This window comes from Microcoleus sp. FACHB-SPT15 (genome assembly GCF_014849525.1).
In the GTDB taxonomy this organism is placed as follows: Bacteria; Cyanobacteriota; Cyanobacteriia; order Cyanobacteriales; family Coleofasciculaceae; genus Symplocastrum; species Symplocastrum torsivum.
The window spans coordinates 1-115,343 of record NZ_JACJNU010000016.1 but is presented as its reverse complement, the minus strand read 5'-3'; the positions used below and the strand labels follow the sequence as shown (position 1 = coordinate 115,343).

The window sequence follows — 115,343 nt, the reverse complement described above, 5'->3', positions numbered from 1 at the left end:
ATCAAGATTTACAGTTAATGACAGCTATAATTGTTGCTCAAATCAATATATTAAGTTTAACTTGTCAATTTATTTATATTCTGAGAGTTTAAATGTATTTTGCAGACTACCTAGTCTTAATGAAAACTAAATAAATATTTCTGAATTGTATTTTTTTTGAATATAATTTTTGATTAATAGTGGAAATTATCAATAACTTTAACTAGATTTTTTAGTTAAAGCTTCAAACACTTAGGTCTATTAATGGAACGTAAAAACTCAATTTCTACTGCTTTTTCCTGTTAGGAAAGGAGAAGAATTAAGGATGAGAGCAAAAGCTCAGTACGCTAATGTTGGCATGATGTTCGCAGCAGAAAAAGAACAGAGAGGCTTTTGATGTTCAGCCTAGCCTGCCTAAGTCTAAAAGTATAGGGAGTGGTTCACACATTCCACCCCCTAAAGCCTCCTCGTTACATGATTAGATCAAGAGGATTACGAGAAAGATGAGCTAACTACAAAGTCGTTGGCTGTAACCATAAGATTAGGTGCTAGCGTAGCAAACTGACCTCCCTCACCAAAGCCACTTCCATCTCCATTTTGGTTGTAGAACAAGCTACCGCTAGTCGAGTTGTAGATAATTCTTGCACTATTGCTAGCTGCGTCATCATTGCTAGTGGCGATTGCAAACGAAAAATTGGCAGCTATAAGTCCAGAGAAATTGTTGGTGTATAGAACCATTTTGTCTTGACCACTGGTAAAGTCAGTGATCACATCGACACCTATCATTGCGAAAGAACTAGAGAAGAACTCAAAGCGATCACTACCAGCCCCGCCGATTAGAGTATCGTTGCCCCAAAAGCCGACGAGTCGGTCATTGCCTGCTCCCCCAGTAAGGCTGTCGTTCCCGTCACCTCCGTTGAGAGTATCATTACCTGTGCCCCCCAACAGAATGTCATTCCCTCCTAAACCATTAAGAGTGCTACCTAATGCAGCATTAGCTACAAGGTAGTTGTTACTACTATTGCCCCTAGCAGCAGTAGCGCTGCTTGAGAGAATCAAATTCTCTACATTGTCACCCAGGGTATAGTTAATGCTGGCACGAACAGTATCTACGCCTGCGCCTGCTGCTTCCACCACGAGGTCATCAAAACTGTCAACTGTGTAAGTATCATCACCTGCACCCCCAAAAAGAAAGTCAGCATCTGCCCCCCCATTGAGGATGTCGTTCCCGTCGCCCCCGTTGAGAGTATCACTACCTGCGCCCCCCAACAGAGTGTCATTCCCTCCTAAACCATTAAGAGTGCTACCTAATGCAGCATTAGCGACAAGGTAGTTGTTAATACTATTACCCGTACCAAGAGTAGCGTTGCCCGTGAGATACAAATTCTCGACATCATTGCTCAGGGTATAGTTAACGCTGGCACGAACAGTATCTACGCCTGCGCCTGGTGCTTCCACCACTCGGTCACCAAGGCTGTCAACTGTGTAAGTATCATCACCTGTCCCTCCGTTGAGAGTGTCATTACCTGCTCCCCCATTGAGGCTGTCGTTCCCGTCGCCCCCGTTGAGAGTATCATTACCTGCTCCCCCCAACAGAGTGTCATTCCCTCCTAAACCATCGAGAGTACTACCTAATGCAGCATTAGCGACAAGGATATTGTTAATACTATTACCCGTACCAAGGATAGCGTTGCCCGTGAGATACAAATTCTCGACATCGTTGCTCAGGGTATAGTTAACGCTGGCACGAACAGTATCTACGCCTGCGCCTGGTGCTTCGACCACTTGGTCACCAAGGCTGTCAACTATGTAAGTATCATCACCTGCGCCCCCGTTGAGAGTGTCATTGCCTGCACCCCCATTGAGGCTGTCGTTCCCGTCGCCCCCGTTGAGAGTATCATTGCCTGCTCCCCCCAACAAAGTGTCATTCCCTCCTAAACCATCAAGAGTGCTATCTAACGCACTGTTGGCAACGAGAAAGTCATTATTCTCAGTTCCAGAAATATACATAAGAGTCCAAGTGAATTTTTGGGTGATTTTTGTAGAACATCAATTTAGGGTCGTCAGTAAGGTAAAATTCTGTTTTTAGGAGTTAAAGTTTAGAGTGGTTTTACCTCTATTAAAACTAATATTTCCTTTAGATATTTACGCTAGCTCAACGCTTTTTTTCTGTTCAATTCAACTCTATCAAGTTTTGTTTATGATTCAATTTATATTCTCGAAGTTTAAACAACTTTTATAATTGATTGACTTTATTTGAATTTAGACAAAGTTCATTTTTTAGCTTAGAGAATATAATACTCTTGAAAATATTGGATAGCTTTATTTCTGTTAAATCACGTCTGCAAATGTGCGTTCCACCTTACGAAAATACCAAACACCACTAAGAAGTAGCAGCACTACTAACCCTATAGAGAGCATGAATCCTGGTAAATAAAGATTCGATTCCTCACCTAAAATTGCCCAACGGAAACCATCAATTACTCCCACCATTGGATTGAGAGAATAGATCCAACCCCACTGGGGAAACCGTTGGAAGACAATATTGCTACTAAACCCAACTGGCGAGATATACAAACCAAACTGCACAATAAACGGCACAATGTAGCGAAAATCCCGATACTTCACGTTCAGTGCTGCCAACCACAACCCCGCTCCAATTGAGGCGGCAAAAGCAATGCCGATAAACAACGGTAGCGTCACAATACGCCAACTAGGTACGAAGTTGTACCAAGCCATCAGTGCCAGCAAAATCATCCCCGAAACCAGAAAATCCACAAAGCTGACAATCACCGCGCTGGTAGGCACAATCAAGCGGGGAAAATAAACTTTAGAAATCAAATTTGCATTGCTAATCAAGCTGTTACTGCATTCAGACAGCGCATTTGCAAAAAACTGCCAAGGTAGCAATGCTGCAAAGACCAGAATAGGATAAGGCGCATCCCCAGACGGTAAGTTTGCCAGTGTGCCAAACACCACACTGAAAACAATCATTGTTAAAAAAGGTCGAATCAGTGCCCAAGCAATGCCAATCACCGTTTGCTTGTAGCGCACCAGAATATCACGCCAAGCCAGGAAGTAAAATAATTCTCGATAACGCCAAAGGTCTTTCCAATACTGGCTTTCTGTCCGACCTGCTTCAATAATCAGTTCTTTAGTGTGCATCTATATAAATTAAGTTAGAAAGCAGAGAGCTTCTGGATGTAGGATAAATAGCAAGTCTTACACTTGCTTTACAAAATGAACTAAGATTGCTGCCCAAACAGCCAATAACACTTACTTAAGTAACAAATAATACCCAAGTTTGCTCTAAGAATCCGGATAACACCACTCAGGGACATACGCCCAAAAGAATTACCACAGCTCAAATCTTTCGCCAATCACTAATCTTGGATCTATTCAAACCTTCAAAAGTTTGTCCTGATAGACGGCACAAGTCCTGTATCAGTAATTGGTAACGCTTGAGGAGAGGGGTAATCCTCGCGATCGCTTTTTCTAGCATCGAGAGAATCAACCTTACCTTCCTCGCGCAAACTTCAGTGTTTTTGAACTATGGGTCCAGATGGAGATTATCAGCCGATGCCGCCTTACGGTAGCGGTAATCAGGCACCCCACTTGTCTTCACTCTACACAACTGGGTTATCTGAAGACGAAGACAAGTTCGATCTACGCAAGATACTGGCGATCGCTCGTCGTCGGCTAATCATCATTGCCGGAGTAGCGATCGCAGTTAGCTCTGGAGTCGCCTCCAAAGTCTTGAAGCAGGTTCCCAACTATGAAGGCAAGTTCCAGCTTTTAGTGGGACCCGTGTCTGGTGAAGACCAGGTTGATAAACTCACTCAATCCCTCAGCCAAAACGCTGGTATCAAAGTCCAGGGACCCGACTACCAGACTCAAATCCAAGTCTTGTGGAGTCCCCAGGTTATCTCTCCCATCCTGAAGAACATCCAAGCTCGATATCCAGAAATTGACTACGACACCCTCAGAAGCAAGCTGGCTATCTCCCGACTAGCAGAAACCAAAATTTTAGAAGTTCGCTACCAAGACTCAGACCCCGAAAAAATTCAGTTTATCTTGAAGGAGCTTGCTGAGGGCTATGTCAAGTACTCTCAAGTTGAGCAGCGCAACAGCGTAAAACAAGGACTCGAATTTGTTAATACCCAGACAAAGGAACTCCAAGGTCGAGTCAAAAGCCTTCAGCAGAAAATCCAGGAGCTGCGCGAAAATTACCGAATTGTCGATCCAGAAACTCAGGGTACACTGTTAACCAATCGGATTAGCGAAGTTGTCCAACAACGCCAAGAAGCCCAAACTCAGCTAGATGAATCGAAACAACTCTATGTAGAGCTACAGAGTCAATTAGGTCAGTTGGGGGTAACACCCGACCAAGCGATCGCAGCAACAGCCCTGTCAGAAGGCCCCCGCTACCAAGAGTTACTCGACAAACTGACTGAACTAGACACGAAGATTGCCACTGAGTCAGCGCGATTCACAGAAGAAAACCCAATCGTTCAAAGACTGGTCGAAGAAAGAGAAAGATTACTACCTCTGATTGAGAAGGAAGCCTCAACAGTAATCGGCAATAGTACTTCCGGTGTCCCTAGCGATGCCCCATCCTTAGCATCCCCTAGTTCCATTCGCCAAGACCTAACTCAAAAGCTAGTCGAGACAACTAATCAAATCGAGCTTCTGGAAGTCCGCACTAGAGAGATTGCCGCTGCGGAAAACCTGCTAAATCAGCAAATCACAAATTTGCCAGCCATTGCCCGTCGTTACACAGATTACCAACGGGATTTAAAGGTTGCAACAGAAAGCCTAGGTCGCTTTCTCGCCGTTCGAGAGACACTACAAATAGAAGAATCCCAAAAAACCCCGCCCTGGCAGAAGCTTTCCGAGCCAAAACAACCCGAAGCGCCAATCTCACCCAACGTACCACGCGGTCTTGTCCTCAGCGCGATCGCAGGATTACTCGCAGGCGCTGGTGCTGGGTTGCTAGCCGAAAAGCTCGATAAGGTGTTTCACTCTCCCGACGAACTCAAAGACAGCACTGGCTTACCTGTATTAGGAACCATCCCCTTTACAAAAGAACTCAAGGCACGCCGCACCAAGCCTGGTGAAGCCACACCCGATCCAGTAGAATTTCACGGTCGCTCTTATGGTGGTTATAGTGCCTCTCCCTTATTAGAAGCCTTTCGCTCACTCAATACCAACCTCCAGTTTCTCAGTCCCGACCAACCAATTCGCTCGTTAGTCCTCAGTTCATCGGTTCCCGCCGATGGTAAATCCACCGTAGCCACCTACCTAGCACAAGCCGCCGCCGCAATGGGACAACGGGTATTACTCGTAGATGCCGATTTGCGCCGTCCTCAGGTTCATGTACGAACCGATTTACCAAACGTGTGGGGACTGAGTAATGTCATCTCTAGCGAAATTAATGTTGATGATGTAATTCAGCGATCGCCTTTGGAAGACAATCTCTTTGTTCTAACAGCCGGCCAAATCCCCCCTGACCCAACTCGGCTTCTATGTTCCAAAAAGATGCGAAACTTAGTTGAACGCTTCCAAGAAGCTTTCGACCTGGTAATTTTTGATACACCCCCTCTCCTGGGTCTAGCTGACGCTCGACTTCTCGCCGCTCATACCGATGGAATCGTCATGGTTGTAGGACTCGGCAGAACCGATCGCGCCGTATTGACCCAAGTTCTGTATGGGTTAAGAACCTCTCACGCCCGTGTTCTAGGCCTCGTTGCCAATGGTGTCAAAGGTTATACAACTAGCTCCCCAGACTACTATCACCATTACTATGCCCAGTCTCCTCAAGGAGAATATACTTCCGCAAGACAGTAAATTTTCAGTTTCTTCTGGGTCGCCTTTAACATGCCGAGGTCGGGACTTCTGAACTTCTGAACTTCTGAACTCCTGTATTCTTCTTGGTCAACCCAGAGGGGTTCTGCGACTCTTGCGGCTTCTATAAACCCTCAAAACCAGAACTTTAAACGTAGCCATTACCTAGAACCTCACCCACCATTAAACGCATTCCATTGGCAAAATCCCAGCCAGACTGAGGGCGCTTGCCAGCTAGCTGCACTTCCCACAACAGCAATAGCCCCTCTCCCGTTTGAATAATTGGACCAATCCCCTTGACAATTTTCATCACTTCTCCTGTACGCTCTGACTTTCCAGCAAGAGAAGACAACTCCTGCTCCAGCACTGTTAACTCCGGAGGGAGTTGGGATAGGTAAGCCGAGTCAAGGGGAGCAGTGGTAATAATTTTTAGAGCTTTGTCTCGAAATGAGGCAACGCAGTTTGGGATAAATCCCCTCACCTGATTATGTAAATCAATTGCAGGGCGTGACCAATCCAGGCAATAATCAGACTTTTGAATCAATGGCGCATAGGTAGCTTGGGATTCATCTTGTGCGATCGCTTGAATCTCCTGTTTTCCCAGTTTCAGGAGCGTTTCAACTAATAAATCAGCTCCGGAACTTGCCAGCGTCTGGGCTAACTGGTGAGCATTATCCAATAGCTGAATCGGTGTGTAAGCCTTCAGCAGCATTGCTCCGGTGTCCATCCCCGCATCCATCAGCATCGTTGTGATCCCAGTTTCTGTCTCGCCATGATACAGACCCCACTGAATCGGAGCAGCCCCCCGATACTTCGGCAGAATTGAGCCATGAACATTAATACAACCCAGCTTTGGCATATCGAGAATCTCTTGAGAGAGAATCTGTCCATAGGCAACGACAACAAAGACATCGGCTTCTGTCTGACGTAACTGGGTGAGAGTATCGGCATCCTTCTTCACCCGCTTCGGTTGCCAAACTGGTAGTTGATGCGTTAGAGCAACGGCTTTTACGGGTGAGGGAGTCAATTGGTTACCGCGCCCTCGACGCTTATCTGGTTGGGTAACGACACCCAAAACTTCAAATTCAGAATGGTTAACTAAGCGTTCTAAGCTAGGTACGGCGAATTGAGGAGTACCGAAGAAAACAACTCTCATTAGGGAATTGGAAGAGGGAGCAGGGGAGGTTGGGGAGGCAGAGGGCAGAAGCAGTAAGAAAAATTTTCATTCCTACTCCTGCGGAGAACGCTACGCGAACGTTGTGAGCTTTCGTCTTATGGTGCCTAACTTCTAATTAATCGCAATCTCAACTCGGCGGTTTCGTTGTTGATTAGGTGCAGACTCGTCGGTGACAAGGGGATAAGTTGCGCCGTAGCCGACTACTAACCATCGGTATTCACCATCTAAGGCATTGGCAAAATATTGCTCAACGGCTTTAGCGCGGCGAAATGACAATTCTCGATTGTCTTCGGCTTCCCCTTTCGAGTCAGTATGGGCACCAATGCGGATGGTACTGGAAGGATATTTTCGTAAATCCGCGACGATTTTGTCTAAAATTAGACCCGCCTCGGAACGTAAAATACTGTTGCTCTCTTCAAATAAAAGGTCGCTGGGCAATGTTACCTTCAATTTGTCAGATTGAACAATAGACACAGAGGATGCCCCAATTTGGTTAGCGCTGACGCTTCCTAACGACGTAGCATTTGTACTGTTAGCAGGTACGTCTTGGATTTGTAAAGCGATCGCTTCTAGTCGTGTGTCGAGAAATTCATTGGAGCGACGGATACCGAGTTGACTTTCCAGAGCCACAACAGCATTGCTTAATGCTCTAAACTGATTTTGTAATTGTGTCAACTCGGCTTGTGCCTGTTGTCGTTGTACAGGTGTTAACTGTAGTGACGAATTGCTGGTATTTGCAGCAATTGTTGGGCTGGTATCGGGCGCGGTTACTAGTGCCTTATTTTCAAGACGCTCTAGTAGCTTAATGAGTAGAGGTTTCTCTGGACTCGGATTAGGATAGATGTTCGCAAATGCAATGCCCGAAATTAGGGCTAACCCCCCACCAACGCCTAGGAGTAGCAGTCGGAAAATTAGGACGAGTAACCACGGTTGCCGACTGCTCGGTTTGTCAGGGGAAGTCTTAGCTGCTGAATTAGCGGATTGGGTCACCGATTTTCCTGAATTTTATTCAGACCACAGAAGAATAATAAAGAAAATGGAGAATTTGATCATGCCCTATTTAGGGTAAAAAGTCGAAGCCCATTACTAAAATAGGGGAGGATAACATCAAAATTCGTAAACACGAAGTGAAAACTTTCGTAAATGAGTGAGTTGATGGATTCTTAAGTTGTTATACATAACATAAGGAACTGCGGCAGCATTCCTTGGGCGTTGCTCCTCACACAAGACGCGCCGTTTAGCAACCTCACCCTCCATCAATGCTTAAAAGAATAGTCTGTTTAGTAGGATGGTTTCGCGAACAACCATGCCGAATGCTTTTAGCCGCTCTAGTCCTTATGGCACATAACCTACCTGCTCAGGCAGACTCTGTGAATGTGCCTATGGTCGTAGACCCATCATCACTAAATCTACCTATGGTCGTAGACCCGTCATCGGTGCCCTCTTCCCAGCCCTCAATTGAAGTACCTGTTGAAGTGCCTGAAGAAATCGCCCCCGACATGCTTGAACTTGGAGTACAGCTTGACCCTCTGGATAGTCCCCATCCCGTACCTTGGAATTGGGTACTCGCTACCCAGGCTGAAGTGGGTACTTCAGAAAATTTTGGACCACGTTACTATCGCAGCCAATCATTAATTTCTCCCGACGGTCAGTATGCTGCCTATAGTCGCATTCAGATGTACGCGCAGCCGGAACTCTACCGCAGCCGCGTGACGAGTGTGATGTTTCTGGAAAATTTAGAGACGGGAGACTTGCGAACGATCACGGCTTCTTCTCCCTTGGCTGATAATCCCTTAGTCAGTAATCAAGACGCGGATATGCCGGGGACGATCGCAATTTTAATTCCAGTCTCTTGGTCACAAGAAAGCGATCGCATCTTAGCGCGACAGTTTGAAGGCATGTTTAGTACATCGGATGCCTCTGATTACGCCGTAATTTGGGATCGACGGCAAAATCGTACCAGTACCATTGCACCGGAACGAATTCAATACTCTAACGCTGTCTTGTTGGGTTGGAGTCAAACCAATCCCGATCAAGTTCTCTTTCGTGCTGGAGAATTGGGAGATGAACACCCACCTGTATGGGCTGTTGATTTCATGGGTCAAACCGCCCTTGCTTATGAAGACGAACCGATGGTTTATGGTCAAGTCATGAACCAAGTTTGGGCGGGTCCCCAAGCACGTTGGTAATTATACTATTTCACTTTCTTGTTAGTAGTTGGAAGAAGACGGAGAAAAAGGGAGGAGGAAACCATAATATGTTTCCTCCTCCCTTTTTCCTCTGTGTGTTCTTACTCCACTTAGCCTGAACTGACGCATATAGAAGTCGCCAAGGCAATTAGGACAAAGTCAATTACTGAAACCTAGACTAGTTAATCTTTTTCCTTCTGCATAAAAGCCCTCTGCCCTCTGCCGTTTGCTATATCTACTTTTGAACCACCATCACCATCTGTCGGGCGCTCTTGCTTTGCTCCCGTCCGATATCTTGCCTCTATGCGTAAGTCCTATTAGCGATAGCCCAATAGTCTGTTAATTAATCTTTATAACCGAATAGGCATAGTCAATCGCTAACATCATAGTACACTCATGCGAGGTCTCCCCACCTGACTCTGCAAATAGGCTACTGGCGATGAAAGCCCTAGCCGGTTTAATGAGTTTAGTCGTGGGTATTGGACTGATGGCTCCCCGCTTCTCTCACTCTACGGCTAGGGTTCTCTTTAGTCATGAGGTAGTTCTTGCAAAGCTAAGAGGCTAACTGATGAATCAGATGTTAGAAGTTCAAGGCTTACCTAAGGCTCAGAACCGACAAGACGGTTATTCGAGCATTCCCAACATTCTCCAGCTCTTGAGGCTAGCTCAAGCCGACACAAACTTTGCTTCGGAATTTAGCCAAATTTTTGAAGTTTGTGAGTTTCAACTTGGCGACTCAATTTTTGACTATAGTGCATCCCTGCCGCCAGATAATTCTGTTCATGGTAAACAAGATGAACAAAATAACTGTAGCTTTTTCATAGTTGGTCAGGGACGGGTGCGCCTACTTAGCTTTGATGCGGTGCAGGGAAGAGATGTTTCGGCACTTGTGCTGGAGCCAGGTGAAATCTTTGGTGCTAACGAGTTATTGGGCAATATCTCTGAGCAAAATAGTGCAGTCGACGGAGTTAGACAAAAGGCGATCGCCTCTGGCACCCCCCAAAAGGCGATCGCAGCGAGTCCCGGTTTTGTGGCTCGGACTTCAACGCAGCAACTCAAGCCTTGGCTGGAACAACTCCCCAATCTAAAAGAATACCTGCGACAACAGGCAATCTGGCGGCAATGCCTATTATTTCTCAAAACCTCTACAGAGTTACGAGACTTGACGAGCCATCAGCTACGGCAACTGTTCCCCTACTTAATAGAAAAACGGATTGAGGTTGGCTCGTCTTTGGTTGAGTCAACTCCTTCAGAGTTTGGGCGCTTCTGGCTACGCCGTGGAGAAATTCAGAGCCGACAAGATGCTCACCATCCCCCCACAGTAGGGCAAAGCTGGGGATATCCCAATCCAACACCTTGCGATTGGATTGCCGAGACTGATTTGGTCGTCTATCAGCTTCCCACAGAACACTGGGAGGCAGCCCAAGCCATTGCCCCAATTTTAGCCGCTACTACCTCTCCAAAGTCGCCTCAACCAACTACAGCTACAGCAACTCAGAATGGTCGCGGTACACTCACAAGTCGATTGACGAATCAGACTCGGATTCAGTCTGCACCAGTTCCTCATCCGCCCAACAGGGCGAGAACTATTACTCAAGCTAAATCCGACACCTTAGAGCAGCCAACCGCTCAGAGCATCACTTTTCCTCAACCCGCGTCATCGGCTCATCGGCGTCGAGGATTTTGGCGACGCTATCCTTTCATCCAACAGCAAAGCACTTCCGATTGCAGTGCTGCTTGTCTTGCAATGATAGGACAGTACTGGGGAAAACGGTTTAGCATCAATTCCATACGCAATCTAGCTGGAATAGATCGTGCTGGGGCATCCCTCAAAAGCTTAGCTGCCGCTGCAGAACGCTTAGGATTTCATGTACAACCTGTCCGGGCAAGTTTGAATCGTTTAGTTAATCAAAATAATCCTTGGATTGCTCACTGGCAAGGCGATCATTATGTAGTTGTCTATGGAGCAAAGGGTAACCGTATCATGATGGCTGATCCCGCGATAGGAAAGCGATCGCTTTCCTTGCAGGAATTTCAGGACGGCTGGACTGGATACGCTCTGTTGCTCGATCCTACTGCTCAACTGCAAGCGGCTCAAAGCGAGAAAAACTCTCTAAACCGCTTTTGGCGTTTGCTTTTGCCTTACCGCTCCTTAATCGGGCAAATTCTCCTTGCCTCTGTGTTCATCCAGATTTTCGGGCTGATTACCCCTCTATTTACCCAAATCATTCTGGATCGGGTTGTTGTACACAAAAGCTTTGCAACCCTACATGTCTTCGCAATTGGTCTACTTTTATTCGGCGTTTGGCGCATCGGCGTAAGTACCGTTCGCCAATACCTACTAGACTATCTTGCCAATCGGTTAGACCTTACCCTGATTAGTGGCTTTATCAGCCATACCTTAACCTTACCCCTCAAGTTTTTTGAATCGCGCCATGTGGGTGACATTATTACCCGCGTGCAGGAAAACCGCAAAATCCAAGTGTTTATGACGCGCCAAGCGGTCACGGCGTGGTTAGATGCCTTAATGGCAGTGATCTATTTGGGGCTGATGGCTTATTACAATTGGCAACTCACCCTTTTGGTACTTGCCCTAATTCCCCCGATTGTCATTTTGACTGTTGTCGCAAGTCCCTTTTTAAGGGCAGTGTCACGGGAAATCTTTAACGAAGAAGCAAGGCAAAACTCGTCACTTGTCGAAATGATGACGGGTGTTGCGACCGTAAAAGCCGCCGCCGCCGAGCGAGAGTTGCGCTGGCGTTGGGAAGACAGCTTAACCAGCACCCTAAATGTACGATTTCGGGGTCAGAAACTAGCAAATGGCTTACAAGCAACAGGCGGCTTTATTAATACTCTTGGGTCAACGGCTTTGCTGTGGTACGGGGCAACGCTTGTCATTCGGGGAGAACTGAGTGTTGGACAGTTTGTGGCGTTCAATATGATGATTGGTAACATCATCAACCCTGTGCTAGCACTGGTGAATCTTTGGGATGAGTTTCAAGAAGTTATGGTTTCTGTAGAGCGGCTGAATGATGTTTTTTCCGCTCAACCTGAAGAAAGTCCTCAAAATCCTCTGCTGGTTCTGCCTCGGTTACAGGGTGAGGTGAAACTAGAAAATGTTACGTTCCGCTACGATCAAGACCAGGAGCGCAACACTCTACAGAATATTGCTTTTGAGGTTATGCCGGGGCAAACTGTTGCAATTGTCGGTCGCAGTGGTTCGGGCAAGACTACTTTAGTCAGTCTACTACAGGGCTTGTATCAACCTACGAGTGGTCGGGTATGTATTGATGGGCATGATATTCGACACGCTTCTCCCCAGTCTTTACGAAGTCAGCTAGGTGTTGTGCCGCAGGAGTGCTTCCTATTTTCGGGAACGATCTTAGAAAATATCACCCTGTACGCGAGTGACTTCACGCTGGAGCAAGTGGTTGAAGCGGCAAAGCTTGCGGAAGCTCATGCGTTTATTCAAGATATGCCGTTGGGATACCACACGAAAGTTGGGGAACGGGGCACCAATCTCTCCGGCGGACAACGGCAACGAATTGCGATCGCACGCGCTCTGTTGGGTGACCCCCGCATACTGCTTTTAGATGAAGCAACTAGTTCTCTAGATACCGATTCTGAGCGGCGATTTCAGCAGAATTTAGCTCGGATTAGCCACGCCCGTACCACCTTGATTATTGCCCACCGTCTCTCTACCGTTCGACACGCGGATTTCATCCTCGTTCTTGATCGAGGCATTCTGGTTGAGCGGGGGACTCACGATGAGCTGATAGCGCTTCAAGGTCTTTACTACCATTTAGCACAGCAGCAGCTCGACCTTTGATACTACGGGTATTAGTCAGCTACGGGATTCTAGAAAATAGGCAGGGGAAGTTAGAGAGGAAGATTTTCATCTTCTGTGGCGGATTCGCCGCCATAGTGCCTATCTGCATTAGTTTTGTAAAGAAATTTTACAAAATTCGATACTTTGCATAAAAGTGACAAATTAACCCTGACTAGTACATAGCTGATTAAAACTAGGGATTTTGCAGTTTCCTATAACGACCTAGAGCTGTAAATCGATATCGCCTTCCTCACGGCTACCACTACAAAATCCTGTCCCAGCCGAGGATTCTCAACTTTAAAAAATGTTACTTTAGATTATTGTGTTTTTAGGGATAAAGTTGCAACATAGTATAAACTTCTAAGCGGTTAATGACGCTGAGGAATTAAATTCAGTGTTGCTACTATGGAAAAACTAATCGAACCGCTCTCCGGTTCAAGGTTTTCAAAGCCACCAGCAGCTCCATCAGCTCAGTCTCGTGACATCAATGGAGAAGGTATTTTAAGGACACCCTCTCCAACTGAGTTGACCTCCATCTATGGGGGGGTTGCCAACCCGACTAGGACGGATACAGACACACCTGAAAGCGCCCAAGATGCCAGGACATCTCCTCCCTCCCAAACAATTTCTTCTACTAGTACGAACTGGTCTCCCTCCTTGCAGACAATGCTGGAGCAGCCACCTTCATCACTTCCCCGCCAACTATTGTTGGGAGGGTTAGTGTTCTGTATGGCGTTTGGAGCTTGGGCAACGTTTGGGCAGATTGACGAAGTGGGTCACGCTCAAGGGCGCTTAGTGCCCAAAGGGGAGGTTTATAAGATTCATCCGATTGACTCAGGGAAGATTGCTTCTATTCAGGTAAAAGAAGGGCAAGCAGTTAAAGCTGGGCAAACATTGATTGAACTGGATACGGAAATGGCAGAGGCGGAAGTAGAGCGTTTAGAGCAACTGCTGAGTTCCGAAAAAATCCAACTTAGCCAGATGCAGGCTCTAATTGAGAGAACAAGGGAGGAAGGGCATATTCGTGGAGAAATAGCGATCGCTGATGCTCAAGCGCAGATGGCGGCAATCGCTCAGGCAAAAGCGAAGGCTGAAGCTCAAAACATGGCGATCGCTCAGGCGAAAGCCAATACAGCGACTAACCAAAAGCTACTCACTCAACTGCATACAGATGAGATGGCTTATAAGGCTCGAATGGACAGGCTAAAGCCTCTAGTCGATGCGGGTGCGATCGCCACTGAACAGATGTTTGCCGCCGAACAATCTTTACGCGATCGCCAGCGCAGCATCACCCAAAGCCAAGGCGAACTCCAACAAGCCCTAACCGAATCAGATCGACTTCAAGCCGAACTACAGCAAGCTCAACGCGAATCAGACCGACTCCAGGCAGGACTACTCCAGAAACAAGCCGAAGGACGCAGTACTCAGCTAGAGGCACAGCAGAAGGTTCAGCAACTGGAAGTGGAAATGAATCAACTCAAAGCCAAAGTCGCTGAAACTCAGAATCTGCTGACTAGTGCGAAGGCAAAGCTAAAGCAGAGATTCCTCTATGCACCAGTTGATGGAACAATCTCATCGCTCAACATTCCCAATATTGGCGAAGTCATTCAACCCGGACAAACCCTTGCAGAAATCGCACCTCAGGATGTGCCGCTTGTTTTATCAGCTAGCTTACCGAATCAAGAAGCAGGCTTTGTTAAGACAGGAATGCCCGTGCAAGTCAAATTAGATGCTTATCCTTATCAGGACTACGGCATCGTGAGCGGTAAAGTCACATCTATCTCCCCCGATACGAAACCTGATGAGCGACTGGGTGCAGTCTATCGAGTAGAAGTGTCGCTAGCTCAAAGCTATCTCACGGCTAATCATCAAAACATAAACTTGAAGGCGGGTGAAACTGCCACCGCAGAGATTATCATCCGCCGCCGCCGCATTGCAGATCTCTTACTAGATCCCATCAGGCAACTACAAAACGGTGGCATCAACTTATAAACCCTGAGTAAGTTACAGAAGCAATACCGCATCCCATAGACGAGTTCCACTTTAGTCAAAAGAGGAAGCATCATGACTCACCCAATTCCCTCTTCTAATAGCAGCCCTGACAAAACAATTAATCATGAGCAGTTTAATGAAATTACGGAAGCCATCCTTGCAGGAAAGTATTCTTGGGCTTGTTTTTTGCTCCTACGTTGTGCTGGCTACAATCCCCTACACTACATCCCCTACCGAACCTACAACCGCTTGGTAAAAGAAAACTCTAACATCACCCTTTTAAGTAAACGTCATACCAATACGATAAGCCTTGATCATCGATGCTCCCAATCCAACTCTAATGGGGCAAGTTCACGGAAACACTTGAGCAAAATTAGTGATCTTGATTACATAGAGACGGTTAATGAGCAACACAAGCAGGTACGAGGCGGCTACTTCAACCAGTACCCAGACTATAACTAATTTAAATTGAGCAACAGTTTTAGTTTAGGTTTAGGCTAATGCTTGATTAAGGATTGTAATGAATTTTATCATTTAAATCCCTTGATTCTTTAATTAAACAATTCCAGCCTACTTTGTATGAACTACGGAGCTAGGCTGTTTTTATTGGTTTCATATTTGCTACACATTTATATACAAAAATACTGCCAAAATGGCAACATACTTCTCCTTACCTTAAATATATTGATTGTGTAGAAGAACCAAACAAAAAGATTTGGTTGTTACAAGCCAAAAATTCTGAACTATCAATCACGGAGACTCAAATGATTATTTCTGATTTAGAGCACTTGGAAGTTGTTTCTGAAGAAAAGAGTGTTGAAGGTGGGATAGCTTTTGCAGATGCCTATTCTAGTGCATACGCATCTGGAGACTACTTCGCTTCCACCTACACCAGCACTTATACTAGTGCTTATAGTGGCTACTCCTACTACTACTACGGAGATTCTGCCTCCTCCAATTCTTCCTCTAGCTCTGTTGCAGATTAGGTAGGCATTTAGCCAAAACTAGAAGTTAGATTTGCGAAATTGCTGAAGGCTAAGTTCTTTAAAAAATTAAAAGCTTTCAGCGATTTTCCTATTTCAAAGGAGGAAACATGAGTCATTTAAAAATTGTTGATCTAAGTTTTTGTGAAGGGCAAGTTCTGAGTACTAGTGAAGAGCCAGTGGTAGGCGGAATCACTGTCTACTCTCCTTCTGGAGGTGCCTATTCTACTAGTCATGACTCTAGCCAGAGTTCGGGTTATTTTGCGGACTATTTCGTTGACCCAAGCACTAATAGCATTAGTTATGTAGTGGCTTTTGGCTACTCCACTGCTGTCGGTGGTGCAGTAGCAGGTGCTGCCTCTGATGGTTTCAGCTATGCCTCATCCTATGCCTCAGCGGGTACTTATTAAAGCTTCTGAAACTTGGATTTAACTCGATAAGCTATTGATTAGAAAAGCTGCAAATGCGCTTGCTCTAATCAATAGCTTAACTTACTAGCATTTAATATTGATTTCCCTATTTCCATGGAGGGATGCATGAGCAAGATAACAATTGTTGATCTAGATTTTTGTGAGAGGGAGTTTTTTAGGAAGAGCAAAGAAAAAGGAGGAATTTCTTCGTCCTCCACTTCATCTAGCTATAGCATTAGCAATAACCTGGGTAATTATCCTAGAAGACGTTGGCGCATAAAGCACTCTCAACTTTCCGGAATCTTTGGAAGTGCAGGAGCTAGTGCGCTCGCAATAGGTGATACTACTTACGTCGAGACGTCTGTTGTGGTTCCTACTGATTGACGTTTGAAAATTAATTTTTAACTTAATAAGCTATTGATTAGAGTATTTAGGAAATAGATGGCTCTAGTTAGTAGCTTATAAAACGTTTAGAACACCTTTATATCGTAATTATTATTTGATGAAAATGAGTAATAGTTATCAGCCAGATATTGAGCCAGATGAAATTACTAGCTTTTTAAAAAAAGACTTACAGTTAAAGGCAATCTATCAAAAGATTTTATATCAAAAGGTCATCAATCAAGCGGCTCAGGAAAGAGGCTTAACGGTTACTCCAGAAGAAATTCAATCTGAGGCAAATCGTCTACGTTACGAGAAGCGTTTAGAGAAGGCGACTGATACACTAGCGTGGCTAGCTAGTGAGATGATCAGTGTTGAGGATTGGGAGGCAGGAATTTGCGATCGCATTCTTGCTAAAAAATTAGCTGAATGTTTGTTTGCTAAAGAAGTAGAAAAAGTGTTTGCTCAGAATCGTCTGGATTTTGACCAGATCTTACTTTATCAAATTGTTCTTTCCGATGGAAAGCTGGCACAAGAACTCTTCTATCAAATTGAAGACGGCGAAATCAGCTTTTATGAAGCAGCTCATCTTTATGATGTTGATGAGAGACGTAGGCAGCAATGTGGTTATGAAGGTAAGCTTTTCCGCTGGAATTTAAAACCTGAGCTAGCAGCCGTTGTATTTAATACTAAAGCCGGAGAAGTAATTAGTCCTCTAAAAACCGAGCAAGGACATCATCTTTTAATGGTTGAAGCATTCATTCCAGCTCAACTAACACCTCAAAGATATCAAGATATCCTTGATAGGATGTTTAACGAATGGCTCGTTAGTGAGCTAAACTATGTGCTTCATAGTAAAACAGCTTGAATCATTGGATTTCAGTGAAAATCTAGATGATTGAGCATAAAAGCCCTCTGCCGTCTGCCTCCTGGCTTTCTTTGTTACTTCAGTTTTATCTCACTCTAACTGCTTGCCTTTTTATACTTTTTACTCCAAAGCTAATACCTATTAAGCTAAAGAAGCTAAGTAAACCTAAAGGATTTGAAGACTCAGGCGTTTTTACACTTGAAACGCTTGCTTGGTTTCTCGTAACCGCTAGTAAAGTTAGATTTGTTGAGCTAGTGAAAAGATGCTCAAGTGACCCTTCAACTGAAGCGTTAATAACTTCCTGTGTTCCGCCAAAGGATGTTCCGCTTGAATCGAGCGTGAACGTAATATCTTGACTAGCTTGATAGTCTAGATAATCATTGTCTCCTTGAGAATCTAAAAAGCTAAAGAGGCTAAAAGACTCGTAAATTGATTGAGTAGTACTATCAATCAAAAATAAAGATAAATTGCCAATAGCACTTGCACTTTCAGACTGAAGAGCATCAATAGAAGCTTCTAAGTTGAGGGAAGCTGTAAAATCAAGAGTAAAAAATTGGTTAGCTTCTACAGAAAAATTGCCAAATGCTTGAGATATACTATCTGCAATTCCTTGGTAGATAGCTCCTTCACCAAAACTCGTACTATCTGAGTTCAAGGAAGCAGAAGTAGAGGCACCAACAATAAATTCTGCTTGCGCTTGAGCCAGTGCAGTTGTTGAGCCAATCTCTGCTGTTGCAAAAGTATTAGTATCCGTTAAAGTCGCAACATCCTGAGGAATTTGATTGATGTTATGAAGGCTCAGTTCTCCTACGGAAGAAGCTAGAGTAGCAGCAAGGCTAGGCGAAGCAACAAATATAGAACTAGTAACTAGAGGAGTAAGAAACCACTGAAAATCTTTCACAAGCTCTAGCTTCAGTCCCATATATCTACCTGCAAAGTATTAGTACTGTTTATGTCTCAGTTTTAAGAACAAGCAGTATTTGCTCTAAAAAATGGACAATAAAAATATGAGGCTCCTTTAGCAGCATTCTTTGAGGTCACCTCTTCCCAAGTTATGCTAAACCGAGACAGATAAAGCAGCTATAAAGTTATAGTAAAGACACTTTGATTTTGTATAAAGATTGTGTGAAGCCAAAACTCTGAGGGCAGAAAACTGTCAGCTATCAGCTTTTTTGTTTTCCTTGCTTCTAGGCAAGTTTCACACACCTCCCGCTGTACCTCATCCAACTGAAAATCGTTATATCCCTCTTCTGTCACTCTCCGAAAACTTTTGCCATTGCTGAAGTCTAGAACTAACCTATGGTAGGCGATCGCAGACTTTTTCCTTCATAGAAATTGATCAGAGTAGGGAAATTGCCAAAATTAGATGGGCAAACGCTGTATTCCCTAATATACCTCCTTTGTAGAAAATATTAATAATAGGAAAAACCGGAGAGTGACAGAAGAGGGATATGTAACACTTAGCTCTTTTCCCTATGTATCCCAATCATTGCCCAAGGCAAGTTGCAGAACATTCACTAGTCTAGGCAAAGACAGCACGCGGTAGTCCTGGCATCATTATCTGTTGCATCAGTGCCTGATACTCAATTTGTAGGCATAGCCCACCATTAACCCTTACAAACCAATAAGCTACAGTCAGATGAATAAAACGTATCGCACGCCCCTCCTGAGACGCAGGGTAAACCAACGTAAGACGTTTGACACTGTCAGTATTAATAGACGGTTTGACATTGTGAGGAAGGGGATCGCGTATTTTGATTGGCGCGATCCTTATCATTGGATACTCACGATGAACTGGTTCAAGTTCATTGGGTTGACTGTAATTTCCTATGTCATCACCAACACCATATTTGCGCTTTTGTACATGGCAGGAGGAGACTCTATTAAGAACGCTCGTCCGGGTTCTTTCTTGGATGCCTTTGCTTTCAGCGTTCAAACAATGGCAACTATCGGATACGGTGCAATGTATCCACAAACCGACTATGCGAATTTGCTAGTCGCGCTGGAAGCATTGGTAGGCTTGGTGGGAGTAGCAATGGGTACTGGGCTGATGTTTGCCCGCTTCTCCCGTCCTACAGCAAGAGTCCTCTTTAGCAGAGTAGGAGTCATTACTCCGTTTAACGGTACACCTACCCTGATGTTTCGTGTAGCAAACGAGCGACGTAACCAGATTCTTGAAGCCCAAATAGGAGTGAGCTTACTGCGCGATGAAATCACGGCGGAAGGGGAATACACACGTCGTTTCTATGACCTCAAACTGCTTCGTAACCAGTCACGCAGCTTTGCACTAACTTGGACAGTAATGCATCCTGTTGATGAGAGTAGTCCCCTATATGGGGAGACACCAGAGTCAATGGCTCAGGCGCAAGCGGATATTGCCGTTACGCTAACTGGTCTGGATGAAACGGTTTCACAAACTGTTCATGCTCGTCATTACTACTTAGCAGAGGAAATTCTCTGGGACAAGCGTTTCGTTGATATTATTGCCAGGAAACCGGACGGGCGGCGCATGATTGATTACACTTGCTTTCATGATGTTATGGATATTTAGAGAGTAAAGCAAGTGTCGCTGAGTGCAGGGTTGCAGAAGTTTTTACAGCCCTTAATGCCGTGGTCAAGCCCCTAACAATATATGCTGTGTGGTCAAACCTACGGCAAAATAAGAGAAAGGTCAACAGGCTTTGTGGCTATGTCTAAGCGCAAAAAGCATAATCTCCAATGGCTCAAGGAAACCCAAGGCTTAAAAGAAGACCACAACTGGAAATCAAAGCCAGGAACTCAGATTTTTGTGGCAGGGCGAGGAGCATTGCGCTTCGATGTCCCCGATGATTGGCATTTTGAACCGGATACGAAGTCGTTCCGGTTTCTAGACAAAAAGCCGCCGAACGATGATTGCCGCCTAGAAGCTTCGTTTAATTTACTACCCCCTGGCAACTGGGCAGATTTTCCGCTGGTTAGGCTATTAAAGCAGACAGTTCAAGATGATGAGCGGAATGTAGTTGAGCGAGGGAAAATTATTCAATTCAAGCGTCAAACAGCCCGCGTCGTTTGGAGCGAAATCAAATTTATTGACCCTCAGGAAAACCGCGAAGCGTATTCCCGAATCTGCATTGGGTTGGGTTCTGGAGTCCAGTGCCTGATTACTTTTGACTACTGGGTAGACGATGCACAGCGCTTGATTCCCGTATGGGACACAGTTATGGAATCGTTAGTTCTAGGGCTTTATATCCGCGATCCTCGAACAGGACTCGCCTTCCCCGACTAGACGTTGGTGGCTCTAAGGTGTCAGGGTATGATTATGAAGGTTATCACAACAGATTGTGCAATTGATTCCTTGATACCGAACCACTCAGGAAGCAAATTACGAAACCCTATTGCCCGGTTAGACCTCACGCCCAATATTCGGGTTGACTCATCTCACTGACGATCGCAAACAAGTTTGCAAAATCAATTCGGGTCAACAGCATCCAGAAACGAACCTGGGCACGGCTGCGCTGAACACCTGTTGAACTAGCCATACGCCAGAGCGCGATCGCCAACGGCAACCAGGGATAGGTAAGGCGAACGGTGCGCCAGTAGAGCCTGCATGACATCATGATTGTTTCTTTTATCGAGTACTCGGTTCCCGGTTAGACAAAATCTCGCAGCAACACTAGCTCAAAGAGATTTTGTCCAGCGCAAGTTCGAGTTGTGCAAAGGGTTGCACATTCAGTTGTGTCTGCCACACCGCAATGGGTTTTTCCCAAGCTTCTTCCCATTTCTGAGCAATTAACGGTTTGGCAGTTTGTCCCATTTGCCATCCGTATGCGATCGCATTTACAAGTGGAGATAGCACCTCAGGTTGCAACAGCGTGGTGGCAATCAGAGCATTGGCGATGAGCATACTGGCAAGCGGTAGCTGAAACTGAGCTAGGTAGAAGGCTTGCAAACCAATTTCGCCAATTTCACTAGTATCAAATCCGGTAATAATGTGCCAAATATCGTGGGTCTGTAACCAACGATTTTCAACATAGCTGGTATCCGAGTCAATTTTGATTTCAGCCGCTAACGGCTGAAAACCTGCTTGTTTAATGCTGCTGGCATAGGCATAACCCAACGAGTCCTTGGGATACTGCAACAAAGCTTCCAGATCGTGGGAGGGAGCCACATAGCGTTCTTCAATAATTTCAGCCACTTCTGGCGCTGCCTTCATTGCTTCAACGGCAAGTTGGAAGGCATGGCTATCAACCAGCGTCGTACTCAACTCTAGAACTGGAGCCAGATTTCCGCTGTCGTCGAACAGCAGCGTCAAGAATGCTTTTGTTCCTCTTAATGTCCGAAAGAAGTCTTTGACGCTCGTCAATATCTGTCCGTTAGAGTGCGCTTGCACACCCGGATTTTGTTTGGCTGGTTGAAAAACTTGGGAATTCAGAGACTGCATAGGAGTACCTCCGACAAGTAGAATTGAAGTGATATATGAACATTGTTCATGTCTTTAATAATACGAACAACGTTCATATTTTGTCAAAGATGATTTCTGTAAATGACGGCTGACCCTCAACAACCCTCAACCATGCGACGGCAACCAAAGCAGGCACGCAGCCAGGAGCGGGTGCATCACATCCTTGATGTTGCCGAGCAACTATTCATTGAACTGGGCTACAACCAGACCACGACACGGGCGATCGCGTCTCGTGCGGAAGTTCCCGTTGGGTCGCTCTACCAGTTCTTTCCGGACAAAGAAGCGATCGTCAAAGCTTTGGCGAATCGGTACTTTGAGCAGGAGTATCACCTGTTTATGGAACTTGACGCTGAACTGGCAGAGGCTCCAATTGTGGTCTATGTCGATCGCATGATTGATGCATTTGACCAGTTTGCAACCAACCATCCCGGCTATCGTGCTGTACTAGAACAATTAATTGATCTGATGACAGCAGCCGATATCAGTACCCTAGATGAGTACGACCAAAAGATTCTTATAGAACTCGCCCGTTTTCTGGAACAGCGAAACCCATCTTTAGATAAAGCAAAATGTGAATTAATTGCCACAACCGTTGTGAAAGCTGCCAATGAGTTGCTATGGCTCTCTCTGACCCGCGATCAAATCTTCCGGGAACAACTTGTAGCAGAAACGAAAACATTGATTGCAGCGTACCTGCAAACCTACCAGATATAAAAGTTGATTTTTTGGAAAAGCTAGAGAATACAGGTGCTGCGATCGCCGTTTGAACACTGGCAAAGCCACCGAAATAGCGAGGGGCTACGGGTTCAATCGTAGCGAAGCGGAGATAACCCGTAGGGGGATAGCGGAAAATACGAGGGCTAAATGCCTGAAGTATTTTCAATCCCTGTCCCACTAAGTGGCATAATTTTAGTCATGAAGCAAGTCCTAACGATAGTCGTAAAGCTCCAACCTACGCCTGAACAAGTTGCCAAAATTGAGGCGACCCTTCAGGCGTTTGCGGATGCTTGCAACTACGTCAACGAACACACAGCTCCAAAACTAACAAACAAAATCGCTATTCAATCCCTGACCTACCAAACCATCAAGAACGAGTTTAACCTCGTTGCAAATATGGCAGTCAGGGCTTGTGCGCGAGTAGCAGCCAACCGTAAGGTAGCTTCACAGAGGGGCAAGCCTGTCAAAAGCTTTGCTCCAAGCAGTATGGATTGTGACAAGGACTTGTTTCGGTTTAGAGAACAAGATTGGACAGTAAGCCTTGCGACCATTCATGGTAGAGAGCGAATTGAGTTGAAAGCTGGGAACTACCAGAGAGGAAAGCTCAAAGGAACTAACCCAACTTCGGCTCAGTTATGCAAACACCGAGATGGTCAGTACTACCTGCACATCCAAGTAAAGGATGACGCCCCTGACCCAAAAGATGCCAGTAAAGTACTGGGCATCGACCTAGGACGCCGCGACATTGCGGTTACATCCGAAGGCGAGAAGTGGGACGGAACAGGCATTCAGCAAGTTCGAGATAAGTTTTCCAGAGTTAGAGCGTCTCTTCAGAAAAAAGCTCCGAAAGGCACGAGGACGACTCGGCGTAGATGTCGAGAAGTTTTGAGACGGCTGTCGGGGCGGGAGAGACGTTATCAACAATGGCTCAATCACAACATCTCCAAATCAGTAGTCAGACGAGCAGTGAGTTTAAGTGCCTCAATTGCTATAGAAGACCTGAGTGGGATTAGGGAAAGAACCAACGAGCAGCCTAGAAATAAGACTGAGCGCAGACGTTCCAATAGTTGGGCGTTCTATCAGTTGCGAACGTTCATCGAGTACAAAGCTCTGGCGAAAAGCGTTCGGGTTATCCCTATTTCCCCTGCATACACATCGCAAATGTGTCACAACTGCCTACACATTCACCCAGTAAAGGGAAAGTCTTACCGCAGCGGCAAGACTTTCAGGTGTGGGCATTGTAAATGGCATGGGGATGCCGACTTTAATGGAGCCAATAATATTGCACTTGTGGGGCTGTTTATAAACCAGCCTGGAGGCACGGGGTTATCGTGCAAGTTAAACCGAACTATTGAGTATGTTCAGCTTAACTTATTCGATAACTTCAGGGCTACTGAAAACCCAGACCTCAGCTCTTAGCAGCTCTGGGTTGTTTATATACTTTGATTCAGCAACACCCTAATTACGATGCCAACGGGTGACACCACCTGACTGATCAATTAGGGTGATACCTTTGCGGGAGAGTTCATTGCGAATGCGATCGCCTTCCGCAAAATCCCTCCGACTCCGCGCCTCTGTACGCTGCTGAATCATCCCTTCAATCTCCGCATCACTCAAACCATCAGTCGGTTCCTCACTTACCTCTGGTTGTGCCTCCAAACCCAACACATTTGCCAGCGTTACTAGCGTGTGCCATTGCTTTTCTAACTCTGAGGGCGGTGTTTGCGTCTTCCCCTCATGCACAAGGATATTCCCCTCGCGTTGCAAATCCTTTGCGAGTTCAAACAACACAGGTAAACCCCCCGCGAAGTTGAAGTCATCATTCACCGCTTCATTAAATCGTTCGATTTGGGGATTGCGAATGGGGGATTGGGGATTGCGAATGGGAGCAGATGGTTGCCAACCCAGCTTTTCGCCCCACTCATGACCAAAGAGCAACCCTTCTTTCAGGGTGTTCCAACCATTGGTTGCAGATGCGATCGCTTCATCAGTAAAATCAATTGGCTTGCGGTAGTGAGCCATCAGTACAAACAGCCGCACCGCCATTGGGTCAACTGGACGGTCAAGTAGTTCACGGATAGTGATAAAGTTGCCCAGAGACTTGGACATCTTCTCTCCTTCCACCTTCACCATGCCATTGTGTAGCCAGTAGCGAGAGAGAGGCTTACCTGTGACAGCTTCCGATTGGGCAATTTCATTCTCGTGGTGAGGAAACTTCAAGTCATCCCCACCCGTATGAATATCAATCGTCTCACCCAAACAATCACGTACCATCGCAGAGCATTCAATATGCCAACCCGGACGACCTGCACCCCAGCGTGATTCCCAGGAAGGTTCCCCAGGTTTTGCCGCCTTCCATAGGGCAAAATCAAACGGGTCTTTCTTCTTGGATGCTTCTGGGTCTTCTACATCCACCCGTCCACTTGCCCCTGCTTGTAAATCGTCCAACTTGCGTCCCGAAAGCTTGCCATACTCTGGAAACTGGCGCACGGCATAGTAGACATCACCCGATGCTGGGTAGGCAAAGCCTTTTTGTTCCAACTCGTAAATTAGCTTTTGTATGCCGTTAATCGTATGCGTCGCACGGGGATAGGCATCTGCTTCTTTGACATTTAGCCGCGCCATGTCCTCAAAATAGGCTTTGATGAAGCGTTCCGAGACATCCTCCATTGAGGTTCCCTCTTTTACAGCGCGCTTGAGAATCTTGTCGTCAATATCGGTGAAGTTCTGTACATAGTGAACCTCTAGCCCGACAAATTGCAGATATCGACGGACTGTATCCCAAACAATGCAAGTTCTGGCATGACCCAAGTGGCAATAGTCATACACCGTAATGCCGCAGCAATACATCCGTACTTTCCCAGCTTCCAACGGCTCAAAGGGTTCTTTGCGGCGGGTCAGTGTATCAAAAAGCGTTAAGGTCATAACACAGTAGGGATTGAAATCACTAAGGAACAGATACGCAATAATGGGGAAGGCAAGGATGTCAAGTAAACATCCGTCATGCCTGTGTGAATAGCACAATAAAGCTATCCTTTTATATTCTGACTTTTCAAGGCAGTTACGCTATGAAATCAGCAGCTCCTTCCGAACAATCTCAGTCAATAGACGCTCCGAAACAAGGCTTACCCGTCACCATCATCACAGGTTTTCTCGGTAGCGGCAAAACCACTCTCCTCAACCATATTTTGACGAATCAGCAGGGACTCAAGACGGCTGTGCTGGTGAATGAGTTTGGTGAAATCGGCATCGACAATGAGCTGATTGTAACCACTGGCGAGGACATGGTGGAACTGAACAATGGTTGTGTCTGCTGCACGATTAACAACGATTTGGTTGAGGCAGTATACAAAGTCCTGGAACGCGAAGACAAGGTAGATTATCTAGTGGTGGAAACCACAGGTCTTGCTGACCCCCTGCCAGTTGCGCTCACGTTTTTGGGGACAGAACTGCGAGATATGACTCGCCTAGATTCTATCGTTACAGTGGTAGACTGCGAAAACTTCAGTCTGGATCTATTTAACAGTGAGGCAGCTTATAGCCAAATTGCCTACGGCGATATCATCCTCCTTAATAAGGTAGACCTAGTAGACGAAGGCGATGTAGATGCCTTGGAAATTAGAATTCGTGATATCAAAGCGGGTGCAAGAGTTCTCAGAACGACAAAATCCCAGGTGCCATTGCCGTTGATTCTCAGTGTTGGTCTGTTTGAGACGGACAAATATTTTGAGGAGGCGTCGGAACACAAGCATGAGCATCATGACCATGAACACGTCCATGATGAGCATTGCAACCATGACCATGATCATGACCATCACCACCATGACCACGACCACGAGCATCATCATCACTCCCACCACTTAGAAAATGATGGTTTTACGTCGCTTTCCTTCGAGAGTGATAAGCCATTTGCAATCAGGCAGTTTCAGTATTTCCTCGACAATCAGCTTCCGGAAAATGTCTTTCGGGCAAAGGGAATTCTCTGGTTTAATGAGAGTCCAAACCGTCACGTCTTCCACTTGAGTGGTAAGCGTTTCACGATTGAGGATGATGAGTGGAAAGGTGAGCCTAAAACGCAGTTGGTGCTAATTGGTCAGAATTTAGATCACGACACGTTGCGATCGCAAATAGAAAGCTGCATCTGTCTTCCTACCCCCAAGCGCGGCAAAGGATTTGGAAAATAGCGTTTAAGGATTGAAGCAAAGATTCCCAACTTCTTAGAGGATACTGCTGGCAAATAGGGGGTAATACCCCCTGTTCAACTAAACTAATTGTAAAGAGCAAACTTTTAGCACAAGCTTTAGTAATGTGCAGAGTATTGTGACCCGCACTTGTGTTAGACTGTTCCACCACTACTTGCTTGAGGCATCGCTTCAATAAGTGCCCGAAGCACCTTATTTACTGACTCCGGTGTTGAGAAAACCTGGGCAACATCCTCTTAACGCCTTCCGGGAATTGCTCAAACAGCGCCACATCCCTCTGTATGTCTACGATGTTGAAGACTTCGAGCTAGATCTAAACAATCTGCGGGAATTGGGTCGGTTGTGATAGTCATTAGCGATACTTCCGTCTTCACGACTGCAACAGATTGTTAGACCGCTCCGGGTTCATCAGTCTCAAAAGGATTCAGCAACTCAAGTTGGGCAATCCAACGGAAATCATCTGTGTTTCTTGTTATCAAGGTTAGTCCATGCACTAACGCAGTTCCAGCAATAATGGTATCTCCTAAAGTCATTCGTCTCTGTTGCCGCAGGATTACAGCTTGGTCTAACACATCTTGGGATATGGGTAAAACCTGAGCAACTTGGAAAAACTCCTCGAAATACTGGCGCTGTTGTTCGGTAAGCAGATGATAACCTAACACTTCAAGATAACTGAGTGCCGATACAGCAGGTGCATTCTCAGCAATTAACTCTCTCAGTTGAGCATGTTCGGGTTGAGCAGAGTAGATGATGATGTTGCTGTCAAGAAGCACGTTTTATCGTCCTGGAAGTGAACGCTCCTGACGGTTTTCTCGCTGCCACACAACTGGATCGACATCGGTTAGTGCTTGACAAGCGCTAAGTTTTTCTAATATCTCAGCCATTTTACGTCCGCGTGACTTTGCCTCTAAGTCGGGTTCGTTCTCAAGAAGTGTAACGTGGACTTGGATAAGTCGATTCCCAGATTCAGGTATCTCATCGATCCACTCTAGACGGCTTCCCTTCAACCAAGCCCTGAATGTCTTTAGCATTGTTAGCTCAAAATTGTTTTTTTGACTAACTTCAAATTTACCTCACGATAGCTTGAGAGCTAGATTACAAAGACCAACTTAAAGATGTTGGGTTTCCAACGCCCGATCCACCGACGGTGATGTGTGAGCGCACTAAGCGCAAAAACAATAAGTCTTGTAGGGGCGTTACTACGGAATACTAATAACGTCTCGATCTAAGTCAATAATTTGATATGGTCTATGTGCAGCGGGATTATTATGGCACTATTTTTACAATTCAATACCTTTAATGCGATTGTAGTTATTAATCCATGAAACAATGTCGTTGTAGATTTTGCCTTCTAGGTGCCAGCAGTGACGTTGAATTAGCGATCTCGCGTCTGCCGTAAAATCGGTGGTAGTGACAAGAAGAGCTTTTGTCGCCGGATCGTCAGCCTTCACACCCAATAGTTCACGAATAGTCGAGACAGCTACGGGATTTCCTGGCTCTGGACGCTTGCATTCGATTAAATACCGCAGATTGATCGAATCAACATTTTTGACTGCAATTATGTCCTTACCGCCATCGCGTGTCCGTCCAGTTAGCTCAACATCATACCCAAAACCGTGAAACAATTCAGCGATCAATTCTTCAAAACGACGTCTCTCGATCGTTTGCAGAATCTTGGGATGACTTGCAATCTCACGCATTAATTGTTCGGAAACAAAATTAGTAACCGTGATGATTGTGTTTGATTCATCGTTGTCGAAGTCCGCATAAGTGGTAGTTGGAACGAACCCAACATCAAAAGAGTAGTAGGGTTGCAAGTACCAATTATCAGGAACACCCATAATAATCTCGGGCTGAGACTGATCCCACGGTCCGTCGTATTTGACGAATGTGACACCACCGCCAGAGAGATCAATGCCCCAGTTATACGAACCAGACTCCCACATCACGCGCCATTGCCGCCCGTAACCCAGATCATCAGACTGTTTCGGAGAGAGAAGCGCGCACTCTACATTCGGGTCCATGCCCCAGGATTTTGCTTTATGGCAAATGTAAGCAAAGAGCTTGTCCTTCGCGGCAAGCAGATCATACTTGGATAAGTCAAGCTCCGGCACGTATGACATTGTAGGTAGCCTAATTTACTCAAACCCCGAACCCAGAAATTTGCGGCATAACTATATATTCAACCGCACTTCTAAAGATATTGATTTCGAGTATAAACAAATTACAATCACAGATGGCAAAGGTTAACAAGACCGCGTGACAATGCTGCCAAGTTCAACTCTTGATCTGCAAAAGCTACAACTTGAGAAAAAAAAGCTTTACACGATTTAGGTTTAACTGAAAGATACAGAGCAGGAACACCAGTCAAGTAAAATTTTCTTTACACCCAGCATCTGCTCACCCCCTTCACCCCATGCTCTGCGACTACCTGGTACAAATCCTGACGGCTCGTGTCTACGATGTCGCCCAAGAAACCCCCCTCGAATACGCCCCAAACCTATCCGCACGACTCAATAACAAACTCCTACTCAAACGGGAGGATATGCAGTCTGTCTTTTCCTTCAAGCTGCGGGGTGCTTACAACAAGATGGCGCAACTGCCGCCGGATATGCTCGCACAGGGCGTGATTGCTGCATCTGCCGGAAACCATGCCCAAGGAGTCGCCCTTGCTGCCCGTCAGCTAGGAACGCAAGCGATTATCGTCATGCCAGTTACTACACCCCAGGTAAAGATAGATGCCGTTAAAGCCCGTGGGGGAGAGGTGGTGTTGCATGGGGATACCTACGACGATGCCTATGCCTATGCCCGTCAACTGGAGGCAGAAAAAGGCTTAACCTTTATTCACCCCTTTGACGATCCCCATGTGATTGCCGGACAGGGAACGATTGGGATGGAAATTTTGCGGCAATATCAGCAACCCATCCATGCCATTTTTGTGGCAATTGGCGGTGGTGGATTAATCTCTGGGATTGGGGCGTATGTGAAACGGTTGCGTCCGGAAATCAAGATTATTGGCGTTGAACCCGTCGATGCCGATGCCATGTCTCAATCGCTGAAAGCAGGGAAACGGGTGCGATTGCCGAATGTGGGTTTATTTGCCGATGGGGTTGCAGTGCGGGAAGTGGGGGAAGAAACCTTCCGTCTGTGTCAGGAATATGTCGATGAAATCATTCTGGTTGATACGGATGATACCTGTGCCGCGATAAAAGACGTATTCGAGGATACGCGATCGATTCTAGAACCCGCCGGAGCACTTGCGATCGCAGCCGCCAAAGCCTACGCAGAACGGGAACAAATCCAAGATCAAACCTTAATCGCCGTTGCCTGCGGTGCTAACATGAACTTCGATCGCCTCCGCTTTGTCGCAGAACGAGCAGAGTTAGGCGAACGCCGCGAAGCCATTTTTGCCGTCACGATTCCCGAAGAACCAGGCAGTCTCCGCAAGTTTTGTGACTGTATGGGCAAACGCAACCTTACCGAGTTTAACTACCGCATTGCCGACGAAAAAGAAGCCCATATTTTTGTCGGAGTGCAAATTGAAAACCGTGCTGACGCCGCAAAGATGGCTGAATCTTTTGAAGCCTGTGGGTTCAAAACAATTGACTTAACTGATGATGAACTGACGAAGTTGCATTTGCGGCACATGGTTGGAGGACGTTCTCCCCTGGCACACAATGAATTGCTCTACCGTTTTGAGTTTCCCGAACGTCCCGGCGCATTGATGAAGTTCGTCGGTTCCATGAGTCCTAACTGGAATATCAGCTTGTTTCACTACCGCAATAATGGGGCAGACTACGGGCGAATTGTTGTCGGGATGCAAGTACCGCCTCACGAAATGGTAGAGTGGCAAGCCTTTCTCGATACGCTTGGCTATCGCTATTGGGACGAAAACCAGAATCCAGCCTACAAACTGTTTTTGGGATAAGGCGATTTCATCACAGGTGGATCTAATTTTTTAGAATAAAGCAAAGATCGCCAGGTTTTAACCTTTTTATGCAAACGCCACAAACCGGACAGACACCTGGAGCCTTAACGCCAAATCTTTATGAGACTGACTTCTATGCCTGGATACAGGAACAAGCAAAACTCCTCAGACATCAGCAATGGAGCAAACTTGATCTACCTAATTTAATTGAGGAGATTGAGTCGCTGGGAAAACAACAACGTGCAGAATTGAGAAATCGCTTAAAGGTTTTAATTGGACATCTTTTAAAATGGGAATATCAACCAGAACGACGAAGCCGTAGCTGGTTGATGACGATTCGCGTTCAGCGTCGCGATACTCAAGAATTGCTGGAAGAAAATCCTAGCCTTAAGCCCTATCTTGAGGAAGCATTGCAAAAGATATATGAGAGTGGTAGAGATTTGGCTGTAGGAGAAACAAACCTGCCGCTAAAAAGCTTCCCGGAGAATTGCTCGTATACTTTGACAGAAATATTTAGGGATGGCTTTTATCCAGGTGAACCTGCGACAGATAATGTGATGGAATAATGGCGAACTTCCGTCCCGTTATGCGGATGGGCATCTATTCCTCTGTAGTAGTGATTCAGAGAGTCACTTTCATCTATTCTCTACCTCTTCCCTGCAACTCGTGCTGGTTTTAAGATACTACACCATAGAATCATGTAGCGGTTGCCGGTGAATAGTAAGATGGGACGAGGATTAAATGTTTAAACTCTCTAAAGTTATGTACTGCCTTAGGAGGATGTTTGACAATCATCTCTGTTCATATTGATGACTAGCGACACTCGCCTTCTGCCTTCATTAAGCCTTTAAAAACTTTTGGTAATATGGGCAGAAGTTAGTCAGCATGAATTGTACTAAGCTGTCTTAACTCAAACAACAAATGTGCTACCTGAGGTAACAGTAGAGGAACTATGGAAACCAACTTGCAACAATCTGAATATACCGATAGTGCTTCCCAAGAGGCTACAACCACAGAAGCTCAACCCTATAAAGAAGCCCAAGAGCTTAAAGTAGACGTAAGTGTTGACCAGCCTGGGGCACTAACAATAAACACTCCTCCCGCTCCATCAACAGATCAGGTTTGGCAGGAATGGGTACAACCTGTTACTGATTTTTTATCAAAACTACCTGATTATGTTGGTGGATTCTTTTCCAGTTACCAGCAACCCCTGATTACCCTGGCGCTACTATTCTCAGGAGTCATCACGGTTAAAGTCACACTCGCGGTACTGGATGCCATTAATGACATTCCACTCTTATCACCGATGTTTGAGATTGTAGGCATTGGCTACACAGCCTGGTTTGTCTACCGCTACCTCCTCAAAGTTGAAACACGCAAAGAGCTATCATCACAGTTTCAATCTCTCAAAGGAGAAGTAATCGGCTCGGACTCTAAGAGCTAATACTCTTAAAACCCTGAGCGATTTCTCAACGAAGCAAGTGCTTGCTTCAAATGTCTTCATTTATCACTTAATAGGGCGGACTGATACAATCACCACGCAGTCCGCTGCTACCTATTGATGCTTTCAAGGAAAAAAAGTTAATCACATAATCAAATACAGCCGCTAGGTAGATGCAGAACTTATCGGCTTTTTTTGAGAATTAGTCATTACGGTGACTAGAGAGTTAGCCCCTTTTGGGGCTTTTTTCTAAGTCAAAGGAACACTGAAATACCATATATTGAATTCGTAAGATAAAGCGATTGGCAGAAGGAAAAAGGTGAAAGATATGCGGGGAATAGCCTTTTTCCTTTCCGTAAAACCCACTAATTAAATAGGCATTAGTGTATCAAGTTACAGGTGAGAGTTGTCGTTGACTCGCTTCTGGCGCGAGCTTAGCAGCAAAATGCTTTTCAATGAGCGTGGAAACTTCTTTTGGAGCAACTCCGGTGTAACGGGATTTGTCGGGCATGAAGACTACACAAGGGCCTTTCTTACACTCTTTCATGCAGCCAGTACCTTTAATGGCAACTTGATCTTCTAAACCGCGATCGCGTATAGATTCACTTACCGCCTGACAAACTTCCCCAGCGCCTCGCTTACGGCAAGAAGACTTTTGGCAAACCATTACACAGGCTTTTGTTTTAGGTGCAGCGACGGGGGGTTGGAAAACTTTCTCTGGCTTGGTAGGAGCGGTTGTTTTTACCTGATAAGCTTTCAGCTTCAGTTCATCAGTTTTGTACTTGCGCTTCTGTTCTCCAGAAATCTCCACCCAATCTCCTGGTTGGAGAACGTCACCTAGGGAACTACGCAGTTCTTTGGAGAGCTTGATATAGCACTCGCCCTCTGCTGTCGCTACACGCAGACGTTTTGGCTTTTCTTCAAGATTGCCAACAAAACCGACGAACCGACCCTCAATTTTAAAGCTTGAGACTCCTACTTCTTTGTTTAAGTTACCCACGCTTACCTCCTAAACCTTTCTCTAAAAATAACCCTAAATGATAATCTCTGTCATCTATTAACTTAATATTACTTTAGAAAACTAGTATCTCTAGTCCGGATTGAGCGATAAACTCCTGACTGGTTAACCCTTTGAGAAGAAGGGCAAGACTCTTCAGGTATCGTTCTCCCCTCTTACCTTCACAGCTTATTGAGAGAAACTATAAGCTAGCTAAACGTTAAAACATACCTTGCAAATAAAAAGTGAAATTGTTCAAGCTAGCAAAAAGCGATCGCCTAATCACTGCGCTGTAAGCAACGGGTTTATTCACGACGGTTTAGATACAACAAAGCGAACCTAATTCCGATCAGAAGGAAAAGGCGATTCAGGTCATCCGCAAACCCTTTGGTATCAACCCCATCATTCCCATAATTCGCACTGACCTTTTTTTTGTATGCTATTGGACGAAGAGGCTGACGAGAGATGAACTATCCTACTAACGCCAGGTGATTAGGGGCAGATATCTAAAACCCTTGGCTACTTAGCTAAAGGTCTTGGAAAACTCGACCCTACTACTTGTAGGACTTTAACTCTGGAAGTCTCAACTTAAAAAACATTTGGTTAGATGAGGAGTTGACAGTATGAACAAGATAAGAACCTGGGGTAAGTCTCCCACTATATTGGCTGTGACATTAAGCCTGATCGGGGGAATCAGTGCGCCTGTTATCGCTGTTCCTAGCAACTTAGCCGCCAATAGTGTTCAAGAAACAGAAGCACCCTCCTTGCAGGTACAGGGTGATGTTCAGCTTGCACAGAACCTTATAGGACAATGCCGTGCGGCTAACCGAACGATAGATATCTTTTCACAAGCTTCAGTTGCGCCTGGAAGTGAAGCGCTTGCAACTCTACAAACAAACGCTCGCGTTACCCTTGCCGATAACGGTAATGCTGGTTGGATAGGAGTCAGTTCTCCCACAAATGGATATGTAATCGCCAGATACCTGAAAGCTTGCTCTGGGAATCCTCCCGTTGGGTCAAACACTTGCCGTAGAGCCGATGTCGCGCTGTCTATTCGTCCCAACCCTAACACGACTCAAGGAAGTCCAATTGGCAGCGTAGCGGCTGGGGGAGTCGTCAAGCTTACGAATCCTGAACAGTCACAAGCAGACAGCACAGGACGTACCTGGGTCAGAATCGTCACGCCCCTAAGTGGTTGGGTTTCCAGTGGGTTCCCTGAAGGAAATCTTGGACCCAGATTTTCTTGCTCTTAGTGCAATAGCACTTTCTAGTGCCTGTCAACCTTTCTCTTAGGGACTTCCAAATAAAAAAATATCCAGGTACTTTTTGTGGGGTGGGCCAGCCGGACAGCCCGCCCGGATTAAAATGGCAAGCGAGACTCCTGACCCACAAGACAAGATTGGATAATTTATTTCTTGAAAATCCCTTGTGCTAACTTTTTTTTGTATGCTGTGGGACTATGAGGCTTGGTAGAGATTAAATATCCAAGTATCAAGTGTTCATTAAAGAGCCTTGGCTACTTGGCTAGAGGTCTTGCACAACCTGACCCTACTGCTTGTAAGCCTTTTAATCTAGAAGTCTCTACTCAATATGTTTTGGTTAGATGAGGAGTGAACAACATGAAAAAGCTGAGCCACTCGGCTAAGTCTTCTGCTTTATTGGCTTTGGTATTCAGCGTTGTGGGGGGCTTGAATGCACCCATCATCGCTATTCCTACTACCCTAGCGACTAATAGTATTCAAGAATCAGAATCACCGTCGTTGCAGCCAGAGGGCAACGTTCAACTTGCACAAGGGCTTGTGGGACAATGCCGCGCTGTTAATACGTCAACTTTTATCCGGAGTCAGCCTTCAATCGGCAGCCAAGCCGTTAGAGCGCTAGCGCCCAATGAACAGGTTACGCTTGCTGACAATGGCAACAGTCAAGGATGGATAGCCGTCAGCGCTCCGGCAGTAGGATTTGTACAGACATCAGTCCTCAAAGCCTGCACTGGAACGCAACCGTCACCGCAACCGTCACCGCAACCAACACCGCAACCAACACCACCACCAACAACGTCAAGCACCTGCCACGTAACTAGGACAGCTTTGAGCGTCCGTCAAAGTCCAAGCCTGTCCTCTTCTTCAAACCCTAGTGGCGGTGTCGCTTCTGGAGCAACAATTAAGCTTGCAAATCCTATACAAACGCAAACAAATAGTGCAGAGGGAAATCGCGTCTGGGTGAGGATTGTATCGCCTAGAACCGGGTGGGTTTCTACTGGATTTGGTGCCTCTCCTACTGGAAATGTTGGGCCGGGATTTCCTTGTCGCTAGTGTCTCAGACTTTCTTCTCACTCGCTGATGCTTTTTAGTTGAGGCTGAACAAGAAAGTAGAGAAGGCAGGGGGAGTAAGATTTCATGCGTCCCTCTCCCTGTGGGAGAGGGATTTAGGGTGAGGGGTTCCCATCGGTGACATGCTCCCAGTCGATTCTTTGGTAGTGAGTGGGCACCCTCACGGGTGCCCTAGAGCGTTGCGTGTTTATGAGGTTAATTCTGCGATCGCACTTTCAACGGCTTGAGTGGCTTGATCGACTTCCTGGGCCGAGACAATCAGCGGTGGTACAAAGCGAAGCACTTTTGGGCCTGCGGGTACCAACAGCAACCCTTTTGCCATGACAGCTTTAACGATATCTGCTGAAGTTAGCTCAATGTCGCTTTTTAGTTCCATCCCATTGATTAGACCCCAACCCCGGACTTCAGAAATGATTTGCGGGTACTTCGATGCGATCGCACTTAAGCTTGCCCGTAACTGTTCACCACGTTCCTGCACGTTTTGCAGAATGTTCTCTCGTTCCAGTGTCTCACCAACAGTAAGCGCCGCCGCACAAGCAAATGGATTTCCGCCGAAGGTGCTGGCATGGTCACCTGCCTGGAAAACATCACAGAACTTCTTACACATCATCGCGCCAATCGGAATGCCACCAGCAAGTCCCTTAGCACTGGTAAAGATATCCGGCTCGATCCCCAGATTTTCATAACCCCAGTACTTGCCAGTGCGACCCATCCCAACCTGCACTTCATCTAAAATCAGCAGGATATTATTGTCATCACAGATTTTCCGCAGCTGCTGGAAGTACTCTAACTCGCCGGGCCGAACGCCACCTTCTCCCTGCAATGCTTCCAACATAATTGCTGCTACTCGTTGGTTGCCCTCGTCGAGGTCAGCGATCGCATTTTCCACTGCCCGAAGGTCGTTGTAGGGGACGTAGTGGAACCCAGGCATCAAGGGGTTAAAGTCCTTCTGATACTTCGGCTGTCCTGTTGCTGTAATCGTTGCTAGTGTCCGTCCGTGGAAACTAGCTTTAGCCGTCACTATCACTGGATAGTCAATTTCTAATACCTTGTGAGCATACTTCCGGGCAAGCTTTATTGCCCCTTCGTTTGCCTCTGCCCCAGAGTTGCAGAAAAATACTCGCTCGGCACAAGAATGGTCAATAATCCACTTAGCTAATTTTCCTTGCTCTGGGATGTAGTAGAGATTAGAGACATGATGCAGTTTTTTGATTTGCTGCGTCACTGTTTCGACCAAAGCAGGGTGGGCGTGCCCTAAAGTACAAGTGGCAATACCTGCCACAAAGTCGAGATATTCACGTCCCTCGGTATCCCAGACACGGCAGCCTTCTCCCCGTTCTAAGGCGATCGGAAAGCGCCCGTAGGTCGTCATCACACTAGTGTCAAAGTCTGCGAAATCATAGGGAGCAGACGCACCTGATGTTGACTCGGCTGGGATGGAGGGATCTTGAACGAGAGTTTCTAGACTCACTAACTTAATCCTTAATTGCAGTATTGGACGATGAATTTTTTGAGAACGGATTCGATGAGTTTGGCTCAAGCTTCGCTCTACTTAACAGCAGAGCCGATAATGCAATGCTTGTCTGTCTGTCCTATTACTTAACATTCATTAACAGCCTGAGTCATATGTCTTTTATCTTATCTAGGGAAAAGGCAGCCCTAGACCTCTTTGCGAAATTGTTTTTCCAGCAAATCTTGACAATACGAAGCTCTAGTCTCAAAAAAGCGTTAAAGATGTCTACAGTCCTTCTCACTTGAGTCGTTACCGCTACAGGCTGAAATCACAAGTATTTGATCATTGTGTATGCTTGAAACTTCTCAGGAGCTACCACGATACCTAGTGAGAACAAGCGGTGCTGTCAACACTTGAGCAGAAATATCGACGCTTGCGAAAAGAGCTAATTGCTGGAGCGATCGCGCTTTTTGTGGTTGCTCTGATTGGTACCTTGTGGTACAGGTTGGTTGAGGGATGGTCATGGTCAGACGCGGCATATATGACGGTGATTACGCTTGCAACCGTTGGCTATGGAGAAACGAACCCTCTAGGCGATCGCGGACGCATTTTTACAATCTCCCTGATTTTGATGGGTGTTGTCAGCATCGGCTATATCGTCAATCGGTTTACAGAAGCGGTAATTCAGGGCTACTTTCAAGAAGGAATACGACTGAGGCAACGCAAACGCTTGGTAGACACTTTAACGGAACACTACATTCTTTGCGGCTTTGGGCGTACAGGGCGGCAGATTGCCCTGGAATTTAAAGCTGAAGGGATCTTGTTTATAGCGATCGACTCCGAAGTCGATCAAATTGAGGAAGCTCTGCAAATGGGGTATATGGCAGTACAAGGGGATGCCACTTTGGATGACACCCTTCTGAAAGTCGGAATTGAGCGAGCGATTTGTCTCGTCGCCGCACTCCCCTCGGATGCCGAAAATCTCTACACCGTGCTTTCAGCGAAAACTCTCAATCCCAAAATCCGGGCAATTGCCCGTGCCAGTACCGAAGAAGCCGTAAAAAAGCTGCAACGGGCAGGCGCTGATGCCGTTGTCTCACCCTATATCACTGGTGGTAGGCGCATGGCAGCAGCAGCGCTTAGACCCCAAGTGATGGATTTTGTGGATGGGATTCTCACAGGAACTGATCGAGCGTTTTATTTAGAAGAAGTTCTCATCGAACCCCAAGCTTGCCCGATAGTGGGACAAACCCTAAGAGAGGCAAAATTGCGATCGCAAACTGGGGCACTGGTACTCGCGATTCGTCGTGCTGAGGGTACCCTCATTGCAGGACCAACAGGTGACACCCCACTTCTGCCAGGAGATTTACTAATCTGCATGGGTACAGCAGAGCAGATACGCGAACTAAACCGCATCCTTAGCCCCCTTTACTCCAAGCGTCCCCGTACTCCTAAAGGGATTATTTAGCTCGTGTTGAACAATGAATAAATATAGCAGTTAGCCCTCAGCTATCAGCCATCAGCTTCTTATTTTCCTAACTAGGAGCGCCGGGTTCATGGTTCATAGGGAACTTTTCACTTTCTTCACAATATCTAGATTTTTACCCATAGATTATAAATTTTTTGTAAAGAATTTATTTATTTGACTCCCTATCAAAATAAAACTACTACAAATAATTCAAACTTATTACTCGAAGCTTATTTCCTCACAAGAGATGTTGAGGAGATTCGCACTCGTGAAAATTTGTTGAAGACCTAGTATTAACGGTTAGCCGACTCTGGAAATATGGAAAGTCTCAAAGGTTTGTGGATACTTGTTGTTGAAAACAACCGAGCTTGTGCGGAGTTATTCAAATGTATATTTGAAGATGTCGGAGCTAGGGTAATAACAGCCGCTTCGGCTGGAGAAGCACTAGCCATACAAGACCGTTATAAGCCCAATGTGCTGGTGAGCAATCTTAAGCTACCTGACCTAGATGGCTACGAGCTTGTCAAGCGGGTGCGGGCGTATGAGGCACAACGAGGTCGCCATTTAGTTGCCGTAGCAGTAACTCATTCTAAGAGGGGACTGAAGCTGGCTCGGATACTAGGTGCTGGCTTCCAGCTACACATCTCCAAGCCGATTAATCCCGATGAGTTAATAGCTGAGGTAGCAAGTCGGGTAGAACTTAAAGAAGCTCGTTAGCTCATTAGAACTTGGTAAGAATGTGATACTTTTTGCCCACTAATCACCGACTCAATACAGCTTTTACTAAACGGAAGGGAAGAGAACTAGAGAGCGCCCTTAACATCAGATTTACCTTGATCGGTTAAACAAGAATAGTAGCTTAGTGACTTTTTAAAGCAGTCACTTTCTTGAGTCTATTACAAATCAGCTTTCAGCTCTTTCCAGCAATGCTGCAACCCAACTTTTCTTAGTACAGGCTTTATTACCTTTGGCGGTGCCGAGGTTAGTAATGTACTGGGGTAAACGGCTGTACCCCAACTGGGATGTTTCAGAACACGGCAGCGATTGCGAATTACTGGTAAGCCTAAGAGTGCTTTGACAGCCGCTGTGTCATCATGGCGGATTTCTCCTGGGGGTGAGAGTAAGGGATAGCCAGTCCGAGGATCGATCAAATTACTCAAAAAGCCGCGATCGCGCAAATTGAATACCACATCAAAACCGAAGCGCATAAACTGTTCTCGCAACCGCTCTTTCTCTTGCTCCACTTGAGGAGTCGTTGTCAGCAGTTCATATCGAGCTTGCTGCAAAACAATCACTACCCACAATACTGGTAAATTCCAACCCGGTAAGACACGCTCTAAGTTTTCAGTGATAAAGAGACTGGGACGATGAGTAGAGATTTCAACTGCCTGCCCTGTGTCTGTAACTAGATGAAGGGGGTTGCAGTAAGCGGTGGGTAATTGCAAGGTTTGAGGTTGCGAAGGCTGAATAGTAAACATTATCAAAGGTGAGTATAGGAGAGCTAAAAGCGATCGCTAATCCTCAATTGATTTTAGGGGAAGGGGTAAAGGTGAAATGCTTCTTATCCTTCCCCTTTACCTTTTCCCAATAAATTCATGTTGCCAATCAAGCTTGCAATAGCTTCCTAGGTAGAGCGATCGCAACCAAAGAAAGCCATTTGCCTATGAACCTGTTTAACCTATAACCCTCGCCATTGTCTATACTCTCCACCACCTTGCCCTAAAGCTTAGACCGAAACGGCTGGAGTTCTAGACCCTGATTCTACTGTCAGCCCTCCTAATTTTGTAGTGGCTCAGCCAAGATAATAGAGGTGAAACTGTAGGTTTTGGAATATATTCAAAAGGCTCATACTCCTCGCTAACATCACGCAAGTAAATAATTACCTTCAATATTCGGCGATCTTCCAAATCTTGATGCCAAAATTCTGTCGTTACAAAACTTTTATTTGCAAAGTCTCGCCGTAAATGTATTCCCTGAAAAGCAAAAGGCAGACCCATGTAATTTTCGACAATGAAAATTGTGTAAAGCGATCGCCTAAAGACGGCGGAGTTTGTAGCGCCATACAACATTATTTCTTTCAAACTAAAGGTATCTGAAATGTAGCTAAAAAAACATACTTAGCTTGAAAATTAGTAAAGAAATCGCCACTCTAGCAATGAAGTTAAAGTCTTGGCAGATGCTCTTGGTAAATATAAACAAGACTGGTATACAGCATTGCAAGATTTGAATCATCCTTTAGATAGAGCAAAACCAGAAGATGAGCAGATAACTTACTCAAGATACTCTATTACACCCAAAGCTCAGCTCATTGAGAGTTTTTTCCTGGCGTACCTGACATAAGTCAGCCTTTGTGACTTAACAGTATAAAAATCTAACGTAGAACTCCCCCGTCGCCTTTCTTGATACGTCTACTGTTAGTTTTTGTCCACTTAATCTATGGCAACACAATGATCTATGAAGTTGTCCAAAAAGCTCTCTCGAATGGTTACTTGACGGTTGAAGAGGAAGAGAAATTGCGGCAGCTTCTTCAAGCTAAGTACGGCATTGATGACTTAAACGCTTTTTTTAACTTGCAGCAAGCCGTCATAGAAGGTCGTGTTAAGCAACAGTCCCGTGAGTTAAGAATGGCGAAGCTTTAAGGGTTGAGGAGTAACCTCTTCCTAAGTTTCTTCCCGACCCTAAACTACACTCTTCTTGAAATTCATGATTCTCCTAAATTTACGCACTTTCCTAAACCACGTCTTAAACCGGAATGAACGTAAAGACAGCAGCAACAATGCTCCTCCACTCTCTGAGCAAAGTCGTTTGCTCCATAGACTTAACTGCATTCACCTTGATGACGAAGAGGCGAAGTGCCTACAAGCTTACTTGACAACAATCCTGGAGTACCGCCATCAGGACAAAACGGCTAACGCTGCTACTGGTAGCTCAAATTGCATCGTGCTTGAGATGGCAGAAGAAGAATTCCAGAGGTTTGCTAGCTACGTCGGAGGAAATGGTGTCCGTCTATTTCGTGCTTTAGTTCAGAGTAACAAGAACCATACTTCAGCACGGAAACTAGCGGTTGTCGGTGAGAATGGTTTGCGTCTGTTCTATGTGCAATTCCAGGATCGCAGTAGTTCCTTAGGTAGTGCTTCTCCGTTGAACTCACTACATTTCGACAAGGAGTGTTTTGACATGTAGTCTATGAGTATAGGTAGTTACACTGGGTTGTTACGAATACGTCTATCTCAAGACAGATAAAAACTATTCCTTTCGACGTAATGCTAGGGAACAGCAGATAGGGAATACCTAGAGCTTCAGAGGAGTAATTGATTGGTGTGTGACTCCCCGCTACTGAGTATTGGTATGGTGTTATGCTCTTATTGAGATTAAGACAAGATACCTTACCCTTGCTCATTAGCGGGGTATTTCTTACAAAACGTTAGGATAATTCTTACCTAATCTTTATTACATGCAGTTGCAATATCTGAAGACCACTAGCGTCAAGAAGGCAAAAGCAACACCTACATAGAACACACTACTAATCCCACCAATACCAAAAGCAATTCCCATAATTAGCGGTCCTAAAGTTTGCCCTAATCCAAAAAACGTCCCATTAATTGACATTACCGTGGCTAGGTACTCTCTCGGTGCTAGCTCAGCTAATAGGGTTTGAATGCTGGGCATCCCAATGCCAAGACCGACACCAAAAAGTGTGGTGGGAATTAGTAGTAGCCAGAGAGATTGCAAAAAAGGAACAATCAGTAAAGCTAGAGCATAGAACACGAAAGATGCTCGAATTAATGTTCCCTCAGAGAAACGCCTTGCAAGCCTACCTAATTGAGAAGATGTAAAGGCGATCGCAACTGAAACACTAGAAAGAATTAGTCCAATTGTTAAAGCCGATGCCTTGAACGAATCGTCAATTAAAGTTGGCAAATAAGTAACGTAGGCACCATAAAGGAGAATAAAATTAGCAGCACTGCCAATAAAAAGCCCAACAATTTGACGATTTTTCAAGATATTCAAGGCATTTCTCAAATATTCCCGTAAGTTTCGTTCGCCTTGTGGTTCCGGGCTTTTCAGGATAAACAACACCAGCAGTCCAATCGGAATAGCAACTAGTGGTAGAAAAAATGGATAATTCCAACCCAATGTTGCTAGCGCACCTCCAATGGTTGGATAAATAGCCGTGCCAATACTACTAACACTAGCGTTGTAACCCATTGCTGTTGTGCGTTTTTCTCCGGCATACAAATCACCAATTAAAGTAACGCTCAAAGACAGCAAAGGAGCAGCACCAATGCCTTGGAGAAAACGCAACAACAGCAGCACAGCAAAGTTAGGTGCAACTGCACAAGCGGCTCCAGCAATGCCGAATAAAAAGAGTGCAGGAACGAGAATTTTCTTCCTACCCGAACGGTCAGCAAGCACTCCAATAACTGGCCCTAAAACCATGGTTGGAAAGGTAAAAGCTGTAACTAACCAACCGACATTTTGAGGGGCAACCTCTAAGGCTTCAGCAAGCTTGGGAAAAGCCGGAGTTACACTAGCAACTCCCAAAACAGCAATGAGAGATACAGCACAAATAATCTGAAAGTATTTATCTAGATAAAGTTTGTGGAGTTTTTGGGGTTGACTACCAACTCCTACTGGCGGCATTAAATTGCTCCCTTTACTTCATGAGTGTAGCAATGCCAAAATCACATTCTTGCGCCACCGTTAGCGACAATATGATGAGCGTTCGCTCGTCCAATACCCCGTGATGCTCCTATGATAATTGCAACTTTTCCTGTGAGAGATGGCATAAGTTTCCTACCTTGAGTCAGAGAGTAGCAGCCACAACAATCGGTGTTGTTTCGTCTTGTACGAATGCTCTAAACGATGCCGTCATTAGCCTTTATGAGGCGGCAAGCCAGGATTAGCAAGGAAATATTACCAACTGGAAGCCAATCTACATAATCGCTCGTGAGGAGGGTCTAATTCATGGTTGTGTCTAGACTCTACCAAACCCAACCAAAAATTGCTTCTGGATACGAAACCACTCACTTGATTAAGTCTGATGCGTCTCGTAGGGTTGCCCCTGTATAACCCGTAGTTAGCCATAAAATCGCTCTTGCGCCATCTCGTAGCGATTTTTCAATGGGTTCAGGTTCACGTTCTGAGGGAATCGCCACCGGTTTGAGTACAATTCCTCGACTACCGAAGACAATTTCACCAATAACGCGAGCACGGAGCATGTGGTCGTCAGATGTAATTAAATAGACGCTATCAATCCCCTCGGCTTGCAATGTATCAACTAATTCGGTGAAGTTAGTTACCGTATCTACAGCCTGATAGTCTAGGTGGACGCGATGTTTATCAATTCCTGCCTTGGCAAATACTCGCTTGGCATATCCTTCCGGGCTACCAGAAGATACCCAGATGGGTAAGTTCGGGTGCGTCCGGGCAAATTTAGCGGCATACAACTCACGCTCCTCTGCTCCTCCTAAGACGAAGATTGCATCGGGTCTGACAAAATAGCTTTCAATTTGCTTGTAACCACACATGAGCGACATCGCTACTACAGGCAGCAGCCAGGGCAGTAATCTAACTTTAGAGCGTGGATTTTTAGCAAACACGTATCGCCGCTGACGGCAAGAAATCCTCAAGAGCATGAATCAACAGATAAGTCAAGGTTGGAGTGATGCCATTTCTATACTTATAAGCTAGACATGAGCTTTGCTTCATCTATCCGTTTCTCTATCTTGCCAGCGATGTTTAGCAGCAAAAAAGAGAAATGGATTGAGTAAGGACGCTATTGCTAGCTCTGAAAAAGCGATCGCATTTACTAGATAGAGTGAAGATACCAGTCTAAGGGTACTGCCAGTTGCCACCAAATGAATGCAGGAGATGTCAAATTTCTGTACTCAACACTTTCCTCCTTAACCCTCTGGCAGTCCGTACAAATTTGTAGAAACTTGAAACTCACTCTTCGGGGCTTGATAAAAAGCCTTGAAGAGTGAGTTATTCAGGATAATCCTGATTAAATTAGTGAAAGAACGGGACTGGCCGGATTTGAACCGGCGACCTAGCGCTTCAGATTTGTGTGAGTTTCCCCACTCTCTGGACTATACCTTCACCATAGACTTGTCGCCTTTAGGTGGTGGCCGTCTAGTCTCTCAACCTTCCTGATTCAGACGTTTACGATCAAGCGATCGCATTCTGATTCCGGCTTGGCTCGGTATTGCCTTTGAGTCATGGTACTCATCACTCTTTAGGTTTCACCGAATTTGACCACATTCACGCCTAGAGTTTCCTCCAAGGTGCCCAATTGTTCAGGAGGCGCTTGCTCTATCCATCTGAGCCACAGCCCCAATGCACGCAACTTATTATAGCCAACAAGATGCAATAGAGAGTGGAGATAGATAATTCCAGAACACAGGAAGAGTTTTCTCCAGCATCTCAGAATAGAAACATCCTCCTATGCTCTAAATTACTCCCCACTCTTATACAACCCAAGGGAATTTAGCACTTTCGTGCCAGGTTTCATTCCAAGGACTACCGCCTGTTTCTAGCCCACAGACATCACTATGTGCCTTCAGGATAGTTCTAGATTTGTCGCTGCGACATCGTAGTTCTAAACTCAACTGTCCTTGCATCGTGTCGCGGCAAAAGAAAATTAAGCCTTGTTCAGTTGGTGCCCTTAAAGGCATTCCGGGTTTATCTGTCGTTCCACTCAGTTCAACCTCATATTCTTGATTTTGGGCTTGCATCTGCCAACTGCCCCAAGGTTGTATCTGCCAACTGACTTGTGAGTTCCAGGGAACGAATTCATAAAATTTGCCCTGGTAATGGATACCAATTAATGCCGCTGATTCCATCCACCAGAGTACCTGCCGTCTACCACCGCCAGCCGTGAGGGCTAAATCGGGTTCCTCAGTAAAGCTGTTGCAATTGAGCCAGAACCACTTCTGAGGAAAGGCACGACCCCAGTTTTTCTCGCCATAAGCTGGGGCATTAGTGAATTCGTAGCGCTTGCCATTCCAATCAATCCAGCCTGTTGCTAAGCCGTGCGCCATCAAAATCTGCCATCCCGGTTCAAAGATTGGTAGATATGAAAGCCAACCTGCTGTTGATTGCTGGGGTGCGCCCGTATCCGCCCAACCATAGACAGGCTTGATTTCATACTGCCAACGACAGTAGGAATTGCTGGCGGGATCATGAATACATCCTTGATTTAAAGTCGTCGTTGCTTGGTAGCCTTCGAGTATGTATTGTTCAAACTTGGTTGGCTCAAGGTATTGGGGTGGAGATGTCAAGTTAGTCTTGCCCCAATGTCCCAACGCTAGGGATTTTGATGATGCCCAGAACTGGTTGACATTCGGAAAGGTACGCCAGAGGTATTCGTCATTTGGACCAAGAATTTGGGCAGCACCACCACTACAGGATTTACCACCAATAGGGTCATCAATGGAGTACATGAAGGCAAAGGTTTGACCACATTCTGGCAAGGTAACGCGGTAGTACCAACCTTCAAAGAAACGAACATCAGTGCCGTCCCAGTGATATTCGCTATGGGGCGTAGAAAGAGGATTCACGGGTATATTCAACAGGCTTGACTCTTTTTCAGTATGAGCGATAACTCTTACGAGATGTTTTTTATCAAGGGATAGAAGTAGCGATCGCATTTAACCCAAAATGATAATCATTGGGATAAAAACCGTTCAAACACTTGAGCAAAACCCGTCGCTACCTGAACAACAGGCCAACCCAGTAAACAGATTATCGCCGCCCAGCGCGTACTGATATCTAACCCTTGGCGGACTGCCACAATCACAGCTAACAGACTCCAGATGGCTAATACTCGCTGAATAGGTTGTCCTAGCATGGGAATCAACGTTAAAAAGTTCAGGACTTGAGGTGCATAGGCAAAGCCAATCGGAATCAGCAAATCTTTGTAGGTTAAAGAATGACGTTTGAGCCACTGCCCAATTTTCCAAATGCTGAGCGTCCAAAAGTAGTATCCTCCTACCACACTCAAGCCATCAATCAGCAATGCGATCGCGAGTATTGGAACAGACGCTCGATTAATCAATAAGATCAGCGCACTTCCTAGAGCATGGGATATTGCTGCTAAAATCACAATCGTTAGCGCAATCCTCTGATTTTTTGGCGTATTGGGCGTTTTTTCGTAAAAATATCCATCCAGAATGAGGGCTTTCCAGAGTGTTTTACCTAAATTTCTATTTAGCTCTGTGCCACTCACGCTCTACTCACTGATCACAATTAACTCACAACCTAGATAGAATACGACTTCATCCAGCAAACGACAACCAAACGTTCAACAATTGAATGCTTACGTTAATTAGGCAAATATTTCTCTGGCTGCGAAGCGGCAGTTTAAAACTGTTGACTTTCGGAGGAGTATTACTTCTAATCTGGGGCACCCTATCGCCTGTAGGAACATTAGTGTGGTGGCTAGAGCAAGAGGTAGAGAGTTTAGGTTTCCAGAAAAAACGTCCGAAGCCATTGCCTACAAAAAATAGCTCCAAGCCCGAAGCTAGCTCAATTAATTGTTACATCGTCTTCCTGCCTGGAGTCGGTGATTTTTCTGGAAACCAGTTAACACCTGGAGAAGAATTTTTTCTAGATCGTTTAGTTCAGCTTCACCCCAACTGTGCAGCCGTTTCGGATGTTTTTCCCTACTCAGCCGCGAACGAGAGTTTAGGGGGACGGCGGATTTTAGCTCCTCTGTGGCGTTTTGCGAATCAGGCAGAGGGGTGGCTAGAAACGGCAGATGTCTTGATTAAAATCCGCAATCTTTGGCGATTTGCAATTTCCGTGGACGAACGCTATGGTTCGATTTACAACCAGGGGATTGCTACTGCGATTATCGACCGGATGAACGCCGCGCATCCTATTCCAGTTTCTCCAGAGCAACCCTTGAAAATTATTCTGATTGGTACCAGTGGTGGCGCACAAGTTGCCCTTGGTGCTGCTCCTTATCTTGATCAGTGGTTAAATACTCAAATTATCGTAATCTCTGTCGGGGGTGTTTTTGCTGGTAGCGATGGGTTTAATGCGGCTGATCATATCTACCACCTCCATGGTCGTCGAGACTGGATTGAGGATATTGGTAAAATTGTCTTCCCCTCACGCTGGCTTTGGACTGTTGGTTCTCCAATTAATCAAGCCCGTCGCCAGGGTGATTATACAGTTGAAACTACAGGCTCACACGAGCATGACGGTGCTAGAGGCTATTTTGGTGAGAATCTGGCAGCCAAGGGTGTAACGTATGTCGAGTTGACAGTCCAAGAAGTTAACCAACTGCCAGTTTGGTCAGTCCAGAAGTGACTTTACTTCCTTCTGGCTAGAAGAATATCTAAGAGAGGGGAGTAATTCTCTCCCTTCCAGCACAGGGAAAGAGGCTGGGGAGCTAGGTCCTATGTTCCGCTTTTGTAAGTTGACCTACTTAACCTCAACACACTCATTCCCTGAAAACTCAAGCTCAACCGTCGCCTTATGGCAAAATGAGAGTCGTGATCAAAGATTATTTATCAGGTAATTGAAGTGAGTTCGACTGCCCAAACCCCTACCCGACGCCTGGTTTTTCCTTTCACTGCAATTGTGGGTCAGGAAGAAATGAAACTGGCTCTGCTCTTGAATGTGATTGACCCAAAAATTGGTGGGGTGATGATAATGGGCGATCGCGGTACAGGCAAATCTACCACCATTCGCGCCCTGGCTGACTTGTTGCCAGAAATTGATGTCGTTGCCGATGACCCCTTCAACAGTGACCCCCATGACCCTGACTGGATCGATAATGATGGGTCAGCGCAGGCGGTACGATTGACCGTCAAGAAAAAAGTCCCGATGGTTGACCTCCCCTTAGGGGCAACCGAAGACCGAGTTTGCGGCACGATTGACATTGAAAAAGCGTTATCCGAAGGCGTAAAAGCCTTTGAACCCGGACTTCTTGCCAAAGCAAATCGTGGCATCCTCTATGTAGACGAAGTTAACCTGCTCGATGACCACTTAGTCGATGTCCTCCTCGACTCCGCTGCTAGTGGTTGGAATACCGTTGAACGAGAAGGAATTTCGATTCGCCATCCCGCACGCTTTGTTCTAGTCGGTTCCGGCAACCCCGAAGAAGGGGAACTGCGACCGCAACTGCTCGATCGCTTCGGAATGCACGCAGAAATCCGCACGGTAAAAGAGCCAGCACTGCGCGTAGAAATCGTTGAGCAACGAGCCGCTTTCGACCAAAATCCTCAAGAATTCCTCGAAAACCACCAGACTGCTCAAGAAGCCATGCAAAAACAGCTAGTAATGGCGCGAGAGAAACTTCCTTCTGTCGAAATGGACTATGAGCAACGAGTGAAAATCTCTCAAGTCTGTTCAGAACTCGATGTTGATGGACTGCGAGGTGATATTGTCACCAACCGCGCCGCGAAAGCACTTGCCGCCTTTGAAGGACGCAACGAAGTCACCGTTGATGATATCCGCCGCGTCATCACCTTATGTCTGCGTCATCGCCTACGCAAAGACCCCTTAGAATCCATTGACTCAGGCTACAAGGTCGAAAAAACCTTCAGCCGCATCTTTGGCTTGGAACCCTCTTCAGAGGAGAGTACAGTAGCTGCAAGCAATGGCATCCGTTGACCTAGCTATATACAGGGATAGGAGACATGGAATTGAGGAGTAGGGAAAAACCTACTCCCTAATCCCAGTTGCCGCAGACGGTAGAATAGCAGACATACGCTTAATAACTGCCTGCAATAGGGTAGGGTTAGCTTTTTAGTTGCCTATCTCCTCATGACACCACTAATTGAATTAAAGGGAGTCTCTAAGTCGTTTGGTGGTAACGTAATTCTCGATCAGGTCGATCTAACAATTTATCAAGGTGAGGCGCTGGCGGTTATTGGTCCCTCCGGAACTGGTAAGTCAACAATTTTGCGGATTATTGCTGGTCTGCTTGTGGCTGATGCTGGTGAGATTTATGTGCAGGGACAACGGCGTATTGGTTTGATTGAGGATGCTAGAGACCCAATTGGCATCGGCATGGTATTTCAACAAGCGGCATTGTTCGACTCGCTGACGGTAGAAGAGAATGTTGGTTTCTTGCTTTACCAGCACTCAAGGCTATCCCATAAGCGGATTCGGGAACTGGTGCGTCAACGGCTGGAGATGGTAGGGTTGTCTGGCATTGGCGATCGCTATCCAGCGGAGTTGTCGGGTGGGATGCGTAAGCGTGTCAGTTTTGCTCGTGCAATTATGTCCAATCCTGACAATCCCAAAGACAACCCAGAAGTTTTACTGTACGATGAACCAACGGCTGGACTTGACCCGATCGCCTCAACCGTCATTGAGGATTTAGTTCGCCAGCTACAACAGGCAAACGGGGGTTGCGGTTCCTACGTGATGGTGACTCACCAGGATAGTACAATTCGCCGCACGGCTGACCGAGTTGTGTTTCTCTACAACGGCAAGGTACAGTGGCAAGGCAAGGTTAGCGAAATCGATACGACAGATAATCCTCTAGTTCGACAGTTCTTCAGTGCTAGTACCAGCGGGCCGATTCAGGTAATTGGATAGGATCACACTGACGGATGATCCAACAGAACAAGCAATTAACTGTCATTTGTCAATTAGTAATGCTTAGTGCCAAACGGGATAAAGATAAACCGCCAAGGGTGAATAGCTACTAGCTAAGGGAGGATATATTATGCGATCGCGAACGATTCGAGAAGGCTCCGTTGGGTTATTAATCCTTGTAGGACTGGCTGCATTTATTTGGTTAGTGCTGTGGCTACGGGGTTTTAGCCCAGGTAGCCGTACTTATAGATTCAGCGTCAGCTTCACGGATATCGCTGGTATGAAAACAGGGGCAACAGTTCGTTATCGCGGCGTTGACGTCGGAAAAATCGTTGAGATTACACCGGGTACCAATGGCGTCAATGCCGTTATTGAAATTGGCTCCGCTGACTTATTAATTCCTCGCAATGCCGTTATTGAAGCGAATCAATCCGGTTTAGTTGGCGAAACCACAATTGACATCACACCCACAAGACAGCTTCCCAAAGACGCACTATCAATCAATCCCCAGAGTTCACGCTGTAACTCTCAGCTAGTCATTTGTGACCAAGATCGGGTAAATGGTCAAATTGGAGTCAGTTTTGTTGAACTACTGCGTAGTGGTACTCGCCTTGCCCAACTCTACGGCGATCCAGCGTTCTTCAACAATGTCAATGCACTGACCAAAAATGCCTCGGTTGCTGCGATTGGAGTATCCCAGCTTACTGGTGAGTTATCCCTCTTATCTCGCTCAGTCCGTCAAGAGGTAGGAGGCTTCTCAACAGCCGCCAATTCCGTTACCGCAGCCGCTAATCAGACAGCAGTTCAAGCGGGTATAGCAGCGAATCGCATTGCCAATACTGCCGACCAATACAGCCTAACAGCGGCTCAGCTCAATCAACTTGTTGCTTCTGCTAATGATTTAGTCACGAGTAATCGGGGTAACTTAGTCGAAACCTTGGATAGTGTCAGGCAAACTAGCGAGCAACTGCGGTTGCTAGTTAGCGGCTTCTCCCCAACCATAGCGCAGCTTAACTCCACTGTTGGTCAGGTCAATTCCAGTGTTGGTCGGGCGAATGTCGGAGTATTGCTAGGGAATTTAGAAACGCTCTCTACCAATGCCGCAACCGCTTCTGCCAACTTGCGCGACATCTCCACTGCCCTAAATAGCCCAACCAATATCTTAGTGCTGCAACAAACTCTCGACTCAGCACGGGCAACATTTGAGAATGCTCAAAAAATTACCGCAGATTTGGATGAGCTAACAGGCGATCCTGAGTTTCGCAGTAATGTGAAGCGGTTAGTGGATGGACTAGGCAGCCTAGTGTCTTCAGCCCAGCAACTGGAAAATCAAGTGCAAGTTGCTCAGACGGTAGAACCAGTTAGGGCAGAAATTCTTACTGCTGTTTCTAGGGCTGCGCGTCAACCCGTTACGACTCAAGCATCCCAATCCAAGCCTCAGCAAGCCACTTCCTTGAGCCAACTACCTACACACAGGCAAACATCAAAGCTTTTACCTCCAGCACCCAAGAAGCATCCGGCAGAAACACCTACTAAATAGGTAGGCTAAACACACAAAAATACGGGAGTGAGGTAACAGGCTCTCTTGCAATCAGCAAGATTTCTCAAAACCCGTAGCTCATAAAGATTAACTCCAATCATCTTGTCCTTGAGAGTCGCCACGTCGGTAAACTTGACCCACTTCATGCAACCGACGAGTCAGCTCAAAAAGTTGTTCTTCGGTCAGTTGCCACTGTTGAAGAACTCTATCTAAGCTAAGTTGAATTTCTCTAGCACCTGGAAAGCCACAATAGCGAATCCGTAGTCGGGCAAGTTCTGCATGGTTGTAATCAGTTTGCCCTTCTCTTAAAAGACGTTCAATGACTTCCTTGTCACGCTTTTCTTGAGGATGTTGCTGGTCTTTATTTTCTGCTGCTGAAGCCATAACTACAGAATCCGGCTAAGTGATACTTAGAATCTTTAGTTCATCACTTACCTCGAAAAAAGGCAAGGGGAGTAGGAAGAGAAAGATTTTCCTCAACAGGTGGCGGTCATCCACGATGATGTCTATCTTTAAAAGCTTATTGGCTAAAGTCGGTGCATTTCCGTAAATATCTAGATGACTCTTGTAGTTAGGAAGAGATGTCTTTTATCAAACCAACTTGGTTAGCGTCTGCACACTACTAGAAATTTAGGGAAACTCAACAATGGCAATCTACTATGGAACACTCGGAAACGATTTCTGGCAGCTAAGCATTGATACCCCCTTGGCGTATGGTCGTACTGGTAACGATACGTTGTACGGCAGTGATGGCAGTGAGGATACCCTGTACGGCAACAGGGGAAATGATACCTTGTTCGGGAATGATGGCGATGATTCTCTTTTTGGAGGGTATGGCTCTGATACTTTGTACGGGGGTGCTGGTGCTGATGAGCTTTATGGCGGTGCTGGCAATGACTACCTAATTGGTTATGGTGGCGGTACCAATCCAGAGTTTGATTTTGACACTCTAGAAGGAGGTACGGGAGCAGACACGTTTGTTCTCGGTGAGGGCTTTGCTTTCTATACAAGTCCAGCGACAGATGAATTCGCTAGGATTGTAGACTTTAGTCGAGCAGAAGGCGATAAAATTCAAGTCTTTGGCAGCATTAGTGACTACTCTCTTGAGTTGGGCATTTTCGGAGAGACACAAATTAGCTACCAAGGTAATTTGATTGGTGTTGTGGAAAATGTAACTAATCTCAGCTTGCAGCTAGACTTCACCTTTACGGGCTTCAACTTTGTCTAGACCATTCGGCGCGTGTTGACTTGCAATCTACTCTAAGAGGGGGGGTTGCACTGAGTTGGGGCGTGGAATGTCTTCTGGCGTTTCTTCCGGTTCTGGGGTAGATTTTGACTGAGTGGGAAGTTGCGATCGCTTATTGTGCTTATTCTCTTTCAACCGCCCTGCCTTATGCGCCGCTTGTGTCAATAGATACTCAATCTGAGCATTCACACTCCTCAACTCATCAGCCGACCATCTCTCTAGTGTTTCATATAGCTTCGGGTCTAGACGCAGCAAGAACCGTTTCTTCTTGCTCATGTATAAAGGCTACCCGTATTCACCACAGGCTGTGTGTTCTGATCAGAGGTTAAAACCACCAGCAGGTTGTTTATCATAGCGGCTTTGCGTTCCTCATCCAAGTCAACGATTTGCTGTTCGCTTATGCGCTTGAGTGCTTCATCCACCATCCCGACTGCACCCTCCACAATCTGCCGTCGTGCATCAATGATTGCCCGCGCTTGCTGACGACGCAACATTACTTGGGCAATTTCGGGCGCATAAGCAAGGTGCGAAAGTCTCGCCTCCAACACTTCGACTCCTGCAACTTCAAGTCGCGCTTGCAATTCTTTCTGGAGAAACAGCGCTATTTCGTCGGGAATTCCTCGTAGGGAAGATATAGAAGATTCATCAGGAGCATCATAAGGATAGCGGATTGCCAAGGCTCGAATCGCTGTCTCGCTCTGGATAGCAATAAATTCTTCGTAATCATCGACATCAAATTTAGACTTGGCTGAGTCTACTACCTGCCATACCACCACAGCCGCAATCTCAATCGGACTGCCTTGAGCATCATTAACTTTTAGTAGCTTGCTATTAAAGTTGCGAACCCGCAGAGAAACCCTGCGTCTCGTGGTAAAGGGATTAGTCCACCAAAATCCCGCCTCCTTAACAGTACCGACGTAACGTCCCAAAAACACAAGCACGACTGATTCATTTGGCTCAACGGTAAAGAACCCCGACACAGACGGAATTACCACTACTAGCAGTATTGCTCCTAACCAGGCACCCAACTCGGCTGCTAATTCGTCCCCTAAGAAAAAATCTGCTACTCTGATGCCTCTTCCTAATACGGCTTCCAACCCTTGGATGGTTGACCAAGCCAACCATCCCCCAAAAACGGCTATGGCTAGTATGACGATAAGAGCGACAAAACCGTTGACTTTAGACGCGGGAATTTCTTTAATCCGTTCCATAATCTACTCCTACAAGGGCAAGTCATTTGAGCCAAAATGATATCATCATAGTATCAACTACAAGCTGACTTGGCTCTAGCCCATTCGGGTGAATTGATAAATTGATGTTGACGACTCTAGAACTACGCTGGTTTTCTCAGGGCACACTACCAACAGAGGTGGAACACTGGTTTCTTGCTGATAGTCCCGGTGAATTACTGGGTTCACCAGAAGAACGGGAAGACCTATATCTCTACACGCCAGAGTGCGACTATCTCAATATCAAACTGCGGCAGGGGCGTTTAGAAGTGAAGTGGCGGAAAGCCCAGTTAGGTAGCTTGGAATTTGGTGAGGCTTCCAGTGCTACCTGGCAAGGGAACGTTGAAAAATGGCTGAAGTGGATTTGTGACGACCCAGAGCAAGAAAGTATTATGCCAGTGGATGTCGTTGGGACAAAAGCGTGGATTGCGGTGAAGAAAACGCGATCGCAACGCCTTTATCAAGGCATCGGTTATGAACTTACTCAGCTTAGGGTGAATAACAATGACTGGTGGAGTGTTGCTTTTGAGGTTGCAGAGAAAAACGCTAACCAAATCCAGCATTTTGAGAATGTTGTCCGCTTAGTAAGCCAAACCTACCGAAGTCCCAAGCTAGTCGCTAAAAATTCTTACGCTTATCCTAAGTGGCTTGCTCTTGTGGCATAGACACTCTAGGTAAAATTTAAAATTTAATGCAATATCAAAGGGAATTGATATCAGTTGTTTTTTAGCTACTAACAACGAATAGTAATTTTGGATGTCTCCTATTGATTAACTATCTATAGAGTGAGGAAAATGTAAACAATTGATAATACGCTATGGCAAGAGCTTTTGCTTAGAACCAGGAAAGCTGGTTCATGTTCGTAAGGGCTAACAACCAACAGGCGAGAGAGTGCGATCGCTACTTTCAGTTCTTGACAAGTGACATAAGGTTGACGCCATGCTCAGGAACATCAGCAATAAGAAAGGGAAGCTACAGCATAAGCGCAAAGCTACTCCTCAAGGGTTATTCACCAAGTCAGTCGCTCAAGTTCGAGAGGAAACTGAAAGGAAACTGGGAACCTCAAACCAAGAGATTGAGGATCAGCTTTACAATCTGAAAGCTGCCAAAGAAATTGAGAACCTGATTGAGCAGGTGATAGATGGTCGGAAAAATAGCCGCCAATCAGTTCCGAACGACTTAACTCAAAGGGATATTGCAACGATCAGGTATTTAGCTGGAGTTTATGGGCTTACAGATGTTACCGAAGCTAAATTGATCGCCTTTGTCAGAGACGTGAAAGCTGTACTAATGCCCAGGCACAAACAACGATAAGAAAAACTTCTTCAGCATCAAAAACAATTCAATCCCTAGGTGAGAAACCCCCCAATCACCAATTCCCCATTCCCAAAGAAAGTTTGACAGCTTGTCTTTTGACAAACGCGATCGCATTTCCTACAATCCCTGAGGAAATTCAGAAGAAATCCCTCTTCAAGCTGTCTGCTTCAAGCATCACCTGGGATAAACCAAGCATTATGTTTCTAGACCTTCTACTCATAACGGCTCTAGGATTCCTAGGGAGTTTTGGTCACTGTGTTGGAATGTGTGGCCCCCTCACTGTCGCTTTTTCCTTATCCCAGCCGCAAGACAACCAAAAATGGTTAGCCTTTCGTTTTCACGTTTTGCTAAACCTAGGGCGAATCCTTAGCTATGCGTTAGTAGGTGCAGGAATTGGTGCGTTGGGTTCTGTGGTACTAGCTGGGGGGCAATTAGCGGGAATAGGCAGTGCCTTACGTCAGGGAATGGCAATTCTTACTGGCATCATGCTGATTTGGTTTGGCTTAGTACAGATTAAACCGGACTTCCTCCCGCGTGTCCCAATATTGCACCCACTGACCCAAAGTAACTTACATCAACGCCTCAGTACAGCGATGAGCAAGCTTTCCGCCAAACCCCACTGGTGGACACCTGCGCTTTTGGGTAGCGTTTGGGGCTTGATTCCTTGTGGTTTTCTGTATGCCGCTCAAATTAAGGCTGCGGAAACCGGAAATCTCTGGCTGGGAACGGCAACGATGCTGGCGTTTGGCTTGGGTACGATGCCAATGATGTTGGGTGTGGGGGTGTCAGCATCTAAACTCAGTGCAGATAAACGCAGTCAGTTGTTTCGCTTAGGAGGCTGGGTAACACTTAGCATCGGTATCCTAACGCTGCTGCGAACAGGTGACATGGTGGATTATACAGGTCACGCCGCCTTGATTTTGTTGATGCTGGCGCTGATTGCTCGTCCGATTAGCCGCTTCTGGGTACAACCATCACGCTATCGCCGTGCTTTGGGAGTTGGTGCCTATGTCCTAGCACTGGCTCATACAGGTCATATGCTAGACCATACATTGCAGTGGAATGTGGATGCGTTTTTCTTCATGGTGCCAATGCAGCAATGCGCGATCGCATCTGGCATATTGGCACTAGTACTCATGACACCAGCCGCGTTCACTAGTTTTGACCGCCTTCAGAAGAGTTTAGGCAAACGTTGGCGATACATTCACCTGCTATCTGTTCCCGCTTTAGTCCTTGCAGCGATTCATACGGTGCTGATTGGTTCTCACTACCTGGGTCAGTTAGAAGGTGGATGGGACAATAAAGTGATGAGTGCGATCGCATCACTTCTTGTCATTGGAGTGTTGTTAGTGCGATCGCGTTGGCTTTGGTCAATATTGTCTTTAGAAAAATTCTACGTCCCACCTAAATGCTAAGTAAGCTGCCAGTTTGACAGCAAAGAATTGGGCAAACTTCAGATGATCGCACAGGGGGGTATGAAAAAATGCAACAATTTATTACGATAAGGAGAGAGTGTTATGCAAGGTTTTTGTAACATTTACTTTAAATAGCAAAAAGGTTTTCATTCATGCCATTTACTGAAGAAGAAGGCGGGCTGATCAATAACTTCGCCCCAGAGACAAAGACTTACCATGCCGAGCCTCCAACGAAAGCCCAACAGCGAAACTACATTTTGCTGGGTATGGCAGCGCTGGTATTGATTGGCGGCTTGCTGTTCGTGGCTTACTCAGCATCTAGCGTTAGCTAAGTGAGTAGGTGCGATCGCTTAAATTTCCCAACTACGAGCAATCCTGACAAGGAAAAACTAGATTGAGCCAGAGTGTCAGTTATTGTTGAATTGTTCTAATCGCATTCAGGACACTCTGGTAGTTTGTTGTTCTACCTTGTTCTTGGAAAAGCGCAGCGGCTTGCTGCAAGTCTTTTATAGCTGGCTCAGTCTGTTCAAGATTAAAGTGGGATAAGCCTCGGTTGTAAAATGCCTCTCCAAACGTCGGTTGAATCCGAATGGCTTCTGTGTAATCTGCGATAGCGGCTTGATGCTCTTTAAGCCGATTACGAGTTAGCCCCCGATTGTAATAAGCCATGGCGTTGTCCGGGTTAATCTTCAAGGCTTGCTCATAGTCTGCGATCGCTTTTTGATGCTCTCCGAGTTCATCGTGAGCATTGCCTCGGCTAACATAAGCTGTGTCATTCTTAGGATTCATTTCAATTGCTTTGGTGCAATCTGCGATCGCTTCTCGGTAATTCTTCAAAACATACTGAGCATAACCTCGGTTACTGTAAGCTTGGTCAAAGTCAGGTTTAATCCGGATCGCAGCGCTGTAATCCGAGATTGCTTTATCATAATTGCCTAAACTGTGGTATGCATAACCGCGATTGTAGTAGGTATCAGCGTCATTAGCGTCGAGTTGTATCGCCTGTTCAAAGCTTGCGATCGCACCTCGATAATCCCCAGAATCTAATTTATCGACCCCTTGGTTATACAACTCCACAGCCCTTGCTTGGTTATTCTCAGCTTGAGCCGTCATTAGCCAAGAAGAACGTGGTGCGGTGCCTCCATCGGGGAGTTGAGCGTGGACAGGAGAGACAAGTCCAGCCAGTACCGTAGTAAACCCCACAATAGCGATCATTCGATAAGTCTGGTTCATAATTTTCCTCCAAGGCAGCGTAGAAACCGGGTAGTAGCTCAATAATTAGACCGGAAACGTGAAAGAATTATCAGTCCTTCTCTTCCTAAATTAGCGCCCTGATCGGGGGTAATGGGTAGATGATTTAGATGAAGATTTGAATCGGAAGCAAGTACTCCAAGAAGAGTTTGAGTGTTCAATCTCTTGTTTTACTCGATAAATCCTTGGTTAGGGGAGGCGTGTGAACAAGAAGAATACAGGAGTTGCAGGAGTTCAGATGAACTCCTTTCAACCGCTATGAAAAAGTAATATCCATCGGCTTCCCCTCTTTAGTAACCTAAAGATGAGACAATAAAGCCATTGGATTGAAGGAAGAGGGAGATGCTCAAAAGAATCGCTGTACTCCTAATGCTGGTAGTAAGCCTGAGTCTTTATGGCTGCAATACTGGTATCAGCGGGCTAAAAAGCTATGTAGACAGCATTGATGGCTATGAGTTTCTGTACCCCAACGGCTGGTTACCCGTAAAAGTGAGTGACGGCCCGGATGTTGTATTCCATGACATCATTGAGACTTCTGAAAATGTCAGTGTTGTAGTCGGCTCAATTCCTGAAGGTCAAACTCTAGCAGATTTAGGAACACCAGGAGAAGTTGGTTACAAATTGCAAAAAAATGCGATCGCACCACCCGATTCAGGTCGTGAAGCAGAATTAGTCAACGCCGAAGCCCGTGAGTCGGGTGACAAGACGTATTATCTTCTGGAGTACACCGTTAAACTTCCCAATCAAAGACGACACAACCTCGCCAGTGTAGCCGTCAGTCGTGGCAAACTCTACACGTTCAATGCGTCTACAACCGAACAACGCTGGGGTAAGATGCAGAAGGTGATTAATCAAGTCGTTAAATCATTTTCCGTGTATTGAAGCTCTGCACGTAGATAATAAAACCAAAATGGCATGGGTGTTCCAACCTTTGTATTAGCCTCGGCTTCACCAGCGCGTAGACGCTTGTTGCAAAATGCAGGAATTGAGCCAGTCGTTCGCCAGAGTGACTTTGATGAATCTCAAGTTCAGCTAAGTGACCCAGTACCTTTGGTTGAGACTTTAGCACTACGCAAAGCCCAAACCGTTGCAAACCAGCTTAGTGACGCTTTGGTGCTAGGCTGTGATTCAGTTTTGAGCGTAGGCGGTGAAATTCATGGGAAACCCGCTAATCCAGAAGAAGCGATCGCACGTTGGCAGCAGATGCGAGGGACTGTTGGCGTTCTCTACACAGGTCATGCTCTGATTGATCTGTCTCAGGATAAAACCTTGGTACGCTGTGGGATTACAAAAGTGTACTTTGCCAATGTCAGTGATCATGCGATCGCCGCTTACGTTGCTACCAGAGAACCCCTCAATTGTGCTGGCTGCTTCGCTCTAGAAGGTCGAGGTGGACTTTTCGTTGAAAAACTAGAAGGCTGCCATAGCAATGTCATTGGTCTTAGCCTACCGCTTTTGCGTCAGATGCTTAGTGAGCTAGGATACGATGTCACTGACTTTTGGCAATGAACTCAGTCCAGTAGTGCTTACGTTAACTTTTTGAAGGTTAAGCTGAGCTTTGGTATATTCAAGAGACTTCTGGGCTAATATTCGAGCTAACTGTACAGCTTGAGGCAAGCGTAACCTTATGGCAATCAGTGACGACTTCAAAGAGAAACTCAAGGCAGGACAAATTATTGATGCCCTCACCCTGGCATTAGGTGAAGCCGTTGAGTTAGAAATTACTACCTGGGTATCCTCAGAGACAGAGACTTCAAGCGAGACAGACCAGCCAACAGCCAATTGTCGAATGCGTACTCGTATTAATATCGTTGATGGTGACATCGAAAACGAAGTTGGCAGCCAGTTTATTGGTAATGGCCCCTACACAGAACTTCGGCAATTTCACATGGAGCAGGTTCTAGAAGGACGCAAAATTATTCAGAATAATTTAGAAAACATCCAACAACTGTTTACGGTTTTGACAAACACCATTAACAAGCTACCGTCAAACTCACGCCGTATTGAGCCAGGAAATTCTGTCCTCCCACCCTCAACACAGGACAACTTGCCGTAAAAATTGAAGTAAGTGAGATTATCATCTTTGCAGTGTCTTTGTCAGTAAACTGCCTGACTTCGGTGGAATTACTATTATGGCGTTGAGCGATGACTTCAGAGAACAACTCAAGGCAGGCAACATTACTGAGGCTCTTGCCTTAGCACTTAGTGAAGCTGTTGAGTTAAAAATTACCACTTGGGTTGCTTCAGCAGAGGATGATGAGGCAGATAAGGCAAAACCCGGTCATCGCCTACGGACTCGTATCAACCTGATTGAGGGTGATATCGAAAATGAGATTGGTGATCAGTTCCTCAATGATGGTCGATATAAAGAACTACACCAGTTTCATCTTGAGCAGGTTGCTGAAGGTAACAAGATTATTCACAACAACCTGAAGAGCCTACAAAAGCTTTTTGAGGCTTTGGTTGCCCTGCGTTACCAACAAGAAGCTCCTCCTAGCATTGAACTGGACTCACCTCCTTTTGAGAATGAGCTTTTAGCACCTTCTGATGCTGTTACTGATACGAGTGTGGTTATCGAACCTCCAGAATCAGTAGTTGAGGATTCTATGGTGATTCCTCACACGGTAACGGATGAAGAGATTATTGACACAGGTGGGGTCATCAATCCTCCAGAATCGGTTGTTGAGGATACTGTTTTTCCCAACACACCCATCGAAGAGCCTAGTGATGCAGAGTTAGACATTGCGCTGCCATTAGTAGTTGAGGATTCGGCTGTTATTACAAACACAGCAACTGAAGAGGAATCCGCTACACCACCTTTACCTGTTGAAGAACAAAGTTCCTCCTCAACAACATCAGTAGATAGCACAATTGACTCAGAGTCAGAAACAGATGAGGATAATTGGGATGACTCTGTCTTGGATTTACTAGAGTCTTTGCGTGTAGTGTCGCTATCTGATGAACACTCATCAAACGTAGAGCTGGGTGAGGACTGGGAAAGCTTTGTTGAACAAGAACTAGAGTCAGAACCTACCGCCTTAGATTCTCAAGAGAACCCGGACTGGGGAATTTTCACTTTAGAAGATTTAGAGTTACCTCCAACCTCACCAGCCGCAAATATCGAAGCCTCAGACTCAAAAACTGATGAAGATTGGGGAGACTTAGTTGAACTTGAGGCTGAACCAGTTACCTTAGAAGCCTCAGTAAGCCAGGAGGTAGAAGTTTTCAGTCTTGATGATTTTGAGTCACCTCCAACTTCCCCCGTACTAAATATTGAGGCTCCAGACGCGGAAATTGATGATGAAGACTGGGGAGACTTAGTTGAAATTGAGCCTGAACCAACTACCTCAGAAGCCTCAGCAACCCAGGCGGTAGAAGTTCTAATCTTTGATGATTTCGACTCGCCGCCAACTTCACCAACACCAAATATTGAGGCTCCAGACGAGGAAATCGATGAAGATTGGGGAGACTTAGTTGAACCTGAGTCTGAACCAACTACCTTAGAAGCACCAGCAACCCAGGCGGTAGAAGTTCTCGCATTTGATGATTTCGACTCGCCGCCAACTTTACCAACACCAAATATTGAGGCACCAGACGAAGAAATTGATGAAGATTGGGGAGACTTAGTTGAAATTGAGCCTGAACCAGCTACCTCAGAAGCTCCAGCAACCCCGGAGGTAGAAGTTGTCTCCTTTGAGGATTTTGACCCATCAACTTCACCCGTACCAAATATTGAGGCTCCAGACGCGGAAATTGATGATGAGGATTGGGGAGATTTGGATGAACCTGAGTCTGAACCAGCTACCTCAGAAGCTCCAGCAACCCCGGAGGTAGAAGTTGTCTCCTTTGAGGATTTTGACCCATCAAATTCACCAGCCACAAACATTGAAGCTCCAGACGCGGAACCAAATATTGAGGCTCCAGACGCGGAAATTGATGATGAAGATTGGGGAGACTTAGTTGAACCTGAGTCTGAACCAGCTACCTCAGAAACACCAGCAACCCAGGAGGTAGAAGTTGTCTCCTTTGAGGATTTTGACCCATCAACTTCACCCGTACCAAATATTGAGACTCCAGACGCGGAAATTGATGATGAGGATTGGGGTGACTTGATTGAACCCGAACCTACGCCAGAACCAGATCAGCCTATTCCTAGCTTGGATTCGTTAAATCTGGAAGAGGATGAGGCGTGGGATGAGTGGGTGGTAGAAGAACCAGAGTCTATACCTGATATACCCGTGGCTGATATGGAGTCATTGGATTTGGGAGAGGATGAAGATTGGGGTGATTTAGAGGAAGACACCGATCCGTTTGCTGCGCCTTCAGCGTTGGATGAGTTGCTACCGGACGTGGACATTAATGAAGACTGGGATGAGTTTTCGGCACAAGAGCTAGAACCCTATTCAGCCAATCCAGATCCAGATAGTGAGTTTGACTTGTCTCAGTCGTTAGATGATCTAACTCTTGAAGAGTCGGCTTCCTCTGCAACTGAGGACATTGATTTAAGCGAAAGCCTTGATACAGATTCCTCTACAGAACAACGTGTGTTTGAAGAGTCAGATGACTTTCTCCAGGGAATAACTGAACCGCAAGAGGATTCAGCTATCGACCCCATAGATGCGTTGTTTGAAGACGATGAGCCGAAGTCTGTAGAAAAAAGAGTGCCACCACCCCATCGCTTTCCAAACCAAAACAATTAAACACTAAGGAGCATGACAGCTTTGACCAATACCAGAAACCGCAACAGAAACGAATTGTCAGACTTATCAGCACCAAGCAGCAGACCTGTTCCTCCTAGTTTAGGTAGAACCCTGAATGAATTTTTGCAGTCTCTGGGTGAAGTTCTTGTTGACATCACGGCCTTAGAGGTCAACACGATGGTTGTGGCGCAAATTACTGGGGACAAGTTTATTGCTTGGGAAGCTTATCGGGATATTTATGCAATATCTCAGGACTATCTTGCACAACAGGAAATCCATGAGTCATTACGCGATCGCTATCTTGAGTTACGCAAAAATCTGGAACTAGAGTACACATTGCTCCTGACTAACCCAACCTCTGAATTTTATGACCCAAGCGTCCTGGATTCAGCACGAGGAAATGGTCAAATTCTTACCGACCCAACGGTAGAAATGCATGACATCCAAACACGACTGCCAGACCCTGTTCAACCCACTAGCCCTGAAGATATTCTAAAGGCGCAAAAAGTTTTGGCTGATAGTCATTTCTTACGCAGCTTGCGGAAGATTAGTGAACTAAAAGCCGCACTGGATAATCGCAACAAAGCGCTCCTGAAAAAGCAAGCTGAGCAAGAAGGCTATATCAAATCAGAAGTTCTGCAAAAGGCAGTGACAACTGATATGATTTACGCCCAAACGGTCATTCAGCTAGATGGAGATATCATCAACCGTTACTCTCAAGAAATTTTTGACCATCCTCATCGAGACACAATCTTACTAATCCACAAAGAAGGTGTCCTCGCTGGTGAAAGGCAGTGGCGCGGACTATTAGAATTTATCATCAATCTCGTGCAAGGTTCACTTCAACGAGCTTCTAGCAGAGAATTTCTTCCTTGGAATTCACAAAAACAAAAAGGGTAAGGATAGAGTTTTCCTCCCGTGCCGCATCCTCTCCGCCAAAAACACTCCCAAAAGGTTCCTAACAACAACGGTCTGAATTTAGATCCGTACATTCAAGTTGATAAAGAACAAATCACTCGTAAGCGTGTGCTGTTCCACGGCATTCACTTTCATCTAGATAAAGACATTCTCACAAGCATTCAACAAGCTCAAGAAACAGGTCGCCCCCTTGAGATTTCCCGCCAATTTCTAGCAGATTTGCGCTACTACGCCCTGATTGATGGCAAAAGCCGTTTACAGTCTGGATTGACCTTCTGTACCTACTATCTGCGAGGAGGTGTCGAGGAGGCACTGATGCGAAGTGTTATCTCAACTGATGGCGATATTATTCATCAGATTAAGAGCGACTGTCTAGAACGTCCCAAATTTTGCTATACGATTGCCTCAGCTCACTATTGGCTAATTGATCAATTACTAAGTCAATTGCGATTGAGGGTATTACTAAAGGTCAATCTGTTATCTTGGGCGCTATCTATACTGATTACTGCGGGAACGGTGATTCCTTACATACAGCAACTAATGCAGAGTAGTCCTTGGATGCTGTTGGCACCTGTAGTGATGTCTTGGTTCTTGCAAGTAGGTTTAAAGCGGCTACTGATGTTGTTATTACCAAGTGTTGGTCGCTGGGCTTTACGTCAACTCCTTGCCCGTTTGCTCTCACAATCGCTTTTAGACAAAAAGATTGCCAAGGGTATTTTGGCATGGTTAGTACCTTGAAAAAAAAGGTTGAAATTGATTCATGGCATGAATTAATTCGTGAAAACCGAACAATAAGTTGGTTCTAGATTGGGCAAAGACGGTGTAGAAGATTCATCAACTGTTCTCCATCTTCTAAATAAGTCACGTACTCGCTTTCACCCACCTTAATGTCCTTGCCTTCCATATCCTCGCCGTACCGCTCAGCCATGACGACAATCGGCGTGTTGCTGGGGAGTTCCGCGCCTTGACGGATACGCCGCCCCATGTTAACAAATTCGTCTATCGGCAGCTTGATTTGGTTGAGCAAAATCAGGTCAGGATGATCGCGTACACCACGCGCTATGGCGATCGCGTCTTCTTCCTCTAACGCCATAAGCACGCGGTAGCCCCAGTTGTAGAGGTTTTGCTTCAGGAGTGGGCGTGTGTCGTCATCCAGTTCGATCATCAGGATTGTCGGTGGCGTATCTTTTTTCTCGTTCATTTGTTCTCCATTTCCTCCTCTCCAAAAACGTGACTTGCAGACAGACTGAGGAGAAGAGGAATCATGCAGCCTGAATAGACTTAAGCAATTAGACGGACAGGCTCAGAGAAACTGCTTCATTTCTGCCGCACGACACAAAGGAAGAACCATCTGATTATCTATCTCTGTCCTTTGCTCCGAGCAAGCGATCATATTCCTCTCTAAGAACCCTGAAACACTCACACGAAGACGCTTCCAGCCCTCTCTGATCCAGGATTGTGACCTTACCTCGCTGGTACCGGATCAGACCGTTCTCCTGAAGCTTTTGGGCAGCTTGGGTGACACCAGCACGGCGTACACCCAGCATGTGGGAGATGAACTCATGCGTAAGCTTAAGCTCAACCGAGTCAGTGCGGTCTTGAGCTTCGAGCAGCCAGCGTGCTAAGCGTTGGTCTAGATTGTGGAGGCTGTTGCAGCCTGTAGTTTGCGAGATCTGGGCGATCAGGGCTTGGGTGTAGCGCAGCATCACGTCACGCAGATCCTTGTTGCGGTCAAACTCCTCCAGCAGCAGTTGTGCATCCACTTTGATTGCGCTGCCAGCCATCTGTACGATATATTCTGTCTGCGTGGTTTCCCTTCCGCCCATGAAGGCATTGACACCGAGTACCTCCCTGTTGCCGATCAGACCCGCCTCAGACGTGGAGCCATCATTCATCGTGACGGTGATCGAGAGAAGGCAACCAGTAGGGAAATAGAGAGACTCGATAGTCTCACCAGGATGGTGGAGTATCGTGCCCAGTTCCAGCGAAACTTGCTTCAGGTTGGGGGCAAGCTTCTTGTATAGCTCACGGGGTAGAAGGGTAAGTAGGCGGTTTCCAGTAGTCATGTGGAAAAGTCTTGAACTCGTAGACGAGTCATTAAATTTTTTGCGCCAACTAATTTTTGCGTAGCAAAAATTAGTTGGCGCAAACTTCATTTCTGTCACTGTGCAAAAATTTGATTGAGCCTCAATTGTATCAACGATTCCTTCCCAGACTGTTCATACGATTTAAGCCTACTCTGAACAGACAAGGCTGGTTGTGCGATCGCTAATTTCCAGAAAAGCGGGTGGCAAAGTTTTGCGATCTCGTTGGGGAAAGTGCCCTTGCCTTGAGGATTGCAGAGGCGAGGAAAGCATAGGACAAAACACCAACGACAGCTAAGAGCAAAGGACTAACATATCCCGTTGCATTCCATAAAGCATGAAGTGTTGCTGCACAGAGATAGCCGACACTCAGAATTCGCCAACGCTTACTCGGCTTGAGGATGCTCAACCCAATAAAATATCCCAAATAGCCACTGTATGCCATGTGCCCTACAACTGAGCCAAGAATCCGAGGAATCAACAACTGTAGTCCCAACAGTTGCCCCTCACCTGCTTGCAGGGTGACATTATTCATTATTTCCGGGACGTATTGCCCTAGCGTTTCCAGCAGAGTAAAGCCAACAGCCGATGCTGCCCCTAACAATATTCCATCCAAGGGTTCCCAGACACCAATCCGTTCTCGCCAAGGGGAAGAGAAAAGCATTCCCAGGAAATATGCCCCCAGCACTGGTAATGCCTTGAGCAACTCTTCCATCAACCCCGCCCCAAAAAACATCCGAACAAATAACGAGGCTGCGCTAACTACTTCCCCTTCATTTGGCAGCTTTCCAGGCAAAATATCCCGGAAAATGAGGATAAATAGCGGCAGGATTGGACCAACGAGGATGAGACTGGTACACAACGCACAAGCGATCAACACCCACAACGGTTTAGACTTGCCGCAGAGTTGGTAGACAAAGAAAAAAGCTGCTCCTGACAGATACGTTGCCAGCAGCAGATTAAAGACAGCCGATTGACCAACGGCAGCAAACATCAACACAACAAACACTACCGTGAGGATGCCTGGTATCAAGAACGCTTTCTGAGTTAAGTCACGTCCGGTTGAAGCGAGAGGAAATAGTTGGGTAAAGGTAACAGAGTCAGGTTTTTGATAACTAGCCGCACCAGCCGAGATTAGAGGTGTTTTCCCCGCTGCCGTGAGATTATAAGGGGTTGGTGGAGGTGTGAGTGGTACAGGATTGTAGTGTGGACACTCGAAGATAAATTCTGGGCCACCCTGACCTAACTCAATGCGATCGCCCGGTTGTAATTTATGACAACCTTTTAAGTACTGCCCATTAATATAGGTGCCATTCGCACTACTGAGGTCGCAAATTTCCCAATGCGCCAAGCCATTTCTCAAAGAATGGAGTGGGCGAATCACAGCATGACGCCGCGATACGATCGTGTACTGATGTGGCTCTAAGATAATTTGACAGCTAGGGTCGCGTCCAATCACCATTTCTTGCTCATCGGATAGAGCATAGGGCGGCAGGAGCAACCCTACTACATTACCAGTAGATAGCTGTCGCAGAAATCCACGATAAACCTGACCTGTCATAATTGGTTGTTGGCTATCTGTTATTTGGTTTTAGTTGTGGGTTATTTGTTAACTCTCCAACCAACAACAGTTAACTCGCCAACCAAATACAAACTACTGATTGGCTCTAGCATCACGGACTGCCGCGTAGAACATTAATCCAGTCAAAGGGATGCTAGCGGCTAGGATAATCCCAGTCGTTAGCGTCCCCAACTGCGGGTTTCCCGAAGACAGCTCAAAAATCGAACCAACGGCTGCGATCGCGGCTACACAGGAACTCATCAAAAACAGACCGCTTTTCGGAGTCATCATAGTTCCTGGTTGCCTTATTCAGTAAAGGGTTTAACAGCTTGTGCAGAGAAGCCGTGCTTTTTCAGTTCCTGTGCCAAAACTAAGCCATTTTGCACACGATCTACGAACATTACCCCATTGAGGTGATCCATCTCATGCTGAATGGCACGGGATAATAGCCCTGTTGCCTTCAGCGTTTGAGGGCGTCCATTCTCGTCTTTATATGCCACTTCAACTTCATCTGGACGGGTGACATCCAAGTAGACACCTGGAATACTCAGACAACCTTCCTGAGCATCACATAGAGCGCGACCAAAGCGCTTAATCACTGGGTTAATGAGGACTAATGGGTGTTGTTCTGGCTTGTCAGGCTCACAGTCAATCACGATGACTTGCTTATTGACACCCACCTGTGGCGCAGCAAGACCAATACCATCAGCACTATACATGGTTTGTAGCATTTCTTGTGCCAACTGGCGGATGCTTTGGTCAACCTTGGCAACGCGCTTGGCAGGCTGACGCAAAACGCGATCGCCTAGATAATGAAGCTCTAAAGGAGGGTTTTCTAATTTTTTCTTTTCGACAACAACTTGAGCAGTCATGGCTGAAGACTCGTGAATAAGCTAGGTTTTTGACAATTGAGTTCTTAATTACTACTTTAACAGTTCCATCCGTTTGAAATTCGGGGGATTCCCCACCAAAAGAGAGCGCTTGATGCGATTATGAATGAGCAATTATTGACGCGCTTCTGGGCATAGACGTAGAGGATGTTCCAATTTCTAACTAAACTCGATTATCTCTTGCGCGAGACACTCATCGGCTTGCAGCGTGGGGGTTGGATGAATTGGGCGGCAGTGAGTACCGTCACGGTTTTATTGTTTCTCTTTGGGATGAGTGTGCAAGCTTCTTGGAGGTTAGAGGGGTTGCTGAATCAGTTCGGCAGTCAGGTAGAGGTTTCTGTGTATCTCGATCCTGGAGAACGGTTAGAAAAAGTAATACCCGTAGTGCAGGAACTGCCCCAAGTGACTGAAGTCAAAATAATTTCTAAAGAACAAGCTTGGGCATCTTTAGTTCAGGAACTGGGAATATCTGATATTGCAGGTGCAACTGCACAGTTAGAAGGTAATCCACTGGTGGATGAATTGAAGGTGAAGGCAAGGAACCAAAAGGATGTCCCGACTCTTGCCCAACAACTCGCCAAGATACCAGGAATTGATGATGTTCAGTATATGGATGAGGCCCTGAAGCGAATGCAAGAACTCAATCAGGGTTTAGGTTGGGTGAGTCTAACAATTACCAGCCTTTTGAGCCTGACAGCGATTGGCGTAATTACAACAACGATACGCCTAATTGTGATGGCGCGGCGGCGCGAAATTGAGATTATGCAACTCGTTGGGGCAACCACAGCTTGGATTTATCTGCCGTTTATTTTGCAAGGCATTACCTTTGGTGTTGTTGGCGCTCTGATCGCTTGGTTTTTAATTACCAGTGTCTTGCAGTTTATTGCCAAGTTGCTTGCCACTAGCCCCGATTTCATCCAATTTCTCGCTGGAGGCGTACAACCCAACCCAATCCAACTACTCCTACTGCCATTACTGCTTCTCACTCTTGGTGGTTCAGTCGGTTTAATGGGAAGCTTGTTTGCTGTACGTCGATTTGCCTCACGGTAAGTTGCCTTTGCATCTAAAGGGAAAAGGGAAAGGGTGAAAGGTAAAAGGAATAGACCTGCTATTTTTATTTTCCTGGAGTGACAAAAGAGCGTTAGTCACTTAACTCTACGCCTCTCACCTGTATCCTTCATCGTGCAGTGTTAGGCTGTAACTTACAGATCCCTAGTCATGAAAACACTGTTTGGATCTTCCTTATATGTAGAAAAAGGCGCGCAGTGCTTAAAGCCGTATTTCGCATATAAATTGCGTGCCGGAGCAAAAAATGGCATTGAGCCAGTTTCCAGACTGATACGTTGATAACCTTGTCGCTTCGCTTCTTTCAAAATGTGCTGAAGTAGCATTGATGCAACGCCTTTCCCTCGATATGAGACACACGTTCGCATCGACTTAATTTCAGCATTGTCTGCGTCTAATTTTTTAATTGCTCCACAACCTATTAAGCAGCCCTCATCCCAAACCGTCCAAAATGTAATTTCTGGTTTTCTCAACCCTTCTAAATCCAGGGCGTGCTTACTTTCTGGAGGCGAAACAGACTTCATTTCTCTTATATGCTCCTCAAGAAATTCAGCAATCTCAGAGCCACAAAGATCATCAATCTTTATTTCCATTTATCGGTTCGCTTTTGCTATGACCACATCAAGCTCAAGGGCAAAAATCAGTGTTTGTAGAGGACTCGAAACGTATACAACTGCTCGAACTCAACCGACTAACTTTTATGTTATGGTGCAGCGCTGTGTTAGATGGCTGGCTCTACTCGTTAAAACTGATTACGATACAGCCTTACCAAAACTCCTTACCCTACACTAAACTGCCATCACTGACATTGCTACATCCAGCAAGGTATTGTGTTCGCGTAGCGTCTCAATTACCTGTTCTACTGCTGGTGTAACTCCAGTAAGCAACATCGTCTGGCTATCCTCACTCTGGGAGACGATTTCTGTTTGCACATCAGAGGCTTCCCAAGCGGTATCCGTACCTGACACTCGGACTACTGCGATCGCACGGAGTTCTGGAGATGAATAATCATAGCAGTTCACTTCCTGCACGGCTGACAAGCGTCCCAAAACCCGCAACAGCATATCCTTCTTGTACTCGGTTGCCCGAAAGCTCAGGACAATCCGACCTCCATCTGTGCCTGCTAACGTTATCCCACTCCCCAAAATTGTCTCTAGTGAGACACCCCGATTCGAGAATACTCCCGCCGCTGCTGTTAGTGCGCCTGGTTTATCTTGAGCTTTGATTACAAATACCCAGCGCTCTTCAGCCATTCTTACTCCACTCCTGAATTTTGGATTTTATGCGATCGCTTGTTTGTTTGAGCAGTAAGGCTTCATCCTCCCACAACTCGATTGGCACAACCTGAGTCCACCCCATCGGTGTGACGATAATTGGGACTCCAATAGAAGTATGGATATCGTAAAACTCGCCATCAACGCGCACCTGTCCCGACACGACAATTTCCCGTCCATCTAGGAGGCTACGCACCAAGTCCACCGTAGCGTTAGCTGTAGCAGCGAGGGTTCTTGCGCCAGACATCTGTGTGACATAAGGTTTAAGCACTACACGCAAATCGGGTGGCAAACGGTCAACATACTCAAACGCTTCACGGATCTGTTCTGAGTGGAGATAATCAAGGAGAATTTGCTTTTCCTTGCTCACTTCATCAGCAAATTGAGAAATCTGACGTTCTCTTTGCAGACGTTTGAGGGTAGCTTGCAACTCCTCCTCATCCATGCCATGAATCTGCACACTACTCCAGAGTGGCACCAAGCCTTCACCGTGTTCTCCCACAACGAACCCTTGTACCAACTGCCGTCGTACACCGATATCATTCGCAATTTCCCGCCGAAAGCGCAAGCTATCCGAGTATGCGCCAATGCCAATCACACGATGTCGTCCCAAGTAGTGACTGAAAACTTCCACGGCTAACTCTACCGGATTCGTTACAACCAAGATAATTTCATGACCATGACCATATTGCTTAATTGCCTTGGCGTAGCTATGAAATAGAGGTAAGTTGCTTTGTGCTAAGTCGTCTCGTGAACTTGCTTTACTGCTTGTCATCGTGACACCAGCACTCATCACAATCACATCACCCACAACCTCTTCTGGGTGCAAAGCGACATCCAGTTCCGGTGCAATCTCAGCGTAGGCGTCAGTTAAGTCACTACGCAGTCCATACAGAATTTGAGAACTTTTTCCTTCTGCTCTCCCAACTAACTGTAGTCGTTCAGTGGGAGAAAGCACTCGAAAGTCCAGTAACTGGGCAACGATTTCACGCCCACAGCCTCCACTAGCGCCAATGATGGAAACGTCCATTTTGCTTGGTTGCCCTCTCGTTCTTTTTTAGGATGGTGATTGAGCCAGTGCAATGAGATTTTAAGCCTGCACCGTTCTTGTAGAAGTTTGTCTTGAGCAAAAAGGTGGCAGGTTAGGTTATTGATTCAATTGCGTTGTTCAACATCTACTCCCTTCCCGCTGTAAGATTACCTATTGCAAATCCTGTCCCCTTCCCCAATCACCAGTCCCCAGTCCCCCGTCGTTATTGGTATTCTTCTGCCGGGAAGGGAGTAAGTTCACCTTCTTACTCTTCCCTGGTCGGTGATTCAGTGGCAAAGTAACTATAAACGTTGTGCCAAGGTTCTCTTCACTCTCTACAGCGATTTCTCCTCCCTGCGCGATCGCACACTCTTTGGCAATCAACAATCCCAAACCGCTTCCTGGAACTTTGCCTACATTACTACCCCGGTATAACGCCTGAAACAAAAACTTTTGGTCTTGTTGAGGAATGCCAATTCCTGAATCTTGAATGTGAAAAACTACTTGTCCTTTTTCACAAGTTATGCTTAGCCTTATCTCACTACCTTTAGGTGAATACTTAATCGCATTGAGTAGTAAATTTTTGAGAATGCGCCGTAGCAGTTTTTCATCCCAGATACCTGAGGCTTGATAGTCATTAATCAAAGTAACTTTGTGTTCTTTTCCCTCATCCTCTTGTAGCTCAGCAATCAACCTACGGCAAAATTCATTTAAATCAACTAAAGATGGATTCACACCTATTGTTCCAGCTTCTATTTTCCCCATCAAAAGGAGGTCATCCAATAGTTGATTTATCCGTCTGACGTTTACTTTTATATGCTGGAGATAAGTCTGTTTTTTCTCCTCAGTTCCTTGGCGAGTATTATTTTCGATTAAGTCAGCACAAGCGAAAATAGTATTGAGTGGGTTGCGTAGTTCATGGGTTGTGACATAAAACAATTGAGATTTAAGCTTACTAAATTCCTCGTCTTTTGCTTGTGCTTCAGTCGTTGTCACGGCTGAGTGTTTGTACTCTGTGACATCCAAGGATTCACTCAGTGACACAGCAGAAGAGGTGATGTCGCTTCTTCCCCTTGACTCAAGCGAAGACGGAACACAAACCGTTGTTGCTCCTCGGTTTTCATCCGTAAAGTCTTGCATCCGCCAGCACAAGCTTACTACTTGATTTTGCAAATCCTGTACAGGTGTAACTGTGAATGAGGCGATAAAGTCAGCTTGCTGCCTATGCTGAATGGGAACAAGCCAATTTTTGATTGACTTGCCTCTAGAAAGCTGATTTAACTGCGAGTAGAAGTTATGACGTTCTTCTGCCGCCACAAAAATAGCAAGGGGTTTGCCAGCAAGACTAACAGAAGGAACCTTGAGCAACTCAACAGCAGCTTGATTGGCTTCAAGAATTACCCCTTCTTTGGTCGTTATTAGATAGCCATCTGGAACCAGTTCAAATAGTTGTTGATAGCGCTGACGTTCAGCTTCTATTTCCCTGTTAATTTGAGCTAATTCATCATTTTGTTGCTGAAGTTCCTCAACAACAACTCGCAACTCTTCTAGAGAAGAAGTAAGTTCTTCTAAACTCTCCCAAAGTAGTTCTTGTGGCTGAGTTGGCAGGTCATCTGTTTGTCGCAATCCCTGTGGGGAGGATTTTGGCAAATTATCTGCCCGTTGCCACAGTTTTTCAAGGCGCCGCAAGGACAGAGTAATCTGTTCGTCAAAAATCTTATTGGTCATAGGTAGAACGCCTCAGATTCTTTTGAGAGTGTAGTAGATGCTGTTAGTAACTTAGAAACCTTTTTTTGAGCTTCTGCCTAAGCGTCAGCGAACTGTTGCTTGTCGGTATTGTGTTAAGTCTAAGTTGAATTAACGTTATCCTAATCTGAAAATAGCAGGTGAGGCAGGGGAGAAAACTTTTAATTGTTTAATTAATTACCTGGGTTGCCAATTGAGTCGTGCAGGGGAAGATTTCAGGAGAGTGTTGTGAGTGATGAGCAAGATTTAGCATTTGAGGCGTTACTCAACTATCTTAAGCATTCTCGCAGGTTTGATTTTACAGGTTATAAACGCCCTAGCCTGATGCGCTTGACGAAAAAGCGGATGCAGCGAGTCGGGATTGACTCCTTTAATAATTACCAAGACTATTTAGAAGCCAATAGCCTTGAAGTCAATCACCTGTTTGATGCACTGTTACTCAATGTCACGACTTTCTTTCGAGATCCATCGGCTTGGGAATGCATAGCCAAAGAGATAGTCCCACGGATTCTTGAAGCTAAGCCAAACAATGAACTAATCCGAGTCTGGAGTGCTGGCTGCGCGACTGGTGAAGAAGCCTACACGATCGCAATTATCCTTGCCGAAGCGTTAGGAGAAGAGGAATTCCGAAGACGGGTGAAAATCTACGCGACCGATTTAGATGAAGAATCGGTTGCCCATGGTCGTCTTGCTGCCTATAGTAGTCGAGAATTGCGAGATGTTCCCGACGAACTGATCAATAAGTACTTCGACCAATCGAAAACTGTTTGTACCTTCCGTAGTGACTTGCGGCGCGGTGTGATTTTTGGTCGCCACAATTTGGTTCAAGACCCTCCGATTAGTCGTTTAGATTTGCTGATCTGCCGCAATACTCTAATGTATTTGAATGCAGAAACACAGGCACAAGTCCTTGCCCGCTTCTACTTTGCCCTCAATGACACTGGTTTTCTTCTTGTAGGCAAAGCGGAGATGCTACTAACCTACACTAATCTCTTTACGCCATTTAAGCTTAAGTATCGGATTTTTGCGAAACTACCGAAGGGGAAGTTACGCGATCGCCTTTTAGTATGATTTTTTGTATCTGGTTTTCACGAACCACAGTAAACAATTAAGTCAATTTCCACATCACCCAAACCAGCAAGACCGACAACGCCAATTGTTGTCCGACTGGGCAAGTGACCTGCTTCAAAGTAAGTTGGATAAATTTCATTAACTGTCTCTATATAGCGCAAGTCAGTAATAAAAATCCGTGCCATAACTACCTGATTCAACGTAGCTCCAGCGTGTTCCAATACTAACTTCAAGTTGTCCATCACCCGCCTCACTTGTTGGTCTATTAGACCCGCTACTATTTCACCCGATTCGGGATCTTCTGACAATTGCCCCGTGACAAACAAAAAATCACCCGCTCTCACCGCATGGGGAAAAGGGCCAGCAGGAGGAAGGGTATTATTTGGCAAAGTAATGTATTCGATCACACTATTACCTCTTGTTCAGGGGAGTGGAGAAGACTGGCAATAGAATCTTACAGTGGAAAGGGAGTAAATTCAGTCCATGACGCAGGCATCTCCATCCTGGCGTTACCCGCTTCTGATATTTCGGTAATTTCTGAAAAACAAATTACCAGATAAGCAAAGATGCTCCTATACAATGACGAGTTAAGGAGCAAGTCTTTGGAGCTATCGATGCAGGAGAATCGCCTTAGTCCATCTCAAATAGAGGTTCTGCGGTTAGCTGCCTCCAAAATGCGTGGCGCACAACGACGCAACTTTCAGGCGGAAATAGCATTGAAATACTGTTGTTGCCTAAATGGGACATCCTCATTCGCCCCGCCTGATGGGTAAGTTCTTTAGTGGAAATCAGCTTAAGCGCTCTGAAGTTCAAGTGATGGGTAATCAATGTAACCCCGCTCATCCCCACCGTAGAAGGTTGAGCGATCTGGGGTGTTCAATGGAGCATTGAGCGCAAAGCGTTCTGGCAAGTCAGGATTGGCGATGAACAGTCTGCCATAAGCCACTAAATCTGCATCCCCAGCCGCTAGAACTGCATTTCCTTGTTCACGATCATAGCCACCAGCAGAGATGATAGTTCCTGTAAAGATTGGACGGAAGTACCGCGCTGCTAAACCGACTTCTTTGTCATTGAGGTTGCCAATATCTTTAGCCCAGCGCTTGAGAGCATCTGCATCGGCTCTTGGTTCTACGAGATGAAGATAAGCTAGACCAAAGCGATTAAGGGCAGATGCTACATAGCTGAATAATGCGGCTGGATTCGAGTCATACATACTATTAAATGTACCCGTGGGCGAGAGGCGCACTCCCACACGTTCCGCTCCCCAAACGCTTGTCATGGCTTCAGTGACTTCCAACAGGAGTCGAGCGCGATTTTCAATGGAACCACCATATTGATCGGTGCGCTGATTCGATCCATCTTGGAGAAACTGATCCAATAAATAACCGTTGGCACTATGAATCTCTACGCCGTCAAACCCAGCGGCTAGAGCGTTTTCTGCTCCTTGACGGTATTGTTCAACAATTTCCGGAATCTCATCTATCTGCAACGCACGGGGAGTTACAAAAGGTTGTTGCCCTTCATACGTTGATGCTTCACCTTCAGGTGCGATCGCACTTGGTGCAACGGGTAGCGCACCATCCGGTTGCAGTGAAGGGTGCGAAATCCGCCCAACGTGCCATAGTTGCAGGAAAATTCGTCCTCCACGCTCATGCACGGCGTTAGTCACTAATCGCCAGCCTTCCACTTGTTCTTGTGAGTAAATTCCTGGAGTGCTAGGATAGCCCAAACCCTGCGGTGAAACTTGAGAGGCTTCGGTGATAATCAATCCAGCCGATGCGCGTTGAGCGTAATAATTAGCATTCAACGCTCCTGGGACATTTCCTGCTCCCGCACGATTACGAGTTAAGGGTGCCATCACAAGGCGATTGCGAAGCTCATAGGGACCAACTTTAACAGGCGATAGCAAATTAACTTCGTTACTCATGGGTTGAATCTCCATATCGTTTAATCTTGAAGTGAATCCAATAGAGGGAGAGAAAAGCCTATCCATATTGGTTAATACTCTCCCTCTCTGGAGTTAATCGGTTACGTGATTAGCGACAACGGCTTCCTAGCAAGGCTGCTAAGTCGAAAGCTAAGCTGCTTCCTGAGAAGTTGACAGATACTGCTCCTGCAACGCATTCAGCTTGTCAACCAACACAGCGAATGGCGCTACACCCACAACCTGATCCACTACTCGCCCATCCTTGAAAAACAGCAGTGTCGGAACGGCTTGGATGCCGTAGTTTGTCGCCAGAGCGTCATTCTCGTCAATATTCAACTTGCCAACCTTGGCACGTCCGGCAAAATCAGCGGCAAGTTCTTCAATCATTGGCCCAACCATCCGACAGGGGCCACACCAAGGTGCCCAGAAATCTACAAGAACTGGCTGTGCGCTTTGCAGTACCTCGCTTTGGAAGTTATCAGTAGTCAGTTTGATCGATTTGGTATTGTCTGACATCGTTAAAACGCTCCTGTATACCGAGCTTCATGTATCGCTGGTAGTGCCAAAGTCGATAGGGTTGCTAAACTCTGACTTTGAACACCATCAGTCCTCGGTTGATTAAGTGGTTAAACAACCACTTAAGTAAAAGATAAAGAATTTTTAGGATAAAGTCAAGTAGTCATTTAACCATTTCAGCAGGAGGTCGAAGTTTATGAGACAATAGAGGAACAATTCATTAATAGTGTTATACTTACAACTTTATCAAATACTTATTTAAGTACTTAACTTAACAATTCCAAATACGCAATCTCTGACCATGACTGAGAAAAGTGATAATACAAGAGCGATGCCTCTGCCTGTTGCCCCTCAAGACGACAGCCTGATCCGGGCGAAAATTTTTGCCGCGTTGTCTGACCCAACACGCCTACGGATTGTAGAGTTGCTTGCACAAGAAGAGGAGATGAGTGGTACAGACATTGCTAATAAGTTAGAGATTAGCTTGGCTCTGTTTTGCCATCATTCAAAGGCACTCGCTGAGGCAGGGTTAATCAGGCAGCGCAAAGATGGGCAGACGAAGTACAACTCGCTCAACTGCGATTTACTGAATGCCTGCCTCGAAAGCTTGACGAATAAAGGGAAGTAAGAAGTTGGAGACAACCCTTTCCTTACTCAACAGCTAACCGTCAACAGGCAATAGTCAACCGCTTAGGAATTTGAGTGACTAGATTGTGGTAAGGCACTCATTTGCTCTAGGTCTAACACTTGTGCTAAGTCCTCTGGACTCATAAGTTCTCGCTCTAGAACAATCTGTCGCAAGGATTTTCCAGTTAGGAGAGATTCTTTAGCAACAGCCGCTGCATTGAGATAGCCGATGTGGGGATTGAGGGCGGTGACGAGAGCAAGGCTACCTTCTGCATAGCTTAAACAGCGATCGCTATTGGCACTGATTCCCTCAATACAGCGATTCGTCAAGGCTGTGAGTGTGTTACCTAAAATTTCAATACTGTGAATCAGATTATAGGCAATCAGAGGCATCATAACATTAAGTTCCAACTGTCCGGCTTGAGCAGCAAGTGCGATCGCACTGTCGTAGCCCATCACCTGGAAGCACACCATTGAAGTCATTTCTGCCATTACCGGATTATATTTACCGGGCATAATTGATGAACCGGGCTGTACTGGTGGTAGCTGAATTTCCTTGAAGCCTGTTTTTGGTCCCGAATCCATCAGCCGTAAGTCATGGGAAATCTTCACGCAATCTTGCGCCAAGTTCCGTAAGCTACCGGAAACACTGACAAAGGGTGCCATACTCTGCATTGCTGCCATCAAGTGCGGTGCAGGTTTCAGGGGTTGACCAATCAGTTCAGCAAGAATTTGGGCAACCAGCGAACTATATTGAGGATGTGTGTTTAGCCCTGTACCCGCCGCACTGCCACCCAAACCCAGCACCATCAAGTCCTCAGAGGCTCTTTCAATCCGATTGATGTGATCTGAGAGGATTTGCGCCCAAGCCCGAAAGTTTTCCCCCAAGCGCACAGGTACAGCATCTTGAAGATGGGTTCTACCCGATCGCACCACATCTTGAAATTCCGAAGCCTTATTATCCAAAGCAGCAATCGCACTGGATAAAGCTGGATAAAGGGTATGTTCTAGGGCGAGTAATGCACCGATCCGAATCGCCGTTGGAATCACATCATTAGTGGACTGCCCATAATTTACGTGATCGTTGGGGCTGATGCGCTTGTAGTTTCCCTTCTCATCCCCCAAGATTTCCAGTGCCCGATTGCTGAGGACTTCATTGACATTCATGTGGTGCGAAGTACCCGCCCCAGCTTGATAAACATCGACGACAAACTGATCACGAAACTTGCCATTGAGGACTTCATCAGCCGCTTGGACAATAGCACGGCTAATGTCTTGGGGAATACAGCCGAGTTGACCATTTGCGATCGCAGTGGCTTTTTTAATCAGTACACAGGCATCTACATAAGTGGGTATTGGCTTGATGCCACTGATTGGAAAATTTTCGATTGCCCGCAGTGTTTGAATCCCGTAGTAAGCGTCATTTGGGATTTGTAGTTCTCCCATTGAATCGCGTTCTATCCGGTAGCCTAAGCCAGTTAGTTCAGTCATATGTGTTATTGAGATTGGGCATTAGCATTGAGTATATATAATGTGCCAATTTTGGCACCCAATCCCCAATCCCCAATTTTAAGCAACACACAGGCATTGAATAAGCGATCGCTCTTTCATTGAGTTATGCGATCGCTTTATATCTGGATACTATTCAACCGTAAATTACAACAGCCAGCTTTTCGTTGCAAAATCAGCAGGCTTATCGGCTTCTTTTTGAACAGGTCTTAGAGGTTGCTGATATCTTGGAGCGTGTTCCTGTTCCTTAATGACAGAAACTTTCTGTTCCTTAAGTGCAGTAGATTTCTGCTCCTTAATGGGTTCGTTTCCTTTTTTTAGACTATTGATTTCCTGGGTCAGCTTGTCATTAGCTTCTGCCAGTTGGAGAGCTGCTTTTTTAGCTTGCTCAAATTCTTTCTTAAGCGGCTCTAGTTTCTCTAGCTCTTTTTCGAGCTTATGGACTAATCTTTTCTGATGTTGTAAATCAGATTGCAAATCAGTAATTTGTTGTTCTAGAGCGCCTTCTTTTTTATAGGCTTCCTCTAAAGCATTTTTTAAATCAACAAATTTTTCTTCTTGATGTTGTGCTTCTTTTAAAGCCGTTTTTAACTCAGTTATTGTTGATTCTAAGTCAGCTTTTGTCGGAGTTGCGCGTCTAGCACTAGGGTTATTTGGGGTATTCATGGGTGATTCCTCTCCTAATTGGGCATTCTGCTCTTGAAGTTCATCATCGGTGTTTTCTTGAACGGTTTTACTTTCTTGTTTAGAAGATTTTTTTACCTCTTCGTGCAGCAAGTCCGTTAAACTTTTTTTAGCCATAGTTGCTCTCCCAGTCACGCTGTAATTCATCAGCAACACGTCGGTAATCTGCTTTCGCTTCGTGAGCATTCTCACCTCGCAACTGACTGATTGGTATACCCTCCAGTGCAGCTCGTTCGTGTGCTTTGTAAGTCCTTATAAAAGTTTGGAATGCAGGAATTCCTATTTCCCTAAGGGTGTTTTGAGCCTCTAGTGCTTCTCTGGTACGGCGAGAATCTACCCGTGTTAGCAGCACTCGATGATTTGTCCCTACAGGAACGATCGCTTTTTGTACTGTCTCAATTAGGACGGCTAAATCCATTGGTGCAGGTGGCGTGGGCAAAACTAGGTAATCTGCGATCGCAATCACTGCTGCTAATGCTTCTGAGTTCAGTGCTGGTGCTGTATCCACCACAGCCAGCTCGTACCCTTTAATCTTCTTGGGTAAACGACTCAAGAGAGTTGGATCTGTCTCTTGAATAAGATCAAAATCTATCTGTTTTTCCCCACGCTTTGCCCACCAAGAAAAACTTCCTTGAGTATCCGTATCTACAGCTAAGACTTTGTATTTCTCTGCAAAGATACCCGATAAAGCCATAACTGTTGTGGTCTTCCCAACCCCACCTTTTCCATTAGCCACAACAACTATCTTGGGAGACGATGACATTTAAAATGTTCCTTTCTTATCAGCAATCGTTGCTGTCTGATTTCTTGACACAGTTGTCTTACCATTAAGAATCGTGATTAGCCTTGACCCGGAAATTTCTTGAGCTGAGGAAATCAAGTTTAACATTTTTTCTGGTTTACGTAGCCGATATTTCGCAAGCAAGCTATTGCTACAAGCCTGCTCATTCAGCTTTGCATAACTTCAAATCTCTAAACGAGACTTCTTAGCACTTAAACTAATTTTCCTTTACGACACCGAAGTCCTAATAAACGCCAGTAGGTTCTCCCTATTGGTGAGAATGCGGTTTCAATCAGCAAATTTAAGCGATTGTTCAGTGCCTGTAGTGATAACTATCAATCAGACTCAAGATTATCTTACTATAGATGTCCTTGCGCTCGCTCTCCTTTTACTTTCCTAACTTATAAAGACGATTCAAGAAAACTCAATCTTGATTTTGCTCATCAAGATGCCTGACTGCCCATTCGTGCATTGAATCAATAATTGGCTTAAGACTCTCTCCTAAAGGTGTTAAAGAGTATTCTACTTTTGGGGGAACCTGCAAATAAACCTCCCGATGAATGATGCCGTCTTCCTCCATCTCCCGTAACTGTTGAGTAAGCATCTTTTGGGTAATGCCATTCAAAGCTCGGTGTAGCTGACCAAAACGCTTCAGACCTGGAAATAGCTCCCGAAGAATCAAGACTTTCCAACGACCGCCAATTACCTCCAAGGTTCTCTCAACTGGGCAACTTGCTCTTTGGGTATCTACGACTTTGGCTTCCATAGTATCTTTTTGGGTACTACCTTACTTTAAAGTGCATACTTTCCATAATAGCTTTACTAACGTTAAAGTTTAAATATACAAAAAACACACAAAAGGTTGGTCTAAGCGACTGCAAATACACTGCCACTCCTCCCTATTGCGACGGTAGCCACAGCAAACTTTAGGTAAGACATTAGCTGTGCAAGAACTGACAAAACACTCACTCGCAAAGAGTCTGTCTAAAAAAGAATTACATCAAACAGGAGGCAACAATGCTGACAATTAGAAAGGCAGAAGATCGCGGACACGCTAATCATGGTTGGCTAGATAGTTACCACACATTTTCTTTCGCCAATTATTACGACCCCAAGCACATGGAATTTCGCGCTTTGCGAGTGATTAATGAAGACCGTGTTATTGGTGGTGCTGGTTTTGGTACCCATGGACATCGTGACATGGAAATCATTACTTATGTACTAGAAGGGTCGCTAGAACACAAGGACAGCCTCGGTACCGGCTCAGTAATTCAGCCTGGTGATGTACAGCGCATGAGTGCTGGAACAGGAATTCGACATAGTGAGTTTAATCACTCGGAAACTGAATCTGTACACTTCTTGCAAATCTGGCTATTGCCAAAAACAGAAGGTATTCGCCCAAGCTACGAGCAGCGCAATTTTGAGTTGGCAAACAGTCCAGGTAAACTACGGTTAGTTGCGGCACCCGATGCAAGGGAGGGTGCGCTGACTGTCCATCAGGATGTGGATTTGTATGCGGCGGTTCTGGAACCAGGCGATCGCATTTCCCATACTCTACAACCTCAGCGTCATGCCTGGATTCAGGTTGCTCGTGGTGCGGTTACTCTCAATGGTTTACCTCTCGACAAGGGCGATGGCGTAGCGATTAGTGACGAAACGAATCTTGTGATTGAAGCGACAACTGATGCAGAAATTCTACTGTTCGATATGGCGTAAGCCCTGTGTCTTGGTGGTAGTAAACCTACCGCCTAATACTTAAAACCTTTCAACGTGACAGGTAGGTGCTGCAAGGAACAGGAAAGGATACAAACAAACCCTAAACTCAAGGCATCTGAAGATGCCTTGAGTTTTCTTTAAGTATATATACTTAAAAAATTTGTTCATCCTGAGCAGTTTGTCCTGTGAGGACTTGATAAAACTGCCTCAATCTGAGGAGGAAAGTTTCCGGAATTGATTTTCCTTCTTTTGATTAAATGAACATACCCATTTAGAGGTACGTGCATTTTGTCAAATGGTTGTTACGATTATTAATACAAAGCGTAACAACTCACAGATACCTCGCCCTCAGTTACATCAGGGCGGCTGTGACTCAAAAACACATTATCTCCATCTAGTTATTTTAGGAGTGAACAATGTCAAGCCCTATCGAACTATCTCTGGAACAAAAATTCAGCATCCGCTCGTTTGAAACTCAAGTTCAGAAAATGAGCCGTGAGCAAGCTCAGGAATTTCTAATCAAGCTCTATGAGCAAATGATGATGCGCGAAACCATGTACAAAGAGTTCCTCAAGCACGAGTGGGGACTAGGCTCAAATCCACAGTTTGAGTCGTAGTAGCCCTATTTGTAGTGGGCGACCTCCGTCTCTTGCTCGGTTCCACGCCTGGAAAGGAGCTGGGGATGCCGGGGCGTCAACTCTACCAAATGCGCCAACCTACTTGGAATTCAACTCAGTCTATTCTCAGAATTCTTTGGTAAACAGTGCCATTTGCGAGACAGGCACTCCAACCAAAGCGCTGAGTGTTCAACGAAGGAGCGTCTGACTTTTACACTTAGACGCAGTCAAATAAAACCTTGGCTCACAAACCTCTTCAAGTTAAGTCAAGCATTACTAAAAACGGTATTTATCACCACGAAAACTTTCAGGAAGCAATACACTAAACCCTTTGAGAGAAGCAAGAGGGCGATTAAAGATGGTACGGTTATAAAAAAGCCATCTTCTGTGTATATGTTTCATTGTTGCCTAATCTGCACCGATTTCTCTGATGGTTTGTATCGGCTTGTAGACTTTGTACCCGCCTTAGCAGCTAGTGGCATGAAGAAGATTATCTTCTTGCATAGCGTTCCTTTGTGGGAAGAAGGGGGTATCCCACGCATAGACGATGAAGCGATTGAGAAGGCACGCGATCGCTTCCAACAAAGTCTCAAAAGTGTACCTGATGGAGTGGACATTAAGATCGAGGTGCCATCAGGTCGCCCAATAGACACGATTCCAAAAGCGGCAAGAACTCATCAGGTAGATGTTGTCATTACAGGAATGCCGCTTAGAAGTTTATTGCAAGAAAAGCTATTTGGTAGCACGACAGCAGGCTTGGTGAGAGCTTGTACAACACCTGTTCTCATCCTACGACCCCAACTCATTTCTACTTACACTTGCGAAGAGTTAGATTTGCGGTGTCAGCATTTATTCCGGTATTTGCTCATTCCCTATAACGGAAGCAACGCCTCCAAATATCTCGTGCAAAAGATTAAAGACTACGCCCAAAATCGACCAGATAGCTCACTCGAACAGTGTTTGCTCATGTGGGTGGTTGATGAAGGAGGACGTCGCGGAGTTCCCAAAGATTATCAGCTAGGAGAGGCGCAAGAGCAGCTAGAACCAGTTAAAGCAGAGTTGGAACAACTGGGATTGCAAGTCAACACAGCGGTGCGCCTGGGAAATCCTTATGAAGAGATTTTGGACGCAGCTTTAGAGTTTGACATCAGTGCGATCGCGATGGCATCTGATAATCTAGGGAAACTGATTGAGTTCCCTGTGCGTAGCTTTGCTGGCGAATTGATGCGCCGTAGCTGGCACCCGATTCTGTTCTTTCCGCCTCAACGATAGAATGTTAACTTAGCGAACAAGCCAGATGCGAGATGATCAACCTCTGGGATATTGCGGCGATTGATCAACACGCTCACAACCTGCTGACTCCCTCAGCAGCAGCGGATTATCCCTATCCAGCTTCCTTTAGTGAAGGCTATGACGCAGAGATTGTTAATAATCATGCACGTCACAGCTTGTTCTACCGCCGGAGTTTGCGGGAGATTGCTCAGTTGTTGGAGTGTGAACCAGAGGAAGAGGTAATTCTCCAACGTCGCACGCAACTCGGCATTGAAAAGCTTACGCAGCGATGTTTTAGTGCGTCCAAACTTGAGGCAATTTTTCTTGATGATGGCTTTCTCGCCGATGAGATTCTGCCTGTGGAATGGCATCAGCAATTTGTTCCTGTACAGCGCATCCTACGCTTGGAATATTTGGCGCAGAACTTGATGAATGAGGTGGAGGACTTTGGTTGTTTCCTGGAACGTTTCCGGAGTGAGATTGACCCACCACCAAAAGGAGTCGTTGCTTTCAAAAGTATTGTTGCTTACCGTACTGGTTTAAACATTCAACTGACACCACAGGAAGCAGCGGAACGTAGTTTCTATACACTCAAGCAAGAGGCTCAAGATAAACCACTGCGGCTTGCTGATAAGCCTTTGATTGATTTTTTAATTACGCAAGCCTTAGAAATTGCTGCGAAATACCGATTACCCGTACAGTTTCATACGGGGTTTGGTGACCCTGACCTCGACTTACGGCTGGGTAATCCTTTATATATGCGATCGCTTTTAGAGGACAAACGCTTTCGTAATGCACCAATTGTACTATTACACGCCTCCTATCCCTATGCTCAAGAAGCTGGCTATCTAGCGTCTGTGTATCCTCAGGTGTATCTCGACTGTGGGTTAGCTGTGCCGTTTTTGAGTGTTGCTGGAATGCGTTCAGTGATGCAACAGTTGTTAGAACTTGCTCCAACGAGTAAACTGATGTACTCCTCCGATGCTCACAATATTCCAGAATTGTATTATTTAGGGGCAAAATGGGGGCGTGAAGTGCTGGGACAGGTGTTAGATGAGGCGATTAAAAATTCAGACCTCACTGCCAAAGAAGCCGAGTCAGTCGCCGCAGCAATTTTGTCTGAAAATGCCCGCGCCCTTCATCCTAATCTGAAAATAAGGCAGAAGGTAGAGGGCAGAGGGCAGAAGGAATAAAGATTTTCATCCAAAGGTTCGTGAGCAACAACTCATGGTGTCTACCCAGTAACCAATAATAATATCCCCCAATTCCCAATTCCCAATTCCCAATTCCCCTTCACCATTGAGGCTGTGCAGCAATTAACGCTTCAGCTTGCACGGCATCGATTGGCTTAGAAAAGAAGTAGCCTTGTCCAAATTCGCATCCCAGTTCCCGCAGTTTTGCCAACTGTGCTGCGGTTTCAATTCCTTCGGCTGTAACATCCAACCCTAAATTGTGGGCAAGTGTAACAATGGCTCTGACAATTTTGTAGGAACAAGTATTATGCTTACCCTCACTACCAACATCCATACACCTGATAAAAGACTGGTCAATTTTCAAGGTGTTAATTGGAAAGCGATACAACCGACTCAAGGACGAGTAGCCTGTACCGAAGTCATCAATACCCAGTTGAACGCCCAACGCTCTTAGATGCTCTAAAATAGCGATGGGTGTCTGACGCATGGTCTGAACTTCGTTGCGTTTTGCGATCGCTAACGCTAAGGCTAATGCCTGTTTGTCCTCTGCTGTACCGAATAATTCTCCTGACTCGGTTATGGCTTCACTTTCGCCAACCAGTTCTAAGGATTCAGTATTTTCCATAATCGCGCTTTCAGTAATCTCTAGCTTCAAGCTTTGGCGTTCTAACCGTGTCTCACGGAGAATTTGATCGATCTTCTCACTCAAATTCGGTTGGACAAACTGTCTGCCAGAGAGATTCACGCTAATTGTTAAAGGGGTCTGGTAAGGAAATTTCTGCTGCCATTGGTTCGCTTTTTCACAAGCCTCACGCAGCACCCACTCACCGATTGGAATAATCAGTCCAGTTTCTTCTGCTACTGGGATAAACTCAGCCGGAGACACCAAACCGCGTGTCGGATGCTGCCATCGTACTAGCGCCTCAAACCCACTAATTTGACCTGTCGCTAAGGAGACAATCGGCTGGTAATGTAGTCGCAACTCCTGGCGAGGGATTGCTCGTCGCAAGTCTGTCTCCAATTGCAAACGCTTTACGGCGTGCCGATGCATGGTTTTGTTAAAGACAATGTAACGCGCTTTGCCTAATGCCTTTGCCCGGTACATTGCAATGTCGGCATCTCGTAGAATATCCTCACTTGCCTCATACCCCAGCATACTCAGGGCAATGCCAATACTCGCCGTTGTCATTACTTCCTGCCCTTCTAAGTGCAAGGGTTCCCGCAGTACAGCTTGCAGTCGGTCTGTGATGCTGGAGACATCACTAATATTGCTTATGTTTTCCAGTAAGATGGCAAACTCATCGCCGCCAATCCGAGCAACCATATCGCCGGGTCGTACTGAAGCTTGTAGACGGTTTGCGATCGCAACCAGCATTTTGTCTCCAGCTTTGTAACCCAGACTATCGTTAATCACCTTAAATCGGTCAAGATCCAAAAACAGCACTGCAAATAATGAACCCTGACTTGGTTGCGATCCCGAAGCACAGCTGCTTTCTGTCGGTTGCTCAATACACTGGCGTACCTGGTTTACAAAAGAAGTTCGGTTGGGCAAGCTTGTTAAGGCATCATGAAGTGCCTCATAGCGTAATTTTGCCTCCATCTGCTTTCGCTGAGTAATATCTCGTTGAATTGCTAAATAATGAGTAATCTGATTCGCTGAATTCCGAATCGGTTCAATATGCCACTCGTTGTAAAATTCTGTCCCATCTTTGCGGTAGTTAATCGCCTCACCATAAAAGATTTTTTCTTCTCTGAGGTTTTGCCGCAATCGATCTAAAACCGCACGATCTGTTTTTGGTCCTTGCAAAATCCGTGGTGATTGACCGAGAACTTCCTGGGACGTGTAGCCTGTCATCTTAGTAAAAGCTCGGTTAACAAAGAGAATTTCTGGGCCTGGAAGCGTCATTTCTGTAGACGTAATCAAAATCGAATCTTCAGCATGTTCAACTGCCGCCGCTAGTAGCCGCAGTTGTTCCTCCCCTTTGGTTTTCTCTTGTACATCAACAAAGCTTTCTGTATCAATTGCTGTATTTAACTGCAACTGGATATCACATCTATGATTTTGTAACGGCATGAATTGATTACAAGCACAATCGGAACTCGCGTATTTTTTACGTTCTCGTGGCATAGCTGCGGTTTTTTGAGGATGGGAGAATGGTTGTAGTAAATGCTTGAGTAGATGCTTTAGGCGTTACATCAAGTTAGTTTATTACTGTTCCCTAGCTAGATTCTGTCTCACCCTTTAACGCCTATTTAGTTGTTGAGCCTAATGAGAAAAATCTGTAAATCTGGTTACAAAGCTTACCTCTTTGACAGCGAAAACTTAGTCAATTAAGTTCTCGCTGTTATCTGATGAGCTAATTTTGTAATGTATAAAGAGTTACAAGTTGGAGGGTGTAAGCGGAATTTCAACAATAAACTCTGTCCCTTTTCCAGGTTCTGTAATACATAACAATTGCCCTCCATGCTTTTCGACAATAATTTGATAGCTGATTGATAGCCCCAAGCCAGTACCTTCACCCACAGGTTTTGTGGTGAAAAAAGGGTCAAAAATTCGTTTCCTGGCATCTTTAGGAATACCAGGACCATTGTCGGCAATCCGTATGACAGCGCATTGATTGCTTCCAGGTTCTTGAGATCTGGATGGATCTGCCTCTGAACACTCTACAATCTCAGTAGAGATTTTAATAGTTCTAGTATTACACTGAATTACGCCAGATCTAAAATTTGTATGACTTGAATCAGCATGGCTACAATCAGACTTTTCCAGAGCATCGATCGCATTATTGAGAATATTCATAAAAACTTGGTTGAGTTGCCCTGGATAGCACTCTACTGCTGGCAAGTTTCCATACTCCCTAATCAATTGGATATTAGCCGCTTCTGGCTTTAATCGGTGCTGTAAAATCAAAAGCGTGTTCTCCAGTCCTTCATGAATATCCACAGGTTTACGTTCCGCTTCATCCAAGCGCGAGAAATTTTTCAAGCTAAGGACTATTTGGTGAATGCGGTTGACTCCCATATTCATTGAACTTAGGAGTTTGGGGAAATCTTCCACCAAAAACTCTAAATCAATTGCCTCAATTAGGTCTTCAACTTCCGGTGCAGGTTTGGGACAGTGCTTCGCATAGAGCTGTACCAATTCCAGCAAGTCATGAGCATATTGATTAGCGTGAGCAATATTGCCATAAATGAAGGTCACTGGATTATTAATTTCATGGGCAACACCCGCAACCAACTGCCCTAAACTTGACATTTTCTCCGTCTGAATTAGCTGCATTTGAGCTTGCTGAAGTTCTTGGAGGGTGGCTTTTAGCTGAGTCGCTTGCTTTTTCAGGGCAGTTTTTGACCGTCGCAAGGCAGCTTCTGCCGCTTTTCGCTCCTTCAGTTCATCAGCAACTTGCTCAAACAAAGCCGCTTGCTGAATGGCAATCCCTAACTGGATACTCAACTGTTTGAGTAGTTCTACTTCTGATTCCTGCCACTGCCGAGGCTCAGAGCATTGATAGGCAATCATCAGTCCCCAAAGCTGATCTCCTTGTAGGATAGGCACAACCAGGCTAGATCTAACTTGGAACCGTTCTAGTAATCTAATATGGCAGGGGCTTAAACCCGCCTTGTAAATATCCTGAGTTGCTCGAATTCCACCCCGTTGGTAGAAAAGGGCTTTATTTTCCTTAAAACAGGTATCTTCGATCCTTGTTCCCAGCGCTGGTGTCCACCCTGGAGCAACTGACTCGACATCGACTGTTCCACTCCAATCCGGGTGAAAGCGGTAAATCAATGTGCGATCGCATTTCAAAAATTGTCGCACTTCCGCAACAGCAGTATTGAGAACTTGCGTCAGGTTCAAAGACTGGCGGATGCGCTGATTCATCCCCCCAAGTAGCCGCTCTCTTTCTGCTTGCTGTCGTAGCGTGGCTTCAGTCTGCTTTCGCTCTGTAATATCGCGGAACGACCAGATTCGACCGTAGCACTCACCACTAGATGATAGGACTGGAGAGGAATAACAATCAAAAACTCGTCCGTTATTCAGGTAAATTTCATCACGGCTAATCAGGGTAGGATGCTGCTCAAGATACTCTACGTGGCTGAAAACCTTTTGTGGCTGAGTGATCAAAGGCAGCATGTAGTTGAGGAGTGTTGTTTTATCCTCTGAATGCCTTACCGTTTCAGGTATCCCCCACATTTCACAGAATCGACGGTTGTAACTCGTGAGCGTTCTTTTTTCGTCAATGACTAAGATTCCATCCAGTGCCGAGTCTTGTTGTGCCTTCATTAAGGCATTACTACGCCGCAAATCTTGTTCTGCTTGCTTAAGTTTGGTAATATTTTGAGTCATCACCATACCCGCAGAGATTTCCCCCTCTTCGTTGGTTACTGGCAAGATAAAAACAAGGTAAACGCGATCGCCATAGGGAAACTCAAATGTCGTAGTTTCTCCTACCAGTGCGGCTCGATACGCTGGTTCAAAGGCTTGACAAACTTCTGGCGCAAAGGCATCCCACAGCGTCTTTCCTTCCAGTGACTCCTTGGAATGCCCAACGGTAGCTAGCTCAACTCCTTCTGCAATTAAATAGCGTAAATCTTGGTCAAAGAGTAGCACTGCGCCATTAGGAAAGTTTTTAGCGAGAGTGCGGTATTGCTCTTGATTCTTTTTTAAAACTGCGTCTTTGTGTTTACGGTGGCTAATATCACGCGCAAACACGCAACTGTACTCTTGGTCGTTGAATTTGAGGTAGTTTAGTGTGATTTCTACAGGAATTAACCGACCGTTTTTGGTGCGATGCTGAGTTTCAATTATGAATGAGCCACGTTGCTTAACGTCTTCCCAATGCTCACGCCAAATCTCTGAGGGAAATCCTGGGTTAATATCCGAGAGGCTCATCGTCAGTAGTTCTTCACGGGAATACCCTAATGATTTGCACGCCGCTTCATTCACGTAGAAGAATTTTGCATCCGGACAAATGTAGAACACAGCATCAACCGCGTTTTCAAGTGAGAACTGCATCAACTGCTGTCTTTCTTGGGCAAGCTTTCGCTCTGTAATGTCAGACAGAAGGCTAATAAAGTGTGTTATCGAGCCATTCGCGTCTCGGACTGGCGAAATCTTGAGTTCATTCCAGAAGGGTGTGCCGTCTTTCCGGTAATTTTGTAATACAACTTGGCAGTCTCGCCCCGCTCGTATCGCCTGACGTATTTGCTCAACGCTATCTTGGTCAGTATCTGGACCCTGCAAAAAACGACAGTTACGACCAATCACTTCGTCGTAGGAATACCCTGTAATTTCAAGGAAAGCCGCATTACAGTAGATGATTGGATTGTCACGCTTACGAGCATCAGTGATGACAATGCCACCCTTGATAGCAGCTAAGGCATGGTCATAGAGCCAGAGGGCACCTGAATTTAAATTATTCAATTGCTGAGCCTCTAACGTGCCATAACTGGCTTGCTGCCTTGCCATCGATTTCATAGGAGTAGATCAGGTAAAGGAAAATGAGCCAAGTTAGTTATTTATCTCTATTTTTCTCATAACTTAAATAAATATAAAGATAAGTTAATACCTCGGAAGATAGAATCCATACAGAGTAGGTATAAACAACTACTCAGTACCTGAAAAATGTAAAGTTTTAATACTGGCTTGTAGTGAAGTTACTCCTCGCTCGTGAACCGTATTGAGGAGTGTTTTATCTTGTTTCAACGACAGGGAAGCCGCTTTTACTGAACCCTTGATGTTTCAAGCTGCAAGTGCAAACTTAATTTTTATTCATTAATATATTGCACTAGCTATGTAAAGATATATTCCCTACGCAAAGAATCCGTGAAGATATGTAACAGATTTTAAGGAAAGAGGGGGAACACTTGAAGCAATTGCTCATCTTGGCGATCGCTTAGGCTTTCAGTTAAACGTAGAAACCAGAGATTTTCCTCCTCTCTTGGAGAGACAGTGTATTACCACTTTTGTAGTGAACATAGGTATTCTATCGAGGGGACATCCGAAAGCAAATCCATCTTTGAAAAGAGAATCAGGAAAAGAGCTTTTCATTGTTTGTTCTCCCCAGCACCAAAGCGTATTTCCCGATGATGCGGGCACAACTATGGGCGTAGAGACAGTCAACAGAGGAAAATAGCAATAATCTGTCAACGATAAGCGCTTCCATGATTGCCCAAGTGATAGCGACGTTGAATTACACCCACTTACACCAATCCCTAGAATCAAAATGTCAGGCAGAACTTTGACAGCAAAAACACTCCTTCAACCCATTGACCGTGTGGCTTTGGGCGTAATGCTAGTACTAAGCCTGCTCATTGGGATATTACTATTGAGCGGTGATCACACAGCGCCTCGTGTGCGCGATTTCAGTTGGCAGGACAAACAAGTCGGGGCACAGGATACTGCGTTTACGTTTACCTTTAGCCGCCCGATGAACCATGACAGCGTGGCAGCTAATCTAAAAATAACTCCCCCTCTTCCTGGAAAAATTAGCTGGGCGGGTCGCCGGATGGCTTATACACCGCTGTTTCCCGTACCCTATGGCACCGAATATAAAGTGCAATTGCAGGGGGCTAAAGACCAATTTCCAGGATTGGAGAGGAAAGGAACGCTCATTGAGCCATTTAGCGCTTCTTTCCGGACTCGCGATCGCGCATTTATTTACATTGGGGTGGAGAAAGAAGAGCAAGGACGGTTAATTCTCTACAACCTCACCGCCCAGAAAAAAATGATCCTAACTCCCCCAGACTTGGTAGTTATGGACTTTAAGCCTTATCCAGACGGGGATCGGGTGTTGTTTGCAGCAAGCGATCGCAAAAATCAGGAACAGGGTTTACTCAATCAACAGTTGTACACCGTCACCACAGGACTTTCATTTCAAAACCCCGGTCAACCCAAAGCCTCCCCAAACTCTCTGGGTAGGGTAGATTTAGTTTTGGATAGCAAAGACTATCAAAATCTCAAATTTGACTTGTCCGCTGATGGGAAGACAATTGTTGTCCAGCGAGTGAATCGCCGTAATCCTAGTGAATTTGGTCTGTGGATCATACAGCCTGACGCTCAGCCAAGACCCCTGGAAAACCAGCCAGGTGGTGACTTTGTGATTACTCCTGACAGTTCATCCGTTGCGATCGCTCAGGGACAAGGTGTGGCGATTCTCCCCTTAACTACAGCGGCAAAACCACTAGACTTTCTTCCAAAATTTGGGATGGTTTTGAGTTTTGCTAGGGATGGTTCAGCCGCGACAATGGTGAAATTTAATACCGACTATACGCGATCGCTCTTTTTGATAACGAACCAAGGCGTTCAGAAAGAACTACTACGCACAACAGGTTCAATCCAAAGTTGTGAATTCACTCCTACCAAGGAAAAGCTCTACTGCTTGCTCACGCAACTTATTCAAGGGGAAGAATACCAAGAAGAACCCTTCCTAGCGGCTATTGACCTGAAAGACACGAAAGACAGCAGCGAATCTCCTGTGAAGCCCTTAGTAGTGCTTCCCAATCAACGGGATATCCAGATGAGTTTATCCCCGGATGGTTTAGCATTGCTTTTCGACCAAGTTGTTACTAGACCGCCCTTAGCTACTGATATGTTGAGAACCAATGAAGGACAAGCGATCGGTCAAGGACTACTATGGCTGCTACCCTTAGTTGACACAACAACCTCAAATCCCCCAGCTCAACTACAACCAGAGCAACTATTACCAGGCTTCCAGCCTCGTTGGCTCCCCTAAACTCATAACAACTTTCAAATCAATTGAAGCTCGTAGGGGCGCACCGCTGTGCGCCCTGAATTGCTGCAGTTTCTACGTCCAGTAAAGAACACGAGCCTGAGGAAAGCGCCGTGCGATCTCGCTCTCGAAAAAGCGACGCAGCCGCTTCATCGTGTCAGTATCGTAGACATACTTTGTACCACCAAACTTATTGCGCTTAACACTACGCTTTGACTCGTCCATGTCCAATTTCGTGTGAGGGTACCAAGTCTGCAACACCTCTTTTGATCCAGGTGTGAAGCGGTGGGAGATTAACTCAAACGTCAGGTCACAATCAAAAGCGATCGCCTCACTAATTTGGTCAAACAGACGAGTGTAGTGTTCCTCCCAATCCTCTACAGGCATAATTGGAGCAATCACTAAACCCACGGGATAGCCACCGCCACCTTGGGAACGGGGCAAGGCTAACTGTCGCAAAGCCCTCAGGCGTGACGTTACTGAAGCAGTACCCCCTTCAAAGCGACCCGAAACTGGGGCAGCATTAACACTCAAACGACACCGCGTGTGACCATTGTGGGGCAAGTCGAGGAGGTCATCCACTGCATCAAACTTCGACACCCAACGCAGATGTCCAGACTCCCTTGTTCCAAAGTAACGGATGCATTCAGCGAGGCTTCCAGTTAGATGTTCAATGCCAAGGGGGTCAGTATAGCAGCTTACCTCGAAACTCGTGGCTTGGCTTGTCTCATAAGCTGCCAAGTTTGCCAAAATCTGCGGCAAGTTCGCAAAAACCCGAATGACAGGTGGCCCCGATAAGCTACCAGCTAGATAGCAGTATTGACAGTGTGCGGGACAGCCTTCGGCAAGATGAAACTGCCAATCAGCCGAAGGTGGGATGGGGCTGAGTTTGAAGGCGCTTGGTGGTGCATTGACAACGGCGAGGGTGCGCTTACTCTTGTCGTAAGTTTCACGCTCCGAATCGCCACGCAATCCTGTCAAACGATTTTGGCGTAACTCCTCAATCGGCAAATTTAGAGATTTCACACGTTCTAGAATCTTTTTGCCCCATGGTTCAGCTAAGGCGGCGGGTGTAAATAGGACACGCTCCGGCATCCACAACTTAGGCGATCGCGTCTCCAACCCTAATTCAGGCTTATCTGCTGTTGTGTTTCGCAAAATAGTTCTCCGCGTCTTTTTTGGTAACTGTCTTAATCGGAACAGGCAACGTACTCGATCCTGAAGCGCAGCAAGACTAACTAGAGACTCACAAGTTGTCTGTTGCTTCGACTCCAAACACTATTCCTGATGTACTAATACCAATGCTTGTCTTCTGTGAAAGCTCTACTACTTATTTTAATTTCTACCCCATTGAACGGTGAGCTAGAAAGAGAGCGGGTTTCACCCTGTTTAAAGTAGAGGTTTTGCCTTGTGCTTCTGCCCTGGAGCCTCTGCCTTCTGCCTTTCTTGTTCACTAGACAAATTGCACCCTTTGTTTTAAGGTATGGGGTTACGCTTCCAGGTATTTGTTGATAAACTTTAGAACCACAAAGATGACTGTAAGGGTACTGCTTGCAGTGTCTTCATCTTTAGTAATAGTTTGATTGTTTAGAAAAGCCCTGTCTTCTGATGACTCTAAAATGGATTACCCCAGCCGCTCGTCTGAGCGCACTGCCACCCTATGTGTTTGCTCGTTTAGATGAACTGAAAGCGCGTGCCCGTGAGCAAGGACTCGATTTAATTGACTTAGGGATGGGTAATCCCGATGGCCCGGCACCTGAACCCGTGATCGAAGCCGCGACTAGAGCGTTGCAAAATCCCGCGAATCATGGCTATCCTCCCTTTGAAGGGACAGCGAGTTTCCGCCGTGCGATTACTAGTTGGTACCGCCGTCGCTATGATGTTGAACTCGATCCCGATAGCGAAGCCTTGCCCCTCTTAGGTTCCAAGGAAGGCTTAACTCATCTTGCTCTGGCGTATATTAATCCGGGTGACGTAGTTCTCGTCCCTAGTCCAGCCTATCCTGCTCATTTTAGAGGCCCACTCATTGCGGGTGGTACGATTCACAGCCTAATTCTGAAACCCGAAAACGACTGGTTGATCGATTTAGGGGCGATTCCAGAAGATGTTGCTAGACGGGCGAAGATGCTCTATTTCAACTATCCAAGTAATCCCACCGCCGCTACAGCCCCGCGTGAATTCTTCAAAGATATTGTTGCTTTTGCCCGGAAGTACGAAATCTTGCTCGTCCATGACTTGTGTTATGCCGAACTTGCTTTTGATGGCTATCAGCCCACTAGCTTGCTAGAAATTCCCGGTGCTAAAGAAATTGGGGTTGAGTTCCATACATTATCGAAAACGTACAACATGGCAGGCTGGCGTGTCGGCTTCGTTGTCGGGAATCGCCACATCATTCAAGGGCTACGGACGTTAAAAACAAACTTGGATTATGGCATCTTTGCTGCCCTACAAACGGCTGCGGAAACGGCATTGCAGCTACCGGATGTCTATGTGCATGAAGTTCAAGCGCGTTACCGCCGCCGTCGTGATTTTCTTATTGATGGGTTAGCGCAGTTGGGTTGGAACGTGCCCAAAACAAAGGCAACAATGTATCTCTGGGTACCTTGCCCTGTGGGGGTAAGTTCAACCGACTTTGCCCTCAATGTCTTACAGCAAACAGGTGTTGTTGTAACGCCAGGAAATGCCTTTGGTGTAGCAGGTGAGGGATATGTGCGGATTAGTTTGATTGCAGAATGCGATCGCCTTCAAGAGGTTCTGAATCGCTTTAAGCAAGCGAATATCTGCTACGACGCTGGGCAATGCCTACAGTATGGCTGATGATACAACTGTACGGATAAAAACAGAGGCAAGTGAAGCGGCACAAATCCCGACGGGATGGCATGGCAGCTTGGATTTGGTGTACGTCCATAACGACGGCACAACGAAGCTAATTCACAACCAAGTGCGCTCGCCTTTGAAGGTACAGCGCCCATTTTATCCAGAAGGAGAGGCGGTTTGTCATAGCGTCGTATTGCATACGGCTGGGGGAATGGTAGGAGGCGATCGCTTGAGCCAAACTATCCACCTTAAACCTGATGCCCAAGCCTTAATTACCACTGCCGCAGCTAGCAAAGTCTATCGCAGCAACGGGCAAGACGCGAGACAAACCATCAAACTCCAGATCGAAGCGGGTGCTTATTTAGAGTGGTTACCCCAGGAAACAATTGTGTTCAATGGTGCCATTTACCAACAGGATTTGCGGGTAGAATTAGCACCACAGGCTAGTTGGCTAGGCTGGGAAATTACGCGATTTGGGCGGAGTGCTAGAGGAGAAACCTTCTTACAAGGAGAATGGCGATCGCATACCGAAGTCTGGCAACAAGGGCATCCGTTGTGGATTGATCGGCAATGGCTACCAGCGGGAGAAGACATCATCAATAGTCCTCATGGTTTAGCTGGACAACCGATTGTGGCAACCCTGTGTTGGATCGGGCAACCTGTTTCCAGAGAAATCCTAGACACAGCGAGAATTCTGTGGAATTCTAAAGAACGTCAGGGAGAAGCAGGCGTTACTCAGCTAATTTCAGGATTAGTGTGCCGATATCGTGGTGCTTCGACCTTGGAGGTGAGAAACTGGTTTACGGATATTTGGCAACTGCTACGTCTATCCTCTGTAGGACGTTCCGTAACCAAGCCGCGAGTTTGGCAGATGTGAACGATTTGGATTGGATAACTATAGGCAATTGCTCACAGTGAACAATAGAAATCACTTTCCTCTAACACTTATTTAAACAATCAAACAATGCAACTATCGCCCCAGGAAAAAGATAAGCTGCTAATTTTCACGGCTGCCTTGCTAGCAGAACGACGTAAAGATAGAGGATTGAAACTAAACTATCCAGAAGCGATCGCCTACATCAGTGCGGCCATCTTAGAAGGTGCAAGAGACGGTCGTACTGTAGCTGATTTAATGAGTTACGGCACAACATTACTAACGCGAGATGATGTAATGGAAGGGGTGCCAGAGATGGTGCATGAAGTACAGGTAGAAGCCACATTTCCTGATGGGACAAAGCTAGTTACCGTTCATGACCCGATTCGTTAGGCAAGAGCAGAAGTCACCGCGATCGCATCCTGCAAACATATTATGGCAAAGGTAGGTAAACAAGGCGGTCTTGTCTTTCCGCTCTCAGTTGCCAGAGTTTTTGAGAAACTGGTAAGGGATTAAGTCGCTGTTGTTCCCTCATTCTATGACCATGTTCTATCCAGTTTTTCATGTAATCACTAATGGTTTCTTTGTTTTGTAGGTAATAAAGAATTGTCGCGTAGACTTGTTCTAGAGTTAGTGATGTGTAAGTTTGAGCAATTTCTTCTGGAGTATGACCGCGAGCAATATATTCATAAAGGATTGTTTCAATCCCGATTCTTGACCCTTTAATCCGATTATCACTAGGGGTAAGAAAGTTGAAATAATCAGTAATTTGCGTTGTTCGCATTGTTTTTTTCTTTGTAATTATTTATGTTCATCTATATATTTCATGCATATTTTGTTGGATTGATGAATCTACTACGGTCAGTTATTTTTCGTTGAAGAAAATTAGCGATCGCATCTACAGCTAAGTCACAGAGACGACTGATCCATTCAACTTGCCAGAAATCATCGCGATCGCGAAATTCCCGGCAATCACCCTATCTCTCACCTCTTTCTTTCTGGTGGAATTGAGTTCTGGCGCTAACCATTTGTTGTCGTAACCCAGCAACTTGTTCGATCATCATCTTTTCCATTGCCCCTGGTTCCATTGCCACCATCCAGCGAATCATTGAGGAAAGACTGAGTTCTTTTAGGTAGGCAAATGAAAAGCCTTCAGTGAGTTCGGCAATCTGAGTTGTTGCCGCATCAGATAAGCGCATTCCCGCTTTGAGAGTATCGTTCCATAACTCTAAATATGCTTTTCGCTCTGGGAAAGCGGGTAACTCAAAATGATACTTGCGGTCAAAGCGACTGGGACGCTCAACAATCGCTAGATCTAAACGGTCTGGGTGATTGGTTGTGGCTAAAGTCACAACCCCAGCATTAGAAGCAAAGCCATCTAGCTCATTGAGGAAGAACGAACGATTCTCTGCATTGATCAAAGAATCTAAATCCTCTAATACCAAGATACAAGGGGCTGACTGCCTTGCCTGCTTGAAGACTTGACGGATGTTTTCGTTATCTGTGAAATACTGCGATTTGAAGCTTTTGACATACAGACAAGGCTGCTGCATTTTATTAATTAGTGCTTTGACTGTGTGTGTCTTCCCGTTACCAGGAGCACCAATAAACAAAATGCCTCGTTTCCAAGGAACGCCGTAGGCTTCGTAAGTGTGGCGCGATGCCAAGAAGTTTGCCAAGTCGTCTTGAATGTCTTGTTTAAGGGTACCGCGCAAGACGAGATTATCAAAGGTTGCACTTTTGATGGCTTGAAACAGGTCTTGATTTTTTGCCCAATGACCGTCTTCAAATACAAGAACTTCTTCTCGCACTTGGGTATTCCATTCACATAAATCGGCAAAGAAGTCTTCAGCCAATTTTTTGCTGTCCGCAAGAATCCAGTAATACTGGACTCTAGAAAACCCCTCCATCCAACTCATGATTAGCACATCAAGGGCGTGTCCATGCCAGGTCACTTCAAAGCAGGCATTCTCGGCAGTCTGGCGAATTTCGTTATCCAATCCATCCCAACTGCTTAAGATTTGGTTGTAAATCGAGGTTTCCTGATTGATGGTACACTTGCTGGCTTGAGCGTAGGCTTGTAGGTTAAAGGAGCAGTCACAGCCCTCAAGCAGTGCTTTATTGGGATAAAGTGCGGCTAGTTGCTGACTAACGTGGTAGGAAATGGCGCTAAGGGGAAGGCTAAGTGCCTCAATAATTAGCTGTTTGATTTTCACGCTCGTTCAGTCTCCTATTATTTTGTTGTAGTTATCAGCGAAGGATGCTAGCACGTCCTGCGGTGTGTGATGTTGTTGTGTAGTCCAGTACGTTCTTAACTACACAACTGCACACGGTTATGTACACAGCCAATCGCTTCAAAATTTCCACAAAGGAGGTGGTATAAATTTCGGATTCGAGCGTTTTGCGGAGAAATGCGATCGCATCCGCCATCTTCCTTCAATATTTGTTCAGGGGCGGTACAGTATCTTTGCCCGATGATAAAACCTCTCTTCGTCTTTTTAACTTATTTTTAATATGCATTCTACTATCCTTGTGCCTCAAGTATGCACGAGTACCTTTTGCCTTTTTCTAAAACCAGTTAATTGACAACAGGCTTTCTCTGGATGAGGTAGAAGCGATATGTCTCATTAGCAATACTTGTTCTAGTAGTTGACAGTTTAGAAATTTCTAGCTCAGGTCTTGCTACATCAAGCTCATGGCTTAACACCAGAAGAATGTTTTTGTTCTCCTGCGTTATAAGCTTACTGATTTTCTCAAGAATTTCTTGATTCTCTAAGCTTGTTCTTTCATTCCAATTTATAAAGCTTCCAAATCGATCACTTTCTGGGTAGTATATTTTTCCGCCTAGATAGCCAGTGATGGGAGATACGGCATAATCTGTACTCCCAACAATTAATGTATTGTTTAAATCCTGTTGTTGTAGAAACTTTGTGGCTTCTTTACTTGCAGAAAATGGATAATTAAAATCCATGCTAAAGGCAAAGATTCCTGCAAAAACATGAATACACAAAATCAGGTTTAGATATTGATACTGATATTGACTGAAAGAATGTACTAGTCTGTTTATTGGTTTACTCAAAAAATCTGATTTACTGTAATACTCAGAAATCCATAGACAAGCTAAAAACACAATAAACAAGTGACCGTGATGCCTGATATGTCCCTGATATTTTTCATAAGTAAATAATAGAATACCAAAAGTGCTAGACAGGTATAGGAAAAGGACAACTGGTTTCTGAATGAATAGTGCAATAGAGAGACCTAACAAACCTAATGTTAAAAGGAGCGCAACTAATTTTAGGGGTTCCGAACCCTCCATCAGCACGTCCATCGGTAGGTTAGTATCCCAGAAATGATAGTTAAAAATGTCTGGGATGGGTAGGTAGCTTCTCCACAGTGTCACAAAGCTCTGTATTACGCGCTTTTTCGCAACTGGTACTACAACCGTTTGGGTAATGACTTTTTCATCCCCCTTAAAGTTCGCGTCAGCGGGTGGTAGCATTTGAAAAAGCGCAATAGCAAGACCAAAAAGTAATATACTTACACTAAAAATTAAATCCAGTTTTTTTGTGGTTAATGCCCAACTTGACGTTTTATATACAATTCTTGTAATTAATCTTTCAAAAACTAATGTTAGTGCTAAGCAAACAGCAATTATCCAAGCATAAATATTTGTATTGGCTAGTAGCACTAGGATAACTGCAAGTAGAATGTAGCTTTTTTGCCGTAGTGGGAAAAACGTACAGAAAAGAAATATTAATAAAACTCCCAAACTATAATTTCTACTAATTAAGCTATATTCATAAAACGGGAAGTAGCCAAAAATAAATAATAATTTCTGAAGTCTAGTAAAAGGAGAATAATGAACAAATACATAAACTAATCCACTAGCAATTATCAAATGAAAAAGTTGCATTGCTATTGGATTATGAGTGAATCTGGTAAAGACATATAAAAAAATATGCCATAGACCAGGATGTCCTTCATATCTCAAGTTTTGGAATAAATTAATAAAAGATGAGCTATCTCTAGCAATCATCCAAGATTGGAGTTCATCCCGCCACATTTCATGGTTGAGAATGCCAATTATGCCAAACATAAGAAAAATTATTACAAGCAAGCTCGTATAAGCAGTATTGCTTTGAAACCATTGACTAAAGAATCTATTAGTAGAGCTTTGGGTAGTTGCCATTGTAGTTTTTCTCTTTACTATTGCAAACTATTCGTAATTGATGAGGAAGAAAAGCTTTGCTCCAATAACTCTAATAATTAAGGTTTATCGTTAAGTGAATTTCTCTGTAGTTTGATTTAGTCTCTCCCAAAAAAAACCTGCAATATTGGCTATCTGCGATACTACGAAGAGGGCAGACACCAATAGCCCTGGCTGGTCTGATTTCTGGAATAATGGGTAAGTTAGTAAGTTGAAGTAAAATGACAGAGGTTCAACTTTGATGCGTTCTACATCTCGTCGGGAGCGAACTTTGTGAAAGCAGAATGCACCCCGACCGTAGTTGAAGTGCTGACGCCAGAATTTAGGTAATGTTAGTTTATGAGCGTGATAGATTCGGACTTCTGGAGCGTAGCTCATTGGGTAGCCGTGATGTAACCAGCGATCGCAAAATTCCCGATCCTCTCCTGCGGCGAGGGGAAAGCTTGTGTCAAAACCACCAAGGCTCTGAAAACGCTCAGTTGGCATGGCAAAGTTATTTGAAGCGAAGAAGTTCGACTCGTTAGAGCCAGCGTTGTAGTACTGGTAGAGATAATCGATCAGAACTTGGCTAGCTGTTGAGTACAAGTTATCGGTAAGGGCATTCAGCGTCCGTCCCCCAATTAAGCAATCAGGTGTTTTGGTAAAGCGAACGTCTAAAGCGTGTAAGTAATCAGGCGCAAGGGTGCAGTCGTCGTCGGTGAAAACGAGAAACTTACCTTTAGCTTTTGCTGCACCAGTATTGCGTGCGTTTGCAGGTCCAGCATTCGCTTGCGTAATCAATGTGAGGTTAAGCGGGTTATGGAAGGGGGAAACTACAGGTTCGATTGGTTTCTCACTCCCATCGTCTACCACAATTACCTCAAAGCGATCGCGTGGATAGTCAACACGGGCAATGGCTTCAAGGCAGGTAGCCAATCGTTCTGGGCGATTATAAGTTGGGATAATAATTGAAAACGTAAGTACCATAAATTTAATTTTAAATATTAAAAATAGTAAGGCTAAACCTTTTTGAGTAAATGTGACTTCACGCTTAGAACGGTCATAGGTCAGGATTTCAGAAAACTTCAAAATTTAACTATTCATTGTCAAATCAGTCAACTACAGCTCTATTCATTTCCTCCTGTCTTGATGTTATCTGTAGCAAATGCTGACCAAGACGGCGTGCGAGGGCCAGAATTGTAAATGTAGGTGAGTACGAAGGGCCAGTTGGAAACACTGCTGAACTGGCTACATAGAGATTATCAGTACCGAATACTCGACAGTTTGTGTCAACGACTCCCTCTTCGGGTCTACTAGCCATCCGGGTGGTACCCATTTGGTGGGCTGCATCGGTCATGGTTTCTAAACTGGGCGGATCGTCTCCAAAGTCAAAGGTTCCCAGCCCAACTTCTGCAAACCGCTGCGTTAAGAGTTGCAGAGTCTTCTCCATCGACTGTCGATCATGGTCGGTGAAGCACCAATCAACCTCCAGCTTTCGCTGACCGAGTGCGTCAGATTCGCTTCCAAGCTTAAGACGACTGACTTTATGGGGAACCTGCTCGGTGACAAACTTAACTCGATAAGCGGATACAAAGCCGTTCCCATCTCGGCAAGTAGGACGACGCAATAAAGTTCGCCCAAGTCGGTCTATTAGCTTTTCATAGATTGGTTTCAGATATAGGACGTGCTCAAGAAGCTCATGCTCTTTTTGAGTTGTATCATCTAGGGCAAAACATATACAGAAACGTGGCTTTGGAGCGTATTGCAGCTCGTGGGCATATTGTCGAACTAGATGACCGGGTCGTAGAGTTCCGGTATGGTGTTTAGGATGGTCAGTATAAAAGCGACCGACGAGGTCATGCTCATTGCCAATTCCATCAGGAAGCTGGCGGTTAGAGGCAAGTAGGAGACGTGCGGACTCGAATGCCCCAGTCGCAAGAATGATTAACTTACCTTCAACGATAATTTCTCTGCCCTCAAGAGAACGACAAACAACTGCACTCACCCGTTGACAGGAAGCATCGAGTTTTAATTCAGTTGCGGTCGCACCTAAGATAACGTGTAAGTTTTTCGAGCGACGCATCTCCTCACCAAAGCGCACCGCTGTACGTGTGGGTGTCTTTTCCCAATAGAAGCTGCTCATTTTCAAACCGCCTGCAGCAATCTTAGATCGAAGTTCTACAATTTCAGGACGAATGGCTTCTGCCTCTAAGTCCCCAAAACCATAATCTTTTGCTGCTGAGCGGTAGTGATCCAAGAGATCTGTAAAGCCTATTGGCCAGTGGCTGTTAGCAACCCAATGTCTACCCTCGAAATCAGAGAGTTGCATATATTTCCATTTGCCTGTCCAGACGTTACTCGTGCCACCAAACTGACGCACGCGACTGACTCCGCGTAGCTCAGGTGGAAGGTACCGATGGTAATAAGTGTTTGGATTTAACTCGCGATGGCGTTTACCCAGAAATGTCACATCATTTAATGCCTGGATCGATGGATCGAACTGGTCGCGCCCGCTTTCTAGAAGCACTACCTCTCGACCATGACGCGCAAGGTATGTTGCCACTTCAGAACCTGCAATCCCGGAGCCAATCACAACCACCTGTGTCCGTAGCTCTGTTTGCTCACCCATCTCAAGGATATCGGTAATCATATGACCTTCATTCTTTAAAAATACTTCAATAAAACTTAGTTGCTGAGAAGCTAAAAGAGACTTGATACCGTCAAAAACTAAATTTTTAGACGCTTGGTCAATTGAGATAGCGTAGGTCTAAAACTCAGCCCTAAAATATGAGTAGGGTGAAGCTTTACTGCCCACAAAAAATGGGCTAGAGCAGCTTTATTTTGTCCTATTTGATAAGATGTTGAAGCATGTTGATAGACCAACTCAGAAAACATTTTTGGATGAGCCTTAAAGATGTCTTGATGTTTTTCAATCAAGCGATGAAAGCTTTCTTGACGAAGCTTTGGGTCGCGAGAAACTCTATCCTGCTGAGCCCGAAGTAGCTGGTAGGTAACAACTGGCAGACCAATAATTGTGCAAACCGGATTAAGCCGTAAGAATAGCTCGGAGTGGACACGAGAGCGAAATGTCTCATCCCAGCCTCCAATCTGACGAATAACCTCTCGCTCGACGACCAAGGTTTGCTTTGTGTTGTACGACAAACCAGGTTCAAGTTCCTCTAATGAGAAGTGGGCGCCGCGTAGACGTGCCGGAGGCGGAAGGCGTTTACCTGTGACTTGACCTTGAGCATTCACCACCTCTATTCCAGAAATCACTCCGACAGGTGCGGGTAGGGTCGTCTGAGTTAGGGCTTCTAGCGAGACTTTTGCCATGTGAGGAAGGAGCTGATCGTCGTCGTCGAGGTAGGTAATCCAGCGACCTCGCGCCGCTTCAGTACCCACGTTACGCGCTCCTGCCCCCCCATGAGACGTTGGCAGATGGATGACTCGCAGCCGTGGGTTGCTTGGCAACTCGACTGGCTGTGTCGAGGCATCATCAACAACGATCACCTCTAAATCGTCTATTGTTTGTGCCAGGGCAGTTTCGACAGCAAGAGGGAGTAAGTGAGGACGGTTGTAGGTAGGAATGATGATGCTGAGTAGAGGGTTGCTCATCTTCGAGGTTTCCGTTCTTCAAATAGGGCGCGATCGCAAAGCTTACTGATTGATAGCTTTCCAGGTTCGGGGTTGATAAAATAAACAGCGACTAACTGTCCTTTGAGACTTCACCGTAAATCTAAATGATTCAACGACATCAAAGGAGTAAACGCCCTTTCTTACATAAATTTTTGCGCTGTAAACACCAGGAACCATACTGCAATAGGGCATCTGCATTTGCAGTTCTACTTTTCCGGGAGTGACTTTCAACGCTTCATTGTCGCTTGCTGAGGTTAGATATAAAACTAAGTCATGTTCTCCGGATAAAGACTTGACTACAATCCCTAAATTTGCATCTTCAATGGTTTGATAAGATTTGCACTCTACGCACAAATAAGCTGGCTCCCCCGTCATCAGGGCTGAGAGAGCGTTTCCTTGTTCATCTTTAAAGGAAATCGACAAAATATCTAAGCCGGAGCTTTCACTCTCAGGCTTTTCTGGCAATACCATTGCTCCTAAAGCATTATCTGTCCCACTGATACAGAGGTCTTCTTCATACTTACGAATAACTGACTCTGTTTTACCAGCACTAATTAACTTTCCTTTTGCCAGATAAACAGCAGAAGTACAAACATTTAATATGTTATGAGGATTATGAGAAACAAGGATAAACGCTGTGCCATTTTCTCGAAGTTTTGCTAACCGTTGGTGACACTTCATCTTGAACTTTATATCACCAACCGATAGAACTTCATCAACCAATAAAATTTCTGGCTCTATATAAACAGCACAAGCAAACCCTAGCCGTGCTGCCATTCCCGAACTGTAGGTTTGAACAGGGGAATCAATCGCCTCCCAAATTTCTGCAAAATCAATGACATCATCAAACCTTTTTTTAATTTCTCTGGTTGATAATCCCAAAATTGACATATTGGCATAAATATTTTCTCGCCCAGTCAAAATTGGGTTAAACCCCGCACCTAACGCAATCAAAGGGGCAACTCTTCCCCTGACTCTCACCACGCCAGTATCCGGCTTGATTAAACCACTAATAATCCGCAGCAAGGTACTTTTCCCAGCACCATTTGAGCCAATTAAACCCAGCGCATCACCTCGCCGCAGTTTGAAGCTGACATCCTTTAATGCCCAAAATTCACCCTTTCGCAGGGTATCACTCTTGCGTCGTCCGCCGACTATATCAGTGCCAATATCTTGAACGCCATAAAATAAGGACTGCTTCAAATCTCGGCAGAACTTCTTAGAAATTTGCTCAACGGAGACAACGACCTCACGATCATCTGGCTGAGTGGTAATCTCTTGATTGGTCATCTCAGTTATTATCATGAACTTACCCTCTCAATCACGTAAGGCATTGCAAGACGAAACGCTACCCAAGTTAGCAATAAGCCAACTACAGTAATGACACTAACCACCCAAAATCCATAAGCCTGGGATATCACTCCGGTTGTTGCTAATTCCCGTGTCGTTACTAATAAGGGAGTAACGGGATTAAGTTTCACGAGAAGTCCAAAGGTTCCCTGATTGGGAACAGAATATACAACTGGAGTCAGGAACAGCCAAAAGCCTGTCACCATTGTCAAGCCTTTTGACACATCCTGATATAAAACCCCTAGGGGAGACAATAACATGCCAATTAACGTTCCCAGCATAATTAAGTGAATCAATGCCACGGGAGCGAGAATGACTGTCCAAGTTACAGGAATCCGATACCAAAGAAACAATCCCACAATTAAAACAAGCTTGATGGCGAAGTTGAATAAGACTTCGCCTACCTTGGCTAAGATGATTGCTTCTCGTGGAAAATTCACTCTCGCAATCATCGGTTTCGCCTGAGTTACGGCTTGCACCGGGCCATTCACAGATTCCACAAACGTTTGCCACAGCGCAGTACTGAACATTACATAGGCGGGATAGGGCAAATCTGTGACATCAGCTTTGAAAATATCGGCATCTTTTGCCAAGGTAAACCCTGCTGCCATGACCAGTGGGGGTAAGAATGCCCAGAGAAAACCTAAAAATGACTGACGATATTGGGCACTAATATCGCGCACCATGAGCCGCCAAGCTAGTTCACGAGAAGCCAGCAAGTCTCGCCACATCAGTCGGAATAGTTGAATCGGATGCCTCAGTATACTCTCAGGCGTGTGAATGACCTCAGGTGGCATATCAGACCCTTATACCCTTTTGGATTTTAGATTTTGCGGAAGTCGGAGTTTCTCCGCCTCCGATGATTTTGGATTAGAAATTTCTGCCCCTCTCAACCCTGTGATAAGGCTGTAGTTTGAGAGTCGTGCTGTTGTGTTGTGGTCTGCTCTTGCATCCTCTGAGACTGTATTTTGGCATGACGATCAGTCAGATAACGGTTTAGCCTCTTGTCTAAAGGAACCAGGATTGGATTGAACAATCGGCTACTCAGCCCAAAGGTAATGCGGCGGTTTAGAGGCACGATGATTGACATGTGTCGTCGCCATCCCAGCTTTTTGTACTTCGCTTGGAAGTAGCCATCCTCTGCCAAGCCCCACTTGTCGCGCAAGCGATGGAGGCTAGAGAGCGTCCAGGCATCACTCCAGCGAAGCATGTAGTAATGTAGGTCAGTCCATTGTGGCGGTTCTATCACATAAGTTACGATGCTGGCAGGCTCAAAATATACGGTGCCGCCTGACTGCCTGACACTCATACAGAAATCGAGGTGTTCTTTTGTGTTGAGTATGGCTTCATCGAGAAAACCAATTTGCTTAAATATCTCGCTGCGAACCATTACACAGTGAAATTCTGCCAATTCGGTTTCTTGCCGTTGCAGTTGGTCGCGCAGTTGGGCTACCTGCTGACCTTGACTATACATCTTCTCGCGGAGACGGCGTCTGGCTTGATCACCTGTCTTGTCAAGCCAAATGTGAGATTCTCCTCCGGCAAAGTGGATAATTTCGTGTAAAGGCTTTTCTTGACACATTAAGGGACCAACTACTGCTGCTCCCGTTTCCTCTGCACACTGAACCAGAGGATTCAGCCAGCCGGGGGAAACAACTACGTCATTATCAATGAATACAAGGTACTTGGTTTTAACTTGAGCTAAACCCAGGTTTCTTGCTTGGTTTGGGTAGAGGTAGTAATCAGTGCGAACGATTTGAAAGTTTTTTTCTTGTGCTTTCTGTTCAAGATAACGTCGAACCTTAGCCGGTGAGTTACCGTCTACATAAACTAACTTGAATGGAATATTTGTGTGAGCGTAGATGCTCTCAAGAGATTCCTGGGTGTAGCTGAAACGCTCTCGTGGAACAACAACAATCGTGACTTGCGGGTCTGTCTGTGGTAACAACTCCATGTCTAAATCCTCTTTTAGTTTGGGATGACTTTGTCTAGTTTCAGGTAACGGTAATGACGACATATCTCCAAATTGAATAAGACTTACGATTGTCAAAATAGTGCTAAGTCAGACATACATAGAACTTACGAGCTTCTCTTGCTCCCGTGGCTGCTCTTGACCGAAATTGAGTAAATGGCGGTAAATTTCAACTAGCTGATCGTTAAGCTTGTTGGTATCGTAGTGTTGTTCTACATAAGCACGCCCCGATCGACCCATTTGATGCCAGATTTCCGGATGCTTGATAAGATAGCCTAATTTTTCAGCTAAACCATATACATCGCGTTCAGGGACTAAGAAGCCTGAAATTCCATCTTCAACCAGTTCAGGAATACCACCGTGGTAAGTGCTGACAACGGGCAACCCCATCGCCATCGCTTCTTTTAAAACATTAACTGGTGCGTCTTGATTACCGTCTTTTGCCGTTACGCTTGGGGCAGTAAAGATATGAGATTTATTGAGAATTTCTATAATTTCCTGCTGTGGCTTTTGACCCAGCAGCTTCACAATGTTACTAACACCCAGCTCCTGAATGAGTTGCTGTAAATTGTTCCGCAACGGACCATCCCCCATGATGTTGTATTCGAGATTTGGGTAGGTCTTTGCTAACTTAGCAACAGCGCGAATGCTGTACTCTATACCCTTTTTTTCCACTAAACGACCCGTTGTTGCAATCCGAATCATGCCATCAGGAGACGGATAACGAGGGGTGAAGACAAACCGGCTGCAATCAATTCCCGAACCATGTACGACAGTTTTTTTTTCATCACAACCGAGTTTGATTACTCGGCGTCTGAAAAATTCGCAGTTGGTCAAGAAAAAGTCTGCGGCAGCGAAGAGTTTATCGTAAAACTGTTCACCGTGTTCCTGAATATACGTGCTAATGTCGTAGCCTCGAAATGTTGTAATCAACTTTCCTGTAATTGCTCCTATATCGCGCAACCACATTCCTTTGAGTCCATCTGTGCCAAACTGACAGTGAATAATATCGTATGGCTTTTTGTTTAGGAGTGGTATTGTCAGGTATAGCAACCAGAGGGAAGCTGCTTCCTTGCCATACTTGAATACATTTAGTGATCGCAACAATACCAAAGGGGCTTTAGACAAGTTAGCGAACACTAAACCAAGCCCTTTCAGCAAGCGAAAAAACAGATTTTTGGGAAACTCAGGGATATAGTAAGTGCGATCAAGCAGACGATAGCGTTCTACATCCGGATGCATCTTATCCCTATCACCGGGTTGGTTGGCATAGATGTCAACTTCGTGTCCCCGATCAATTAAACCTGTAATTTGATTTAATATGAACGTTTCTGACAAAATTGGAAAGTAAGTAACGAAGAAGGCGATTCTCATACCAACCTCTAGTAAAATCCTGATGGTTTAGGGCTTAGATGCTACAAACACTATAGAAATTTATTCTCTTGCAGAAACGCCTCCAAACTTAAGCTTGAGTTTTTCCCAAGCGCTTACATACCTGATAAAGATTAATACTAAAGAAACTTTTAGCTTTTGTTGAACTCCTTTTAACCGTGAATCTAAAAACAAATTAAACGCAAACATCAAAGGGGGAGTTAAATCTTGAGCTAGACTTATGAAAAATCGTTTGTTACGTTCCAAAAAAGATTTCTCTTTTTTGATTTGCAAATCATAATATCCACCAGCATGTCGCAGGGTTCTTTTATATATGTCGTTGAATGAATATCTAGCTGGATGAGATACACAAGTATCCTCAGCATAAATCGGCTTGTAACCGAATGAAGCAACACGCTGTCCCCATTCCACGTCCCCGCTAGATTTTAAGCTTGCATCGAAACCTCCCACTTTATCAATCACATTTTTGAAGGTAAAAACATTTGCCGTTGCACCATATTGATGCTTTTCCAGAAATTCTCTTTGTGGCAGTGCCATGATACTCTCATACAGTTCTACCGTCGTTAGCTGCTTAGGATTTTTGAAGAAAATTTCTATTTTGCCTGCCACTAAACCGCAGTTAGGGGTTTGCAGCAAATTTTCCACACCCTTCTCAAGCCAATCGGGAGCGGGAATACAATCAGCATCAGTAAAAGCGATAACCTCTCCTTTGGCTAGGGAGATTCCTTTGTTTCGAGCCGCGTAGGAACCTGGCGCACTTTCGTAGGTTGCGATCGCTTTTTCAAATTGTGCAACTACACCCTCAATATCTTCTGCTTCATCTGAACCGTTATCAACAACAATAACTTCATACAGACTTTTGGGATAAGTCTGATTTTCCAAAGCCTCTAAACAAATTTTTAGACGCTTAGCATCATTGAACACTGGAATGATAACAGAAACAAATGGACTGGATAGGTGAGACATCAATTTATAGCTGTCTGGCTGATTTTGATTGCCCATCTCTCCCTCCTTCTTTCCTCATCTGAGAGCTTGTGAATAAACTCTTGAGGTAATAAATCCTTAGCTTTGACTTGAATCCACTCGTTAAATTGGTGCTGGTTTAACTAAGGATTTTGTTAAACCAACATCCAATCTAAAGCTGTTAAGCCTATTTATTAGCTCTTTGACACCACTGGGCTTGCCAACTCAACTGGAGTTAAGGGAGTGCCGCTCTCGGATAGCGGCTTTTTCGGCCACTCCTCTTTGGTAAACTCCTCATGGTAAGAGCGTTCGGTATTGACATTCCACAAATCGTGTTCTTCTCCAAGGATATTTTTGACAGCCAGCAGGGCAGTCAGCATGGAGTGATCCTGATTGTTATAGCGATGCATTCCGTTGCGACCGACCGTCTGTAGGTTGTCAAACGTTTCTAGATAGTCTTGGAGGACTTGAAGATGCTTGCGGTACTCACCGTCGTACACGGGGTAGGCTTTATGTTGACGGATGACCACTCCATCTACGACATCGCCTGGTTTAACTCCTAGACCTAACTCGACCGCTTCACGACTCGCCAGTCCGATCAGATCTGTATCAGACATTTCCCAGAGGTCATCCCCCTCGCTACAGAAGTATTCCATACCCAAGCAAGATTTGTCGGCTTCAGGAACCATCGCTGGACTCCAATTCCTGAAGTTCTGGATGCGTCCGACTTTGAACTCTGGACTATGGATGTAGAGCCAGTTGTCGGGAAATAGGTCTGGCTGCTTAATAATCAGCGACACAATTAGAAAATCTCGATATTTAAGTCCGCGTGCCGCTTCTAATACATAAGCAGGTGGCAGGGGGTCGAGCCGATGCACTAGGGCAGTTACAGGCATAGTGGAGATAAAGTGATCGCCAGTGATTTGGAAAGTCTCGTCACCTTGTTGTGCCGTAATGCTCTTAATCCGAGTGCCTTCCCGTTCAATGCGAGTCACCGAGGTATTAAGATGCACTGGAGCGCCCTTACTCTCTAGCTGTTCCTGACAGCGCTCCCACATCATCCCCGGACCCAAAACAGGATAATCAAATTCTTTGATTAAGCTCTTAGCGTTTTGGCTTCCGAACACGGCGTTGATCACAGCTCGTTTGAGAGACATTCCTTGAATGCGTTGTGCGGCCCAGTCTGCTTGAATTTTATCGCAGGGAATTCCCCATACTTTCTCGGTGTAGGTTTTGAAGAATATTCTGTAAAGGCGACGACCAAAACGATCAGTCACCCACTGATCAAAAGTCTCCGGTTCAGGGCCCGGTCGCAATTTTGCCTTGAGTTTTGCCTTGAGGTAGCTCAACAAAATAAAGAAACTTTGAATGATACCCAGGTTCGATAGAGTGTTGAACAAAGAGAGGGGATAGTTATAAAACTTGCTTTGATAGTAAATACGCGATAGACGCGGAACCTTAATGAATTCGTCTCCCAGAATTTCCTTCCAAATCTGCTGAACTTCTCCAATCTTGGTGAAAAAGCGATGACCGCCAATGTCGAAGCGGTAACCCTTGTACATCTCTGTACGAGAAATTCCGCCAACTTTGTCAGCTTGTTCTAAAACTATTGGTTTGATGCCTTGCTTAACCAGTTCATGACCAGCAGTAAGACCAGCAGGACCAGCTCCAATGATGACAACGGGATAAGATTTCATGAGGTAGATCTTCTGATTTCGGTTTGCGATTCAAGCTACTTGCGGAAAGCCAAAGACAGATTTGCACTAGGAGATAACCACTGACGCGAGTGGTAGCTAGCCGTACCGATCACAAATGACAGACCACTATAGAGAAAATAAAACCAGTGCCAAGGGATTACTTGGAGCGTAAACCGAAGACCCCGCTTTTGCAAAAAGAATTGATAAACTGGGGCATTGATTGCGAGGAGTATCAGGCTTAGAACACCTGCGATCGCTAGAAATCCTGACCACCACAAGGATTCGACTAAAGCGCTTAGAATCGCAAATGTTAACATAACGCTCAGGCGACTGGACAATTTGAGATTGAGGTCGTTAGCGTTGATGAATTTGCGATCGCGTAATATCAGTTCAGTCCAAGGAAGAGCACGGTAAAAAATTTCGGCTCTCAACAATGAAACGGGTTTCCAATGCTTCAAATGCTTGACTTGCAAATCCTTGCACAGCCGAATTTTATGACCCGCCCGTTTTAACCGATAGCCTAGCTCTATATCTTCAACACAGGGTCGATAGTAACTTTCATCAAAGCCACCGAGGGAGAAGAAAATCTCACGACGGATTGCTCCGCAAGCTCCCCAAAATGTAGAGGCTTCCTCGCTAGCTATCTGATGGGTGTAGTGGTGGAACAGATTTTTGTATTGCGATAGGAAGTTGCTAGCTCCTGGTGCATCATCATAGGAGCCAATAAGAGCAGCAATATCAGGTTCCTGAGTAAAGGCATTTGCAACCTGACTGATAGCGTCCGGACAAATAGTTACATCCGCGTCAATAAAATATAGAATGTCACCCTGCGCTGCCTGTGCTCCCAAATTCCGTGCTCTTGCTGGTCCCCCACATGTCGGTACCTTCAGCACCTTCGCTCCAAATTTCTCTGCCAAACGCCAAGAGCCATCTGATTCTCCGTCGGCTACAACAAGAATTTCATAAGGATGAGGCGCAGCATCTGCCAGACTAGAAAGGCATTTACGGAAACTATCTCCTCCATTGTGTACCGGGATAATAACTGAGACGAGCAGTTGAGGATGATTAGGCATGGATTAGACAACTGAAACTACTTACGGCAGTTTGAACGGAACTTCTAAAGGTGAATTGAGGACGTTGAAGGTTACTGTTAGAAGTTTTCCTTAGGGTATTGTATTTATCTTTCTCTGAAGTTTTACAAAGTTTAAATGAAGCTTTCATGAGAAAATTCTCATGTTTGCCATCAAGAAACACTGCCTTTAAGCATCTAGATTAGATAGCAGAACTATTCTATTGCTGCACAAGAATCATTGAGCAACGCACAGCGTTGCACCTTAGGCAAAACTTGTAATTATTTAAGACGTAACTGAAGAGATTAATACAGAATTCTAATTAGCAGGCAGTTTCACCGTTCATTGTGAACTGAAACAGATGACTCAGCAAGGAAAGTATTAGCCATAACTGTTCCATTTGTTACAAACTTCACTTACTTATTCAATTGCGTTAGCCACGGAATTTACGACAAAACCATAGACAATCCAATTAATATCTAATTAAAATTAGGTTAAATCTAGGTTAAAACAATAGAAGCTGATGGCTGATAGCTGACCGCTAACTGCTAACTGCTAACTGCTATAAAGCTTGAAATCAATAGAGTCTTAAAGCCTAACTATCGATGCCTCACTTACGATATAACTGCCAAATTCTCCAAGTTCGGTAACTTTAATAGCAAAACGCTGGTCGCCTGAAGTAAATTCTAAATAATCAACTTTTTTTGATTCGTCCTCTCTTTCTAAATAAATAAATTGTTGATTCCCTTGACTCAGTAGCACTGACGCTAATTGCTCCAAATCATTGGTAGATTGAGTCAAAAAAAATACTTTTTCACTAAAAGCTGCTGCTAGATCTTGACTGATATACTGATGAGATACAGCAACAACAGTATTTGGATTGGCTCTCAAAACATTAAGAGCAGGCAAGACCCTTTGAGCGTAGTCTCTAATCAGGCGAGTTGTGCCGAAAAAAGTATTAATGAGGCTTCCCCCTACAAGCAATACTAGAAAAACCGATAAACCTACATACCGTAAACTGTATGAACGGATGCGGATTATTTGATTCAAGGTAATTGTTGCAATCAGTGAAATAAGAGGAATTAGCACTAACAAATATCGAGCGCCCCATTCCTTCCCTCCTACCCATCCTACGAGAGGAACTGAAAAAAGGATGGGTAGTCCTAGTAAAAATGTGAATTTAACGCTAGGTTTTAACTTTGCTTTGTTAGTCAGTAAAACTAGAAAAATATAAGAAAAAGAGAAGGCTGTTATTGGCAGGTAGCGGAACAGACGGAAAATCAATTCAAATAAGACAATAAAAAAACTTGAAGCTTTATCAATCAAACTAAAACTATCAGTAATAACTGGCTTATAAGAGTTAGCGCTGGCTGTATCAGTTTCAGTAGTGCTAATTCCTAATGAAAAAGAGTAAATTCCCAAAGGATGACCATAGGCTATGGTATTAACTATAAGAAAACCTGTAACTGTTAAAATTAAGCTGATTAAGAATACTGTATTTCTCTTAAAACCTAGATTCAGTTTAGGTGAAAGAGCAAACAGAGCAATTAGAGTTAATCCAAGGCTTAGTAATTCCTGTCTGAACCAAACAGATAAGCCAATCAATATACCGCTCAATATAGCTTCCCTATTGGATAAATTTTGTGAGGGTGAAATTAGGATAATGGATATTCCCCAAAAAGCCAGGGAAATAGCGATCGCATGTTCCCAGAACATCGCGCTGTATAGCGTTAAGGGAGAAGCAAATATTAGAGTAGCAAGCCCTAAAGAGGTACTAATAACTCCTAGCCGAAAGCGTTTGCAGACAACATAAAACCTCCACCAGATAATCCAGATTGAAACTAAGGAAATAATATATAAGCCTCTCCAGCCAAAAAGTGCATAAAACGGAGCGCTAATGAGGGGATATATGAAAGGATATTGAATGTAATACCGATTATCTATTTCGTAAGTAAAAGGTGGAGCAAATGGGTATAATCCCTTATCCCAAAGGTTGCGTACCCACGACTCTACAGGCAAATCTAAGTCAGCTTGAAGCCTTCCCTCAGCAAATTGCTTTATTAGTAGTAGCTTAGGACCAGCATCGCCACTGAAGAAGACTTCCTCAGGAATTTGCAACTGAAGGTATAGAGAAAATAAAACACCTAAACCGATTAACACTAAGGGAAGTTTACATTAGACCTATCCTTAATAGAAAAGCTGTGGGATGATGAAAGAATAATTAAGAATTCCGTGCATCTAGTAATGACAAGTCCTTTGGAAAGAATCGAATCACATCCTCAAGAAGCA

Annotated in this window: 107 protein-coding genes; 51 read left to right on the top strand and 56 right to left on the bottom strand. The window is 45.4% G+C overall.

Annotation, left to right across the window (positions count from 1 at the left end; translation table 11 throughout):
- Positions 1 to 471: 471 nt before the first annotated feature.
- Positions 472 to 1,989 (bottom strand): calcium-binding protein, encoded by a 1,518-nt coding sequence (locus tag H6F98_RS06105; RefSeq protein ID WP_192217777.1) that lies wholly within the window; start codon positions 1,987 to 1,989, stop codon positions 472 to 474.
- 321 nt (positions 1,990 to 2,310) lie between these two features.
- The gene (locus H6F98_RS06100; RefSeq protein ID WP_192217776.1) at positions 2,311 to 3,144 is read right to left on the bottom strand and encodes an ABC transporter permease; all 834 of its coding nucleotides are present in this window, start codon (positions 3,142 to 3,144) and stop codon (positions 2,311 to 2,313) included.
- A gap of 387 nt (positions 3,145 to 3,531) precedes the next feature.
- On the opposite strand from H6F98_RS06100, the gene H6F98_RS06095 reads away from it, so the two are divergent.
- Positions 3,532 to 5,826: a polysaccharide biosynthesis tyrosine autokinase gene (locus H6F98_RS06095; RefSeq protein ID WP_192217775.1), complete on the top strand. Its 2,295-nt coding sequence runs from the start codon at positions 3,532 to 3,534 to the stop codon at positions 5,824 to 5,826.
- A 145-nt stretch (positions 5,827 to 5,971) separates the two neighbouring features.
- Here the strand turns inward: H6F98_RS06095 and fmt are convergent, their stop codons facing one another.
- Together fmt and H6F98_RS34385 are read right to left on the bottom strand one after the other, a co-directional pair.
- Positions 5,972 to 6,979 (bottom strand): methionyl-tRNA formyltransferase, encoded by a 1,008-nt coding sequence (gene fmt / locus H6F98_RS06090; protein WP_192217774.1) that lies wholly within the window; start codon positions 6,977 to 6,979, stop codon positions 5,972 to 5,974.
- Between the two features lie 132 nt (positions 6,980 to 7,111).
- Positions 7,112 to 7,990: an OmpA family protein gene (locus H6F98_RS34385; RefSeq protein ID WP_192217773.1), complete on the bottom strand. Its 879-nt coding sequence runs from the start codon at positions 7,988 to 7,990 to the stop codon at positions 7,112 to 7,114.
- 347 nt (positions 7,991 to 8,337) lie between these two features.
- On the opposite strand from H6F98_RS34385, the gene H6F98_RS06080 reads away from it, so the two are divergent.
- From H6F98_RS06080 to H6F98_RS06050, 7 genes are all read left to right on the top strand, one after another.
- Complete coding sequence (locus H6F98_RS06080) at positions 8,338 to 9,189, top strand: hypothetical protein (RefSeq protein WP_242058400.1); 852 nt, start codon at positions 8,338 to 8,340, stop codon at positions 9,187 to 9,189.
- 577 nt (positions 9,190 to 9,766) lie between these two features.
- Positions 9,767 to 13,018, top strand: a complete 3,252-nt coding sequence (locus tag H6F98_RS06075; RefSeq protein WP_199348321.1) for an ABC transporter transmembrane domain-containing protein — start codon at positions 9,767 to 9,769, stop codon at positions 13,016 to 13,018.
- Between the two features lie 405 nt (positions 13,019 to 13,423).
- A complete protein-coding gene (locus H6F98_RS06070; protein WP_192217770.1) occupies positions 13,424 to 15,010 on the top strand; it encodes an HlyD family efflux transporter periplasmic adaptor subunit in 1,587 nt (528 codons plus the stop codon).
- 72 nt (positions 15,011 to 15,082) lie between these two features.
- Positions 15,083 to 15,472, top strand: a complete 390-nt coding sequence (locus tag H6F98_RS06065) for a HetP family heterocyst commitment protein (protein ID WP_192217769.1) — start codon at positions 15,083 to 15,085, stop codon at positions 15,470 to 15,472.
- Between the two features lie 302 nt (positions 15,473 to 15,774).
- Entirely contained in the window at positions 15,775 to 15,996 is a 222-nt protein-coding gene (locus H6F98_RS06060) for a hypothetical protein (protein WP_192217768.1), read from the top strand.
- Between the two features lie 107 nt (positions 15,997 to 16,103).
- Entirely contained in the window at positions 16,104 to 16,403 is a 300-nt protein-coding gene (locus tag H6F98_RS06055) for a hypothetical protein (protein WP_192217767.1), read from the top strand.
- A 508-nt stretch (positions 16,404 to 16,911) separates the two neighbouring features.
- The gene (locus tag H6F98_RS06050; protein WP_192217766.1) at positions 16,912 to 17,652 is read left to right on the top strand and encodes a peptidylprolyl isomerase; all 741 of its coding nucleotides are present in this window, start codon (positions 16,912 to 16,914) and stop codon (positions 17,650 to 17,652) included.
- Positions 17,653 to 17,737: 85 nt separating this feature from the next.
- On the opposite strand, the gene H6F98_RS06045 is transcribed toward H6F98_RS06050, so the two are convergent.
- Both H6F98_RS06045 and H6F98_RS33335 read right to left on the bottom strand, forming a co-directional pair.
- Positions 17,738 to 18,553: a hypothetical protein gene (locus tag H6F98_RS06045; RefSeq protein ID WP_192217765.1), complete on the bottom strand. Its 816-nt coding sequence runs from the start codon at positions 18,551 to 18,553 to the stop codon at positions 17,738 to 17,740.
- Positions 18,554 to 19,174: 621 nt separating this feature from the next.
- A complete protein-coding gene (locus H6F98_RS33335) occupies positions 19,175 to 19,429 on the bottom strand; it encodes a hypothetical protein (protein WP_242058399.1) in 255 nt (84 codons plus the stop codon).
- A 12-nt stretch (positions 19,430 to 19,441) separates the two neighbouring features.
- Between H6F98_RS33335 and H6F98_RS06040 the strand changes: the two genes are divergently transcribed.
- Together H6F98_RS06040 and H6F98_RS06035 are read left to right on the top strand one after the other, a co-directional pair.
- A complete protein-coding gene (locus H6F98_RS06040) occupies positions 19,442 to 20,203 on the top strand; it encodes an ion channel (RefSeq protein ID WP_242058397.1) in 762 nt (253 codons plus the stop codon).
- Positions 20,204 to 20,341: 138 nt separating this feature from the next.
- Positions 20,342 to 20,917, top strand: coding sequence for a hypothetical protein (locus H6F98_RS06035; RefSeq protein ID WP_192217763.1), 576 nt, complete (start codon positions 20,342 to 20,344; stop codon positions 20,915 to 20,917).
- Positions 20,918 to 21,041: 124 nt separating this feature from the next.
- On the opposite strand, the gene H6F98_RS06030 is transcribed toward H6F98_RS06035, so the two are convergent.
- Both H6F98_RS06030 and H6F98_RS06025 read right to left on the bottom strand, forming a co-directional pair.
- Complete coding sequence (locus H6F98_RS06030) at positions 21,042 to 21,248, bottom strand: hypothetical protein (RefSeq protein WP_192217762.1); 207 nt, start codon at positions 21,246 to 21,248, stop codon at positions 21,042 to 21,044.
- A 56-nt stretch (positions 21,249 to 21,304) separates the two neighbouring features.
- Complete coding sequence (locus H6F98_RS06025) at positions 21,305 to 22,072, bottom strand: Coq4 family protein (RefSeq protein ID WP_192217761.1); 768 nt, start codon at positions 22,070 to 22,072, stop codon at positions 21,305 to 21,307.
- Positions 22,073 to 22,174: 102 nt separating this feature from the next.
- On the opposite strand from H6F98_RS06025, the gene H6F98_RS06020 reads away from it, so the two are divergent.
- Together H6F98_RS06020 and H6F98_RS06015 are read left to right on the top strand one after the other, a co-directional pair.
- A complete protein-coding gene (locus tag H6F98_RS06020; RefSeq protein WP_192217760.1) occupies positions 22,175 to 22,807 on the top strand; it encodes a TetR/AcrR family transcriptional regulator in 633 nt (210 codons plus the stop codon).
- Between the two features lie 150 nt (positions 22,808 to 22,957).
- Positions 22,958 to 24,229 (top strand): RNA-guided endonuclease TnpB family protein, encoded by a 1,272-nt coding sequence (locus H6F98_RS06015; RefSeq protein WP_192217759.1) that lies wholly within the window; start codon positions 22,958 to 22,960, stop codon positions 24,227 to 24,229.
- Positions 24,230 to 24,268: 39 nt separating this feature from the next.
- Here the strand turns inward: H6F98_RS06015 and cysS are convergent, their stop codons facing one another.
- On the bottom strand, positions 24,269 to 25,735 hold the full coding sequence (gene cysS / locus H6F98_RS06010) for a cysteine--tRNA ligase (RefSeq protein WP_192217758.1): 1,467 nt from the start codon (positions 25,733 to 25,735) through the stop codon (positions 24,269 to 24,271).
- Positions 25,736 to 25,878: 143 nt separating this feature from the next.
- Between cysS and H6F98_RS06005 the strand changes: the two genes are divergently transcribed.
- Both H6F98_RS06005 and H6F98_RS33330 read left to right on the top strand, forming a co-directional pair.
- On the top strand, positions 25,879 to 26,994 hold the full coding sequence (locus H6F98_RS06005) for a GTP-binding protein (protein ID WP_192217757.1): 1,116 nt from the start codon (positions 25,879 to 25,881) through the stop codon (positions 26,992 to 26,994).
- A 196-nt stretch (positions 26,995 to 27,190) separates the two neighbouring features.
- Positions 27,191 to 27,358: a hypothetical protein gene (locus H6F98_RS33330; protein ID WP_242058395.1), complete on the top strand. Its 168-nt coding sequence runs from the start codon at positions 27,191 to 27,193 to the stop codon at positions 27,356 to 27,358.
- A 43-nt stretch (positions 27,359 to 27,401) separates the two neighbouring features.
- Here H6F98_RS33330 and H6F98_RS05995 read toward each other — a convergent pair whose 3' ends face one another.
- The 3 genes from H6F98_RS05995 to H6F98_RS05985 all read right to left on the bottom strand — a co-directional run bounded on the left by H6F98_RS05995 (position 27,402) and on the right by H6F98_RS05985 (position 28,958).
- Complete coding sequence (locus tag H6F98_RS05995; protein ID WP_192217756.1) at positions 27,402 to 27,785, bottom strand: PIN domain-containing protein; 384 nt, start codon at positions 27,783 to 27,785, stop codon at positions 27,402 to 27,404.
- A 3-nt stretch (positions 27,786 to 27,788) separates the two neighbouring features.
- The gene (locus H6F98_RS05990; protein ID WP_192217755.1) at positions 27,789 to 28,043 is read right to left on the bottom strand and encodes a hypothetical protein; all 255 of its coding nucleotides are present in this window, start codon (positions 28,041 to 28,043) and stop codon (positions 27,789 to 27,791) included.
- Positions 28,044 to 28,292: 249 nt separating this feature from the next.
- On the bottom strand, positions 28,293 to 28,958 hold the full coding sequence (locus H6F98_RS05985; RefSeq protein ID WP_242058407.1) for a restriction endonuclease: 666 nt from the start codon (positions 28,956 to 28,958) through the stop codon (positions 28,293 to 28,295).
- A gap of 401 nt (positions 28,959 to 29,359) precedes the next feature.
- Between H6F98_RS05985 and ilvA the strand changes: the two genes are divergently transcribed.
- The 3 genes from ilvA (at position 29,360) to H6F98_RS05970 (ending at position 32,384) form a co-directional block, all read left to right on the top strand.
- Positions 29,360 to 30,940 (top strand): threonine ammonia-lyase, biosynthetic, encoded by a 1,581-nt coding sequence (gene ilvA / locus H6F98_RS05980; protein WP_192217807.1) that lies wholly within the window; start codon positions 29,360 to 29,362, stop codon positions 30,938 to 30,940.
- Positions 30,941 to 31,008: 68 nt separating this feature from the next.
- Positions 31,009 to 31,506, top strand: coding sequence for a DUF29 domain-containing protein (locus tag H6F98_RS05975; RefSeq protein WP_192217753.1), 498 nt, complete (start codon positions 31,009 to 31,011; stop codon positions 31,504 to 31,506).
- A 386-nt stretch (positions 31,507 to 31,892) separates the two neighbouring features.
- Entirely contained in the window at positions 31,893 to 32,384 is a 492-nt protein-coding gene (locus H6F98_RS05970) for a CAAD domain-containing protein (RefSeq protein ID WP_192217752.1), read from the top strand.
- 385 nt (positions 32,385 to 32,769) lie between these two features.
- Here the strand turns inward: H6F98_RS05970 and H6F98_RS34380 are convergent, their stop codons facing one another.
- Complete coding sequence (locus H6F98_RS34380) at positions 32,770 to 33,381, bottom strand: ferredoxin (protein WP_192217751.1); 612 nt, start codon at positions 33,379 to 33,381, stop codon at positions 32,770 to 32,772.
- A 620-nt stretch (positions 33,382 to 34,001) separates the two neighbouring features.
- On the opposite strand from H6F98_RS34380, the gene H6F98_RS05960 reads away from it, so the two are divergent.
- Both H6F98_RS05960 and H6F98_RS05955 read left to right on the top strand, forming a co-directional pair.
- A complete protein-coding gene (locus tag H6F98_RS05960) occupies positions 34,002 to 34,631 on the top strand; it encodes an SH3 domain-containing protein (RefSeq protein WP_192217750.1) in 630 nt (209 codons plus the stop codon).
- Positions 34,632 to 34,997: 366 nt separating this feature from the next.
- The gene (locus tag H6F98_RS05955) at positions 34,998 to 35,690 is read left to right on the top strand and encodes a hypothetical protein (protein ID WP_192217749.1); all 693 of its coding nucleotides are present in this window, start codon (positions 34,998 to 35,000) and stop codon (positions 35,688 to 35,690) included.
- 205 nt (positions 35,691 to 35,895) lie between these two features.
- Here H6F98_RS05955 and H6F98_RS05950 read toward each other — a convergent pair whose 3' ends face one another.
- A complete protein-coding gene (locus H6F98_RS05950) occupies positions 35,896 to 37,179 on the bottom strand; it encodes an aspartate aminotransferase family protein (protein ID WP_192217748.1) in 1,284 nt (427 codons plus the stop codon).
- Between the two features lie 382 nt (positions 37,180 to 37,561).
- On the opposite strand from H6F98_RS05950, the gene H6F98_RS05945 reads away from it, so the two are divergent.
- Entirely contained in the window at positions 37,562 to 38,629 is a 1,068-nt protein-coding gene (locus H6F98_RS05945) for an NAD-binding protein (protein WP_192217747.1), read from the top strand.
- A gap of 318 nt (positions 38,630 to 38,947) precedes the next feature.
- The gene (locus tag H6F98_RS05940; protein ID WP_192217746.1) at positions 38,948 to 39,346 is read left to right on the top strand and encodes a response regulator; all 399 of its coding nucleotides are present in this window, start codon (positions 38,948 to 38,950) and stop codon (positions 39,344 to 39,346) included.
- A 179-nt stretch (positions 39,347 to 39,525) separates the two neighbouring features.
- Here the strand turns inward: H6F98_RS05940 and H6F98_RS05935 are convergent, their stop codons facing one another.
- Positions 39,526 to 40,107: a methylmalonic aciduria and homocystinuria type D protein gene (locus tag H6F98_RS05935; protein ID WP_192217745.1), complete on the bottom strand. Its 582-nt coding sequence runs from the start codon at positions 40,105 to 40,107 to the stop codon at positions 39,526 to 39,528.
- A gap of 691 nt (positions 40,108 to 40,798) precedes the next feature.
- Here H6F98_RS05935 and H6F98_RS05930 point away from each other — a divergent pair.
- From H6F98_RS05930 to H6F98_RS05920, 3 genes are all read left to right on the top strand, one after another.
- Complete coding sequence (locus H6F98_RS05930; RefSeq protein ID WP_192217744.1) at positions 40,799 to 40,969, top strand: hypothetical protein; 171 nt, start codon at positions 40,799 to 40,801, stop codon at positions 40,967 to 40,969.
- Positions 40,970 to 41,076: 107 nt separating this feature from the next.
- Positions 41,077 to 41,268, top strand: a complete 192-nt coding sequence (locus H6F98_RS05925; protein ID WP_192217743.1) for a hypothetical protein — start codon at positions 41,077 to 41,079, stop codon at positions 41,266 to 41,268.
- A 64-nt stretch (positions 41,269 to 41,332) separates the two neighbouring features.
- Entirely contained in the window at positions 41,333 to 41,812 is a 480-nt protein-coding gene (locus H6F98_RS05920; protein WP_192217742.1) for a hypothetical protein, read from the top strand.
- Positions 41,813 to 42,079: 267 nt separating this feature from the next.
- On the opposite strand, the gene H6F98_RS05915 is transcribed toward H6F98_RS05920, so the two are convergent.
- The 4 genes from H6F98_RS05915 to H6F98_RS05900 all read right to left on the bottom strand — a co-directional run bounded on the left by H6F98_RS05915 (position 42,080) and on the right by H6F98_RS05900 (position 46,859).
- Positions 42,080 to 43,273, bottom strand: coding sequence for an MFS transporter (locus H6F98_RS05915; RefSeq protein WP_192217741.1), 1,194 nt, complete (start codon positions 43,271 to 43,273; stop codon positions 42,080 to 42,082).
- Between the two features lie 383 nt (positions 43,274 to 43,656).
- Complete coding sequence (locus H6F98_RS05910) at positions 43,657 to 44,268, bottom strand: YdcF family protein (RefSeq protein WP_192217740.1); 612 nt, start codon at positions 44,266 to 44,268, stop codon at positions 43,657 to 43,659.
- 831 nt (positions 44,269 to 45,099) lie between these two features.
- Entirely contained in the window at positions 45,100 to 46,281 is a 1,182-nt protein-coding gene (locus H6F98_RS05905; protein ID WP_199348313.1) for a tocopherol cyclase family protein, read from the bottom strand.
- 17 nt (positions 46,282 to 46,298) lie between these two features.
- On the bottom strand, positions 46,299 to 46,859 hold the full coding sequence (locus H6F98_RS05900; protein WP_192217739.1) for a YIP1 family protein: 561 nt from the start codon (positions 46,857 to 46,859) through the stop codon (positions 46,299 to 46,301).
- Positions 46,860 to 46,945: 86 nt separating this feature from the next.
- Here H6F98_RS05900 and H6F98_RS05895 point away from each other — a divergent pair, with 86 nt between their 5' ends.
- The 4 genes from H6F98_RS05895 to H6F98_RS05880 all read left to right on the top strand — a co-directional run bounded on the left by H6F98_RS05895 (position 46,946) and on the right by H6F98_RS05880 (position 51,728).
- A complete protein-coding gene (locus tag H6F98_RS05895) occupies positions 46,946 to 47,947 on the top strand; it encodes a hypothetical protein (protein WP_192217738.1) in 1,002 nt (333 codons plus the stop codon).
- A 216-nt stretch (positions 47,948 to 48,163) separates the two neighbouring features.
- On the top strand, positions 48,164 to 49,255 hold the full coding sequence (gene bchI, locus H6F98_RS05890) for a magnesium chelatase ATPase subunit I (RefSeq protein WP_192217737.1): 1,092 nt from the start codon (positions 48,164 to 48,166) through the stop codon (positions 49,253 to 49,255).
- A 153-nt stretch (positions 49,256 to 49,408) separates the two neighbouring features.
- Positions 49,409 to 50,188: an ABC transporter ATP-binding protein gene (locus H6F98_RS05885; RefSeq protein ID WP_192217736.1), complete on the top strand. Its 780-nt coding sequence runs from the start codon at positions 49,409 to 49,411 to the stop codon at positions 50,186 to 50,188.
- 130 nt (positions 50,189 to 50,318) lie between these two features.
- Entirely contained in the window at positions 50,319 to 51,728 is a 1,410-nt protein-coding gene (locus H6F98_RS05880; RefSeq protein ID WP_192217735.1) for an MlaD family protein, read from the top strand.
- 87 nt (positions 51,729 to 51,815) lie between these two features.
- Here H6F98_RS05880 and H6F98_RS05875 read toward each other — a convergent pair whose 3' ends face one another.
- Positions 51,816 to 52,112, bottom strand: a complete 297-nt coding sequence (locus tag H6F98_RS05875) for a DUF3288 family protein (RefSeq protein WP_192217734.1) — start codon at positions 52,110 to 52,112, stop codon at positions 51,816 to 51,818.
- A gap of 262 nt (positions 52,113 to 52,374) precedes the next feature.
- Between H6F98_RS05875 and H6F98_RS33950 the strand changes: the two genes are divergently transcribed.
- On the top strand, positions 52,375 to 52,956 hold the full coding sequence (locus H6F98_RS33950) for a calcium-binding protein (protein ID WP_192217733.1): 582 nt from the start codon (positions 52,375 to 52,377) through the stop codon (positions 52,954 to 52,956).
- 27 nt (positions 52,957 to 52,983) lie between these two features.
- Here the strand turns inward: H6F98_RS33950 and H6F98_RS05865 are convergent, their stop codons facing one another.
- Positions 52,984 to 53,250, bottom strand: coding sequence for a hypothetical protein (locus H6F98_RS05865; RefSeq protein ID WP_192217732.1), 267 nt, complete (start codon positions 53,248 to 53,250; stop codon positions 52,984 to 52,986).
- Positions 53,247 to 54,185, bottom strand: a complete 939-nt coding sequence (locus tag H6F98_RS05860) for an SPFH domain-containing protein (RefSeq protein ID WP_192217731.1) — start codon at positions 54,183 to 54,185, stop codon at positions 53,247 to 53,249. The genes H6F98_RS05865 and H6F98_RS05860 overlap by 4 nt, the downstream gene beginning before the upstream one ends.
- Before the next feature lie 104 nt (positions 54,186 to 54,289).
- On the opposite strand from H6F98_RS05860, the gene H6F98_RS05855 reads away from it, so the two are divergent.
- The 4 genes from H6F98_RS05855 (at position 54,290) to psb34 (ending at position 57,267) form a co-directional block, all read left to right on the top strand.
- Positions 54,290 to 54,868, top strand: coding sequence for a hypothetical protein (locus H6F98_RS05855; protein WP_192217730.1), 579 nt, complete (start codon positions 54,290 to 54,292; stop codon positions 54,866 to 54,868).
- Positions 54,869 to 55,142: 274 nt separating this feature from the next.
- A complete protein-coding gene (locus H6F98_RS05850) occupies positions 55,143 to 55,517 on the top strand; it encodes a hypothetical protein (RefSeq protein ID WP_192217729.1) in 375 nt (124 codons plus the stop codon).
- 200 nt (positions 55,518 to 55,717) lie between these two features.
- Entirely contained in the window at positions 55,718 to 56,935 is a 1,218-nt protein-coding gene (locus H6F98_RS05845) for a sulfite exporter TauE/SafE family protein (protein WP_192217728.1), read from the top strand.
- A gap of 152 nt (positions 56,936 to 57,087) precedes the next feature.
- Positions 57,088 to 57,267, top strand: a complete 180-nt coding sequence (psb34, locus tag H6F98_RS05840; RefSeq protein WP_192217727.1) for a photosystem II assembly protein Psb34 — start codon at positions 57,088 to 57,090, stop codon at positions 57,265 to 57,267.
- Positions 57,268 to 57,346: 79 nt separating this feature from the next.
- On the opposite strand, the gene H6F98_RS05835 is transcribed toward psb34, so the two are convergent.
- Complete coding sequence (locus H6F98_RS05835; RefSeq protein WP_192217726.1) at positions 57,347 to 58,168, bottom strand: tetratricopeptide repeat protein; 822 nt, start codon at positions 58,166 to 58,168, stop codon at positions 57,347 to 57,349.
- A gap of 360 nt (positions 58,169 to 58,528) precedes the next feature.
- Here H6F98_RS05835 and psbP point away from each other — a divergent pair, with 360 nt between their 5' ends.
- The 6 genes from psbP (at position 58,529) to H6F98_RS05805 (ending at position 64,542) form a co-directional block, all read left to right on the top strand.
- Positions 58,529 to 59,068 carry a photosystem II reaction center PsbP gene (gene psbP / locus H6F98_RS05830; RefSeq protein WP_192217725.1) on the top strand — a complete coding sequence of 180 codons (540 nt, stop codon included), beginning with the start codon at positions 58,529 to 58,531 and terminating at the stop codon, positions 59,066 to 59,068.
- Positions 59,069 to 59,101: 33 nt separating this feature from the next.
- Positions 59,102 to 59,695 carry a nucleoside triphosphate pyrophosphatase gene (locus H6F98_RS05825; protein ID WP_192217724.1) on the top strand — a complete coding sequence of 198 codons (594 nt, stop codon included), beginning with the start codon at positions 59,102 to 59,104 and terminating at the stop codon, positions 59,693 to 59,695.
- A gap of 118 nt (positions 59,696 to 59,813) precedes the next feature.
- Positions 59,814 to 60,242: a hypothetical protein gene (locus H6F98_RS05820; RefSeq protein WP_192217723.1), complete on the top strand. Its 429-nt coding sequence runs from the start codon at positions 59,814 to 59,816 to the stop codon at positions 60,240 to 60,242.
- 76 nt (positions 60,243 to 60,318) lie between these two features.
- Positions 60,319 to 62,886 carry a hypothetical protein gene (locus tag H6F98_RS05815; RefSeq protein WP_192217722.1) on the top strand — a complete coding sequence of 856 codons (2,568 nt, stop codon included), beginning with the start codon at positions 60,319 to 60,321 and terminating at the stop codon, positions 62,884 to 62,886.
- Between the two features lie 12 nt (positions 62,887 to 62,898).
- Complete coding sequence (locus tag H6F98_RS05810) at positions 62,899 to 63,786, top strand: hypothetical protein (RefSeq protein WP_192217721.1); 888 nt, start codon at positions 62,899 to 62,901, stop codon at positions 63,784 to 63,786.
- An 18-nt stretch (positions 63,787 to 63,804) separates the two neighbouring features.
- Positions 63,805 to 64,542: a hypothetical protein gene (locus H6F98_RS05805; RefSeq protein ID WP_192217720.1), complete on the top strand. Its 738-nt coding sequence runs from the start codon at positions 63,805 to 63,807 to the stop codon at positions 64,540 to 64,542.
- A gap of 64 nt (positions 64,543 to 64,606) precedes the next feature.
- Here H6F98_RS05805 and H6F98_RS05800 read toward each other — a convergent pair whose 3' ends face one another.
- The 5 genes from H6F98_RS05800 to def form a co-directional block, all read right to left on the bottom strand.
- The gene (locus H6F98_RS05800; RefSeq protein ID WP_192217719.1) at positions 64,607 to 65,005 is read right to left on the bottom strand and encodes a response regulator; all 399 of its coding nucleotides are present in this window, start codon (positions 65,003 to 65,005) and stop codon (positions 64,607 to 64,609) included.
- Positions 65,006 to 65,159: 154 nt separating this feature from the next.
- Positions 65,160 to 65,960 (bottom strand): Crp/Fnr family transcriptional regulator, encoded by an 801-nt coding sequence (locus tag H6F98_RS05795; protein ID WP_242058404.1) that lies wholly within the window; start codon positions 65,958 to 65,960, stop codon positions 65,160 to 65,162.
- Positions 65,961 to 66,072: 112 nt separating this feature from the next.
- Positions 66,073 to 67,449, bottom strand: coding sequence for a PrsW family glutamic-type intramembrane protease (locus H6F98_RS05790; RefSeq protein ID WP_192217718.1), 1,377 nt, complete (start codon positions 67,447 to 67,449; stop codon positions 66,073 to 66,075).
- Positions 67,450 to 67,542: 93 nt separating this feature from the next.
- Positions 67,543 to 67,740: a hypothetical protein gene (locus tag H6F98_RS05785; protein WP_199348312.1), complete on the bottom strand. Its 198-nt coding sequence runs from the start codon at positions 67,738 to 67,740 to the stop codon at positions 67,543 to 67,545.
- A 14-nt stretch (positions 67,741 to 67,754) separates the two neighbouring features.
- Positions 67,755 to 68,321, bottom strand: a complete 567-nt coding sequence (gene def, locus H6F98_RS05780) for a peptide deformylase (protein ID WP_192217717.1) — start codon at positions 68,319 to 68,321, stop codon at positions 67,755 to 67,757.
- A gap of 165 nt (positions 68,322 to 68,486) precedes the next feature.
- Between def and H6F98_RS05775 the strand changes: the two genes are divergently transcribed.
- Complete coding sequence (locus H6F98_RS05775; RefSeq protein WP_192217716.1) at positions 68,487 to 69,389, top strand: ABC transporter permease; 903 nt, start codon at positions 68,487 to 68,489, stop codon at positions 69,387 to 69,389.
- A gap of 152 nt (positions 69,390 to 69,541) precedes the next feature.
- Here the strand turns inward: H6F98_RS05775 and H6F98_RS05770 are convergent, their stop codons facing one another.
- The 4 genes from H6F98_RS05770 to H6F98_RS05755 all read right to left on the bottom strand — a co-directional run bounded on the left by H6F98_RS05770 (position 69,542) and on the right by H6F98_RS05755 (position 73,436).
- A complete protein-coding gene (locus tag H6F98_RS05770) occupies positions 69,542 to 69,997 on the bottom strand; it encodes a GNAT family N-acetyltransferase (protein WP_192217715.1) in 456 nt (151 codons plus the stop codon).
- A 195-nt stretch (positions 69,998 to 70,192) separates the two neighbouring features.
- Entirely contained in the window at positions 70,193 to 70,657 is a 465-nt protein-coding gene (locus H6F98_RS05765; RefSeq protein WP_192217714.1) for a hypothetical protein, read from the bottom strand.
- Complete coding sequence (locus H6F98_RS05760) at positions 70,650 to 71,708, bottom strand: malate dehydrogenase (RefSeq protein ID WP_192217713.1); 1,059 nt, start codon at positions 71,706 to 71,708, stop codon at positions 70,650 to 70,652. The genes H6F98_RS05765 and H6F98_RS05760 overlap by 8 nt, the downstream gene beginning before the upstream one ends.
- 171 nt (positions 71,709 to 71,879) lie before the next feature.
- Positions 71,880 to 73,436: a PAS domain-containing sensor histidine kinase gene (locus tag H6F98_RS05755; protein WP_192217712.1), complete on the bottom strand. Its 1,557-nt coding sequence runs from the start codon at positions 73,434 to 73,436 to the stop codon at positions 71,880 to 71,882.
- Between the two features lie 246 nt (positions 73,437 to 73,682).
- Between H6F98_RS05755 and H6F98_RS05750 the strand changes: the two genes are divergently transcribed.
- Positions 73,683 to 74,525 (top strand): protein-glutamate O-methyltransferase CheR, encoded by an 843-nt coding sequence (locus H6F98_RS05750; RefSeq protein ID WP_313929797.1) that lies wholly within the window; start codon positions 73,683 to 73,685, stop codon positions 74,523 to 74,525.
- A 17-nt stretch (positions 74,526 to 74,542) separates the two neighbouring features.
- On the opposite strand, the gene H6F98_RS05745 is transcribed toward H6F98_RS05750, so the two are convergent.
- Complete coding sequence (locus tag H6F98_RS05745; protein ID WP_192217711.1) at positions 74,543 to 74,932, bottom strand: RidA family protein; 390 nt, start codon at positions 74,930 to 74,932, stop codon at positions 74,543 to 74,545.
- A gap of 207 nt (positions 74,933 to 75,139) precedes the next feature.
- On the opposite strand from H6F98_RS05745, the gene H6F98_RS33075 reads away from it, so the two are divergent.
- Positions 75,140 to 75,298 (top strand): hypothetical protein, encoded by a 159-nt coding sequence (locus H6F98_RS33075; protein ID WP_206759641.1) that lies wholly within the window; start codon positions 75,140 to 75,142, stop codon positions 75,296 to 75,298.
- Positions 75,299 to 75,318: 20 nt separating this feature from the next.
- On the opposite strand, the gene H6F98_RS05740 is transcribed toward H6F98_RS33075, so the two are convergent.
- Complete coding sequence (locus tag H6F98_RS05740) at positions 75,319 to 76,452, bottom strand: alkene reductase (protein ID WP_192217710.1); 1,134 nt, start codon at positions 76,450 to 76,452, stop codon at positions 75,319 to 75,321.
- Between the two features lie 150 nt (positions 76,453 to 76,602).
- A complete protein-coding gene (gene trxA / locus H6F98_RS05735) occupies positions 76,603 to 76,968 on the bottom strand; it encodes a thioredoxin (RefSeq protein ID WP_192217709.1) in 366 nt (121 codons plus the stop codon).
- Between the two features lie 301 nt (positions 76,969 to 77,269).
- Between trxA and H6F98_RS05730 the strand changes: the two genes are divergently transcribed.
- Positions 77,270 to 77,596 carry a helix-turn-helix transcriptional regulator gene (locus H6F98_RS05730; protein ID WP_192217708.1) on the top strand — a complete coding sequence of 109 codons (327 nt, stop codon included), beginning with the start codon at positions 77,270 to 77,272 and terminating at the stop codon, positions 77,594 to 77,596.
- A gap of 62 nt (positions 77,597 to 77,658) precedes the next feature.
- On the opposite strand, the gene H6F98_RS05725 is transcribed toward H6F98_RS05730, so the two are convergent.
- The 4 genes from H6F98_RS05725 to H6F98_RS05710 form a co-directional block, all read right to left on the bottom strand.
- Positions 77,659 to 79,086 carry an aspartate ammonia-lyase gene (locus H6F98_RS05725; RefSeq protein WP_192217707.1) on the bottom strand — a complete coding sequence of 476 codons (1,428 nt, stop codon included), beginning with the start codon at positions 79,084 to 79,086 and terminating at the stop codon, positions 77,659 to 77,661.
- A gap of 165 nt (positions 79,087 to 79,251) precedes the next feature.
- On the bottom strand, positions 79,252 to 79,905 hold the full coding sequence (locus H6F98_RS05720) for a hypothetical protein (RefSeq protein WP_192217706.1): 654 nt from the start codon (positions 79,903 to 79,905) through the stop codon (positions 79,252 to 79,254).
- Positions 79,898 to 80,551, bottom strand: coding sequence for a ParA family protein (locus tag H6F98_RS05715; protein ID WP_192217705.1), 654 nt, complete (start codon positions 80,549 to 80,551; stop codon positions 79,898 to 79,900). Before H6F98_RS05715 ends, H6F98_RS05720 begins: the two co-directional genes overlap by 8 nt.
- Positions 80,552 to 80,993: 442 nt before the next feature.
- Positions 80,994 to 81,335: a helix-turn-helix domain-containing protein gene (locus tag H6F98_RS05710; RefSeq protein ID WP_192217704.1), complete on the bottom strand. Its 342-nt coding sequence runs from the start codon at positions 81,333 to 81,335 to the stop codon at positions 80,994 to 80,996.
- A gap of 251 nt (positions 81,336 to 81,586) precedes the next feature.
- Here H6F98_RS05710 and H6F98_RS05705 point away from each other — a divergent pair, with 251 nt between their 5' ends.
- From H6F98_RS05705 to H6F98_RS05690, 4 genes are all read left to right on the top strand, one after another.
- Positions 81,587 to 82,285 carry a pirin family protein gene (locus H6F98_RS05705; protein WP_192217703.1) on the top strand — a complete coding sequence of 233 codons (699 nt, stop codon included), beginning with the start codon at positions 81,587 to 81,589 and terminating at the stop codon, positions 82,283 to 82,285.
- Between the two features lie 416 nt (positions 82,286 to 82,701).
- Positions 82,702 to 82,902, top strand: a complete 201-nt coding sequence (locus H6F98_RS05700; protein ID WP_192217702.1) for an NblA/ycf18 family protein — start codon at positions 82,702 to 82,704, stop codon at positions 82,900 to 82,902.
- A 393-nt stretch (positions 82,903 to 83,295) separates the two neighbouring features.
- Positions 83,296 to 84,174, top strand: coding sequence for a universal stress protein (locus H6F98_RS05695; protein ID WP_192217701.1), 879 nt, complete (start codon positions 83,296 to 83,298; stop codon positions 84,172 to 84,174).
- A 32-nt stretch (positions 84,175 to 84,206) separates the two neighbouring features.
- A complete protein-coding gene (locus H6F98_RS05690; RefSeq protein ID WP_192217700.1) occupies positions 84,207 to 85,367 on the top strand; it encodes an amidohydrolase family protein in 1,161 nt (386 codons plus the stop codon).
- A gap of 100 nt (positions 85,368 to 85,467) precedes the next feature.
- Here H6F98_RS05690 and H6F98_RS05685 read toward each other — a convergent pair whose 3' ends face one another.
- Together H6F98_RS05685 and H6F98_RS05680 are read right to left on the bottom strand one after the other, a co-directional pair.
- The gene (locus H6F98_RS05685) at positions 85,468 to 87,495 is read right to left on the bottom strand and encodes a bifunctional diguanylate cyclase/phosphodiesterase (RefSeq protein ID WP_206759640.1); all 2,028 of its coding nucleotides are present in this window, start codon (positions 87,493 to 87,495) and stop codon (positions 85,468 to 85,470) included.
- Between the two features lie 252 nt (positions 87,496 to 87,747).
- Positions 87,748 to 90,840 carry a PAS domain S-box protein gene (locus tag H6F98_RS05680; RefSeq protein ID WP_192217698.1) on the bottom strand — a complete coding sequence of 1,031 codons (3,093 nt, stop codon included), beginning with the start codon at positions 90,838 to 90,840 and terminating at the stop codon, positions 87,748 to 87,750.
- A 748-nt stretch (positions 90,841 to 91,588) separates the two neighbouring features.
- Here H6F98_RS05680 and H6F98_RS05675 point away from each other — a divergent pair.
- Positions 91,589 to 93,097 (top strand): Ig-like domain-containing protein, encoded by a 1,509-nt coding sequence (locus tag H6F98_RS05675; RefSeq protein ID WP_192217697.1) that lies wholly within the window; start codon positions 91,589 to 91,591, stop codon positions 93,095 to 93,097.
- A 72-nt stretch (positions 93,098 to 93,169) separates the two neighbouring features.
- Here H6F98_RS05675 and H6F98_RS05670 read toward each other — a convergent pair whose 3' ends face one another.
- Entirely contained in the window at positions 93,170 to 94,252 is a 1,083-nt protein-coding gene (locus H6F98_RS05670; protein ID WP_199348310.1) for a spore photoproduct lyase family protein, read from the bottom strand.
- A 450-nt stretch (positions 94,253 to 94,702) separates the two neighbouring features.
- Between H6F98_RS05670 and H6F98_RS05665 the strand changes: the two genes are divergently transcribed.
- The 3 genes from H6F98_RS05665 to ureA all read left to right on the top strand — a co-directional run bounded on the left by H6F98_RS05665 (position 94,703) and on the right by ureA (position 97,178).
- The gene (locus H6F98_RS05665) at positions 94,703 to 95,911 is read left to right on the top strand and encodes an aspartate aminotransferase (protein ID WP_192217696.1); all 1,209 of its coding nucleotides are present in this window, start codon (positions 94,703 to 94,705) and stop codon (positions 95,909 to 95,911) included.
- Positions 95,904 to 96,788: an urease accessory protein UreD gene (locus H6F98_RS05660; RefSeq protein WP_192217695.1), complete on the top strand. Its 885-nt coding sequence runs from the start codon at positions 95,904 to 95,906 to the stop codon at positions 96,786 to 96,788. The genes H6F98_RS05665 and H6F98_RS05660 overlap by 8 nt, the downstream gene beginning before the upstream one ends.
- Before the next feature lie 87 nt (positions 96,789 to 96,875).
- Complete coding sequence (gene ureA, locus H6F98_RS05655; protein WP_192217694.1) at positions 96,876 to 97,178, top strand: urease subunit gamma; 303 nt, start codon at positions 96,876 to 96,878, stop codon at positions 97,176 to 97,178.
- 40 nt (positions 97,179 to 97,218) lie between these two features.
- On the opposite strand, the gene H6F98_RS05650 is transcribed toward ureA, so the two are convergent.
- The 14 genes from H6F98_RS05650 to H6F98_RS05585 form a co-directional block, all read right to left on the bottom strand.
- A complete protein-coding gene (locus H6F98_RS05650; protein ID WP_192217693.1) occupies positions 97,219 to 97,569 on the bottom strand; it encodes a DUF433 domain-containing protein in 351 nt (116 codons plus the stop codon).
- 193 nt (positions 97,570 to 97,762) lie between these two features.
- Positions 97,763 to 99,001: an ATP-binding protein gene (locus tag H6F98_RS05645; RefSeq protein WP_192217692.1), complete on the bottom strand. Its 1,239-nt coding sequence runs from the start codon at positions 98,999 to 99,001 to the stop codon at positions 97,763 to 97,765.
- A gap of 362 nt (positions 99,002 to 99,363) precedes the next feature.
- A complete protein-coding gene (locus tag H6F98_RS05640; protein ID WP_192217691.1) occupies positions 99,364 to 100,977 on the bottom strand; it encodes a hypothetical protein in 1,614 nt (537 codons plus the stop codon).
- Positions 100,978 to 101,067: 90 nt separating this feature from the next.
- A complete protein-coding gene (locus H6F98_RS05635; protein WP_192217690.1) occupies positions 101,068 to 101,961 on the bottom strand; it encodes a glycosyltransferase family 2 protein in 894 nt (297 codons plus the stop codon).
- 124 nt (positions 101,962 to 102,085) lie between these two features.
- Complete coding sequence (locus tag H6F98_RS05630; RefSeq protein WP_192217689.1) at positions 102,086 to 103,624, bottom strand: GMC oxidoreductase; 1,539 nt, start codon at positions 103,622 to 103,624, stop codon at positions 102,086 to 102,088.
- Positions 103,625 to 103,701: 77 nt separating this feature from the next.
- The gene (locus H6F98_RS05625; RefSeq protein ID WP_192217688.1) at positions 103,702 to 104,589 is read right to left on the bottom strand and encodes a glycosyltransferase; all 888 of its coding nucleotides are present in this window, start codon (positions 104,587 to 104,589) and stop codon (positions 103,702 to 103,704) included.
- A 42-nt stretch (positions 104,590 to 104,631) separates the two neighbouring features.
- Positions 104,632 to 105,915 carry an ABC transporter ATP-binding protein gene (locus H6F98_RS05620; RefSeq protein ID WP_192217687.1) on the bottom strand — a complete coding sequence of 428 codons (1,284 nt, stop codon included), beginning with the start codon at positions 105,913 to 105,915 and terminating at the stop codon, positions 104,632 to 104,634.
- Entirely contained in the window at positions 105,912 to 106,757 is an 846-nt protein-coding gene (locus tag H6F98_RS05615; RefSeq protein WP_192217686.1) for an ABC transporter permease, read from the bottom strand. The genes H6F98_RS05620 and H6F98_RS05615 overlap by 4 nt, the downstream gene beginning before the upstream one ends.
- 92 nt (positions 106,758 to 106,849) lie before the next feature.
- On the bottom strand, positions 106,850 to 107,977 hold the full coding sequence (locus tag H6F98_RS05610; RefSeq protein WP_242058394.1) for a glycosyltransferase family 2 protein: 1,128 nt from the start codon (positions 107,975 to 107,977) through the stop codon (positions 106,850 to 106,852).
- Between the two features lie 45 nt (positions 107,978 to 108,022).
- Positions 108,023 to 109,306: a glycosyltransferase gene (locus H6F98_RS05605; RefSeq protein WP_192217685.1), complete on the bottom strand. Its 1,284-nt coding sequence runs from the start codon at positions 109,304 to 109,306 to the stop codon at positions 108,023 to 108,025.
- A 60-nt stretch (positions 109,307 to 109,366) separates the two neighbouring features.
- Positions 109,367 to 110,326, bottom strand: coding sequence for a glycosyltransferase family 2 protein (locus tag H6F98_RS05600; protein ID WP_242058390.1), 960 nt, complete (start codon positions 110,324 to 110,326; stop codon positions 109,367 to 109,369).
- A gap of 155 nt (positions 110,327 to 110,481) precedes the next feature.
- On the bottom strand, positions 110,482 to 111,984 hold the full coding sequence (locus H6F98_RS05595; protein WP_192217684.1) for an NAD(P)/FAD-dependent oxidoreductase: 1,503 nt from the start codon (positions 111,982 to 111,984) through the stop codon (positions 110,482 to 110,484).
- Between the two features lie 35 nt (positions 111,985 to 112,019).
- Entirely contained in the window at positions 112,020 to 113,057 is a 1,038-nt protein-coding gene (locus tag H6F98_RS05590) for a glycosyltransferase family 2 protein (protein ID WP_192217683.1), read from the bottom strand.
- A 585-nt stretch (positions 113,058 to 113,642) separates the two neighbouring features.
- Entirely contained in the window at positions 113,643 to 115,214 is a 1,572-nt protein-coding gene (locus H6F98_RS05585) for an LA_3751/LA_3752 family putative glycosyltransferase (RefSeq protein ID WP_192217682.1), read from the bottom strand.
- Positions 115,215 to 115,343: the final 129 nt, after the last annotated feature.

Bases quoted from the DNA above. Each gene is read 5' to 3' on its own strand.
- H6F98_RS05720 (WP_192217706.1), bottom strand. From the start codon at position 79,905: ATGGCTAAAAAAAGTTTAACGGACTTGCTGCACGAAGAGGTAAAAAAA.
- H6F98_RS05985 (WP_242058407.1), bottom strand. From the start codon at position 28,958: ATGTGGGAGTCTGGTTCGTATAACTGGGGCATTGATCTCTCTGGCGGT.
- H6F98_RS05790 (WP_192217718.1), bottom strand. From the start codon at position 67,449: ATGACAGGTCAGGTTTATCGTGGATTTCTGCGACAGCTATCTACTGGT.
- H6F98_RS05740 (WP_192217710.1), bottom strand. From the start codon at position 76,452: ATGAGTAACGAAGTTAATTTGCTATCGCCTGTTAAAGTTGGTCCCTAT.
- H6F98_RS05605 (WP_192217685.1), bottom strand. From the start codon at position 109,306: ATGAGAATCGCCTTCTTCGTTACTTACTTTCCAATTTTGTCAGAAACG.
- H6F98_RS06025 (WP_192217761.1), bottom strand. From the start codon at position 22,072: ATGCAGTCTCTGAATTCCCAAGTTTTTCAACCAGCCAAACAAAATCCG.
- H6F98_RS05960 (WP_192217750.1), top strand. From the start codon at position 34,002: ATGAACAAGATAAGAACCTGGGGTAAGTCTCCCACTATATTGGCTGTG.
- fmt (WP_192217774.1), bottom strand. From the start codon at position 6,979: ATGAGAGTTGTTTTCTTCGGTACTCCTCAATTCGCCGTACCTAGCTTA.
- H6F98_RS05795 (WP_242058404.1), bottom strand. From the start codon at position 65,960: ATGAAGTTTGCGCCAACTAATTTTTGCTACGCAAAAATTAGTTGGCGC.
- H6F98_RS05880 (WP_192217735.1), top strand. From the start codon at position 50,319: ATGCGATCGCGAACGATTCGAGAAGGCTCCGTTGGGTTATTAATCCTT.
- H6F98_RS05625 (WP_192217688.1), bottom strand. From the start codon at position 104,589: ATGAGCAACCCTCTACTCAGCATCATCATTCCTACCTACAACCGTCCT.
- H6F98_RS06015 (WP_192217759.1), top strand. From the start codon at position 22,958: ATGCCTGAAGTATTTTCAATCCCTGTCCCACTAAGTGGCATAATTTTA.
- H6F98_RS05990 (WP_192217755.1), bottom strand. From the start codon at position 28,043: ATGCTAAAGACATTCAGGGCTTGGTTGAAGGGAAGCCGTCTAGAGTGG.
- def (WP_192217717.1), bottom strand. From the start codon at position 68,321: ATGACTGCTCAAGTTGTTGTCGAAAAGAAAAAATTAGAAAACCCTCCT.
- H6F98_RS06020 (WP_192217760.1), top strand. From the start codon at position 22,175: ATGACGGCTGACCCTCAACAACCCTCAACCATGCGACGGCAACCAAAG.
- psbP (WP_192217725.1), top strand. From the start codon at position 58,529: ATGCTCAAAAGAATCGCTGTACTCCTAATGCTGGTAGTAAGCCTGAGT.
- H6F98_RS05855 (WP_192217730.1), top strand. From the start codon at position 54,290: ATGTTGACGACTCTAGAACTACGCTGGTTTTCTCAGGGCACACTACCA.
- H6F98_RS05775 (WP_192217716.1), top strand. From the start codon at position 68,487: ATGTTCCAATTTCTAACTAAACTCGATTATCTCTTGCGCGAGACACTC.
- H6F98_RS05685 (WP_206759640.1), bottom strand. From the start codon at position 87,495: ATGCCACGAGAACGTAAAAAATACGCGAGTTCCGATTGTGCTTGTAAT.
- H6F98_RS06005 (WP_192217757.1), top strand. From the start codon at position 25,879: ATGAAATCAGCAGCTCCTTCCGAACAATCTCAGTCAATAGACGCTCCG.
- H6F98_RS06060 (WP_192217768.1), top strand. From the start codon at position 15,775: ATGATTATTTCTGATTTAGAGCACTTGGAAGTTGTTTCTGAAGAAAAG.
- H6F98_RS05970 (WP_192217752.1), top strand. From the start codon at position 31,893: ATGGAAACCAACTTGCAACAATCTGAATATACCGATAGTGCTTCCCAA.
- H6F98_RS05705 (WP_192217703.1), top strand. From the start codon at position 81,587: ATGCTGACAATTAGAAAGGCAGAAGATCGCGGACACGCTAATCATGGT.
- H6F98_RS06100 (WP_192217776.1), bottom strand. From the start codon at position 3,144: ATGCACACTAAAGAACTGATTATTGAAGCAGGTCGGACAGAAAGCCAG.
- H6F98_RS05760 (WP_192217713.1), bottom strand. From the start codon at position 71,708: ATGGACGTTTCCATCATTGGCGCTAGTGGAGGCTGTGGGCGTGAAATC.
- psb34 (WP_192217727.1), top strand. From the start codon at position 57,088: ATGCCATTTACTGAAGAAGAAGGCGGGCTGATCAATAACTTCGCCCCA.
- H6F98_RS05725 (WP_192217707.1), bottom strand. From the start codon at position 79,086: ATGACTGAACTAACTGGCTTAGGCTACCGGATAGAACGCGATTCAATG.
- H6F98_RS06050 (WP_192217766.1), top strand. From the start codon at position 16,912: ATGAGTAATAGTTATCAGCCAGATATTGAGCCAGATGAAATTACTAGC.
- cysS (WP_192217758.1), bottom strand. From the start codon at position 25,735: ATGACCTTAACGCTTTTTGATACACTGACCCGCCGCAAAGAACCCTTT.
- H6F98_RS05975 (WP_192217753.1), top strand. From the start codon at position 31,009: ATGCAAACGCCACAAACCGGACAGACACCTGGAGCCTTAACGCCAAAT.
- H6F98_RS05710 (WP_192217704.1), bottom strand. From the start codon at position 81,335: ATGGAAGCCAAAGTCGTAGATACCCAAAGAGCAAGTTGCCCAGTTGAG.
- H6F98_RS05595 (WP_192217684.1), bottom strand. From the start codon at position 111,984: ATGAAATCTTATCCCGTTGTCATCATTGGAGCTGGTCCTGCTGGTCTT.
- H6F98_RS05785 (WP_199348312.1), bottom strand. From the start codon at position 67,740: ATGATGACTCCGAAAAGCGGTCTGTTTTTGATGAGTTCCTGTGTAGCC.
- H6F98_RS05755 (WP_192217712.1), bottom strand. From the start codon at position 73,436: ATGACCAATAAGATTTTTGACGAACAGATTACTCTGTCCTTGCGGCGC.
- H6F98_RS06035 (WP_192217763.1), top strand. From the start codon at position 20,342: ATGTCTAAGCGCAAAAAGCATAATCTCCAATGGCTCAAGGAAACCCAA.
- H6F98_RS05630 (WP_192217689.1), bottom strand. From the start codon at position 103,624: ATGATTACCGATATCCTTGAGATGGGTGAGCAAACAGAGCTACGGACA.
- H6F98_RS05920 (WP_192217742.1), top strand. From the start codon at position 41,333: ATGATTCTCCTAAATTTACGCACTTTCCTAAACCACGTCTTAAACCGG.
- H6F98_RS05640 (WP_192217691.1), bottom strand. From the start codon at position 100,977: ATGGCAACTACCCAAAGCTCTACTAATAGATTCTTTAGTCAATGGTTT.
- H6F98_RS05680 (WP_192217698.1), bottom strand. From the start codon at position 90,840: ATGAAATCGATGGCAAGGCAGCAAGCCAGTTATGGCACGTTAGAGGCT.
- H6F98_RS05620 (WP_192217687.1), bottom strand. From the start codon at position 105,915: ATGATAATAACTGAGATGACCAATCAAGAGATTACCACTCAGCCAGAT.
- H6F98_RS05895 (WP_192217738.1), top strand. From the start codon at position 46,946: ATGCTTACGTTAATTAGGCAAATATTTCTCTGGCTGCGAAGCGGCAGT.
- H6F98_RS05865 (WP_192217732.1), bottom strand. From the start codon at position 53,250: ATGAGCAAGAAGAAACGGTTCTTGCTGCGTCTAGACCCGAAGCTATAT.
- H6F98_RS05730 (WP_192217708.1), top strand. From the start codon at position 77,270: ATGACTGAGAAAAGTGATAATACAAGAGCGATGCCTCTGCCTGTTGCC.
- H6F98_RS05695 (WP_192217701.1), top strand. From the start codon at position 83,296: ATGTTTCATTGTTGCCTAATCTGCACCGATTTCTCTGATGGTTTGTAT.
- H6F98_RS33075 (WP_206759641.1), top strand. From the start codon at position 75,140: ATGCAGGAGAATCGCCTTAGTCCATCTCAAATAGAGGTTCTGCGGTTA.
- H6F98_RS05915 (WP_192217741.1), bottom strand. From the start codon at position 43,273: ATGCCGCCAGTAGGAGTTGGTAGTCAACCCCAAAAACTCCACAAACTT.
- H6F98_RS05650 (WP_192217693.1), bottom strand. From the start codon at position 97,569: ATGCGAACAACGCAAATTACTGATTATTTCAACTTTCTTACCCCTAGT.
- trxA (WP_192217709.1), bottom strand. From the start codon at position 76,968: ATGTCAGACAATACCAAATCGATCAAACTGACTACTGATAACTTCCAA.
- H6F98_RS05665 (WP_192217696.1), top strand. From the start codon at position 94,703: ATGACTCTAAAATGGATTACCCCAGCCGCTCGTCTGAGCGCACTGCCA.
- H6F98_RS05905 (WP_199348313.1), bottom strand. From the start codon at position 46,281: ATGCGATCGCTACTTCTATCCCTTGATAAAAAACATCTCGTAAGAGTT.
- H6F98_RS05800 (WP_192217719.1), bottom strand. From the start codon at position 65,005: ATGAACGAGAAAAAAGATACGCCACCGACAATCCTGATGATCGAACTG.
- H6F98_RS05820 (WP_192217723.1), top strand. From the start codon at position 59,814: ATGGCAATCAGTGACGACTTCAAAGAGAAACTCAAGGCAGGACAAATT.
- H6F98_RS05860 (WP_192217731.1), bottom strand. From the start codon at position 54,185: ATGGAACGGATTAAAGAAATTCCCGCGTCTAAAGTCAACGGTTTTGTC.
- H6F98_RS06070 (WP_192217770.1), top strand. From the start codon at position 13,424: ATGGAAAAACTAATCGAACCGCTCTCCGGTTCAAGGTTTTCAAAGCCA.
- H6F98_RS06080 (WP_242058400.1), top strand. From the start codon at position 8,338: ATGGCACATAACCTACCTGCTCAGGCAGACTCTGTGAATGTGCCTATG.
- H6F98_RS05635 (WP_192217690.1), bottom strand. From the start codon at position 101,961: ATGGTACTTACGTTTTCAATTATTATCCCAACTTATAATCGCCCAGAA.
- H6F98_RS05875 (WP_192217734.1), bottom strand. From the start codon at position 52,112: ATGGCTTCAGCAGCAGAAAATAAAGACCAGCAACATCCTCAAGAAAAG.
- H6F98_RS05910 (WP_192217740.1), bottom strand. From the start codon at position 44,268: ATGCTCTTGAGGATTTCTTGCCGTCAGCGGCGATACGTGTTTGCTAAA.
- H6F98_RS05925 (WP_192217743.1), top strand. From the start codon at position 41,077: ATGATCTATGAAGTTGTCCAAAAAGCTCTCTCGAATGGTTACTTGACG.
- H6F98_RS06105 (WP_192217777.1), bottom strand. From the start codon at position 1,989: ATGTATATTTCTGGAACTGAGAATAATGACTTTCTCGTTGCCAACAGT.
- H6F98_RS06055 (WP_192217767.1), top strand. From the start codon at position 16,104: ATGAGTCATTTAAAAATTGTTGATCTAAGTTTTTGTGAAGGGCAAGTT.
- H6F98_RS06040 (WP_242058397.1), top strand. From the start codon at position 19,442: ATGAACTGGTTCAAGTTCATTGGGTTGACTGTAATTTCCTATGTCATC.
- H6F98_RS05850 (WP_192217729.1), top strand. From the start codon at position 55,143: ATGCTCAGGAACATCAGCAATAAGAAAGGGAAGCTACAGCATAAGCGC.
- H6F98_RS05660 (WP_192217695.1), top strand. From the start codon at position 95,904: ATGGCTGATGATACAACTGTACGGATAAAAACAGAGGCAAGTGAAGCG.
- H6F98_RS05610 (WP_242058394.1), bottom strand. From the start codon at position 107,977: ATGTCGTCATTACCGTTACCTGAAACTAGACAAAGTCATCCCAAACTA.
- H6F98_RS05810 (WP_192217721.1), top strand. From the start codon at position 62,899: ATGACAGCTTTGACCAATACCAGAAACCGCAACAGAAACGAATTGTCA.
- H6F98_RS05815 (WP_192217722.1), top strand. From the start codon at position 60,319: ATGGCGTTGAGCGATGACTTCAGAGAACAACTCAAGGCAGGCAACATT.
- H6F98_RS05940 (WP_192217746.1), top strand. From the start codon at position 38,948: ATGGAAAGTCTCAAAGGTTTGTGGATACTTGTTGTTGAAAACAACCGA.
- H6F98_RS33335 (WP_242058399.1), bottom strand. From the start codon at position 19,429: ATGATAAGGATCGCGCCAATCAAAATACGCGATCCCCTTCCTCACAAT.
- H6F98_RS05825 (WP_192217724.1), top strand. From the start codon at position 59,102: ATGGGTGTTCCAACCTTTGTATTAGCCTCGGCTTCACCAGCGCGTAGA.
- H6F98_RS06075 (WP_199348321.1), top strand. From the start codon at position 9,767: ATGTTAGAAGTTCAAGGCTTACCTAAGGCTCAGAACCGACAAGACGGT.
- H6F98_RS05700 (WP_192217702.1), top strand. From the start codon at position 82,702: ATGTCAAGCCCTATCGAACTATCTCTGGAACAAAAATTCAGCATCCGC.
- H6F98_RS06065 (WP_192217769.1), top strand. From the start codon at position 15,083: ATGACTCACCCAATTCCCTCTTCTAATAGCAGCCCTGACAAAACAATT.
- H6F98_RS05885 (WP_192217736.1), top strand. From the start codon at position 49,409: ATGACACCACTAATTGAATTAAAGGGAGTCTCTAAGTCGTTTGGTGGT.
- H6F98_RS05955 (WP_192217749.1), top strand. From the start codon at position 34,998: ATGAAAAAGCTGAGCCACTCGGCTAAGTCTTCTGCTTTATTGGCTTTG.
- H6F98_RS05835 (WP_192217726.1), bottom strand. From the start codon at position 58,168: ATGAACCAGACTTATCGAATGATCGCTATTGTGGGGTTTACTACGGTA.
- H6F98_RS05715 (WP_192217705.1), bottom strand. From the start codon at position 80,551: ATGTCATCGTCTCCCAAGATAGTTGTTGTGGCTAATGGAAAAGGTGGG.
- H6F98_RS05690 (WP_192217700.1), top strand. From the start codon at position 84,207: ATGATCAACCTCTGGGATATTGCGGCGATTGATCAACACGCTCACAAC.
- H6F98_RS06095 (WP_192217775.1), top strand. From the start codon at position 3,532: ATGGGTCCAGATGGAGATTATCAGCCGATGCCGCCTTACGGTAGCGGT.
- H6F98_RS06030 (WP_192217762.1), bottom strand. From the start codon at position 21,248: ATGATGTCATGCAGGCTCTACTGGCGCACCGTTCGCCTTACCTATCCC.
- H6F98_RS33950 (WP_192217733.1), top strand. From the start codon at position 52,375: ATGGCAATCTACTATGGAACACTCGGAAACGATTTCTGGCAGCTAAGC.
- H6F98_RS05675 (WP_192217697.1), top strand. From the start codon at position 91,589: ATGTCAGGCAGAACTTTGACAGCAAAAACACTCCTTCAACCCATTGAC.
- H6F98_RS05935 (WP_192217745.1), bottom strand. From the start codon at position 40,107: ATGTTTACTATTCAGCCTTCGCAACCTCAAACCTTGCAATTACCCACC.
- H6F98_RS05845 (WP_192217728.1), top strand. From the start codon at position 55,718: ATGTTTCTAGACCTTCTACTCATAACGGCTCTAGGATTCCTAGGGAGT.
- H6F98_RS05590 (WP_192217683.1), bottom strand. From the start codon at position 113,057: ATGCCTAATCATCCTCAACTGCTCGTCTCAGTTATTATCCCGGTACAC.
- ureA (WP_192217694.1), top strand. From the start codon at position 96,876: ATGCAACTATCGCCCCAGGAAAAAGATAAGCTGCTAATTTTCACGGCT.
- H6F98_RS05600 (WP_242058390.1), bottom strand. From the start codon at position 110,326: ATGGGCAATCAAAATCAGCCAGACAGCTATAAATTGATGTCTCACCTA.
- H6F98_RS05765 (WP_192217714.1), bottom strand. From the start codon at position 70,657: ATGGCTGAAGAGCGCTGGGTATTTGTAATCAAAGCTCAAGATAAACCA.
- H6F98_RS05770 (WP_192217715.1), bottom strand. From the start codon at position 69,997: ATGGAAATAAAGATTGATGATCTTTGTGGCTCTGAGATTGCTGAATTT.
- H6F98_RS05615 (WP_192217686.1), bottom strand. From the start codon at position 106,757: ATGCCACCTGAGGTCATTCACACGCCTGAGAGTATACTGAGGCATCCG.